This is a genomic window from Mesorhizobium subarcticum, from assembly GCF_055456085.1.
The window spans coordinates 1,798,743-1,911,788 of the sequence record NZ_CM144237.1 but is presented as its reverse complement, the minus strand read 5'-3'; the positions used below and the strand labels follow the sequence as shown (position 1 = coordinate 1,911,788).

Here is a 113,046-nt window from a genome sequence, read left to right as displayed (position 1 = left end):
TTATTTCGGGAACCAGGAATACTTGCCGTCGTCCTTCTTCTTCCACTCGTACATGATGTAGCCCGGCAGCTTCGGATCGCCCTTGGCGTCATAGGCGAGATCGCCCAGGACGGTCGGGAACGGACCGCTTTCATGCATCGCCTTGGCAACAGCCTGCGGGTCGTTCGTCTTGGCGGCAGCAGCCGCCTCGGCAACCACCTGCACGGCGGCATAGGCGTAGAGCGTGTAGGCTTCCGGCTCGAAGCCCTGCGCACGGAACTTCTCGACGAGTTCCTTGTTGGCCGGGATCAGGCGCGGATCGGGTCCGAACGTGTTGAGCGTACCGGCGACGGCGTCGCCCGCGATCGCGGCAAGCTCGTCCGTCACGATGCCGTCACCCGACATCATCGTTGCCTTGAGGCCCTGGTCCGCCGACTGGCGAATGATCAGGCCGGCTTCGGTGTGCAGGCCACCCCAGTAGATCAGGGTGACGCCGGCTTCCTTCATCTTGGCGATCAGCGCCGAGAAGTCCTTGTCGCCGACATTGATGCCTTCATACATCACTTCCTTGACGCCGGCGGCATTCATCGCCTTCTTGGTTTCGTCGGCAAGGCCCTGGCCATAAGGGGTCTTGTCGTGCACGACGGCGACCTTGGCATCCTTGAAATTCGCGGCGATATAGGCGCCGGCGATGCTGCCCTGCTGATCGTCGCGTCCGCAGGTGCGGAACACGTTCCACAAGCCACGCTCGGTGAACTTCGGGTTGGTTGCGGCCGGCGTGATTTCGACGATGTTGTTTTCAGCGTAGACTTCCGAGGCCGGGATCGACACGCCCGAGTTGAAGTGGCCGATCACGAACTTGACGCCGTCGCCGACGAACTTGTTGGCGACCGAGATGCCCTGCTTCGGATCGGAGACGTCGTCGCCGATTTCGAGCTTGATCTGCTCGCCATTGATGCCGCCCTTGGCATTGATCGCCGCGACAGCCGCCTCGGCACCTTTCTGCAGCTGTGCGCCGAAGGCCGCGTTCGGGCCGGTGATCGGACCGGCGACGGCGAACAGGACATCAGCCCACGCGTTGCCGCTGAACGCGACAAGCGCGGTCAGGGCCACGGCGGACAAAAGTGACTTTTTCATTTAAACGCTCCCATTAACGGAGTGGGCGTGGATGAAGCTTTCATGCGATGCCCACCCTTATCGCAGAAGGCATAGTTTGCCGATTTTCAGGCCCTTGTCACGCCGATTCATCCCTGAAGCGGCGTTAATGATGAACGTCAACCTTTCGGTTTCCAGCTCAAGACTGAAGCTCTTTCGTAGAGCCAATTATACTGTGTGACCATCTGGTTGGTTCGTGTGTATTGATAGCCGACGAAGCCAAGTATCATCAGCACGATGGTGTCGACGATATAGTAGTGCAGCGAAAACATCGTGCCGTCGAACAGCGCGTGATGGATGAAGCGGATGCCGATCCCAAGGCCGAGCACATAGACGAACAACTGCGGAAAGCTGCGCCATGTCTGGGCGCTGGCCTTGCCGGTCATCCATGCCGCCCAGCCGCCGAGCAGGCAGGTGACGAAGAAGAACTGCCAAATCGACGGTTCCTCGTAGAGAATGCCTTGCATGGGAAGTCTCCTGAACTCAGTGATGTCCGCCTTCGAGATAGGCGGCACGCACTTCGGGATTGGCGAGCAGTTCCTTGCCGGTGCCGCTCATCGTCACATTGCCGTTGACCATGACATAGCCGCGCGTGGCGAGCTTCAGCGCGCCGAAGGCGTTCTGCTCGACCAGGAACACGGTCAGCCCCTGCGTGCGGTTCAACTCGCGGATGGCGTCGAAGATCTGCTTGACGATCAGCGGCGCCAGGCCCAGTGACGGCTCGTCGAGCAGAAGCAGTTTCGGCCGCGCCATCAGCGCGCGCCCGATAGACAGCATCTGCTGCTCTCCGCCCGACAGCGTGCCGCCGCGCTGGCCGATGCGCTCCTTCAGCCGCGGGAACAGCGTGAACACCTTCTCGACGTCCTCGTCATAGTGCTTGAGGTTGTCGAGGCTGGCGCCCATCTGCAGGTTTTCCATCACCGTCATGCGCGGGAAGATACGGCGACCTTCCGGCGATTGGGCGATGCGCAGGCGCGCGATCTCGTGCGTCGGCAATTGGGTGATATCGGTGCCGGCGAAGGTGATGGTGCCGGTGCGGGCGCGTGGAGCCCCGAAAATGGTCATCATCAGCGTCGATTTGCCGGCGCCATTGGCGCCGATCAGTGCGACGATCTCACCCTCATTGACGGAGACATCGACCCCGTTCAGCGCCCGGATGTTGCCGTAGTAGGTCTGCACACCCTTGATATCGAGCAGTGTTGTCCCGGCCATCACTTGCTCCCTCCGCGCTTGCCCGCCGCGGGTTTGACAGCGGCAGTCTTTGCGGCAGCATGGCTGGTCGCCACCTTGCCCGCATCGACGCGGCGCGAGAATTCCGTATCTTTGCCATGGCCGAGCAGTTTGGCCTGCTTGACCCATTCCTCACGCGCAATGCGTCCGTCAAAGGCGAGATAGGCCTCGGCCGCCTCGACGTCGGCCTTCTTCCAGGCGCCGATCTGGTCGAAGTGGAAGATGCCGTGTTCGTTGAGCTTCTTCTCGTTGACCGTACCGATGCCCTTGATGCGGGTCAGATTGTCGGCCTTGCCGCCACGCGGGGCAGCGAGGCGGTTCGAAATGCCTTCGGCTTTCGCGACGGGCGTCTTGGCGGCCGTTTTCCTTGGTGCTGTTTTCCCCGCGCCCGCCTTCGCGGCTGGCTTGGCCGGAGTCGGCGGCACGACAGGCTTGCTCGCCACGCTGGCGGCGCGGGCGTCGACCTGAGCCGCCTTCGAGGCGCCCTTCGACACGGTCACACGCTCGCCGGTGCTGTGCCCGACGGTATCGCTCACCGGCCCGGCAAGATATGACGACGATGTCCCCGGGCCATGCGCGGAGTCAGGGCCCGTATCAAGCTGTTCGATGACATCCTCGTCGCCGACCTCGGTCAGAACGGTCTCGACCTCATCGTCGTCGACGCCGAGATAGGCGGCGATGACGCGCGGATCGGTGCGCACCGACTGCGGACTGCCGTCGGAGATCTTGCGGCCATATTCGAGCACCACGACATGGTCGGAAATCTGCATGACCACCGACATGTCATGCTCGATCAGCAGGATCGAGGTGCCCGACGTGTTCTTGATGTCGATCAGCAGTTCGTTGAGCGCCGCCGATTCCTTCGGATTGAGGCCGGCCGCCGGCTCGTCGAGACACAGAAGCTCCGGACCGGTGCACATGGCACGCGCGATCTCGAGGCGCCGCTGCGCGCCATAGGGCAGGTCGCCGGCCGGGTCGTCGGCACGGTCGACAAGATCGGCCTTCTCCAGCCAGTGCTTGGCAAGCTCCACCGATTCGGCCGAGGCCTTGCGGTAACCGCTGAAGCCGAACAGGCCCAGGATCGTATAGCCCGATGCCTTCATCAGCTTGTTGTGTTGGGCAACCAGCAGGTTCTCCAGCAGCGTCATGCCCGAGAACAGGCGGATGTTCTGGAAGGTACGCGCCACCTTGGCGCGCGCCGGAATCTCATGATTGGGCAGACGTTCGAGCAGGTAAGAAGAGCCGTCGGCGCGGTTGAGCGTGATCATGCCTTCCGACGGCTTGTAGAAACCGGTGATGCAGTTGAACACGGTCGTCTTGCCGGCGCCGTTGGGTCCGATCAGCGCCGTGATCTCGCCGCGCTTGGCGGTGAAGGACAGGTCGCCGATGGCGACAAGGCCGCCGAACTTCATCGACAGGTGATCGACCTGCAGGATAGCGCCGTTCATTGGTGTGCTCGCGTTCATCAGCCGTGGCCCTCCTTGGTGAAGGAACCGGAGACAGCCCTTCGCTCCTTGAGGAAGGCGGTTGGTTCGCGACTGCCGACGAAGCCACGCGGCTTCCACAGCATGACGATGACCATGGCCATGCCGAACAGAAGCATGCGGTAGAGTTCCGGGGTGAAATCGTCCCCGAATATCTGCTTGAGGAAATCGAGTTCGCGCAGCGCCTCGGTGCCACCGATCATCACCATCGCGGCAACCGCGATGCCGACCAGCGAGCCCATGCCGCCGAGAACGACGATGGCAAGGATGATGGCCGATTCCAGGAAGACGAAGGATTCGGGGCTGACGAAGCCTTGCCGCGCGGCGAAGAAAGAGCCGGCAAAGCCGCCGAACATGGCACCGGTGGCAAAGGCCGTCAGCTTGGTCGTCGTCGTATTGATGCCAAGCGAGCGGCAGGCGATTTCGTCCTCGCGCAGCGCTTCCCATGCGCGGCCGACCGGCAAACGGCGCAGCCTGACGGTGACGAAGGCGGTGAGCAGGCACAGGCCCAGGATCAGATAGTAGAGGAAAATCTTGTAGTAGGCGCCTGACTGGGCGATGTGCAGCACCTTGGCGATATAGTTCGGGTCCGACACGTTGAACGACATCAGGCCGAAGAAGCTGACTTTGGGAATGCCGGAAATGCCGGCCGACCCGTTGGTGACCTCGCGCCAGTTGATCAGCACCAGCCGGATGATCTCGCCGAAAGCCAGCGTCACGATCGCCAGATAGTCGCCACGCAGGCGCAGCACGGGGAAGCCGAGCAGCACGCCCCACAGGGCAGCCATGGCGCCAGCGGCCGGCAACAGGATCCAGAACGACAGGCCGAACTGCGTGGCGAGAAGCGCATACGCATAGGCGCCAAGTGCATAGAAGGCGACGTAGCCGAGATCGAGCAGGCCAGCGAGGCCGACGACGATGTTCAGGCCCCAGGCCAGCATCACATAGATCAGGATCTGGATGCCGAAATTATCGACCCATTTCAGCGAGCCCTGCATCCCGCCGGTGATCGACCAGGCATTCAGCGACAGCACCGCGACCACCAGGATGGGGTACAGCACCAACGCTGTAATGCCCAATTTGGTGAAGTTGGTATGGATGAAGGCACGAAAATAGTAGATCACGCTGGCCAGCACATAGATGACCGCCAGCGCGCGCAGGAACTGCAGGTAGCCGGCCGCTTCTGCTCCCACCCATCCGGCGAGAGAGCTATTGACCGCGAACAGCAACACCGCGGCGACGGCTGCCGCGATGAACCACGGCAACTGGAAGAACCGTGACGCCACGCTGGCCGGCAACAGGCCGGTGGCAACGTTGGTTATCTTCTGGCTGGCCATGAAGGGCTGGCCATAGGCGATATAGAGGAAGCGGCCGACGGCGGTGGCAATCACCACGGCCGCGAGCAGGCCCCAGCGTGTCGTCACGACCAGTTCATTGCGCATGTTCTGACCGGTCTTCAGGCCGATGAACAGCACGAACAGGCCAAGCGAGATGGCGCCGGCATAGAACGCTTCCTTGAGGGCGCGTTGGACAGGGGTGGCGACGGTGTCGCGTTCGGGAGATACGGTGACGGCCATGGTCTCAGACCTTTTCGACTTCTGGCCGGCCCAGAATGCCGGAAGGCAGGAAGATCAGCACGATTGCCAGGATCGAGAACGCCGCGACGTCCTTGTAGTCGATCGAGAAATACGCCGACCACATGCTCTCGATGAAGCCGATCAACAGCCCGCCGAGCACGGCACCTGGCAGTGAGCCGATGCCGCCGAGCACCGCCGCCGTGAAGGCTTTCACACCAGGTGTGAAGCCGTCGGAGAAGGCAACGACGCCGTAATACATCAGGAACAGCGTGCCGGCGACGGCGGCAAGGGCGGCGCCCATGATGAAGGTGATCGAGATGGTGCGATCGACATCGATGCCCAGCAGCGCCGCCATCTTACGGTCCTGTTCGCAGGCGCGCTGGGCGCGGCCAAGCGAGGTCTTGTTGACCAGGTACCAGAACAGCGCCAGCAGCAGCGCGGTGACAATGACGATGATGATCTGCTTCAGCGACACGCTGACGCCGTCGATGTTGTAGACCTGCGATACCATCGGCGGGATCGGCTTGTTGCGCGGGCCCTGCGTCACCTGGACGAAATTCGACAGTGCGATCGACATGCCGATGGCGGTGATCAGCGGCGCCAGCCGGAACGAACCGCGCAGCGGCCGGTAGGCCACCTTCTCGATCGTCCAGTTGTAGAGGCTGGTCAGCAGCATCGCCACGATCATCATGACCAGCAGCGCTATGACCACGGGCACCGAATAAAACAGCGACGTGAGGATCAGGAAAACGATCAGCGCCGCGAAGGCGCCCACCATGAAGATATCGCCATGGGCGAAATTGATCATGCCGATGATGCCGTAGACCATCGTGTAGCCGATCGCGATCAGCCCATAGATCGATCCCAGCGTCAGCCCGTTGATAAGCTGCTGGACAAAATACTGCATGTGTACATGGCTCCCCTGGAATGTCGCCCATGCAGACGCATTCCTTTTCGTATTTCCCCTAGTCGTAAAGTTTCGAGCCCGGATTGCAACGTGATTTTTTGATCGCCCTGCGTGTTTCCGATGCACGCCTTTCCGATCGCCCGTTTTTTGTACCCGACCCCTGGACTATCGCGGACCCTATCATTGGCATAACGCAATGTCTTTGATGATTCAGACACATAATGCGCTTCGTTTCGAAGAAACCACCGTCAAAATTAGGTGATGAGAAGAATCGTTGCGTTCCTGACACGGTTCACTTTTTCGCCACACTCCTTTCCGTTGGGTCAGGATTCCTCCTGCCTGACCTCAAAGCCGTGTGTGAACGACTGGCTGGCCTCGACGGCGATGGTGTTCAATGCAGCTGCGCTTGTCTGGCTGCCAATCGAGGGACAATTGCCCTATTCCGGATCAGTACGCTGATCCGCCATTCTCACTCAGCGCATGCCGTTCCGTGCCCTGCAGCGGCGGATTGAAGACACTGACCAGGATCATATCGCTTGCAGCATCGGCACGCAGAAAGTGTTCGTCATGCTCGTTAAGCACATAAATCGTGCCCGGCTCGATACGATGCACTTCACCTGACATGTCTTCGACCTCGCCGGCGCCGGCGATGCAGTAGCACGCCTCGAAATGCCGCCGATACTGGAGGCGTGATTCGCTGCCGGCACGCACGACGGTGTGGCAGACGGTGAAGCCCATGCCGTCCTGCTGGGTCAGCAGGCGGTGGCTGGTGCCATTGCCCCAATTCACGAAGAAGTCAGATTTTTCTACATCAGCTAATTGTCTGGTGAACATGTTTTCTTCCCTGCAGGTCGTCCCAGCCAGGAATGGCAACAGGGCCAGTGGAATGGATGCAGGATTGCCGCAGTGGAGCCGGACATTCAAATGATTGCTTCTCACCCGACATGTTAGTAAATTTTACAGATGGACTATACCCCGTTGAATGCCATCCGCGCTTTCGAAGCCGCCGCCCGTCGCTTGAGGTTTTCGGCGGCCGCCGAAGAACTTCACGTCACGCACCCGGCCATCAGCCATCAGATAAGGCGGCTGGAGGCGTGGCTGGGCGTGCCTCTGTTCCACAGGGACGCACGCAAGGTCCGGCTGACGGATGCCGGCGTGACCCTGCAGGCGTCCGCAAGCGGCGCCCTTGCCGAGCTTGGCGCCACGTGCCGGCGCATCCGCCGTAATGCGGCATCGGTGACAATTTCCGTAGGCTGCATACCGTCCATCGCCAGCCGCTGGCTCGTACCCCGCCTGCCGGATTTCACATCAAGCCATCCCGATATCGGCATGCGGGTCGCCTATGCCAAAGCCGAGGACAGGCTCGCAGATGATGAGAACGATGTGCTGATCACGCTCGGAGCCGATCCGACGCCTGCCGTCACCAGCCTGAAACTGTTTTCACGCCTGAACCGGCCAGTGTGCAGTCCGCATTATCTGGCCGGCAAGGAGCATCTGCGAACCCCTTCGGGGATCGCCGCCGCGGACCTGTTGCATGACGAGAACCGGCAGGGCTGGAGCGAGTGGTTTTCCGAAGCCGGCGTGCCCAACGTCGATGTCGGCAACGGTCCCGTCTTCGCCGACTTCAACATACTCGCAACGGCGGTCATCGCCGGCCATGGCGTGGCGCTTTGTCCGGTCGACGTTTTTCGCGACGAGTTGAAGCGCGGCGACCTGGTGGTTCTATCCGATGTCTCGACCAACCGCGACAAGAGCTACTTCCTGACGATGTCAGTGGATGCTTCGCCCGCCGCGCACACCTTCGCCGACTGGTTTCGCCGTGAGGTCTCAGTCGATGCTGATGATCAGCGGTCTGCCTCTATCACTTGACGACAAAGCCATGCGCGAACGGATCACGGTCGTCAATGAAGATCGTGTTCAATCCGGTCATCCGCGCCCAGCCGCCGATCGAGGGAATGATCGCCGGCTTGCCCGCGACAGCAACCTCCTTTTCGACCTTGCCCTTGAACAGCGAACCGATGATCGATTCGTGCACGAAGGCGTCGCCGGCCTTGAGCTTGCCCTTGGCATGAAGCTGCGCCATGCGCGCCGAAGTGCCGGTGCCGCACGGTGAACGGTCGATCGCCTTGTCGCCGTAGAAGACGGCATTGCGGGCGTCGGCCCCTTCCACCGTCGGCTTGCCGGTCCACAGCATGTGCGACAGCCGGTTGATGTCCGGATTTTCCGGATGCACGAAACTGTATTTCTCGTTGAGTCGCTGCCGCACCACCGGGCTCCAGGCGATGAGGTCGCCGGCGGAATAATCCGCCATATCGCGAAAATTCGCCTGCGGCTCGACGATGGCGTAGAAATTGCCGCCATAGGCGACATCGACGGTGATCTCGCCAAGCTGCGGGCAGTCGACCGTCAGCCCCTCGGCATAGAGGAAGGACGGGACATTGGTGATGCGCACCTCCTCGACATAGTCGCCGACCTGCTTGTACTCGGCGATGACCAGGCCGGCCGGCGTGTCGAGCCTGAGCACGCCCGGCGTCTTCGGCTTGATCAGCCCGTGCTCGATGGCCATCGTCACGGTGCCGATGGTGCCATGGCCGCACATCGGCAGGCAACCGGATGTTTCGATGAACAGGATGGCGATGTCGCAATCCTCGCGCGTTGGCGGGTAGAGGATCGAGCCGGACATGACGTCGTGACCGCGCGGCTCGAACATCAGCCCGGTGCGGATCCAGTCATATTCGGCGAGGAAGTGCGCGCGCCGCTCCATCATCGTCGAGCCCTGCAGCAGCGGCCCGCCGCCGGCAACCAGCCGCACCGGATTGCCGCAAGTGTGGCCGTCGATGCAGAAGAAGGATTTCTTGGCCATGTCGTTCCTCGAAAGATTCAAAACCGCGATGAACTCAAAAACGTTGTGGGTTGAAAGGGGTCAGATCAACAGACGGAGTCTGCCCCAGGACGATTTCCCGGATCAACCGCCCTGTCGCCGCCGCCTGGGTGAGGCCGAGATGGCCGTGGCCGAACGCATAGACTACCGATTGGCTTCCCGGCGCCTTGCCGATAACGGGCACCGAATCCGGCAGCGAGGGCCGGAACCCCATCCATTCGCGCCCGCCTGAGGGATTGAGCCCCGGCAGGAATTTCTGCGCCTTCTGTAGCAGCGCTTTCGACCTGTTGAAATTGGGCGGCCGCTCGATGCCGCCGAGTTCCACGGCGCCGCCGACGCGCAGGCCCGTCTCGAGCGGCGTGATGACGAAGCCATGGCCGGAAAAGATCAGCTGCCGCTGCACGTCGAAGGCGCCCTTCGGCAACGTCGTGTTGTAGCCGCGCTCGGTCTCCAGCGGGATGCGATCGCCGAGTTGCCTTGCCAGCAGATGCGACCAGGCGCCGGCGGCAACAATGAGCTGCCTCGCTTGTCTTGTCGTGCCGTCGGCCAGAGTCAGTGTCGCGCCGTCCGGGTTCGCCGCGACCCGATCGATCCGGGCCTTTTCGAAGCGGGCGCCCTTGGTCTCGGCGTAAGCCCATATAGCCTTGCCGAGCAGCTTTGGATCGGCAACCGTCTTCCACCCCGGCACGAAGGTGCCCTTGATGAAGCGCGGCGACAGTCCCGGCTGCAAATTCGCCAGGTCCTTACCCTCGGCATGACGGAAGCCAATGCCGAAACGCTCCCGCGCGGACCAGCCGGGCAGCGAGGCTCGGAATTCGGCTTCGCTTTCGTAGAGTTCGAGCGAGCCGTCCTCGCGCAGCATCGGTCGGGTGCCGGAGCGATCGAGGAGGCCCATCCACTCGGCTTCGGCAAGCTTCATCATGCCGGCCTGGACTGCGAGGCTCGCCTCGTATTTTGCCGGCGCCCCGGCCCGCCAGAAGCGGATCAGCCAGGGCAGCAGCTTCGGCAGGTAAGCGGGCGGAATGCTGAGCGGGCCAAGCGGATCGGCCAGCCATTTCGGCAGATTCTTGATCATGCCCTTATGCGCCAGCGGCAATACATCGGAAAAGGCAAAGGCCGCGGCGTTACCTGAGCTCGTCTCCTCGCAGATGCCGGTGCGGTCGAAGATTGTTACGCTGAGCCCCACCTCGGCAAGGAAGGCAGCAGCACAAATGCCTATGATGCCACCACCGACGATGGCGATTTCCTCACCGTCTCCCCGTTCACGTGGAGAAAGTGCCCGAAGGGCGGATGAGGGGCGGCGTCCCCCTTCGGTCGACTTGGAATTTCCTGTCACGTCGGCGCTGCCCCTCATCTGGCTGCCGCCATCTTCTCCCCGTGAACGGGGAGAAGAGAGCTCTCAGAACTGCGGCAAGGTCGGCCGCACCGCCAGCGCGTCCTTGATGATCTTTTCAACCGCCTTGCGGCGCTCGCCCGACAGCGGCTGGCGCGGCATGCGCACGCGGTCATTTGTGTTGATCGCGAACACTTCGGCAAGCTTGATGTTTTGGACCAGATAGGTCGAGACATCGAGATCGAGCAGCGGGCGGAACCAGCGGTAGATGGCGAGTGCCTCCTCGCGGCGGCCCTGCTTCATCAGCTGATAGATGGCGACGGTCTCGCGTGGGAAGGCGGTGACCAGACCGGCCACCCAGCCGATGGCGCCGACCGACAGCGCCTCGAAGGCCAGATTGTCGACGCCGGTGAACAGATCGTAGCGGTCGCCGAGGCGATTGATGATCTCGGTCGAGCGCCTGATGTCGTCGGAGGATTCCTTGATGGCAACGAAGCGCTTGTCCGACGCCAGCTCTTCCATCTGGTCGACGCTCACGTCGACGCGGTAGGCAAGCCGGTTGGAGTAGATCATGACCGGCAGGTCACCGGCCTGCGCAACGGCACGGAGCGCCGCCACCGTCTCTTCCGCATTGGTGTGGTAGATCGGGCTTGGCACCACCATCAGGCCGTTGGCGCCCTCCTTGGCGGCGCGCTTGGCGATGCTGGCGGCCTCGCGGGTGCCGGCCTCGTTGACCGTCAGCAGCACCGGCTTCTTGCCAGCGACTTTCTGTGCGGTCTTCAGCACCTCGATCTTCTCGTCAGGCGACAGCATCGGCCCTTCGCCGAGCGAGCCGCAGACGATGATGCCATCGCAGCCGGCTTCCATCTGCAAGGTGAAGCAGCGCTCCATCTCGGCATGGTCGAGCTGGTCGTCCGCGGTGAATTTGGTCGTGACGGCGGGGAAAACTCCGGTCCACATGATCATTGCTCCATCTGATATATCAGCCGTATATCTGTTAAGAAACCAGTTGTCAATACGGATTCCATTGTGATATATTTTAAATATATCAGGAGATCGCCTTTGATATCCATGGAAGCAAGTACGACGTCCGAGCCGGCAACGGCCAAGGCCTACCGCGTGCTCGAGAATATGATCGTCACTCTGGAACTGGCGCCGGCGAGCTTTGTCACCGAGGGCGCCCTCATCGAAAGGCTGGCGCTGGGGCGCACGCCGGTGCGCGAGGCGATCCAGCGTCTGGCCTGGGAAGGACTGCTCGACGTAAGGCCGCGTGCCGGCATAGCGATCGCGCCACTGCATCCGGGCGACTGGCTGCGCGTGCTCGACGCCCGCCGCGGTGTGGAAGTGGTGCTGGCCCGTTCGGCCGCGCGCTTCGTCACTCGCGAGGCCGCCGACCTGTTCCACGAAGCTGCCCTTGCCATGCAGAAGGCGGTCATATCAGGCAATGTGCTTGCCTTCATCCAGGCCGACAAGGCGCTCGACGAGGCGCTGGCGATGGCCGCCGACAACCCGTTCGCCGCCCGGCTGGCCGCCCCCTTGCAGACCCACAGCCGCCGCTTCTGGTTTCGCTACAAGGCGGACACAGGCCTCGCCGAGTCAGCCGAACATCACGTCGCGCTGATCCGCTCGATCCTCGACGGCGACGAGGAGGCCGCGGCCAAGGATGCCAAGCGGCTGATGGCGCTGCTGCGCGGCCATGCCGAGGTGGCTGCGACGCGATAAGCCAGAAAAGAAAAAGCGCGACTCTCGCCGCGCTCTTCTCAAGTCTCAATATGCATCCTGAAATCAGTTCATCGTCGGGATGACAAACTCCGCACCGTCCTTGATGCCGGACGGCCAGCGCGAGGTCACCGTCTTGGTCTTGGTGTAGAAGCGGAACGCATCCGGGCCGTGCTGGTTGAGGTCGCCGAAGGACGACGCTTTCCAGCCGCCGAACGTGTAGTAGGCGATCGGCACCGGGATCGGCACATTGATGCCGACCATGCCGACCTGGACACGGGAAGCAAAATCACGCGCGGCGTCGCCGTCACGGGTGAAGATCGCAACGCCATTGCCCATCTCATGGTCGTTGGCGAGCTGGATGGCGTTCTCATAGGTCGGCGCGCGCACCACCGAGAGCACGGGCCCAAAGATCTCTTCCTTGTAGATGCGCATGTCTGCGGTGACGTTGTCGAACAGGCAGCCGCCCATGTAGTAGCCGTTCTCATAGCCCTGCATCTTGAAGCCGCGGCCGTCGACGACCAGCTTGGCGCCTTCCTTGACGCCGGTGTCGACGTAACCCTTGATGCGCTCCAGCGCCTGCGCCGTCACGACAGGCCCGAAATCGGCCGACGAATCCGTCGACGGGCCGACCTTCAGGCTCTCGACGCGCGGGATCAGTTTTTCCATCAGCCGGTTGGCGGTGTCGTTGCCGACCGGAACAGCCACCGAGATCGCCATGCAGCGCTCGCCGGCCGAGCCATAGCCGGCACCGATCAGCGCGTCGACGGTCTGGTCCATGTCGGCGTCGGGCATGATGATCATGTGGTTCTTGGCGCCGCCGAAGCACTGCACGCGTTTGCCGGCCGCCGTGCCGCGCGAATAGATGTAGTGAGCGATCGGCGTCGAGCCGACAAAGCCGATTGCCTTGATGTCGGGATCGTCGAGGATGGCGTCGACCACGTCCTTGTCGCCATTGACGACATTGAGGATGCCCGCCGGCAGGCCTGCCTCAAGAAACAGTTCGGCGATGCGCAGCGGCACACCCGGATCCCGCTCCGAAGGCTTCAGGATAAAGGCATTGCCGCAGGCGATTGCCGGCGCGATCTTCCACAGCGGGATCATCGCCGGGAAGTTGAACGGCGTGATGCCGGCGACGACGCCAAGCGGCTGGCGCATCGAATAGACGTCGATGCCGGGACCGGCGCCATCGGTGAACTCGCCCTTCATCATGTGCGGCGCGCCGATGCAGACTTCGACCACTTCGAGGCCGCGCTGGATGTCGCCCTTGGCGTCGGCGATCGTCTTGCCATGCTCGCGCGCCAGGATATCGGCCAGTTCGTCATAGTCGCGGGCGACCAGTTCAAGGAATTTCATCAATACGCGCACGCGGCGCTGCGGGTTGGTGGCGGCCCATTTCGGCTGCGCCGCCTTGGCGTTCTCGACCGCCGCGCGCAGTTCCGCCTGCGAGGCCAGCGCCACCGTGCCGCGCACGGAGCCGTCCATCGGCTGCATGACATCCTGCTTGCGGCCGCTGGTGCCGGCGACATGCTTGCCGCCGATGAAATGACCGTATTCGATCATGATGTCTCTCCCTTTGTTTGTGATGCTGCATTCTCTGCCTTTGGTCGGCGGATGGCAACGCGAGGGAGAACGCAACCGTTGTGCGTAAATTAGATATCGATTGACGAGCGAGCATCAATTCTCGCAAATGGCGGCGTCACAAGATATCTGCTGGGGATCTCCCATGAACTGGGATGACGTTCGTATTTTCCTTGCCGTCGCCCGAGCTGGCCAGATCCTTGGCGCCGCCAAACGGCTGGAGCTCAACCACGCCACGGTCTCGCGGCGCATCGCGGCACTCGAGGAAGCGCTGCGCACGAAACTGTTTCGCCGGCTGACCACCGGCAGCGAGCTGACGCCGGCCGGGCTGCGCTTCCTCGACATTGCCGAGCGCATGGAGGGCGACATGATCGCCGCGCGTTCGACCATATCGGGCGAAGGCGACGATATCTCGGGCACGGTGCGCATCGGTGCGCCCGACGGTTTTGGCGTCGCCTTCCTGGCCAAACGTCTGGGCGAACTGACCGCGCTGCACCGCGAATTGACGATCCAGCTTGTGCCGGTGCCGCGCTCCTTCTCGCTGTCCCGACGCGAGGCCGACATCGCCATCACCGTCGAGCGGCCGACCGAAGGCCGGCTGGTGGCGGGAAAGCTGGTCGACTATTCGCTCGGCCTTTTTGCGTCGCGTGCCTATGCCGATGCCAATGGTCTGCCCAAGACCGCCGCCGAACTCGGCCGGCACACGCTCATCGGCTACGTGCCTGACCTGATCGTGAGCCCTTCCCTCGACTATGCCGCCGAGTTCAGCCCGGACTGGCGCACCAGCTTCGCCATCTCGTCGGCGCTCGGCCAAGCCGAAGCGGTGCGCTCGGGCGCCGGCATCGGCATCCTGCACACCTTCGTTGCGCGCTCGATGCCGGAACTGGTGGCCGTCGATGTGGTGGCGCCCATCCGCCGCGCCTATTGGCTGGTCTATCACGAATCGGTCAGGCCGCTGCGCCGCATCCAGATCGTCGCCAGCTTCATCACCAAGGCGGTTGAGCGGGAGCGGAGCCTCTTTACCTGACTTCGCAAACCGGCAAACGGAATGCACCGTTCAAGGCGGGTCGAGAACGAACGAATTCACCACACGCTCGACCTCGTCCGCCAATGGCGCCCATCTCTGCGCCACCTCCTCTGCGCTCCCGGCCATCAACGAGCAGTTGACATAACCATAGCGCGCACCCCGGATTGAAAACGCAATCCTGGAGTGGCCGTGCAGGCTGATATTCTCGTCGCTAACTGTAAAATCCAAGTCAGCATGGCGCACTGGGTAGCCGTCTGGAAACCTTGCAAGCCGGTCATTGCTGAAATCGGCCGTGCTGAACGATTTGCCCATCATCCTCGTCCAGGTGTCCATAGACCAGTCCTCGATGAATTTGCGCGGATCAGACGGCGAACCCGGTGCGAGGGGGTTGTAGAGCGAGCCAGACACCATGCACTCAAGGGCCTCATCAGTGGATTTTACATCCAGCAACATCGCCTCGCCAGAAGGCGGCTCATTGGTCCATTCCTGGGGAACGGTCAACGAGACCCAGTTATCCCGGTCATGAACCGTATTGTCGGCGGCATTTGCCCCCGCTGCGCAGGACAGAAATCCAACAGTCGTAACGAGAAGACAGATACGCATTGCCGGTGCTTGTCCTCCGAATGCCGGGCGGTTCGCCCCTTAAGCTAGACTATGCCAATGCCAATATTAGAACAACGCGGTAGTCACGCACGCCGCCTTTTCCTTGCCACAAAACCGGCCAGTGTGGCATCAGGGCGTGCGATCACGAGCCATGGGTCGGATCGCAGGGTGGGGGAATCGTTCAGAAAGCTGGCGCGGAGAAAAATGCGAGCCGTTCTTGCCATCCTTCCGCTGCTGTACGTCTCCGCCTGCGCCAACCCATGGACCAAAGTGCCTGAAGCCGAATTGCCGAAGCCCATCCGTTACGCCATGGCGCGCCCCTCGCCCTTCGTCATCGGCAATTATTGCGGCCCCGGCACCCGCACCGGCGATCTGTCGGCCCGGCCGGTCGACCGCCTCGACGCGGTCTGCCAGACCCATGACGTCTGCTACATCGCCCGCCACAATCATTGCGACTGCGATGGCGCCCTTGTCGCCTCGGCCAGGACGATCCGCGATGACAAGACGGCGCCCCTCAAGATGCGCGACGAGGCGGAATTGCTGATCGCTACTTTCGCCATCCCCGTCTGCAAGGTTTTCCCCCAGGGCTTCATGCCGCCGCGCGACCCGGCGCAGTTGAGCGCGATGAAGGCCGGAGTGACTGGGTGAATAGCCGCGCATCCATCATTCTCGCTTTGTTCGGGTTGGCGAGCGCCGTCCTTGCCGGTTGTGCCGGCACAAGCCGCAATGCCTGCGACCTTCTGCCGGGACAGGAAGCTTGCGCGCGGCCTTCCCTTTCGGCCAGCAAGCCCGGGCCGCAGGTCGCGGCGTCGCAGTTTTTCGGCGATGCCGGGAGCAGCGACTATGAAAGGCGGTTCCTGGCGCTGCTTGCCCACAACCAGCTCGGCGCCATGGATCGCGCCAACGGCACCGGCCCGTTCGGGCGAGACCGCCGCGACGTCCAGAACGGCGACTTCCAGGCGACCTATTCGACGCTGCAGCAGCTGGCCGGACCGGTCGCCACAACGCATCTGCCGCCGGCGAATGGCGGCAGTGGCGAGGGCCATTTCGACGGCCGCTGGCGGGTGTCGCGGCAGACGCTCTACATCGATGCGGCTGCGCGGCCCACGGCCCCGAAGATTTTCGATTTCTCAGGCCTGCAGGCACGCAGCACCGAGATCGTCCTGCGCCAGGCCGGCCAGCAGCCGGCCGACATCGAGGCCACCTGCGACGGTCCTCTGGCTGTCCGCGCCGCCGGGGCCTCGCGCACCATCGCCGCCGGTGCGGCGTTCCGCTTTCGCCTGTCGGGCGAGGACGACACGGTCAGCCTGTTTCCAGGCGACAGCCTGAACCGCTGCACGGCAACGATTCGCTCCAGCCTGGCTCCGGCAGGCGCGCCGCTCACCATCCGTCGCGAAGAGACAGCGGATCCGGCGCTCGCCAGCTTCGACAGCCTCTACCAGCGCTGCCCGGTTCCCGGCGGCTCCGGCCTCGACCCGCTTGAGCGCGCCTTCTATGCCAGCCGCTGGCTGTCGCAGACCTGCGCCTTGCCGATCGGCGAGCCCAGGCTGCTGCGCAAATCGCGTGACGGCTTCAACGCCAAGGTCGAGGCGCTTATGGGCGCGCCGCTGTCCGATGCGGCCATAGACAAGGGCGACCCGGAACTGCCGCTCGATTTCTCCAGGGCGCCAAGGCTGAAGCTGATCTATCTGTCCTCGCTCGAATTCAAGGCCGACTTTTCCGGCCGCATCATCGAGCGGCTGATCCGCCATCATGCGGCCCTTGGCACCAAGGTGCGCATCATGGTCACCGATGTGCTGGAGCGCGACAAGGACGACGACATGCTGCATCGGCTGGCGGCCGAATTCCCCAATGTCGAATTGCAGGAATATCGCTGGCGGGCAGACCATGGCGCGCCGATCGACGAGCAGATCTCGCAACTGCACAAGGTCCTGCACGTCAAGATGCTGGCTACGCTGGCGCAGGATCCGGCGCGCTCGCGTGTGATCATCGGCGGCCGCAACATCCACGACGGCTTCCTGTTCCACCAGCCGATCGACCTGTCGCGCTATCCGGAGCTACAGCAATACGGCAAGACCGACGGGCTTTCGCTGAACTACTATTCGAACTGGAGCGACTTCGACATCGAGTTCGCCGATAGTGCCACGGTCGAGACGCTCGCCGCCCATCTGTCGACGATATGGTTGCGCGACGCCGACACCAATCTGGCGCGGCCCTTCTCGATCCCGGTGCGCGGAGATGGCCGCCCCCGGGGCAATGCCCGGCATTTCATCTCGGTGCCCTATGAGGACGACCATGCGCTGGAGGCCTATTTCGTCGAGCTGATCGATGCCGCCCAGCACCATATCCAGATCGTCAACCCTTACCTCAATCTGACGCCCAGCCTCGCCCAGGCCGTTGACCGGGCGCTTGCCCGCGGCGTCAAGATCGACATTGTCGGCCGCATCGACCTCAAGGGCGATATTGGCGGCAGATTCCTCACCGCGCTCAACAAATTGTTCGTCGAGAAATATGGCGACCGCATCAACATCCGCGAATTCAAGGCGCCTGACGTGGTGCTGCATTCCAAGATCATGATGATCGATGAAAGGCTGGTCGCCATCTCTTCGGTCAACCTCAACAACCGCAGCTTCTTCCACGATTCAGAGAACGGCATGATGGTGCTCGATCCCGCTTTCTACCTCAGGATGAAGCCGGTCTATGACGACTATCTCGCCCACTCGAACCCAGTTTCCACCAACGTGACGATCCCGTGGGCCTACCGGCTGCTGTTCGACGAGGCCTGGGTCAGGCAGGCGTTCTGATGCAATTCCAGGAACAGTGTGAAGCGGTTTTCCCGGGAAAAGCGCGTAGCGCTTTCCCTTGGGAATTGCATCCACCCAAGAGGACGCAGCGGCCTATTTCAGGTAACGCTCCTGCGCCAGGGCGCGCGCATCGATGTCGGGCACCTTATTCGACATGATGTCGGCCAGCACCTTGGCCGAGCCGCAGGCCATGGTCCAGCCGAGCGTGCCATGGCCGGTGTTGAGGAAGAGATTGGAAAGCTCGGTGCGGCCGATCAGCGGCGGCCCGTCCGGCGTCATCGGCCGCAGCCCGCACCAGAAGGTCGCCTCGCGCATGGCGCCGGCGCCTGGAAAGAGATCGCCGACCGAATGTTCGAGCGTGCGCCGCCGCGATTCGTGCAGCCTGAGGTCGAAGCCCGAAATCTCGGCCGTGCCGCCAACGCGGATGCGGTCGCCCAGCCGGGTGATCGCCACCTTGTAGGTTTCGTCCATCACGGTCGATACGGGCGCCAGAGCGGCATCCTTGATCGGCACGGTGATCGAATAGCCCTTCACCGGATAGACCGGGATCGACCGTTTCATCCGGCGCATGAAACCCGCAGAGTAGCTGCCCAGCGCCATCACATAGGCTTCGGAGGCCTTGAAGCCCTTGCTGGTGCTGATATTGGAAATGCGGTTGCGGCTGCGGGTGACGCGCCAGATCGTGGTGTCGTATTCGAACTTCACGCCACGCGCCACGCAGAGTTCAGCCAGTTTCTCGGTGAACATCTTGCAGTCGCCGGTCTCGTCATGCGGCAGTCTCAGCCCCCCGACAAACTTCTCGCGCACGCCGGCCAGCCCAGGCTCCGCCGCGATGCAGCCATCCTGGTCGAGAATTTCGTAAGGCACGCCATATTTGTTCAGCACGTCAACGTCACCGCCAGTGCCGTCGAGCTGCTTTTGCGTGCGAAACAGCTGCAGCGTGCCCTGGGTGCGCTCGTCATAGCTGATGCCGGTCGCCTCGCGCAGCGCCTTCAGCGTGTCGCGACTGTACTCGGCCAGCGGCACCATGCGCGATTTGTTGATGGCATAACGCTCGGCCGTGCAGTTGCGCAGCATCTTGACCAGCCACGTCCACATATGCGGATCGAAGGCCGGCCGCACCACCAGTGGGCCATGCTTCATCAACAACCATTTTATCGCCTTGAGCGGAATGCCGGGGCCGGCCCAGGGCGAAGCATAGCCGGGCGAAATCTCGCCGGCATTGGCGAAGCTGGTTTCCAGCGCCGGGCCTTTCTGGCGGTCGAGCACCGTCACCTCGTGGCCGGCCTCGGCGAGATAATAGGCCGTGGTCACCCCGATGACGCCACCGCCCAGCACCATGATCTTCATCGCGTCACGCTCCACGCCGCCGATATCGGCACATCGTTCCATGTCTGCCGGATTTTGCCTCGCCCGCCAAGGGGCTAGCCCCAAGGGCTACTCCCAAGGGCTACTCATTGACGTAGCGCCGGTGAAAGCGTGAGCCGAGACTGGCCAGGATTTCATAGCCGATCGTGCCGGCATGGCCTGCGGCGTCGTCGACGCTCTGCGAAGGACCCAGCAACTCGACCAGGTCGCCCTCACGCAGCCTGCCGGGCGGCAGGGCGGAAATATCGAGAATGATCGAATCCATCGACACGCGTCCGAGGAAAGGCAGGCGCACGCCTTCGAACCAGGCCGCCGAAGCGGAGCGTCGCAGCCAACCATCCGCATAGCCGAACGAAATCGTCGCCAGGCTGAGCGGACCCTGCGCATGGTAGGTATGGCCGTAACCGATGCCGGCGCCTTTTTCGACGCTGCGCGTCTGCGCCACCTTGGCCTGCAGCCGCACGACAGGCAGCATCGGATTGGGTTCGCCGGGCGTCGGGTTGATGCCATAGAGCGCGGCACCGGGGCGGGCGAGGTCGTAGTGGTAAGGCGCCCCGAGAAAAATGCCGGAGGAGTTTGCAAGTGAGGCAGGCGCGCGGGGCAGCATGGCGCACAGCCGCTCAAACGCCAGCCGCTGCTGCTCATTGGCCGGATGGCGCGGCTCGTCGGCGCAGGCAAGGTGGCTCATCACATACCGGACGTCGATACCGTCGAAAGCACTGGCGTCCCCGGCCAGCGCCTCGACCTCCGCCGGCGCCATGCCGAGCCGCGACATGCCGCTGTCGGCCTGGATGGCGGCAGGCAATGCGCGGCCCGCGCTGCGTGCCGCCTCGCGCCAGGCCTTCAGTTGGCCGGCACTGTTGATCACCGCGCAAAGCCCGGCCGCAACCGCTTCCGGCTCGGAACCTGGCGGCAGCCCGTTCAACACGTAGATCTCAGGGCCAGCCCCGACCGCCCTGCGCAAGTCGATGCCTTCGGCCAGCAGCGCGACGAAGAAGATGTCGCAGCCTTCGGTGGCCAGAACCCCGGCTACCTGCGCCGCGCCAAGGCCGTAGCCATTGGCCTTGACCACGCCGGCGCAGTGAACGCCTTCCAGCTTTGCCTTCAGCCGCCGGTAGTTCTCACGGATTGCGCCGAGATCGATGGTCAGGATCGCCCCGGCCGCCGCATCGCTGACCGGCCAACGGGTGACGGTGTTCGCAGCAGTCCGGTTGACGGCGTCGTTCATGGCGACCCTCGTTGCACCAGCCATCAATACGACCAGCGCACCGGCACGGCAACCTCGTCCAGGGTCTCTATCGGGTCAGATAACTGAAGGCCGCCACCACCTCTTCGTAGACCTTGCGCTTGAACGGCACGATCAGCTCGGGCAGGTCCTGCATCGGCCGCCATGACCATTCGTCGAATTCGGCGGTGTGGCCGCCCGGCGGCGGGTTGATCTGGATCTCACTTGCATCGCCATGGAAGCGGAAGGCGAACCATTTCTGCGTCTGGCCGCGATACCGGCCCTTGAAGGCGATGCCGACCAGGTCGTCCGGCAGATCATAGTTGATCCAGTCCGGCGCTTCGGCCAGCAACGACACGCTGCGCATGCCGGTCTCCTCATAGAGCTCACGCTCCGCCGCCTGCAGCGGCTCTTCGCCCTTGTCGATGCCGCCTTGCGGCATCTGCCAGAGCTGCGTCGTGCCGGCAAACTCGCTATCGGGTTCGGCAATGCGATGCCCAACCCAGACCAGGCCCTCGGCGTTGAGGATCATCAACCCGACACAGGGGCGATAAGGCAGCGTTTCACGATCGACTTGTTTTGCCATCATCTGTCCTTCGAGAGGTTTGCGATCAGGCGTGGCTAGCCCTTTTGCGGGTCAATGGCCACCGCAGAAATCGGCACGATCTCAATGCCGCGCTTCTTGGCCTCGGCGATCCACGACGTGACGGTGTCGACCGTCAGGTCGAAGGCCGAGCCGATGCCGACGGCAGAGCCTTTTGCCCGCGCGGTGGCTTCGAGACTGTCCAGTTTCTTCAGGATGGCGCCGCGATCCTGCACCGCATCGATCGCCATGTCACCGGCGACGAAGGGCACACCGTCCTTCAGCGCCAGATCGGGCGCCAGGCTGCGTGCCGACGAGCCGTCGTCAATATAGGCTAGGCCGCGTTTGCCAAGTTCTGCCATGAACGGCTCCATCGCCGCCGTGTCGGCGGAAAACCGCGCGCCCATATAATTCATGACACCGGTATAGTTCGTCGTCCGCGACAGCGCCCAGTGCAAGTTTTTGATGTTCTCGTCCGCGCTCGCCGCCACGGTCAGCGTGTTGCGGCCGGGGTTGACGTTGGGATAGTCGAACGGTTCGAGCGGCACCTGCATGACGATCTCATGGCCGCCCTGCCTGGCGGCCTGCATCCAGCGGCCGATGCTGTTGCCTTGCGGCGCGAAAGCCAGCGTCACTTCCGGCGGCAATCTGGCGATCGCCGCCTGGGTGCCGGTCTGCGACACGGCGAGCCCGCCGATGACGATCGCAATGCGCGCGCCGCGTGAGCCGGACCAGGGCCGCGCATAGACATCGAACGGCCGCCTTCCGTCGGCGGAGCGCATCGGCAAGGGTCCGGTGTCGCTGGCTTCGATCAATGCCTTGTCGGGAAGATGCGCGATCTTCAGGTTCTGCCCGACAGCAGACGGATCACGGATGACGATGGCTGCCTGCGGAGGACCATCGCCCTCCTCCTTCTGCACATGGATGATCTGCGGACCACCGGTCTTGGTTGGCGTTCCAACCTTTGGCGCCACGACCGGAGCCAAAGCGGATGGCGCGGCAGCGGGCTCGGCCGCGGCAGTCACTTTCGGCGTCGAGACGGCGACCTCTTGCGGCTTGCGAAACGGCTTTTCCCTCAGCGCGATCGCCCCGGAAATGCCGACCACGGCCAAAATGACAACGGCCGTGGCGGCCGCACCGGTGCTCACCTTGCGGCCAGCACGCGGCGCCCGGACGGTCTGTCCAAGCGGGCGTTCGATGTCCTTGCCGATATCAGCCAAGCCCTGTCCCCGGGGCGCACCCTGGCGCCGCATCTCGGGGCCTCGCCTGCCCCCGAATCAAACTGCCGGAACCTTTCGGTCCCGGCAGCATCGCATTGCTTCGTTCACCCGGCCAGACTGACCTTACTGGTTGAGAACGGCCTTGTCCGGATTGGGCGGGAAGGCCGGATCGGTCTTCTGGCCGCGCAGCAGCTGTTCGGCGAAGATGAGCTGCAGATCGTCCTTCGGATCCGGCGGCACATAGGCTGCCGAGCCTGAGCCGGTCGAGCTCTCGTCGGCACCCTTGATATGGCCCTTGAGGTCTGATTCGCCGCGGGTCAAATCCCTGCCCTGCAGTTCCGGCGGCAGCGGCTGGTCGACCTTGATGTCGGGCGTGATGCCCTTGCCCTGGATCGACTTGCCCGACGGCGTGTAATAGAGCGCCGTCGTCAGCCTGAGCGCACCATTCTCGCCGAGCGGAATGATGGTCTGCACCGAACCCTTGCCGAAGGACTGCGTGCCGACCACCGTCACGCGGCGCAAATCCTGCAGCGCGCCGGCGACGATTTCAGACGCACTGGCCGAACCGCCATTGACGAGCACGATGATCGGCTTGCCGTTGACGTCGTCGACCTGCTTCGGCTTGGCGTCGAAGCGGGTGACGTCCTTTGGATCGCGGCCGCGCGTCGAGACGATCTCGCCGCGCTTCAGGAAGGCGTCGGACACGCTCACCGCCTGGTCGAGCAAGCCGCCAGGATTGAGGCGCAAGTCGAGCACGTAGCCCTTGAGCTTGTCGTCCGGCACCTGCTTCTTGATGGTGTCGATGGCATTCTCGAGGTCGTCATAGGTCTTTTCGGTGAAGGAGGTGATCTTCATGTAGCCGATGTCGTTCTCGACCCGGAACTTGACCGCCTTGACCTTGATGATGTCGCGCACCACCGTCAGCTCGATCGGCTTGTCGGCGCCTTGGCGCAGGATGGTGAGCTTGATCGGCGTGTTGACCAGGCCGCGCATCTTCTCGACCGCGTCGTTGAGCGTCAGGCCGCGAACCTCTTCGCCGTCGATCTTGGCGATATAGTCGCCAGCCAGCACGCCAGCCTTGGCCGCCGGAGTGTCGTCGATGGGGGTGATCACCTTGACCAAGTCGTTCTCCATGGTGACCTCGATGCCGAGGCCGCCGAACTCACCCTTGGTCTGGACGCGCATGTCCTGCGCCTGTTCGGCGTTCATGTAGGAGGAGTGCGGGTCAAGCGAGGACAACATGCCGTTGATGGCGTTCTCGACCAGCGACTTGTCGTCGGGCGGCGTGACATATTGTGCCCGCACCCGCTCGAAGATGTCGCCGAAGATCGCCAGTTGCTTGTAGGTCTCCGACCCCGCAGCGTTCGCCGACGAGCCAGGAGCGCCATAGACAAGGCTCATGGCGGACGCGCCCATCAGCGCACCGGCAAACAGAAGCGACAGTTTCCGCATCATTTCACGTCCTTCCAGAAAAACGGTCCGCCCACCATGGGGCCGGATCGACGGGTTTTCCATCCTTGCGGAACTCGACATAGAGTTCCGGCGTGGCATTTCCATTCTTCGAAACCGAGGTGCTTGCCACCCGGGCCTCTCCCATCGCGCCGACCGGCTCTCCTGCGAGCACCGACTGGCCGGTCACGACACTGATTCTGCTCATCCCCGCCAAAACGACATGATAGCCGTCGCCAGCGTTGAGGATCAAGAGTTGACCATAAGAGCGAAACGGCCCCGCATAAAGCACATTCCCATCCGCCGGAGCGGTGACGATGGCTCCCGATTGTGTCGCAAGCATGTCTCCAAGCATCACCGCGCCGTTACCGTCATCAGCGCCAAACCGGCGTTTGATTCGGCCGGTGACCGGCAGCGCGATCTGCCCCTGCAGCGCTGAAAAGGGCGCTGTCGCGGTGAGCTGGTTGCCTTCGGGGACCGGCAAGGATGCCAGCGATGCCGTTGTGTCGCCATCCGTCTTGTCACCCCCGGCCGAGGCTGCCTTTGCGGCATCCGCGGCCTTGCGGGTCTTGTCGGCCTGCGCTTCGAGCGACGCGATCAGATCCTTCAGGCTGGAGGCCTTGGCCGCCAGTTGCTCGGAACGCTGCTGCTCGGCCGCCATTTGCGCCTGCGTGTCGGCCTCGAGCTTCTGCTTGGCTTCGAGCAGCATGCCGAGCCGCTTCTTTTCCGCTGTCTGCTCGCCGACCGCATCCGTCAGCCGCGCCCGTTCGGCCTCGATCGAAGCCGTCACCCGGGTCTGCTCCTTGAGGTCGGCCAGCAGGCTATCGGTCTGCTGGCGCAATTCCGGCACCACGGCGCCGAGCAGGATGGCGCTGCGCACCGACGACAGCGCATCCTCCGGCTTGACCAGGATCGCCGGCGGCGGGTTGAGCCCCATGCGCTGCAGCGCGCCCAGCACTTCAGCCAGCACGTCGCGCCTCGCCACAAGCGAGGCGCGGATCTTCTGTTGCTGGCCCTTCAGCCCCTCCAGCTTGGCGCCAATGTCCTCGATGTCCTGGCCAAGCTTCTGCTCGGTCATTGCCGACTGGATCAGCGCGGCGGTGATAGAGGCGTGGTCCTTCTTGACCGCGGCAATATCGGCGGCGAGCTTGGCCAGCCGTTCCGACGACAGCGTTATTTCCTTGGAAACCTGTTCATATTCGGCGCGGCTCTGGTCCGGATCGGGCGCCATGTCGAGCGTGTTCTCGGCCCGCGTTGCATGCAACGACAACAGGATCGCCGCTGCCGCGATGCCGCAGCGCGCGCGCCAGGAGCTACTTGGTGAGCCCCCTAGTGATAAACTCAGTGTCGATTTCCAGCCTTCAGACATTCGCCATCGACTCTATCCGCGGCATCGTTAACGAACCATCAACCATGTTTGAAGAGCCCGCCCCGAATGCATGTCGCCCAAAAATGGTCCCTGTTCTGGGGAAACGACAGGCACAAAAACCAGAGATTTCGATCTTGCGCGGCATTGGGGCGGAAATCCGGGCAACAGGCACGAATCACGGCTGGCGGCAACTGTAGCGGCAGGCTCACGAGCGATGGTAGGGGTGGCCGGAGAGGATCGTCGCCACCCTGTAGAGTTGCTCCCCCAGCATCACCCGCACCAGCTGATGCGGCCAGGTGAGCGCGCCGAACGACAGCACCAGTTCGGCCTGGTCGCGCAGCGACGGATCATGACCGTCAGCGCCGCCTATCGCAAGAACCAGCGCCTTACGGCCACCATCGCGCAACTGTCCGATGCGATTGGCGAAATCCTGCGAGGAAAGGCTCTTGCCGCGCTCATCGAGCAGGATCAACGCCGTTCCCGGCTGCAACTGCGCCTGCAGCCTGGAGCTCTCGTCACGCTGACGTTCGCTGGCGCTCTGCGCCCGGCCCTCGGCGATCTCGGTAATCCCCGCGAATTCGAGCCCGACCGCAGGCCCGCTCTTGGCGAAGCGCTCGAAATAGCGGTCGGCCAACTCCCGCTCGGGGCCGGCTTTCATCCGGCCCACGGCATGAACTGAAATCTTCATCCCGCCTCTATAAGCCGTTAGCGCATGTCACCCAAAGCTGAAATCGATTTTGGGCAACGACACAAAGCAGCTTAGTGAAGTGTCTCTTCCTCGAGATCCGGCGACTGCCACATCTTTTCGAGATTGTAGAATTCGCGGACTTCGGGGCGGAAGACGTGGACGATAATATCGCCTGAATCGATCAGGACCCAGTCGGCGCCAGACAGCCCCTCGACGCGCGCCGTGCCGAGGCCGGCATCCTTGAGCGCCTTGAGGAGATGGTCGGCGACAGCCGAGACATGACGGTGCGATCGGCCCGACGCGACAACCATGTAGTCGCCGAGGCTCGATTTCCCCTGAATGTCGATTGAGACAATATTTTCGGCCTTGGAGTCTTCCAGACTGGCAAGGACTGTCTTGATGGCACGGGACACGGCGTCGTCTACGCTGATCCTGGCCGGCGAAGGCATGATATCGGCCTTCTTCCGCAGTGCTGTTCTCAGTGTATTTCCTTTCGCAGCAAGAACAACCAAATCACCCCCAAAAGCAGGTGACACCACTTAGATAGGCAGAGTTCCCTGACAGTTTCAAGACGTGAACCCGCCACGCACGAACGTCGTGTTGGCCCTGTGGTTCCGCCGCATCGCCGAAAAGATCGGAACTCAGGTGGCCGGCATGGGTTATCGGCTCATCGACCAACCGGGATTCCACCATGCCGATCGATCCGCAAAACGCTCTTCTTACCGTCCAGGCCAGCCTCGCCCAGCTCAGCACGCTGATTGTTTCTTACTCCTTTTCCGCCATTGGTGCGGTCATTTTGCTCATTGTCGGCTATATCGTTGCAGGACTTGCCGAACGCTCCATTTTCGCTGGCCTTGGCCACATCCATGGCTTCGACCAGACGCTACGGCATTTCTTCTCCAAGATCGTCCGTTACGCCATTCTGGTGCTGGTGGTCATCATGGTTCTCGGCCAGTTCAGCGTGCAGACGGCATCGATCATCGCCGCGATCGGCGCCATTGGCCTCGCCATCGGTCTGGCGCTGCAAGGCACGCTGCAAAACATCGCCGCCGGCATCATGCTTCTGGCGCTGCGGCCGTTCCGCATCGGCGAATCCGTCGAGGTCGGCTCCATATCAGGCTCGGTCGAGGAAATCGGCCTGTTCGCCACCAAGCTCAGGACCGCCGACGGCGTTTACATCCTGGCGCCCAATTCGACGCTGTGGAACCAGCCGGTGCGCAATTTTTCGCGCAACGGCGTGCGCCGCGCCGACATCACGCTCTCGATCGGCTCGTGGAACGACATCGACCGCGCCCAGAAAACATTGCTTGCCCTTGCCGGCGCCGAGCGTCGTATTAGACGCGAACCGGCACCGTTCGCCTTCGTCGCGACCTTGGGCGACAGCACCGTCTCGATCACCTTGCGTTACTGGACATCATCAGCGGATTTCTTCGCCACCCAGACCGATCTCACCAAGCGCGCCAAGCAGGAGTTCGATAGCGAAGGCATATCGATCCCCCTGCCACCGCCGGAAGCACCGGCACCGGAAGCGCGCAGGCAGTAGTCACATTCCCCGGTGCCGGTCCTGCTCGTCCGGCGCATAAGCAAGTTCCACCGGCAGCGGCGCCTGTGCCGTCATCGGCGCGAAACTACCGGTTTCCGTAGCGGGAACCGGCCTCGTCGTGAACACACGCAACAACACAAACAGGCAGAAGACGCACGCAATGATGATTGACACATAAATGAAGGCCTGTGTGCCGAAGACAGCCGAAAGCGCCGTCACGAAGCCCGGCACCACAAAGCCGGCCAGCGACCAGGCAAACAGCAGCGAACTGGACAGCGCCACCATGTCGTCCTTGCCGGCACGGTCGGCGGCATGCGCGCTGGACAGCGAATAGATCGATTCCGAAGCGCCGTCCCATAAGACATAGATTACCAGCAGCGCCGGCAGCGCGCCGCCATCGAAGCCGAGCGCGAACATGCCGGCCACCGCGGCGAGCGCCGATGCCCCGATCAGCACATAGCGGCGGTCGGTGCGGTCGGAAATCCAGCCGAACGGAAGCTGCAGGAGCAACGTGCCGAGCGGCATCACCGAAAGCAGCAGCGCCACATCGGCCTGGCTATAGCCTTTGGCCGTGGCATGGATCGGCGCAAAGCCGGCAATCGACATTGACAAGCCGCCGACCGCCAGCATGCCGGCAACGCCGACCGGCGAAATCCGCCAGGCACGACGCAGCGCAACCGAAGCCGCCTGCGGCGCAGGCGGCTGGGCAAGCCTGGTCAACCCGACAGGCAGGATCGAAAGCGCTGTAAAGACGATGCCAATCAACGGCGCATCCGCGGTTTTGATATCGACCAGCGCCAGCGTGGCGTAGCCAACACCAAGCCCAGCGACATAGGCGACGTAGAAAAAGGCCATCACCCGTCCACGTATGGCATTGGCGACGGCATCGTTGAGCCAGCTCTGCGCGACGATGAACAGGCCGCATATGGCAAAGCCGTACAGGGCGCGGGCGGCGATCCACAAAACCGGGTGCGGTCCAGCACCGACGGCTGCATTGGCCAGCGCGATCAGCGCCGACAGCACCATGAAGGCGCGAGCATGGCCGACCCTGCGCACCAGCGGTCCGGTGAGGATACAGCCGGCTAGGCCGCCGGCTGACAGGCCGGTTATGATGAGCCCGGCCCAGGTCGGATCGAAGCCTTCGACACCGAGCCTCACCGGGATATAGGCAAACATCAGCCCATTGCCGACGGCGATCAGCGCCATCGACACGATGACGCTGGCAATCGCGATCAGTGGCGTCGGCGTGTTGCCCGGTTCGCGGTCGACCTCGGTGCGGTTTTTCTCAGGGATTGGCATGCTGGTCAGGATTGCCCAGGAAATGGGCAAAGGAAGCGATAAAAGCGACATGACCGGGCGGCGCCCGGTTCCCGGGACGGACTGCCCTGTCTCCGGAGCGGCTTGCCCGTCCCTACATCGCCAGTATTTCCCCTAGCGGCGATGTCGGCGGCACGTCCGCCAGCGGCAGCTTCCACAGCGAACCATGCCAGAGATGGATCGCCCGCGTTTGCGCGGTAACCAGATCGGCGATGGTCTTTTTCGGATCGAGCAGCGTGCCCCTGCCTTCGATGTTGGGATAGAAGACATCCATCGGCGAGGCTTGGTCGAGCAGGCCGTGTTTGCGCACCAGATACGTCAGCAGCGGCGGCCCGATCGAGGCATGCGGCATATCCTCGAAGCCCTTGAGCTTGCCAATTGCCCGCAAGGCGCCGAAGCGCAGCCGCTTGCTCCAGGAGTACCATTCGGGAAAACGCTTGGGGTGATCGACCGTCTCGACGAGATCGGAAAGAATCAGCGATCCGACTGGCAGGCTGAGCACCGCATTGTTGATGCGGGTCTGGCTTTCCCAGCCGAACATGTAGGGCCGGCGCTCCAGCGGACGCACGCAGAACATGTCGCAGTCGATGTAGATCTCGGCCCCGGTGGCGAGCAGCTTGTAGCGGAAAATATCGGCGAACAGCGCATAACCGCCGTTCCTGTGCACGATGATGCGCTCGCGCGGCAGGATCTCGGCGGCATCCGCAAGTTCGACGCCAAGCGGCGCATCCCCCGGATCGTCATAGACGTGCAGCACCGTGCGATGGCCGATCCTGAGGAAGGATTTCAGACAGGCGACATGCATCGGCCCGAGCGGCCCGCCGATCCAGATTGCGTGGACTGCCGGCAGGCCCGGATCGGTCATGATGCCGACCCCCTCACGACTTTGCCATCCTGCGGATCGCGCTCGACGACAGCGATGATCGCGGACCATGGATGAAGGTCCAGGCCGGCGCCTGCATGCGGGCAAGCAGCGGCGCATCGCCCTCATCGATTCGGGCATAGTCGAAGGTCTTGGCGACGACCGATGACAGGAAGGACAGCGTGGCACCCGGGCGGTCGATGACCGCGATCGGGAAGGTCAGCACGATCTCGCGCCAGCGCTGCCAGCGATGGAAATCGCGCAAACTATCCGCGCCCATGATCCAGACGAACTCGACACCGGGGTTGCGCGCCTTGACCAGTGCCAGCGTGTCGGCGGTGTAGCGCACATTGTGCGCGGCCTCGAAAGCGGTGACCTTGATCTTCGGGTTCTTGGCGATCTTCTCCGACAGCTGCAGCCGTTCAGTCAGCGGCGCCAGTTCGCGCGTGCTCTTCAGCGGGTTGCCCGGCGTCACCATCCACCACAGCTGATCGAGCGCCAGACGCCTGAGCGCGATTTCAGCGACCAGCGCATGGCCGGCATGCGGCGGGTTGAACGAGCCGCCGAACAGGCCGACGGCCAGGCCTTTTTCGGCATGCGGCATTTTGAGATAACGGGAGGGGACGGGGGGCTGGGGGAGGACAGCATGGTGCTAGGCGCCCCCCTCTGTCCTGCCGGACATCTCCCCCTCAAGGGGGGAGATTGGCAACTTTATTGACGTCAGAAACTCTGCGAAGGCAGCGATTGGCGAAACCCGAAACAACATCAAATCTCCGCCCTTGAGGGGGAGATGCCCGGCAGGGCAGAGGGGGGTCCGCGCGCGCAACGCCTCAGGCTCTAGGAACGAAAAGCTTCAAGGCCTCACCTGTCCCGACCCGTGCACGCGGTACTTGAAGGAGGTCAGCTGCTCGACGCCGACCGGGCCGCGCGCATGCATCTTGCCGGTGGCGATGCCGATCTCGGCGCCCATGCCGAACTCCCCGCCATCGGCGAACTGCGTCGAGGCATTGTGCAGCAGGATCGCCGAATCGATCTCGTTGAAGAACCGTTCCACCGCTTGGCGGTCCTCGGCAATGATCGCCTCGGTGTGGTGCGAGGAGAAGGTCTCGATATGCTCGATCGCACCACCGATGCCGTCGACCAGCTTCACCGCGATGATGGCGTCGAGATATTCCGTCACCCAGTCGGCATCATCAGCCGGCTTGGCATCGAAGAACAGCTTCAGCACTTCTTGATCGGCATGGATCTCGCAGCCGGCCGCGCGCAGCGCGTCGAGGATCGGCACCAGATGGGTTGATGCCACCGCACGATCCACCAGCAGCGTCTCTGCCGCACCGCAGACTCCGGTGCGCCGCATCTTGGCGTTGACGGCGATCTTCACCGCCATGTCGAGATTGGCCGACCGGTCGATGTAGAGATGGCAGATGCCTTCGAGATGGGCAAAGACCGGCACCCGCGCCTCGCTCTGCACCCGTCCGACCAGGCTTTTGCCGCCGCGCGGAATGATGACGTCGAGTGTCCCGCCAAGCCCCTTGAGCATTTCGCCGACAGCAGCGCGGTCGGTTGTCGGCACCAGCTGGATGGCGTCTTCCGGCAGGCCGGCGGCCTTCAGGCCTTCGACCAGGCAGGCATGGATGGCGGACGACGAATTGAGCGAATCCGAGCCGCCGCGCAGGATCACCGGATTGCCGGCCTTGAGGCACAGCGCGCCGGCGTCCGCCGTCACATTCGGCCGGCTTTCATAGATGACACCGATGACGCCGAGCGGCGTGCGCACGCGCTCGATCTGCAAACCGTTCGGCCGCTCCCACGCGGCGATCACGTCGCCGACCGGATCGCGCAGGGCAGCGATTTCGCGAATACCGTCCGCCATGGCGCGGATACGTGCCGGATCGAGCTTCAGCCGATCCATGAAAGAGCCGGACAGCCCGGATTCGTGGCCATTCGAGACATCGATGGCATTGGCGTCGAGAATGTCCTGCTCACGGGCAAGGATCGCGTCTGCCATGGCACGAAGTGCGGCATTCTTGGCGGCGGTGGTGGCGACGGCCAACGGTCGGGCAGCGGCGCGGGCACGGCGGCCGATGTCAGCCATCAGCACCACGGTGTCATCCCCGGATTTTTCATGCAGCTTCAGCATGGCTCATCCTCCGCTTATGTCGCCCCCAGCGTGACTCACCACAAGGTCGTCCCTGTGGATCATCGCCGAACGCGCTTCGTAACCGAGCACGTTTTCGATCTCGGCCGTCTTCAGGCCAGCGATCCTTACGGCATCGGCGGCATCATAGGCAACCAGCCCGCGCGCGATCTCGCGGCCCTCGGGGGACAGGATCGCCACCGTATCGCCGCGCGAGAAATTGCCGCTGACCAGCTTGACGCCGGCCGGCAGCAGCGATTTTCCCGATGTGAGCGCGCCGACGGCGCCGGCATCGACCGTCAGCCGGCCGGCCGGTTCGAGCTGGCCGGCGATCCAGGTCTTGTAGCCTTTCACCGGATTGGCGCTCGGCTTGAAGAAGGTGGCACGCTCGCCGCGCTCGATCGCCATCAGCGGCGACAGCCTTGTGCCCGAGGTGATGATCATGGCGGTGCCGGCGGCGGTGGCGATCTTGCCGGCGTCGAGCTTGGTGCGCATGCCGCCGCGCGACAGTTCGGAAGCGGCCGCTCCCGCCATCGCCTCGATATCGGGCGTGATGCGGTCGACCACCGGAATGAATTTTGCATCGGGGTCGCGCGCCGGCGGCGCTGTGTAGAGCCCGTCAATGTCGGAGAGCAACACCAGGAGGTCAGCGCCCATCATCGTCGCGACGCGCGCGGCCAGCCGGTCGTTGTCGCCATAGCGGATTTCTGAGGTCGCCACCGTGTCGTTCTCATTGATGACCGGAACCGCCTTCATCTTGAGCAGCGTCGAGATCGTGGCGCGCGCGTTGAGGTAGCGCCGGCGCTCCTCGGTATCGCCAAGGGTCAAGAGAATCTGACCCGACTTGAGCGCGCCTTTGCCGAGCGCATCCGACCAGGCACCGGCGAGCGCGATCTGCCCGACGGCGGCCGCCGCCTGGCTCTCCTCGAGTTTCAGTGCCCGCTTGCCCAACCCAAGGATGGTGCGGCCAAGCGCGATGGCGCCGGACGACACGACAAGGATCTCAGCGCCACCCTGGGCGAGCTGGGCAATGTCGTCGGCGAGCGAAGCCAGCCAGTCGCGCTTCAGGCCGCTCGCCCGGTCGACGAGCAACGCCGAGCCGATCTTGACGGTGATGCGCCGGTATTTTCTCAGCGACTGCATGGCCTTACTTGTCCCAGCGCGTCTCGACCACCGGAGTGGCCAGTGCACGCGCCTCGGCAATCACCGTCATCAACCCCCGCAGCACCGCCTCGACACCCTCGCCGGTGACGGCGGACAGCAGCATCGGCGCGCGGCCGGCGGCTCGCTTCAGTGAAGCGACCTTCTTCTTGCGCGCATCGGCGTCGAGCGTGTCGACCTGGGAAAGTGCCACGATCTCGACCTTGTCGGTCAGCCCGTTGCCATAGGCCTCGAGCTCGGCGCGCACTGTCTTGTAGGCCTTGCCCGGGTTTTCCTCCTGCGCCGAAACCAGGTGCAGCAGCACACGTGTGCGCTCGACATGGCCAAGGAAACGGTCGCCGATGCCGACGCCTTCATGTGCACCTTCGATGAGGCCGGGAATGTCGGCAATGACGAATTCGCGCGCATCGATCCGGGCAACGCCGAGGCCGGGATGCAGTGTCGTGAACGGATAGTCGGCGATCTTCGGCTTGGCCGCGGTGACGGCGGCCAAGAAAGTCGACTTGCCGGCATTGGGCAGCCCGACCAGCCCGGCATCGGCAATCAGCTTCAGCCGCAGCCAGATGTTGAGCTCCTCGCCGGGAAGGCCGGGATTGGCACGGCGCGGCGCCTGGTTGGTCGAGGTCTTGAAATGCTGGTTGCCGAAACCGCCATTGCCGCCCTTGGCGAGCAGGAAGCGCTGACCGACCACGGTGAGGTCGCAGATCAGCGTCTCATTGTCTTCCTCGAACACCTGCGTTCCGGCCGGCACCTTCAGCGTGACGTCGGCACCTTTGGCGCCAGTCATGTTGCGGCCCATGCCGTGCACCCCGGTCTTGGCCTTGAAATGCTGCTGGTAGCGATAGTCGATCAGCGTGTTCAGCCCATTGACCGCTTCCAGCCAGACATCGCCGCCACGGCCGCCATCGCCGCCATCCGGACCGCCGAACTCGATGAATTTCTCGCGCCGGAACGACACCGAACCGGCGCCTCCGTCACCGGAGCGGACATAGACCTTGGCTTGATCAAGAAATTTCATGGGATTGCAGTTTCTTTTATTGGCCTTGCGGCATTGCTCTAAACATTTCGCCTTGATCTAAACCAAGGCGCGGCGAAGGGCGAGGCTGTTTTGTGACGAGGGCCGCTTGGGATCGGCCGGAGGAATATCGGTATGAAGCTTGTAACCTACAACATCCAGTACGGCATCGGTCTTGACGGGCAGTACGATGTCGCGCGCATCGCTGATGCCGTGCGCGGCGCGGATGTCATCGCCCTGCAGGAGGTCACCCGCAACAATCCGCGGAACGGCAGCCGCGACATGGTCGCCGAGATCGGCGAGGCGCTGCCCGACTATTTCGCCGTCTACGGCAGCAATTTCGAGGCCAATATCGGCTCGCGCATCGAGAACGGCCGCGCCATCACAACGACCTTCCAGCTCGGCAACATGATGCTGTCGAAAACACCCATTCATCTGTCGCGCAACCTGCTTTTGCCGCGCAGCCGCAGCTTCGAGATGATGAACTTCCAGCGCGGCGCGCTGGAAGCGCTGATCGAGACACCGCTTGGTTTCATTCGCTTCTATTCCATCCATCTCGATCACCGCAGCCCGGTCGAACGCGCCAGCCAGATCCAGTTCCTGCGTCAGCGCATGCTGAACTATGCGCTCGAAGGCGGCGCGCTCTCCGGCGTCGCCGAGATCGGCCTGCCGGAATTGCCACATCCCGAAGCCTTTGTCGGCATGGGCGATTTCAACATGCTGGCCGGCTCGCCCGAATATGTCGAACTCGCCGGCCGGCCGGACCATGAATTCGGCATGCCGCTGACCGCCGACTTCGCCGTCGATGCCGCCATGCGCCTCAACGCCACCGGCGACGATCTCGTCAGCTGGGTCGACCCCGAAGACCCCACCAACGCCAGCCGCCACAAGCGCCTCGACTATGTCTTCACCAGCGCCTCGCTCGCCCGATCATTGAAGCGCCTCTGGGTCGATCGGCAAGCGACCGGTTCAGACCACCTGCCCGTGTGGGTCGAACTGGGCTGACAGCCTTTCACCCAACGGCATTTTCGCGTTCAACAATCGCCATCACGATCGCATCGCGGTATTCCCCATCGATATAGACAGCATCGCGTTGCACGCCCTCCCTGACAAAACCGACCTTGTCGTAAAGAGCGATTGCGCGGGCATTATCGGAATGCACGAAAAGCTCGATACGGACAAAGCCGGCTTTGCGCGCTTGCGCCACGGTTGCATTGATGAGCTTCAGCCCAAGGCCGCGCCCGCGATAAGACGGGACAATGCCCATACCAAGCGCACCGCGATGGGCGTGTATGGGCCGATCGTGGCGAGTGATGTCACACCAGCCGACAACCTCGCCACTCATGGCGGCCACATAGCCCGGGTCGCCTCTCGCGATGCGGTCCACCACAAACCGTCTGGCTTCATCCAGAGGTGGCGCCTCAAGAAAGGACAAGTACTTTCGCTCACGCGAAACGATATCGAGCGCGTGATGAAAGCTTTCGATATGCTCCGGCGCGAACGGCACGATCGCGACCGTTTCGACATCGCCGCGGCCATCAACCATTGGCTTCACCAACGCCGTACATCAGAAGTGGACCCAGTTTCTGAGGCTGGTCCAGGTCTTGCGGTCAAGCCGGTAACGCTCGACCGGCACCTGGCCGGCGACGATCGAGTTCAGCATGCCCTGGCCGGCATACTGGAAGCCGCACTTATGGATCACCCGACGCGAGGCCGGATTGATGACCCGCGTCGAAGCATGCAGCACCTGGATCGTCGTGCTCTGGAAAGCAAGGTCGACCAGCGCGTGGGCGGCTTCTGTCGCATAGCCACGCTTCCAGTAGGGCTCGCCGATCCAGTAGCCGAGTTCCAGTCCGCGATCGGTGGTGTTCAAGCCGGCGCAGCCGACAAAGGTGTCGGTGCCGGCCAGCGTCAGCGCATAGGCGATGCCGGCGCGGCGCGACCGGGTCATGGCGAGAAAGGCACGCGCCTCGGCCTCGCCATAGGGGTGAGGCATGCGCGCCAGCATTTCGGCGACATGACGGTTGTCGGCAAGCTCGACCAGCTGGGGGACATCGGCTTCGCACGGCGCACGCATCACCATGCGCTCGGTGACCAGCACCGGGCAGTCTATCGCGTAACTTTCGTCGTCGGTGTCTTCAGCTTCGGCAACCATTTGAAAGTCCTCCAGGCGCAAGAAAAAGGGGAGATGGAAACCCATCTCCCCTGATCCTTTTCCTGGCTTTTCCAGACACCGGTTCCCGAGATGGGGCGCCGGTGTTCTAGTGCGGAACCGGCTACTCCGCGGCTTTGGTAATCGGGTTGACCGATACGTAGGTTCGGCCATTGGCTTTTTTGTTGAAGGTCACGGCGCCGGATTCGAGCGCAAAAAGGGTATGATCAGTGCCGATGCCGACATTGACGCCCGGATGCCAGGTCGTGCCGCGTTGACGAATGATGATGTTGCCCGGGATGACGGCTTCGCCGCCGAACTTCTTCACGCCCAGACGCTTGGAATGCGAGTCGCGACCGTTGCGCGACGAGCCGCCAGCTTTCTTGTGTGCCATCTAACTAACTCCGTTGCGCCGCAAGGCGCCTAAAAGGCCTTATGAACGCGTTCGCGTTCCGTTTCAAGTCCGATCCGGCTGATGTTTCGCCGGAAAAATTACTTCTTCGCCAGTTCCTTGGCCTGTTCGCGCCAGTCCTTGATCTGGTCGGCGCTGAAGGGCATGTGCTCGTCGATCTTGGCGACATCCTTGTCGGAGAGCTTGGCGAGCTGCGCGAAGGTGATGATGCCCTGCTCGGCGAGATCCTTGGCTGCAACCGGGCCGATGCCCTTGATCACGGTCAGATCGTCCGGCTCGCCCTTCGGCGCCTTGAACAGCGGTGCGGCAGCCGTCTCGGCCGTCACTTCCGCCTTGGGGGCAGCTTCCTTCTTGGCCTTGGCTTCCTTAGGCGCGGCCTCGGCCTTCGCCTCGGCAGCAACCTCTGCCTTGGCTTCCTTCTTCGGTGCCTTCACCGCGGCCGTCTTCGTCGGCTTTGCGCCATCCAGCAGGATCTCGGAGATCCGCACGGTGGTCAAAAGCTGGCGATGGCCGATCTTGCGGCGCGAATTCTGACGGCGGCGCTTCTTGAAAGCGATGACCGTGCGGTTCTTGCCCTGTTCGACAACTTCGGCGGTGACCAGAGCGCCATTGACGAACGGCGCGCCGAACGTGACATTTTCGCCCTCGCCATGCGCGAGAACATGGCCAATTTCGACGATATCGCCGACATTGGCTTCGACTTTTTCGATCTTCAGGAGATCGTTGGCGGCAACGCGATACTGCTTACCGCCCGTTTTAATGACTGCGAACATTTTTTGCCTTTCGCTGTTCGGTCGGCCTTGATGAACCGCCTCTGGCGGTTCGGCCGTCTTTTTGTCAGTCTGCGGGTTCAAAAAACAAGCGGCGTGGAAGAACCCTCCACGCCGATTGCGCGCTGTCCCTAACCGAAGGTTGGAGGTGAGTCAAGGCAAACAGCCGTTGCCGAGACTGTTATTGGCCGGCGCGGGCCGGCCGTGTCAACATGCTCCAGCTTTTGCAGTCGGGGGAGGCTGGGATGCGTGGCTGGTCGGGACTTTGCCTCTGTTTGATGCTGCTGACATGGCGGCCCGCGCTGGCTACACCGAATCCGGTCGCCGAAAGCGTCGATGGCGTCGTCACCGCATGGATGAAGGACCATCACATCGCGGACGCCGAGGTTGTCGTCGCGCTGCACCAGAACCTGGTCGGCTCCTACGACCATGGCTGGAAACCGACAGAACGGCACCCGATCGCCAGCCTGTCGAAAGCCATCACCGGCGTCTGCATTGCCGGTCTGGTCGATGACAAGCGGCTGGCGTTCACGGATACGCTGGGCAGCGTGCTGTCCGGCTATTTCAAGCGCAACAACGGCGCCAACGCGCCGACGGATCCACGTTTTACCACCATCACCATCGACGAATTGCTCACCCATCGCGCCGGCCTGACCAAAAACGCCTTCGACGACAAGAACGACCATTCGGTCAGCGCTTCGTTCAAGTCGGCGACACAGGCCATGCTCGACTTCGCCCCCGGCAGCACGATCTCCTACAGCGACAGTGGCTATCTCATTTTGGGTTACGTGGCACAGGTGCTCGGCAACCAGGCCTACGGCGCTGTCTGCGGCAAGGTCTTCACAAAACTCGGCATGCCGGCGAATGCCGGCGCCATCGACGACACGCTTGTCGCTCGGGGACCGAATGGCGGCTGGGATATTTCGGCGCAGGACTACGCCAAATTCCTCTACGCCTTCGACAAGCAGTCCGGCGTTCTCGGCCCGACGACACGCCAATGGCTCGACGCCCTGCCGGGCGATCCGGGCTATGCCAAGGGGCAGAAATCGCCGCAGACCCAGGCGCCCTGCCCGCGTTTCCAAGGCAGTCCGAGCTACGCCGTCGGCGTCTGTATGAAGCACACCGCCTTCGGTACCCAGTACTACCATGATGGCCTGCTGCACCATCACATGCCCGATTACCCCAAGACCGGCGGTTCGTTCTTCTTCGTCAACGAGGCCGGCTATGCAACCGTGGTGATCTTTTCCGGCGAGAATGACGGCAAGGTCTACGGCGCCCTGGAGAAAAGCGTCATTGCGGCGATGACCGCCAAGGCCGCCTATGCTGTACCGGGCCAGTGACCGGCAAATACCGCCTTGAATCCGCTGCTTGCCCGGCAGGCCGGATGACAAGCCAAATATCGGCGGATTTGGCCTTGTAACCTGCCCGTTCAGCCGTTATCTAGTGCGCCGCGCCGGCAACGGCCGACCATGACCGCGGAGAGGTGGCAGAGTGGTCGAATGCACCGCACTCGAAATGCGGCATGGGTGCAAGCCCATCGGGGGTTCGAATCCCTCCCTCTCCGCCACCCTACGCCCTGCGGGCTTCGGGTGGCAGGCCACCCGAAAACGCAATCGGGCGTAGGAGTGTCGCCCTAAGCTACGAAGTAGCGTAGGGGGACCATGTGGTATGTGGATTTCCTAGAGCTCCGTAACAGCGATATCTATGTCGGATCGACAAACGACCTCCGACGCCGGCTTGAATCGCATCGATCGGGCCATGTGATATCGACCAAGGCCTATCTGCCTGCAGTCTTGAAAACCTACGTTGCGGTTGAAACCGAGGCCAACGCACTGCAACTTGAGCGATACTTCAAAACAGGATCGGGCAAAGCCTTCGCAAGCAAGCGTTTTTGGCGGACAGAAGCCGACTGACGGCGATCACCATTCACTGCTTTTCAGATGCTCGACCAGGGCGCGCAATTTCGGCGCGGCGTTCCGGCGGCTCGGATAATAGAGATAGAAACCGGCAAAGCGCGGAGAGTAGTCATCGAGGATCGGAACCAGTTCCCCCCGCTTGATGAAGGGCCGAAAACTCTCTTCCATGCCGAAGGTGATACCGGCACCGGCCACGGCCAGCTTGATCATCAGCGCCATGTCGTTGGTGGTGATTTCGGGCGCGACCGCGACGCTGAAATCCTTGCCGTCCTCGGTGAATTCCCAGCGATAGGGAACCGCCTTGGGTGAAGGCCGCCAGCCGATGCAGCGGTGCCCCGCAAGGTCGGCGGGATGCGTGGGAATGCCGGAGCGGTCGCGATAGGAAGGCGAGCAGACCGTCAGCTGCCGTTCGTCGCCGGCGACCGGCACCGCGATCATGTCCTGTTCGATGACCTCTCCCAGCCTGACACCCGCATCATAGCCTTCGGCCACGATGTCGAACTCCTCGTCTGTCACCGTGACGTCGAGCTGGATTTCGGGGTTGGCCTCGGTGAAGCCGGCGAGAAACGGGCCGGACAGAAAGCGCTCGGCGATCGAGGAGACGGCCAGGCGCAACTGCCCGCGCGGCCGGTCGCGCCATTGCTCTGTGAGGCTGAGCGCCGCGCGCATGTCGGCGATGGCCGGCGCCACATCGTCGTACAGCTGCTCTCCCGCCTCGGTCAGGCTGACGCTGCGCGTCGTTCGCGAAATCAGCGCGATGCCGAGGTTTTCCTCCAGCCGCCGGATCGTCTGGCTGACCGCCGAGCGGCTGACACCAAGCCGTTCGCCCGCTGCCCGGAAACTGCGTTCCTCGGCGACGAGCGCAAACACCGAAAGCATATTGAGATCAGGCAACATTGGTTAGCTCAGCTTTCCATCGTGATAACAATTGGACGTCTTATCGCAACAATGGCCGAGACATACATTCCTGGCAATCTTGATCCCATTGAAGACGAAAGGATTTTTGCAATGACACTGGACAAGGTCGTTCTCATCACCGGGGCCTCCAGCGGGATTGGTTCCGGCATTGCGCGAGAGCTCGGAGCTGCCGGCGCCAGGCTGATGCTGGGTGCACGCCGCACCGACAGGCTGGAAGAACTGGCGGACGAGATCCGGGCGAAGGGCGGGCAAGTGATGACCCGCAGGCTCGACGTGACCGACCGGGCCGATGTCGCCGCCTTCGCGGAAGCAGCACACCAAGCCTGGGGGCAGGTCGACGTCATCGTCAACAATGCCGGCATCATGCCGCTGTCGCTGATGGCATCGATGAAGGTCGACGAGTGGGACCGCATGATCGACGTCAACATCAAGGGCGTGCTGCACGGCATCGCCGCCGTGCTGCCGCAGATGACGGCGCGGGGAGCCGGCCACATCATCAACATCGCCTCGGTGGGCGCGCTGACCGTCTCGCCGACGGCCGCCGTCTATTGCGCCACCAAATATGCGGTGCGGGCCATCTCCGACGGCCTTCGACAGGAGCGGGACGACATCCGCGTCACCTGCATCCATCCCGGCGTGGTCGACAGCGAACTGGCCGGCACCATCACCGACACGATTGCCGCTCAGGCGATGAAGACCTACCGCGCGATTGCGCTGCAGCCGGATGCCATCGGCCGGGCGGTGCGTTTCGCCATCGAGCAGCCCGACGACGTCGACGTCAACGAGATCGTCGTGCGTCCGACACGGGCGGCGCACTGAGCATGACCCCGGGCAGGATCCATCCTGCTCTGATGCGCAGCCTCATCATTGCGACGTCGCTCTATTTGATATCAACCCAATTTGCCATTGCCGAGGAAGAGAAGAAGATGAACAACCAACCGCACAATTATGCCGGCCTTTGGCTGACCGAAGACGGCCTTATCCGCCATGAACTGCTGCCGAACGGCCGCTATGTCGAAGCCCGTGGAAAGCGTGAAAAGGCCTATCAGGGCCGCTATGTCGTCACGGGCAACCACATCGACTATTGGGACGACACCGGTTTCACCGCCGATGGCGACTTCATCGATGATGTCCTGCATCATGCCGGCATGATCCTCTACCCGCGCCGATGAAGCCTGTACCGGACCATTCGCCCTTGAAACGTGCCCGGGCTTTCAAAGTGACTTCGTGGACCTCGCCGGTTCACGAGATCTTGATGACAGGCCTGGCGCTGATCACGCACAGCAATGGCGCAAGGGCGAAGGCTGTAGACAGCCAGTGGGCCGCACCGCGCGATAGCTTACCGCAGCGAGACAGTAGCTTAGCAAGGTGACCCCGTCATCGCGCCGGGTTTTCCCCGTGCCGCAGAACTTGCACCCTTGCAGAGTCAAGAAATTCGCTCGATGCGGAGCGGAAAACAGCACTTGTAGGGGAATTGGGGCTAGGCTAAGCAATTGGTATCTGAGGGTTCCAAGAACAAAAATGGGAGAAAGTATCGTGACATCATCACGTTGGATTGCGCTTGTCGCGCTGGCGCTGACCTGTTCAACCCCGGCGTTGGCCAAGGACTGGAAGACCGTGACGGTTGCCATGGAGGGCTCCTACGCCCCGTGGAACCAGACCGACGCCAGCGGCAAGATCGTCGGCTTCGAAGTGGACATACTGAACGACGTCTGCGCCCGCGCGAAGCTCGAATGCAACATCGTGGCACAGGACTGGGACGGCGTTATTCCCGGCCTCACCGCGGGCAAGTTCGACGTTGTCATGGACGGCATGTCGATCACCGATGAGCGCCTGAAGACCATCGACTTCTCGATCCCCTATGCCTCATCGCCGGTGGCTTTCCTTGCCGACAAGAGTGGGCCGCTGGCACAGCTGTCCAACAGCGGCAAGATGATCGATCTTTCCAAGGACGACGCCGAATCCAAGGCGGCGCTCGATACGCTGCGCAAGGAGCTGACCGGCAAGAATGTCGGCCTGCAGGTTTCGACCACGGAGGCGACTTTTGCCGACAAATATCTCAAGGATGTCGCCAACGTCCATGAATACAAGACCACCGACGAGCATGACCTCGACCTGATGGCCGGGCGCCTCGACGTGGCCTTCGCCGACACCACCTACTTCCTCGGCACGCTGGCCAAGCCCGACGCCAAGGACCTTGAGTTTGTCGGGCCGCAGTTCAAGGGCGGTCCGATCCTTGGACCGGGCATCGGTGCTGCCTTCCGCAAGACCGACAAGGACCTGCAGGATATCTACAACAAGGCGCTCAAGGCCGCTCTCGATGACGGCTCGGTGTCGAAATACTCGATGCAGTGGTTTAAGATCGACATTACCAAGTAATGTCGCAACGGGAGCAGCCAAGGCTGCTCCCGTTTTGCATTGAGGGGGATCAGCCCGTCGATGCGTATCTCGACGCCCGGGGAGGCGTAGGTGGACTTTCTCAACAGTCTCAAGGATCAGCTGTCGACGGCCTATGAGCTGTTGGCCGCCGGCTGGGGTTTGCAGCTGCTCTGGGGCATTGGCTGGACGCTCGCCGTCACCATGGTTTCGATGTTGATCGGCGCTGCGCTGGGATCGCTCGTGGCGGCGGCCAAGCTATCGCATCGCGGCGGACTGAGATTTATCGGCGAGAGCTACACGACCGTGTTCCGCGGTGAGCCGGAGCTTTTGATCATCTACCTTTTCTACTATGGCGGCACGCAGATCCTGACAGGCGTAGCGCGGTCCACGGGATCGATCGGTTCGACCGACATTTTGAACATGCCGAGCTTCCTCGGCGGCGTGCTCGCGGTCGGCATCATTTCGGGCGCCTATCAAGCCGAGGTCTTCCGCGGGTCGTTTCTGGCGATCCAGCGCGGCGAGCTGGAGGCGGCGCGCGCCTACGGCATGTCGGCCTGGCTGCGTTTTCGCCTCGTGATCATGCCGCAGGTGCTGCGCCTGGCAGTGCCAGGGCTGGGCAATGTATGGCAGCTGACCATCAAGGATTCGGCTTTGATCTCGGTCACCGGCGTCGCCGAGCTTATGCTGACGGCCAACAAGGCCGCGCGTTCAACACACCATTCGCTGCTTTTCTACACGGTCGCCGGCATCCTCTACCTCGTGATGACGTCGATCTCGACGCCGATCTTCGACAAGGCCGAGCGCTACACCTCACGCAGCTTTCTGCGTCCAAAGTAAGAGGTGGCGGTGGATTACAACTTCTACCTTTCGACCATGTGGAGCGTGCTGAAGGCACTGCCGCTGACGCTTGAAATCTGGTTCTTCGGCATTGCCTTCGGCCTGATCATCGCCACCGGCCTGACCTGGTTGCGGGCCTCGGGCTCCAAGTCCGGCGAGTATTTTACCCGCGCCTACGTCTTCGTCTTCCGTGGGTCGCCGCTGCTGGTGCAGCTCTATCTGATCTATTTCGGGCTTTCCCAGTTCGATTTTGTGCGCCACAGCCCGATCCTGTGGCCGATCCTGCGGGACCCCATGTATTGCACGATCGTCGCCATGGCTTTGAACACCGCCGCCTATGAGAGCGAGATTTTCCGCGGCGCACTCCGCGCCGTGCCGGTCGGGCAGATCGAGGCCGCCAAGGCTTTCGGCATGTCTCCATTCACACGGTTCCGCATTGTGACGTTGCCCATAGCGCTCCGCCTGGCCTTGCCGGCCTATTCGACAGAGATCATCCTGATGACGAAGGCGACCGCGCTCGCTTCCGTGGTCACGATCATGGAGATGATGGGAACGGCGCAGAAGATCCAGCACGACACGTTCCGGCCGATCGAGGTGCTGACCTGCGCCGGTGTCATCTACCTGCTGCTCAACCTGTCGATCGCGCGGCTGTTTGCCTGGGTTGAATATTCGCTCTCACCGCATCTGCGCCCCGCGCCTGACCAGTCCCAGCAAATCAAACCCGTCCCCGAGGTGTTGTGATGTCGGCAAGTCTTGCCGCTGCCGCGAATGCGGCATCGTCCCCCGACGAGGCGTCAGCCATCAGCGTCAAGGATATGCGCAAGTGCTTCGGCAATCACGAAGTGCTCAAGGGCATTTCGCTCGAGGCTCACAAGGGCGACGTCATTTCCATCCTCGGTTCGTCGGGTTCAGGCAAAAGCACGCTGCTGCGTTGCATCAACCTTCTGGAGACCCCCGACTCCGGCGAAGTGCGTGTGGATGGTGAACTCATCAAGATGAAGCCGGGGCGGGACGGCAATCAGGTGCCGGCCGATATCCGTCAGGTGGAGCGAATCCGCGCCAACCTCGCCATGGTGTTCCAGAGCTTCAATCTCTGGTCGCACATGACGGTGCTCGAGAACCTCGTCGCCGCGCCGACGCATGTGCTGAAGCGTCCGCGCGCCGAATGCCTGGAGCAGGCCGAGGCATTGCTGAAGCGCGTCGGAATCTGGGAGCGTCGCAACTACTATCCCCCGCATATGTCGGGCGGCCAGCAACAGCGCGCCGCCATAGCGCGCGCTTTGGCGATGAACCCCAAGGTGATGCTGTTCGACGAGCCGACATCCGCGCTCGATCCGGAACTGGTCGGCGAGGTGCTGCGGGTCATGCGCTCGCTTGCGGAGGAAGGACGCACCATGTTGGTGGTAACGCACGAAATGAGTTTTGCCCGTGACGTATCGAGCAAGGTGATGTTCCTTCACAAAGGCGAGGTGGATTGCCTGGGCGAACCAAAGGAGATGTTCGCGCGCGCCCCCACCCAGCAATTCGGGCAGTTTATCGCGAATTTCAACAAGTGACGTGAACCGTGAAGCGCTTCTTCAGCTCAACTGGCCGGATTGGTGCGCCGCAGTGGCGCTCAGAAAAATCTTCCCGAACTCCTTGAGTTTCGCCCCTCCAACGCCATTCACTTCGGCGAACGCGTCGAGATCGCGCCGACAGCGTCTCGGCTATGTCGATCAGCGCGCGATCGCAGACCACGCCATGCACCGGCACTTACTGGCAAAACGCATTCCTCGGCGCATTAAGGTCAGTTGACCGGCTTCGATTGAACGGTAGGCTTGGGAACAAGCCGCCGATTGCCGCATGGGATCGGTTCCCGTTCCCTGCGTTCAGAGGCCCGCCTGTTGTGAGCATTTTCGACCGATTTTCCCTGGAGGGGCGCGTGGCCTTGATCACCGGCGGCGGACGCGGCCTCGGTTTCGAGATTGCACGCGCCTTTGCCGAAGCCGGAGCCCATGTCGTGGTGACCGGACGCACCGCCGCAACGCTTGACGGCGCTGTCGCCACCATCACCGGACGTGGCGGCAGTGCGCAGGCGGCGGTCTTCGACGTCGCCGACATCGGGGCGGGCCGCGCGATGATCGCCGAGATCCGCAAGACCCGTGGCCGGCTCGATATCGTCGTCAACAATGTCGGTGCCCGCGACAGACGGCCGCTCGCCGCCTTCAACGACGACGACATCCTCGATCTGATCCGGACGGATCTCTTGTCGGCGATCTCGCTGTCACGTGATGCGGCGGAGGTCATGAAGGCCCAGGGCCATGGCCGGCTGATCGCGGTGACCTCGATCGTCGGTGAGATGGCGCGCCCCGGCGACGCTATCTATCCCGCCGCCAAGCAGGGACTGACCGGGCTGATGCGCAGCATGGCCGTCGAATATGGCGCCCACGGCGTGACCAGCAACGCCATCGCGCCGGGAATGTTCGCCACCGAGACCAATGCCGCTATGGCGGCAAACCCCGATCTGGTTGCCTTTGCCCGCCAGAGGGTTCCGCTGCAGCGTTGGGGGCGGCCGCAAGAGATCGCCGGCGCCGCGCTTTTCCTTGCCAGCGACGCGGCCTCCTTCGTCAACGGGCACGTCCTGACCGTCGATGGCGGCATGTCGATACAGATGTGAGGATTGCAGGGCCCGGCCTTCAGGCCGAGCCGCCCGATTGGTGCGCGGCGATTGCGCTCAGAAAAACCTGGCCGAACTCCTTGAGCTTGGCAGCGCCCACGCCGTTCACTTCAGCGAAGGCATCAAGGTCGCGCGGACAGCGTTCGGCCATGTCGATCAGCGTGCGATCGGAAAACACCACATAGGCCGGCACCTGGCGCTCCTTGGCCAGACGCAGGCGAAGTGTCTTGAGCGCAGCCAGCAGCGAGGCATCGACGCCCTCCGCGTTCGCCCCCTCAGCCGCGCGCATCTTGCGCATGGCACGGCTGCGCAGCTCGACACGATAACGGAACGCCACCTCGCCCCGGCCAAGCGCATGGCCCTGCTCGGCGATGGCGAGGCCGCCATGGCCGCTCGGGTCGGGTTCCAGGAAGCCACTGGCGACCAGCTGCCGGATCAGCGACATCCAGAAATCCTTCTTCTGCGCCACGCCGCTGCCGAAGCTGGCCAGCCTTTCATGGCCCCTGGCCAACACCTTTTCTGTTTCATGGCCGATCAGGATGTCGACCACGTGCGCGGCGCCGAAACGCTCGCCACTCTGCGCGACCGCCGCCAGGATGATGCGCGCCTCCGCAGAACCGTCGGCGCGCGGCACCTGGTCGAGGCAGTTGTCGCAATTGCCGCAAGGCTGCGCCTCCTCGCCGAAATAGCCGAGCAGCACCTGGCGCCGGCACTGCGCCGTCTCGCAATAGCCGATCAAGGTGTTGAGCCGCTGGTGCGATCGTTTTTTGTGCTCGGCCGATGCGTCCTCGTCGTCGATGAACAACCGCCGCATGCGGATATCGCCGAGGCCAAACAGCATATGCGCCTCGGCATCGCGGCCATCGCGCCCGGCACGCCCGATCTCCTGATAATAGGCCTCCAGGCTGCCCGGCATATCGGTGTGGAAGACATAGGCGACATCAGGCTTGTCGATGCCCATGCCGAAGGCGATGGTTGCCACCATGACGACGCCGGACAGCGTCATGAAGCTGTTCTGGTTCGCCTCCCGCGCCTCCTTGCTCATGCCGGCATGATAGGCGAGCGCAGTGACGCCGTTCTCCTCAAGGAAGGCCGCCATCTCTTCGGTCTTCTTGCGCGACAGGCAGTAGACGATGCCGCTGCGGCCTGGATGGCGCTCGATAAAGTTGAGCAATTGCCGCTTGCTGTCCTGCTTGGCCGCGATCGCCAGCTTGATGTTGGGCCGGTCGAAACCCAGCACCAGCGTTTCGACGCGCTCGGCGAACAGCCGTGCAGCGATATCGCTGCGCGTGCTCTCATCGGCCGTCGCCGTCACCGCGATGATCGGCACGTTGGGGAAGATGTGCCGCAGCCGCGACAGGTCTTCATACTCAGGCCGGAACGCCGGTCCCCATTGCGAGATGCAATGCGCTTCGTCGATGGCGATCAGGCTGACGTCGAGCCTTGTGAGCGCATCGAGCATGCGCTCGGTCATCAGCCGCTCCGGCGCCAGGTAAAGCAGCCGCGTCTGGCCGGAAGCCACGCGCCGCCAGGCGGCGACATTGGCCTCTCGGTCGATGGAGGAATTGATCGTATCGGCGGCCACGCCGGCCAGGCGCAAGGCGGCGACCTGATCCTGCATCAGCGCCACCAGCGGCGACACGACAAGGGTGAGCCCGCCCAGAACCAGCGCCGGCACCTGGTAGCAGAGCGATTTGCCGGCACCCGTTGGCATCACCGCCAGCACATGGCGCCCGCCGAGCAGCGCATCCATGACATCGGCCTGGCCGGGGCGGAAATCGTCGAACCCGAACACGTCCTTCAGGACGCGCCGCTTGGAATCCTCGGCCCTGTTGGCGGTAGAATGCGTCATTCACCCAATTCCGTCGTCAATATGCCGGCCGACTTGTCATAGCCGAACTCCCGGCAGAAGCCGTCGACGCGCTCGATAAACGGCGGCGGCAGCCCGCGCAGATAGGTCCTTAACGCTTCATTGCGCTCCCATTTTCTCAGCGAGCTGGACCTAATGGGATTGTTTGCATCGCGGCTGAAGAGCGTAGCCGGCGTCAGGCCGAAGGATCGCGCAATCCTCGCCTGCACGATGTCCGGTTCGGCGATCACGTCCTCATAGCGCAAATAGGAGATGACCCTCTCCGGCTGGGCCTGTCGCAACCGCATCAAACCGTCATACTCCGCCTCCCAGCGCTCCATGGTCACGTGAAAAGGCCGCAGAGCGATGGTCTCCGGATGAGAGCTGGTCAGCACATCGAAAGGATGCCTCACGCAATAGATCAAGCCGACCGAGGCCGGCAAGTCCTCAAGATCCCTATAGCTCACGAAAGTGCGCTTTACGACCAGGTTGGCTTGGTAGCGATCCAGTTCGATCAGTGTCTGGTACGGCGCTTCGGCGTTGTGGACATAGATATCCTCAAAACAGCCCATCAAATTGAGACTGAGCGTGGTGCCGCTGCGCGCGCAGCCGGCGATGAAAATTCTATTTCGGGATCTCATTGCCGAAGGCAGCATTGGCGCCTTCCGTCCAAGGTGCCAGAAAAGCCGCCTCGCGTGGCGGCGCAACGTCGCAATCGGCTTGCGGGCCGCCTTGGCCCTCACATCGGAAAAGCCAAGCTCGGCCAGGGCAATTCCGCTTTCTCCGGCGACCGCGTAGAGCAGCCAGGTCTGATCATCCTGCTCAAAAATGGCCGGGTCGCGCAACGCGTTTTCCCTGCCCTTTGCCAGACCGATTCGGCTGGGGCGGATCGGTAAGCCGGCCCCTTCGAACTCCATCAGCGGCCGCAGCACTTCACTGTCGCCTCGCACGGTCCAGTCCCGCCAATCCTCGGCAAGATCGATCGTGCCGCAAAGGACCCGTTCCGGCGCGTCGCCCCGACGCGTGTAATAGACCCGCAGCCAGCGGCCGGATTTCTGCAGCGCGACATGCCGTGGGGCGAGATCGGGCCGCATGGCGGGCAGCACGACCGGACCGCGTTGGAAATCCGAAATGCCGTTTCTCGATCGGTAGACGGTGATCGCTCCCGTTCCAAGCAAACCGTACCACCAGCCATCATGACGGAAGATGCGCGCGTAGAACGGCCCGAGCGGCTCGGAAAGCGGGGTGAAACGAAGCCCATCGAAGGATGTCGCGGCGAAGGTCGTCTGGCCTTCACCAGATTTTGCAGGGCCGTGAAAATACATCACGAAGTGGCGAAGCTTCGGGTCGAAGTGAACATCCGGGGAGGCGATATGCTCAACGATGAATGGGCATTGATCGAGCGAGAGCACGCCGCCGGGGTGGATGCGCCAAGGCCCGTGCAGCGAATCGGAGTAGGCGAGGCGGATATAGGTCCCCATGTGGTGGGCGAAGTAGAGATAGTAGGCACCAAGCCGACCGGGCACCCAGTCAGGTATGTTGATCAGCGACGGCCCGTTGATGTTGGCCCCGTCATCGCCGGGCAGCATATCCGGGGCAATGACGGGGCCGTGTCGCATGGCAGTGACACGAATTTGCGGAATCATGCGGCACGCGCCCTTGGCGGAGATTTCAGCTTATCGCATCCGGTACAACGGCATGGATGCAAACGGAAGGTCAAACGATAGCCATGTGAGCCTCGCCTGTCCTTGCGGCAACTGCTCCTAGCTGGATTCGGGCCGGCTCTGATGTAAGCTGGACTGCGGTAAGGAGAGCGCACGATGCTGCAGGTGAGACAGGACGTCCTCGGCGAACGGTTCCAGCTGCAGCGCGCCGCCTTCGAGAAGCAGCCCTTTCCGGACCTCAGCGTTCGGAAAGACCGGCTGAAGCGCCTGCTGGCGCTGACTGAGCGGCATGAGGCTGAGATCTGCGCCGCGATCAATGCCGACTTTGGCAGCCGCTCGACACACGAGACGCGCCTTGCCGAGCTGTTTGTCGTGCGCGCCGGCATCCGCCACACGCTGTCCCACCTGAAAGGCTGGATGCGGGAGCGTCGCGTCGCCACAACCTTGCCGTTCCTGCCGGGCCGCAATCGCCTGGTGCCGCAGCCGCTCGGTGTGGTCGGCATCGTCTCGCCCTGGAATTACCCCTTTCAGCTCGCCGTCGCGCCTGTCACGGCAGCGCTTGCAGCCGGCAACCGTGTGCTGGTCAAGCCATCCGAACTGACCCCGGCTTTCTCGGAGCTGCTGGCAAAACTCGCCGGCGAGCATTTTGCGCCGGACGAGTTGAGCGTCATCACCGGCGATGCCGAAATGGGCAAAGCCTTCGTGTCGATGCCGTTCGATCATCTGCTGTTCACCGGCTCGACCGCGGTCGGCCGCCAGGTCGCGATCGCCGCCGCCGCCAACCTGACCCCGGTTACGCTCGAGCTGGGTGGCAAGTCGCCGGCGATCTTCGATCCCTCGTGTGATCTCGACGCGGCCGCAGCCAGCATCGCCTATGGCAAGCTGCTCAATGCCGGGCAGACCTGCATCGCGCCGGATTATCTGCTGGTGCCGAAGGGACAGGCCGGTACCGTCGCCGCCAGGCTCGCCACCGCGGTGGCGCGGCTCTATCCCACGCTACGCGACAATCCCGACTATACCGCCATCATCAGCGACCGGCACCTTCAGCGCCTGCGCGCCTTGATCGCGGAAGCCCGCGACGCCGGTGCCGAAGTCACCGAAATCAATCCGGCCGGCGAAGAATTCGGTGCCACGAGCCGGAAGCTTGTGCCGACCCTGGTCAGCAATGCAGGCCCGGACCTGCGACTGATGCGCGAGGAGATTTTCGGACCGGTGCTGCCGATCGTCGAATATGCCACCGTCGACGACGCCATCGACCATGTGAACCAGGCCGACCGGCCGCTGGCGCTCTACTGGTTCGGCAATGACAGCGGCAATCGCCAGCGTATCCTGCGCGAAACCGTCGCCGGCGGCGTCACCATCAACGACTGCATGCTGCATCTGGTGCAGGAGAACCAGCCCTTCGGCGGTGTCGGCGCCAGCGGCATGGGCGCCTATCACGGCGAATGGGGGTTCCGCACCTTCAGCAAGGAGAAGCCGGTTTTCCTGCAATCGCGCCTGAGCGCGGGAGCCATGCTGCGCCCACCTTACGGCAAGACGTTCGAGCGGCTTTTCGCCCTGCTCAGGCACATCACCTGATCAAGGTCGCCCGCAGCTCTCCGGGACGTGCGACTAGGTTATCTTGCGCAACTCTTAGGCGAGAAAATCAGCCCGGTGCGGCGTGAAACTGTCGACCAGACGCCCCGCTTCCAGCGCCTTGACGCCGTGCACCAGGCCGGTCGGCACGATGAAGCTGCCGCCGGTCCCGAGGATTTCGGTTTGGCCATTTATCGTCACCTCGAAACGGCCTTCGGCGACATAGCTTGACTGGACATGCGGATGCGAATGCAGGGCGCCGACACCGCCCTTATCGAAGCCGAACTCGACCAGCATCAGCTCATCGGTAGAGAGCAGAACCCGCCGCCTATTGCCGTCAGGCGTCGGCGTCCAGTCGCTCTCGCCGGCATGGGCGAAGATCTTTGTCATCGTCATCTCCTCATCGTCGACGGCTGGCCAACGGCAATCGCATCGGCATGCATCAGAGCCGATAGGCTTTCTTGGCAAGCGTATAGGCCAATTCCCCTGCCAACTCATGTGCCTCGCTTTCGCGCAGCCGGTGCTCGGCGACGAGCCGCGCCAGGAACGCGCAGTCGACCCGGCGCGCCACGTCGTGGCGGGCCGGGATAGAGGGAAAAGCGCGGGTGTCGTCATTGAAACCGACGGTGTTGTAGAAGCCCGCCGTCTCGGTGGTCATCTCGCGGAAGCGGCGCATGCCTTCCGGACTGTCATGGAACCACCAGGCGGGGCCGAGCTTCAGCGCCGGATAGACGCCGGCCAGCGGTGCCAGTTCGCGCGCATAGCTGGTTTCGTCGAGCGTGAAGAGCACAATGGTCAGGTCACGCTCCAGCCCGACGCAGTCGAGCAGCGGCTTCAGCGCCGTCACATAGTCGGTCCGCGTCGGAATATCGAAACCCTTGTCGCGGCCGAACTTCTTGAAAATGTCCGTCGAATGGTTGCGCCAGGAGCCGGGATGGATCTGCATTACCAGCCCGTCGTCCCGGCTCATCTTGGCCATCTCGGTCAGCATCTGGGCGCGGAACAGTTTGCGCTCGCGCTCATCATCGGAGCCGCGTCGGATGCGGTTGAACAGCTCCTGCGCCGCCGCATCGGAGAGATTGGCGGTCTCGGCCGTCGGATGGCCATGATCCGACGAGGTCGCGCCAAAGCTCTTGAAAAAGGCACGCCGTTGGCGATGCGCGTCGAGATAGCCGGCCCAGCTGCCTGTGTCGCAGCCGGTGATTTCGCCGAGCTGGTCGAGATTGGCCGAAAACCCTTCGAAATCAGGATCGACAACCGCGTCCGGCCGATAGGCGGTGATGACGCGCCCTTCCCAACCGCTGTCGCGGATCATTTTGTGCCATCTGAGATCGTCGAGCGCGCCTTCGGTCGTCGCGATGACCTCGATGTTGAAACGTTCGAACAGAGCGCGGGGCCGGAAATTCTCCCACTGCAGCAGCGTTGCGATCGTGTCGTAGTGGCGATCAGCTGTCTCAGCACTCAATGGCTCTTCGATACCGAACAGGTCGGCCAGCACATGATCGAACCAGAGCCGGGTCGGCGTTCCGCGAAACAGATAATAGTGCTCGGCAAAGCGCCGCCAGATTGTCCTGCCGTCGGTCTCGACCGGCGCGCCATCGAGGGTCGCCAGGCCGAGATCTTCCAGCCGCACGCCCTGGCTGAACAGCATGCGGAAGATGTAGTGGTCGGGCACGATGAGCAGTTGCGCCGGATCCGGGAACGGCTCGTTCAGCGCATACCAGCGCGGATCGGTATGGCCATGCGGGCTGACGATCGGCAGATCCTTGACGCCGGCATAGAGGTCGCGGGCAAGCGAGCGAGAATGCGCTTCTGGGGGAAACAGCAGGTCCGGATCGTTCAGTGCGACCATGGGAAAGCGTCTCCTTCCAAGTTTGATACCGGTACGTTCGAGCGGAATCGAAGTCAACTTACTGTCGGAAACGGGCATCCTTGCGGCAGGCACAAACAGATGTTACGCCGCCTGTCATCCGCTGCGCAGGGATATCTCCATGACGCACCATCCGAAGCCCTCAGCCCGTGTGATATGATGACAAGCAGCCATTTGTCCGACACCACGCTACGGTCGCTAGCTGAGAAGGTCTCGATCCCAGGCTATGATCGGCGCAAGATCACCCCGGGCATTGTGCATCTGGGCGTCGGCGCCTTCCATCGCGCCCATCAGGCCGCCTATGTCGACGACTGCCTGGCGGCGGGCGAGACGGACTGGGGCATCGTCGGCGTCTCCTTGCGCAGCGCGGACACGCGCGATGCGCTGGCGCCGCAGGACGGGCTCTACACGCTGGCGATCCGCAGCAGCGGCAAGGAGGAGCTGCGCGTCATCGGCTCGATCGGCTCGATGCTGGTGGCGCCGGAAGACCCCAGCGCGGTGCTGGCCGCGCTGACCGATCCGCGCACCCGGATCGTCACGCTGACCATCACCGAAAAGGCCTATCTCAGGGCAGCCGGCGGCGGCCTGGACGCTGCCCACGCGGACATTGCCCATGACCTGGCGAACCCACATTTGCCGAAGACGGCGCATGGTTTTCTCACCGAGGCGCTTGCCCGGCGGCGCGCCGCCGGTACCTCGCCCTTTACCGTGCTTTGCTGCGACAACCTGCCGGCCAACGGCGCCACCTTGCATCGGCTGCTGACCGAATTCGCCGCGTTGCGGGATGCCGCACTTGGCCTGAGGGGCGATACTGGCATCGCCGGCCACATCGCCAATGAAGTCGCTTTTCCGTCGAGCATGGTCGACCGCATCGTGCCGGCAACCACGGATACCGACCGGGCACGGATCGCCGACGAACTTGGCATCGCGGATGCCTGGCCTGTCATGACCGAGCCCTTCCGCCAATGGGTGATCGAAGACAATTTCCCGGCGGGCCGGCCGGCCTGGGAAAAATTCGGCGTCACCATGGTCGGGGATGTCGCCCCGTTCGAGGACATGAAGCTCAGGCTCCTCAATGGCGCGCATTCGGGCATCGCCTATCTCGGCCTGCTCAGCGGCCACGCCACGGTCGATCGCGCCTTCGCCCATCCCGCAATCCGGCAGTTCGTCGATGCGTTATGGGCCGAAGCCATCCCGACCCTGCCCGAGGATGCCGGGCTCGACACCAAGACCTATACTGAGGAACTCGCGGAGCGCTTTTCAAACACCGCGCTCGCCCATCGCACGGCGCAGATCGCCAATGATGGCAGCCAGAAACTGCCGCAGCGCATCATCGCGTCCGCCCTCGAATGCCTCGAAGCGGGCACCGAGTTCGTGCATCTCACATTGGTGGTGGCGGCCTGGATCGCCGCTTGCGCCGCGCGCGGAAAAACTTTGCCCGAAAATCATTTCACCGATCCGCTCGACGTGCCGCTGACGGCGCTTTTGAGCCAGGAGTTGCCGGCCAACGAAACCGTGACGGCAGTCTTCGACCTGGCCGGCTTCGCCAGGGATCATGCCGAGCGCCAGACGCTGATTGAACTGGTGGCCGTGCATCTGGTGCACCTGCGGCGCGATGGTCCGACACTGGCTTTCGCCGCGCTCGGCATCTAAACAAAAAGCGAGGCAAGGCCTCGCTTTTCATCAAGTCATTCAAATCTAATTTCAGGCCGCGACAAGCGCGCCTTCCAGCGTGGTGAGCTGGCTAAGGAACTGCTCTGCCTTGCTGCGGGACTGATCGTCCTTGGCATCGGCCGCATCTTCCCTAGCTTCCTGGATGCGGCGCGCGAGATCGGCGCGGTCGACATCCTTGACCGCCACAGCCGATTCCGCCAGCAGCGTGCAACCGGCCGGAACGATGTCTGCGAAGCCGCCGAACACGACATAGCGATCCTCGCCGCCGGAGGCATTCTTCACCGTGACGACGCCCGGCTTGATGGTGGTCATGACCGGCGCATGATGCGCCATCACGGTCATCTCGCCCTCGGCGCCCGGAATGACGACGGATTCGACCTCGGCCGAAACCAGCAGGCGCTCCGGCGAGACCAGTTCGAACTTGAAAGCTTCAGCCATGGTGTCTCACAAACTTGGATCGAAAGCAGCGCGGCGGTACCGCGCTGCTGATAAGGAAATTAAGCAGCTTCAGCCGCCAGGCGCTGTGCCTTTTCGACCGCTTCCTCGATACCGCCGACCATGTAGAAGGCAGCTTCCGGCAGGTGATCATAGTCGCCATTGCAGAGGCCCTTGAAGCCCTTGATGGTGTCGGCGAGGTCGACCAGCTTGCCCGGCGCGCCGGTGAACACTTCGGCGACGAAGAAGGGCTGCGACAGGAAGCGCTCGATCTTGCGGGCGCGAGCCACCGTCTGCTTGTCCTCTTCCGACAGCTCGTCCATGCCCAGGATGGCGATGATGTCCTGCAGCGACTTGTAGCGCTGGAGGATCGACTGCACCTGGCGGGCGACCGCATAGTGCTCGTCGCCGACGACCAGCGGGTCGAGCATGCGCGAGGTCGAATCCAGCGGGTCGACGGCCGGGTAGATGCCCTTTTCGGCGATGGCGCGGTTCAGCGTCGTCGTCGCGTCAAGGTGGGCGAACGAGGTCGCCGGTGCCGGATCGGTCAAATCGTCGGCCGGCACGTAGATCGCCTGCACGGACGTGATCGAACCCTTGGTGGTGGTGGTGATGCGTTCCTGCAGCGCGCCCATGTCGGTGGCGAGCGTCGGCTGATAGCCGACGGCCGACGGGATACGGCCAAGCAGAGCCGACACTTCCGAACCCGCCTGCGTGAAGCGGAAGATGTTGTCGACGAAGAACAGCACGTCCTGGCCCTGGTCACGGAAATATTCGGCAACCGTCAGGCCGGTCAGGCCGACGCGGGCACGCGCGCCCGGCGGCTCGTTCATCTGGCCATACACGAGTGCCGCCTTGGAGCCTTCACCGCCGCCCTTCTTGTTGACGCCGGATTCGATGAACTCGTGATAGAGATCGTTGCCCTCGCGGGTGCGCTCGCCGACGCCGGCGAACACCGAATAGCCACCATGCGCCTTGGCGATGTTGTTGATCAGTTCCTGGATCAGCACGGTCTTGCCGACGCCGGCGCCACCGAACAGGCCGATCTTGCCGCCCTTGGCGTAAGGTGCCAGCAGGTCGAGCACCTTGATGCCGGTGATCAGGATCTGCGCTTCCGTCGACTGCTCGACATAGGTCGGAGCCGGCTGGTGGATGGAGCGCATTTCGGTTGCATCGACCGGGCCTTCTTCGTCGACCGGCTCGCCGATGACATTGATGATGCGGCCAAGCATGCCCGGGCCGACCGGCACGGTGATCGGCGCGCCGGTGTCGCGCACTTCCTGGCCACGCACCAGACCTTCGGTGGAGTCCATGGCGATGCAGCGCACGGTGTTTTCACCGAGATGCTGGGCAACTTCGAGCACCAGGCGGTTGCCGACATTGGTGGTCTCGATCGCGTTCAGGATCGCCGGCAGGTGATCGCCGAACTGCACGTCGACGACGGCGCCAATGACCTGGCGGACCTTGCCGACGACGCCGGTTGCCTTGGTGGCCACTGCCGATGTCTTGGCCGCTGCTGCCTTTGCTGGGGCTGGTGCCGCTTTGGCCGGAGCCGCCTTGGCTGCTGCTGCCGGTGCCTTTGCCGCCTTCGCGGGCGCTGCCGCCTTGGGGGCCGCCTTCTGGGGGGTCGCTGCTTTCGCCATCGTCTTTACCCTTTTCGTCCTTTGTTTCTCACGCGGTCCGGTCGCGGGCAGATTGACCCGCGGACCACGCCTAGAGCGCCTCGGCGCCCGAAATGATTTCGATCAGTTCCTTGGTGATCTGCGCCTGCCGCTGACGGTTGTAGGTGATCGACAGCTTGTTGATCATCTCGCCGGCGTTGCGCGTCGCATTGTCCATGGCGCTCATCTTGGCGCCCATTTCGCCGGCGGCGTTTTCGAGCAGCGCCCGGAAAACCTGCACGGAGATGTTGCGCGGGATGAGGTCGGAGAGGATTTCGCCCGGCTCCGGTTCGTATTCATAGACGGCGTTGCCGCCATCCACCACTGCTGCGGGAGCCGAAGCCACACCGGCCGGAATGATCTGCTGCGCGGTTGGGATCTGGCTGATCACCGACTTGAACTGCGAATAAAACAGGGTGCAGACGTCGAAGGCACCCTCGTTGAAGAGATGGATGACCTTCTTGGCGATCGCGTCGGCATTGACGAAGCCGAGCGTCTTGACCTCGCGCAGGTCGATACGATCGATGATCATCGAGGCATAGTCGCGGCGCAGGATATCAAAACCCTTCTTGCCGACGCAGATGATCTTCACCTGCTTGCCGTCGGCCAGAAGCCGACGGATATGGTCGCGGGCGTGACGGGCGATCTGCGAATTGAAGCCGCCGCACAGGCCGCGCTCGGCGGTGCAGACGACGAGCAGATGCACGTTGTCTTTGCCGGTGCCGGTCATCAGCGCCGGGGCATCGCCGCCGCCACCGATCGCCTGGGTGATGTTGGCCAGCACGGAACCCATACGCTCCGAATAGGGGCGCGCCGCTTCCGCTGCCTCTTGCGCACGGCGCAGCTTCGCCGCGGCGACCATCTGCATCGCCTTGGTGATCTTCTGCGTCGCCTTGACCGAGGCGATACGGTTACGAAGGTCTTTTAATGAAGGCATGCTTCAAACCTGATCCCGTCTTGTCGCTTCGCTCAGGCGAAGGTCTTGGCGAAAGCGTCGATCTCGGCCTTCAGCTTGGCACGCAGATCGTCCGACAGCGCCTTTTCCTTGCGGATGGCATCGAGAACGTCCTTGCCCGCCGCACGCATGTGGCTGAGCAGGCCCTGCTCGAACTTGCCGACCTGGTTGACCGGCAGCTTGTCGAGATAGCCATTGACGCCGGCGAAGATCACCGCGACCTGCTCTTCCGTCTTCAGCGGCGAGAACTGCGGCTGCTTCAGGAGTTCGGTCAGGCGCGATCCGCGGTTGAGCAGGCGCTGCGTGGCGGCGTCGAGATCGGAGCCGAACTGCGCGAAGGCCGCCATTTCGCGGTACTGCGCGAGCTCACCCTTGATCGAGCCGGCAACCTGCTTCATCGCCTTGATCTGCGCGGCCGAGCCGACGCGGCTGACCGAGAGGCCGACGTTCACCGCGGGACGAATGCCCTGGAAGAACAAATTGGTCTCGAGGAAGATCTGGCCGTCGGTGATCGAGATCACGTTGGTCGGGATATAGGCCGACACGTCGTTGGCCTGCGTTTCGATGATCGGCAGAGCGGTCAGCGATCCGCCGCCCAGTTCGTCGTTAAGCTTGGCGGCGCGCTCGAGCAGGCGCGAGTGCAGGTAGAAAACGTCGCCCGGATAGGCTTCACGGCCCGGCGGGCGGCGCAGCAGCAGCGACATCTGGCGGTAGGCGACGGCCTGCTTCGACAGATCGTCGTAGCTGATCAGCGCGTGCATGCCGTTGTCACGGAAATATTCGCCCATTGTGGCGCCGGCGAACGGCGCCAGGAACTGCATCGGCGCAGGATCGGAAGCGGTGGCGGCGACGATGATCGAGTATTCGAGCGCGCCGCGCTCTTCCAGGACCTTGACGAACTGCGCGACGGTCGAGCGCTTCTGGCCGACGGCGACGTAGACGCAGTAGAGCTTTTCCTTTTCGGGGCCGTTGTCGTGCACCGACTTCTGGTTGAGCATCGTGTCGAGGATGATGGCGGTCTTGCCGGTCTGACGATCGCCGATGACCAGCTCGCGCTGGCCGCGGCCGACCGGGATCAGCGCATCGATGGCCTTGAGGCCGGTCGACATCGGCTCGTTCACCGATTTGCGCGGGATGATGCCGGGCGCCTTGACGTCGACGCGCTTGCGCTCGACTGCCTTGATCGGACCCTTGCCGTCGATCGGATTGCCGAGCGCGTCGACGACGCGGCCGAGCAGGCCCGGACCGACCGGAACGTCGACGATAGCGCCGGTCCGCTTGACGATGTCGCCTTCCTTGATGTCACGGTCGGCGCCGAAGATGACGACGCCAACATTGTCAGCTTCGAGGTTGAGTGCCATGCCGCGGATACCGCCGGGGAATTCGACCATTTCGCCGGCCTGGACATTGTCGAGGCCGTAGACGCGGGCGATACCGTCACCGACGGACAGCACCTGTCCGACTTCGGAGACCTCGGCCTCCTTGCCGAAATTCTTGATCTGGTCTTTCAGAATTGCGGAAATTTCCGCGGCGCGGATGTCCATCAGCCGACCTCTTTCAGTGCAAGCTTGAGCGAATTGAGTTTGGTTTTGAGCGACGTATCGATCTGGCGCGAGCCCATCTTGACCACCAGTCCGCCGAGCAGCGACGGATCGACGGTGACGGAGATGGCCACGTCCTTGCCGGCAACGCTTTTCAGCGCCGCCTTGAGTTCGGTCTGCTGGGCGGCGGTCAGCTCGTGGGCCGACGTCACCTCGGCAGCGGTCTCGCCCCGGGCTTCGGCCGCGATCTGGCGGAACGCCTTGATCATGCCGGGAACTGCAAACAACCGCCGGTTCTGGGCAACGACACGCAGGAAATTACCGGCGAGGCCGGTGATCCCCGCTTTGTCGGCGATCGCAGCGATGGCCTTGGCCTGGTCCTCGCTGGAGAACACCGGGCTGTTGATCAGTCGGGTCAGGTCAGCGCTGCCGGCCAGCATCGTCTCGAAACTGGTAAGGTCGGCCTCGACCTTGGCGACCGAATTTGCCTGCAATGCCAGTTCGAACAGCGAACCAGCATAGCGTTCTGCGACACCTGAGATTGGCGATGACGATTGGGCCACGGACCGTCTTTTCTCTTGTCTGACAGGCCGCAGATTGTTGGCGCGAGCAAAAACTCTGGCTAAATCTTTGACCTTACTGCATTTTTCCAAGCACGGAGGCGCGGCTTCCGCTATCCCCGGCCGAAAGTCGATTGCCGTCTAGCACAGGCATTTTAAGACCGCAATGCGTCGTTCCGCATGGTTTTCAGGCACTATTGTCGCATCCGGCGAAAGTCGCCTGCCTTGCGCCCCGGAATAGCTAAGGATTCAAGGCACAAAGCCGAAGGCAAAGGCGAGCGGCAACGCCGCCAAAGCCAATTCCACCACAATGGAAACCCAATTGAAAGGTGTGTTGGCGCCATCCGACATCATCGACAGCAGCCGGCCGAAGGCGGTGAACAGCCAGGAGAAGCCGAGCGCCATGTAAACCAGCGGCTGCGCGAGCAGGATGCAGCACAGGCCGACACCGAGATAGAAGCCCGACATCCGGCCGCGCCCCTCGGCAATTGCCGCCGCCTTATCCGGTCTGGCCTGCAGGCGCAGGATGCGGAAGGCAAGGCCCGGCGCCAGGAAAAACAGAAGCCCGAGCAGCACGGTGGCCACCGCGCTCGACCATGCCAGCCATTCGCCCTGGCTCGTCGGCCATGGAAGCGCAAAATCCATCTTGTCCCCTCGAAATGCCTTTTTTGAATTCCGGGCATTCTAGCGGAGGAAAGACGCCGCGCCAGATGGCATCAGGCACTTTAGGATCAGCGCATCAACCGAGCGCGAATTCGACCGCTGCTTCGGCATGGATGCGTGTCGTGTCAAACACTGGGATGTCGAAATCGCGCTGGCCGATCAGCATGGTGATTTCAGTGCAACCCATGATGATGCTGTCGGCGGCCTCTTCGCGGCGCAGGCGCTCAGCTTCGGCGATGTAGGCAGCCTTCGAAGCGTCAGTAACGATGCCCTGGCAGAGCTCGTCATAGATGACGCGATGCACCATATCGCGACCAGCAGCATCGGGCACCACGGGTGACAGGCCGTATTCCTCGGCGAGCCGGCCCTTGTAGAAATCCTGCTCCATGGTGAACCGCGTCGCCAGCAGTGCCGGGCGCTGCATGCCGGCACGCTTGACCGCAGCCGCGGTGGCGTCGGCGATGTGGATCAGCGGGATGGAGACGGACGTCTGCACCTGGTCGGCCAGCTTGTGCATCGTGTTGGTGCACAAAAGCAGCCCCTCCGCACCACCCGCCTCCAGCTTGCGCGCGGCCTCGACCAGAAGCGCGCCGGCACCATCCCAGTCGCCATGATGCTGCCGCTCGGCGATCTCGGCAAAGTCGAATGACCACAGCAGCAGTTTTGCCGAGTGCAGGCCGCCCAACCGCTCGCGCACGATCTCGTTGAGCAAGCGATAATAGATTGCCGTCGATTCCCAACTCATGCCGCCCAGAAGGCCAAGGGTTTTCATGCGAATTCCATTTCTCGCTGGCCTGCACCGTATCGCCAAAAGCGCGAACTACAAAAAGCTCTGTGGATCGATATCGACCTGCACCCGGACCGAACCGCGCGGTTTCGGCCCGTTGGCCAGCATGGCCCTGATAAATCCTTGCATGTCGGCGCGCCGTTCGCCCTGGATCAGTAGCCTGAAGCGATGACGGCCGCCGAGCAGGGACAGCGGCGCTTCCGCCGGCCCCAGCACGAACAAATCGGTGGCCTCGGGCGCGGCGCGGCGCAGGCCGCGCGCATGGCCTTCCGCTTCCGCGCGCGTCACCGCGCTGACAATAACGCCGGCCAGCCGACCGAAGGGCGGCAAGGCCGCCCGTTCACGCTCGGCGATCTCGCGCTCGTAAAAAGCCTCGGCATCGCCGGAGACGATCGCCCGCATCACCGGATGGTCGGGCTGGAAGGTCTGCAGCAAGCCAAGGCTTTTCTTTCCGGTGCGGCCAGCGCGGCCGGTCACCTGGCTGAGCAGCTGGAAGGTGCGCTCGGCGGCGCGTGGATCGCCATTGGCGAGACCAAGATCGGCATCGACGACACCGACCAGGGTCATGTTGGGGAAGTTGTGACCCTTGGCGACCAGCTGCGTACCGATGACAATGTCGGCCTCGCCATCGGCGATCGCCTCCAGTTCCAGCCGCAGCCGCCGCACGCCGCCCATCAGATCAGATGACAAGACGATGGTGCGCGCATCGGGAAAATGCGTGACGACCTCCTCGGCGATGCGCTCGACGCCCGGGCCACACGCGACCAGATGATCGAGCGTGCCGCATTCAGGGCATGCTTCGGGGCGGCGCTCATTATGCCCGCAATGGTGGCAGACCAATTGGCCGCGAAAGCGATGCTCGACCAGCCAGGCCGAGCAGACCGGACAGCCGAAGCGATGGCCGCAAACCCGGCACAGCGTCAGCGGCGCATAGCCGCGCCGGTTGAGGAACAGCAGCGACTGTTCCTTCCGCTCCAGCGTCATCCGCATATGGTCGAGCAGCACCGGCGACAGGAAGCCGCCACGCGCCGGCGGCGCGCGCCGCATGTCGATCGACCTCAACTGTGGCAGCGCGGCTTCAGCGAAACGGGCAGAGAGAACGGCTCTGTTGTATTTGCCCTGGCTCGCATTGACCCGGCTCTCGACTGATGGCGTCGCCGAGGCCAGCACGACCGGGAAGCCTCCGATATGGCCGCGCACCACTGCCATGTCGCGCGCATTGTAGAAGACGCGGTCTTCCTGCTTGTAAGCGGGGTCGTGCTCCTCGTCGACGACGATCAGGCCGAGTTCCTTGAACGGCAGGAACAGCGCCGAGCGCGCGCCGGCGACAACACGTACGGTACCCTCCGCCACTTGCCGCCAGACTTTTTCACGCATCCGGGGCGGCAGGTCGGAATGCCATTCGCCGGGCTTGGCGCCGAAGCGCTGCTGGAAACGCTCGAGGAAAGCGTGGGTCAGCGCGATTTCCGGCAAAAGGATCAACACCTGCTTGCCCTGATCGAGTGCCGCCGCCACCGCCTCGAAATAGACTTCCGTCTTGCCGGACCCGGTGACCCCGTCGAGCAATGCAACATTGAACACGCCGGCCGCGACATTGGCGCGCAGCATCAATGCGGCGTCGCTCTGGTCCGGCATCAATTCGGGTACGGCATAGCTCGGGTCGGGCGCGGCCACCACCGGACGCGGCGGGATCATCACCGTCTCGAACACGCCTTGCGCCCTGAGCCCTTCGATGACCGTCGACGACACGCCGGCGGCGTGCGCCAAGCCGGATCTCGTCCAGGCAAGTCCGCCCTCGGCTGTCTCCAGCACGCGCGCCCGCGCATCCGTCATCCGGTCGGGAACGATAAGCGTGCGTTGTAGCCCCTCGATCCAGGGTTCGGGATCGAAGGCTTCAGGTGCGCGAAGCAGCATGCGCGCCACCATACCCGGCGCCGAAAGCGTGTATTGCGCCACCCAGTCGACGAAACGGCGCATGGCCCGGTCTATCGGCGGGCAGTCGAAGACCTGTTCGATCGGGCGCAGCTTTTTGGAGTCGATGTTCTCGACCGCGCCATCCCAGACGATGCCGGCGACCTGGCGCGGCCCAAGCGGCACGCGCACGATCGACCCCGGCACCACGCGCATGCCGGGAGGCACGGCGTATGTGTAGGGGCGTTCGGCCGGCATCGGCACCAGCACCGGTGCGGCCGCGACAAAGGGCGAATCTTCGATCATGAGGCGTGACCTTGCCCCGACTTTGGTCTAGATCAAAGAGCAACGCTGAACGTGCCTTCCCCAAGCACGACGAAATCGTCAGGAGACCCGTCATGAAATTTTTTGTCGACACCGCCGATATCAAGGACATCCGCGAGCTCCACGATCTGGGGCTGCTTGACGGCGTCACCACCAATCCATCGCTGATCCTGAAATCCGGCGGCAAGATCGCCGAAGTCACCAAGCAGATCTGCGATATCGTCGAAGGTCCGGTCTCGGCCGAAGTCGTGGCGTGCGAGTACAAGGACATGATGGTGGAGGCCGAGGTGCTGGCAAAGATCGCGCCCAATGTCTGCATCAAGGTGCCGCTGACGCTGGACGGCCTGAGGGCCTGCAAGACGATCCGCACCCAGATGAACCGCATGGTCAACGTCACGCTGTGCTTCTCGGCCAACCAGGCGCTGCTCGCCGCCAAGGCCGGCGCCTCGTTCATCTCGCCCTTCGTTGGCCGCGTCGACGACACCGGTTCGGACGGCATGGAGCTGATCCAGGAGATCCGGCAGATCTACGACAATTACGATTACCAGACCGAGATCCTCGTCGCTTCGGTGCGCACGGTGAACCATGTCAAGCAGGCGGCTCTCATCGGCGCCGACGTCGTGACCGCTCCGCCGGCGACGCTGAAGGCGCTGGTCAAGCACCCGCTGACCGACAAGGGTCTGGACCAGTTCGCCGCCGATTGGGCAAAGACCGGCCAGAAGATCGGCTGAGGTCGCACGGCTTCAAACGAAAAAGGCCGGGCAACCGGCCTTTTTTTTATGCACCTGGGATGACCGAGAGCCTGCCCGTCATTCCGCGCCGTCATCGTCAGGCAGGGCTGCCTGCGGGCGCCGGCCCATGATGATCTCGCGCTTGCCGACATGGTTGGGCGCGCCGACCAGACCTTCCTTCTCCATGCGTTCCACCAGGGAAGCCGCTCGGTTGTAGCCGATGCCGAGGCGGCGCTGGATGTAGGACGTCGAGCACTTCTTGTCGCGAACCACCACCTTGACCGCCTCGTCATAGGTGGAATCATTGTCTTCGGCGGCCACCGATCCCTTGTCGAAGACCGCGCCCTGATCATCGTCGACCTCTTCCTCATCCTCGTCGGCAGTCACGGTCTCCAGATATTCCGGGCGGCCCTGCGCCTTCAAATGCGCCACGACATGCTCGACCTCCGCATCGGAGACGAAGGGGCCATGCACGCGCGAAATGCGCCCGCCACCCATCATATGCAGCATGTCACCCTGGCCGAGCAGCTGCTCGGCGCCCTGCTCGCCCAGGATGGTGCGGCTGTCGATCTTGGATGTCACCTGGAAGGAAATCCGGGTCGGGAAGTTGGCCTTGATCGTGCCGGTGATGACATCGACGGAGGGGCGTTGCGTTGCCATGATGAGATGGATGCCGGCGGCGCGAGCCATCTGCGCCAGGCGCTGGATGGCGCCTTCGATCTCCTTGCCGGCGACCATCATCAGGTCGGCCATCTCGTCGACGATGACGACGATGTAGGGCATCGGCGCCAGGTCGATTTCCTGCTGCTCGAACAGCGGCTCGCCGGTGCCTTTTTCGAAGCCGGCCTGCACCGTCATGACGACCGTCTCGCCCTTGTCGCGGGCGGCGGCGGCGCGCTCATTGTAGCCATCGATGTTGCGCACACCGAGGCGCGCCATCTTGCGGTAACGGTCCTCCATCTCGCGCACCGCCCATTTGAGCGCGGTGACGGCCTTCTTGGGATCCGTGACGACGGGGGTCAGAAGATGCGGGATGCCGTCATAGACGGAAAGTTCGAGCATCTTGGGATCGACCATGATCAACCGGCATTCTTCCGGCTTCAGCCGGTAGAGCAGCGACAGGATCATCGTGTTGATGGCAACCGACTTGCCGGAGCCGGTGGTGCCGGCGACGAGCAGATGCGGCATCTTAGCCAGTTCGGCGATGACCGGTTCGCCGCCGATCGTCTTGCCGAGGCAAAGCGCCAGCTTGCAGCTGGTGTTGCGGAAACCCTGCGATTCGATCAGCTCGCGGAAGTAGACGGTTTCGCGTGTTTCGTTGGGAAGCTCGATGCCGATGACATTGCGGCCGGGCACGACGGCGACGCGCGCTGAAACCGCCGACATGGAGCGGGCGATATCGTCGGCGAGGCCGATGACGCGTGACGATTTGACACCCGGCGCCGGCTCGAACTCATAAAGGGTGACGACCGGGCCGGGGCGAACATGGATGATCTCACCGCGTACGCCGAAATCCTCGAGCACGCTTTCCAGAAGATCGGCATTCTGTTCAAGCCGCTCCTGCGACATATAGAAGCCTTGTCCTTCCGGCGGCTGCTGCAGCAGCTCTTCCGAGGGAAGTTCATACGCCTCGCCAGTCGTGGCCGGCACGATCTTGCCGACCTTGGGCAACGGCGAAGATGCGCGTATTGCCGGAGTCTGCATGGTCTCTTCCACGCCTTGCGCGATCGGTGTCGGAACGGCGTTGCTTGCAACCGCAGGCGTTTCGGCCGCCGCGCGAGTTCGCTGCCGCGCGCTGCTCGCCGCCGACTGAACCACCGCGGCCTCGTTCGAATTGGCCGGACGGACATCCGGCTGGGCGGGCGAAGCTTGCAAGCCCGGACGGCACTCGATGACACGGAACAACGCGGTGGGATCGGCCGTGGGCGCGGCGCTGACGTCGTGCCGCTGGGCGACAACAGGCGCGGCTGCACGGGCAATCGGAACCGCGCGCCGCGCCGGTGACGGAGCTTCGATCATGTAGGGCGCCATGACTTCGAAAAAGACGTGGTCCGACAGATAGGGCCAGCGCACGGTTTCGGGGCCGGGTGCCTTGACCGGCGCCGCCATTGCCTGGACGGTCTCTACCGATGCACGTGCCGTCACAGCTGTCGTCGGACCCGCCGGCGGCCGCGCCTTTTCACCGGTATTCCCGGCTGGACCGGGTGGCACCGCAGGCTGCCTTTCATGGTTCGGGGCTCTGTTGCCGGGTCGGGCAGCATCCAAAGCAGGATTCCGGCTGCTCGCCGGCGCTGGCGAGGCCGCGTGCGACGCCACTGCGGATTTTGCGATCGTTTGTGGCGCCGGCGGCTCATTTTCCCCGACCGCAATCTGGTCGCGCCGAGGATGATGCGTGCTGGCTTCGTAATCTGGCGTGCGCGTGAACCGCACATTGGGCGCCAGGAAGAAATAGTCTTGCCAGGCCGGGCTTTCATTACCGCCGAGATCGACGGGTGGTGGCGAATTGGTGGCCTTGGCTACGCCGGCCCGCTGGCCATCCGCCTTGCCGCCAGTGCCGTCATAACGCTTTCCATCGGGGTCATCGGGCGAAGCTGGCTTCAATGAATTGACCCGAGGAAAACGCTTGGATTCCATTCTCAAGACTCACTCTGAAACGTCTGCTGAGCAATAGGGAGCGAGTGGTTAACAGTTGCTTCCCGTCAGCACGTTGGAGCGAACGAAATCTGCCTTTCGCAGCGATGGCGGACGAGCCGGATCGAGGCGTTGATCGTCATCCCACGATCATCCGTTCATCGACTTGCACAGGGCCAAAAGGAAAAATCTCGGCCAGCGCAAAGCGGGCCGAGCACCAAGGATCGAGATGGGGTCCTACTAGAGAAGAAAGGTCGCTCTAGCCAGCCGTCTTGCCGTGCCTGACCAGATCCTGGGCGATGGACAGCTGCAGGGCCTCGGCCAGTTCGCGCGCTGCGCGGTTCTCGGCATCGATCTGCGCCCGATACGAGGCAAATTCCTGCCGCGGCCTGTCGAAGGACGAGCTGATCGCGCGCTTGCCGACCGTGACGACGGCGCCGGTTTTCGCATCGGTCAGCGTATAGCTGGCGGTCAACGTCACTGAACCTGCGGTCGGCTCGTCTTCATCGGTCTGGATTTGCACGAGGGCCGAGGATTCAACGGCTTCGGTCACGCTGAGATCGAGCGAATAGAGCGGTGAGGCCGGCTCGCCGGCGCCGCGCCCGAAGCCGAAGATCAGATTGTTGCGCACCTGCTGGGCATAACGCGTCTTGACCGGCTTGATGGCAATCGAGGCCAGTTCGGCATTGGCGGTCGAGCCTGTCGACAACGGCGCGTTGGAATAGAGCGGCCGCACCGTGCAGGCCGAAACCAGCGCCAGCGAGCCGACGAGCCCGGCAACCGCGATGCGGCGCAGCAAATGGCTCCGCTCTGTCTTTTCCCGATCAGGCAACGACATTGACGATCCTCTGCGGCACGATGATCACCTTGCGCGGAGCCTTACCTTCAAGTGCTTTCTGCACGAAGTCGAGAGCCAATACCGCTTTTTCGACCGCACCTTGGTCCGCGTCGCGGGCAATTGTCAAATCCCCTCGCTTCTTGCCGTTGACCTGCACCGGATAGGTCACTTCATTGTCGACGACGAGCGCCGGATCGAAGACCGGCCACGGCCGTTCGGCGACCAGATCGGTACCGCCGAGCGTTTCCCAGCACTCTTCGGCCAGATGCGGCATGACAGGCGCGATCAGGTGGACGAGAATCTCCACGGCCTCGCGGCAGGCGCTTTTCAGCGCCGCATCGGCCTTGCCCTCCGCCACTTCGTTGAGCGGCGCGTTCAGCACATTGGCCAGTTCGTAGATACGTGCAATGGCGCGGTTGAAGCCGAGTTTCTCGATGTCCTCGCCGACCGCCTTCAGGATCTTGTGCGTGGCTTTGGAGACCGCTCCCGCCTCACCAGCGTCGGCCGCGGCGGGCTTGACGCCTGCCAGTGCCTCGGCCGCTGTCGACGCCAGCCGCCAGATGCGCTGCATGAAGCGATGCGCGCCGGCAGCACCATCGTCGGTCCATTCGACATCGCGCTCGGGCGGCGAATCCGACAGCATGAACCAGCGCGCCGTATCGGCGCCGTAGCCGTCGGTAATGTCTTCCGGGCTCACCGTGTTCTTCTTCGACTTCGACATCTTTTCGAGTGGGCCGATCGTCACGTCTTCGCCCGTGGCGATGTCGAAGGCGCGGCGTTCACCGTCGACGCCTTCCAGCCGCACCTCGGTCGGCGCCAGCCAGCGGCCATTCGAAGCCGATCCGACGCGGTAGGTTTCGTGCACCACCATGCCCTGTGTGAACAGGCCCTTGAACGGCTCGGCCAGGTCGACATGGCCGGTCTCGCGCATGGCGCGGGTGAAGAAGCGCGAATAGAGCAGGTGCAGGATCGCATGCTCGATGCCGCCAATATACTGGTCGACCGGCAGCCACTCGTTGGCCGCTTTGGGATCGGTCGGCTCATGCGCCCAGGGCGCGGTGAAGCGGGCAAAATACCAGGACGAATCGACGAACGTATCCATCGTGTCGGTCTCGCGGCGCGCATCCCTGCCGCATTGCGGGCACGTCACGTGCCGCCATGTCGGATGCCGGTCGAGCGGGTTGCCCGGCCGGTCGAAATCGACATCGTCGGGCAGCTTGACCGGCAGGTCAGCCTTCGGCACCGGCACCACGCCGCAATGCTCGCAATGGATCATCGGGATCGGGCAGCCCCAGTAGCGCTGGCGCGAAATGCCCCAGTCGCGCAGGCGGAAATTCACCTTGCGCTCGGCCATCGGCCGGTTGCCGATCGTCTTCTGCTCCAGCAGTTTTGCGACTTCGTCGAACGCCTGGCTCGGCTTCATGCCATCGAGGAAACGCGAATTGATCATCGCGCCATCGTCGCCATACGCCACGTCGATGATCTGGAAGGTCGCCTGATTCTCGCCCTCGGGCATCACCACCGGCACCACCGTCAGGCCGTATTTGTTGGCGAAGTCGAGGTCGCGCTGGTCGTGCGCCGGGCAGCCGAAAATGGCACCGGTGCCGTATTCCATCAGCACGAAATTGGCCACATAGACAGGCAGCGTCCAGCTGTCGTCGAACGGATGGACGACGCGGATTCCGGTATCGAAACCCTTCTTCTCGGCGGTCTCCAGCGCTGCCACCGAAGTGCCCATATGGCGGACCTCGTCGATGAACTTCGCCAGTTCTGGATTGGTCTCGGCAGCTTTTTTGGCCAGCGGGTGATCAGCGGCGATCGCCATGAAGGAAGCGCCGAAAATAGTATCGGGCCGCGTCGTGTAGACTTCCAGTTCGTGCTCGCCGGCAATGTCCGAGGCCAGGGGCCAGCGGATCAGCAAACCTTCGGAACGGCCGATCCAGTTCTGCTGCATCAGCTTCACTTTTTCGGGCCACTCGTCGAGGCCATCGAGCGAATCCAACAGGTCCTGGGCGAAATCGGTGATCTTGAAGAACCACTGCGTCAGTTCGCGCTGTTCGACCAGCGCGCCCGAGCGCCAGCCGCGCCCGTCGATGACCTGCTCGTTGGCGAGCACGGTCATATCCTCCGGGTCCCAATTGACCTTGGAGGATTTGCGCGTCACCAGCCCCTTCTCGACGAAATCGAGGAACAGCATCTGCTGGCGGTGGTAATAGTCGACGTCGCAGGTGGCGAATTCGCGTGCCCAGTCCAGCGACAGGCCCATGACCTTGAGCTGCTCGCGCATGGTGGCGATGTTCTGGTAGGTCCATTCCTTGGGGTGGACCTTGTTCTGCATCGCCGCGTTTTCGGCCGGCATGCCGAAGGCGTCCCAGCCCATCGGGTGCAGCACGTTGAAGCCCTTGGCCCGCTTGTAGCGTGCCACCACGTCGCCCATCGTATAGTTGCGGGTGTGGCCGATATGGATCTTCCCCGACGGATAGGGGAACATTTCCAAGACGTAGTATTTCGGCTTCGGATCGTCATTATGCGCTTCGAACAGCTTCTTCTCGGCCCAGGCCTTCTGCCATTTGGGCTCTGACGCGCGCGGATTGTATCGTTCGGTTGCCATGGGACGTTTTTCACTTAAAAGCATGCGCGAACCGCGGGCGACAGCTCGGCGGTTCAGGGAATGTGGTCCGGGTGTTCACCATGGTTTGGCAAACCCGTCAACCATATGGGCATCGCGGCGGATAAAAACGCGGGTCAAAACAGCGGGATTTGCATATGGGTGACACCGTTCAGCAGTTTTTCGCGGTCAAGGCGAAGATCGCCGCCGCCGAGCGGGAAGCCCGGCGCGAGGCCGGCGCGGTGACGCTGGTGGCCGTATCCAAGACTTTTGAACCCGCCGATATTCAGCCGGTGATCGAGGCCGGCCAGCGCGTCTTCGGCGAAAACCGCGTACAGGAGGCGCAAGGCAAATGGCCTGATCTGAAGCAGGCTTTTGCTGACATCGAGCTGCATCTGATCGGCCCTCTGCAGTCCAATAAAGCCAAGGAAGCGGTGGCATTGTTCGATGTCATCGAGACCGTCGATCGCGAGAAGATCGCCGCCGAACTCGCCAAGGAAATTGCCCGGCAAGGCCGCGCGCCAAAGCTCTATGTCCAGGTCAACACCGGCTCAGAACCGCAGAAGGCAGGCATCGAACCGCGTGAGGCGGTCGCTTTCGTTGCCCGGTGCCGCGATGTCCACGGCCTCGCGATAGAAGGCCTTATGTGCATCCCGCCGGCGGACGAGAACCCCGGCCCGCATTTTGCATTGCTGGAAAAACTTGGGCGCGAGGCCGGCGTCGCCAAACTGTCGATGGGCATGTCCGGCGACTACGAGACAGCAATCGCCTTCGGCGCCACCAGTGTACGGGTTGGCTCGGCGATTTTTGGTAGCCGGTAGGCCGGTCAATCTGGACCTGGCCAGTATCGTCATTCCTTGCCGCCTCGCCGCATCAATGCTATATCTAGCCAAGCTAGCTAGGAGCGTTCAATGAACTGGCATCTCCAAGATGCGAAGAATAATTTCTCCAAGGTGGTTCAGCGTGCGCGCAGCGAAGGACCACAGACGGTGACATTGCGCGGCGAGCGTGCTGCCGTGGTTCTCTCCGCCGAGGATTACGACCGCTTGGCTGGAAAGAAAAAGTCGTTGGCCGAGTATCTTTTGACCGGTCCGGTTTGGGACGATGATTTCGCCGAAGAGGTCAACCGCCGATCGGAGACGATGATCCGGGACATCGATCTCTAATGTATCTGCTCGACACGAACATCGTTTCGGATGTGCAGAGGCGCCTACCCAAGCCAACTGAATGGCTGGCTTCGGTGGATCCAACATCGGTGAGCCTCAGCGTCATTACCCTTGGTGAGATGGAGCGTGGGATCATCAAGCTGCGCAAGGTCGACTCCGAAAAGGCAACACGCCTCGATCTGTGGCTGCGGGAGCTTCGACGGGACAATTCCGACCGTATACTTGCTGTCACGGAAGATGTCGCGCTGGCTTGGGGCCGCATCACCGCCGGCCGTACACGAGGCAGTGCCGACACCCTCATCGCGGCAACCGCGCTTGTCCATGATCTCATTCTTGTGACGCGCAACGTTGCGGACTTTGATGATACAGGGGTGACGGTGCTGAATCCCTGGGACGCCTAGGCCAATTGTTTCGCCTCGGAGCGTCTCATCAACGCTCGTGTCTACATGGTTGGGCCAATCCATAGCCGTCATTGCGCCACCACTGGAAACGAAACGTATCGTTCCTATTTGTTTTGCGTCATCACCCTGGAGCCTTCGCCATGCGTTACAACCAGCTTGGAAATACGGGGATGTTCGTCTCCGAACTGTGCCTCGGCACCATGACCTTCGGCGCCGCCGGCCAGAATGCCCAATGGGGCCTGATTGCCAGCCTCGACCAGAAGGGCGTCAACGAGATCGTCGGCCGCTCGATCGCCGCCGGCGTCAATTTCTTCGATACCGCCGACGTCTATTCCTTCGGCGAGTCCGAGCGGCTGCTCGGCCAGTCGCTTAGGGATCTCGGCGTTATCAGGTCGAGCGTGGTCATCGCCACCAAGGTCCATGGCGCCATGGGCCAGGGTCCGAATGAGCGCGGCTCCTCGCGCGGCCACATCATGGATTCGGTCGATGCCAGCCTCGAACGGCTGCAGCTCGACCATATCGACCTCTATCAGCTGCACGGCACCGACACGGTGACGCCGATCGACGAGACGCTGCGGGCGCTCGACGATCTGGTTGCCAGCGGCAAGGTCCGTTACGTCGGCGTTTCCAACTGGGCGGCGTGGCGCGTCGCCAAGGCGCTCGGTATCGCCGACCGCAAGGGCTTTGCCCGTTTCGAGACCATCCAGTCCTATTATTCGATCGCCGGCCGCGATCTTGAGCGCGAAATCGTACCGCTCATCAACGAGGAGAAACTCGGCCTGATGGTGTGGTCGCCGATGGCCGGCGGCCTGCTTTCCGGCAAATACGGTCCTGGCGCGCCCGGCAATGGCGAGGGTCGCCGCGCGTCCTTCAACTTTCCGCCGGTCAACGAGGATCGTGCCTGGGCGGCCGTCGCCGTCATGCGCGAGATCGCCAAGAAGCATGATGTCAGCGTTGCCACGGTGGCGCTCGGCTATGTCCTGGCCAAGCCTTTCGTGATGAGCGTCATCATCGGCGCCAGCCGCATGGAACAGCTCGAACAGAACCTTGCCGCGACTGAAGTGAAGCTCGACACCGACGATCTCGCCAAGCTCGATGAGGTCAGCGCGCTGCCGGCCGAATATCCCGGCTGGATGCTGGAGCGCCAGGCGGCCGGCCGGCGCCCAGTGCCGTTCACGCCGAAGGCCTGATCCGTCCCAACGCGACGCGATTTTCGGACAGCCGCGCGTCCCTCCGGGCGCGCGGCTTTTTGCGCTTCATCAGGGCCGCAAGGTCGCCTTGTACCGGACACGGTTTCGCGGCTAGCATCGTCATCATCGGAGCAGCATACCGGGATGTCAGGGGCGATGATGGCACCATCCGCCAAGGATTTTCGAGACAGGATCGTCGCGATCATCGCCGATCGCCAAGCCGCGGCTTCCGCCAGCCCTTACGATTGGAAAGTCTGCGTCGGTGCGGTCAGTGCCGCGCAAGGCGAGTTTGAAAAGGTCGTCGTCGCTGGTACGGCGCATGACTACGGAGCCGCCGTCATCGCACGCTTGGAGCGGCTGCGAGACGCATATTACGACCCGGATGGCGAATACACCTCCGGTCGGTCGGACATCGGCACCGTCGTTGAAAAGATCAGAACAGCATTGAAGTCCATCGGCCAATGATGGTGCCCGACAGGGCGATGGATGGGCCCGGCATCAAAGCGGATTGTCGGAGGTGTTGCAGTCCGCGATCGCTTTTCCGGCAAGGCCCCGATCATACCAGCGGATCCTCTGTTCTGAGGTGCCGTATCGCGTTGCCGTCGAATCTTTGAAGGCATTGGCTGCCTGATCGTCTCCGAGTGATCGCAGCAGGCCTCTGGCCTCCGTCAGATCGGTGTCTTCAAGCAACCCCTTGTCCCAGACATAGCGGCTCCATAGGCCGGCAAAACAATCGGCCTGGAGCTCAAGCTGTTCCGATCGGATGATGGCGGCTTCCTGATTACTGGCCGCTACGGCCTGATGCGGAACGTCCGAGATGTTTTGCACATGATGCCCAACCTCTCGGGCCACAATCAACGCCTTGGTGAAATCGCCGGTCAAGCCGATCTGTTGAAGCTCGGGGAACGCCGGATCGATATAAATCTTGTGATCTGCCGCACAGTACAATGTCCCTGAGACAGGACCGCATGCGGTAGCTATGAAGCCGGTGAACAGCACCAGCTTGGGCTCCTCATAGGTCGATCCGCCGGCTTTGAAGGTGGCGCCCCAGAAATCCTCCGTCTCCGCCAGAGCTACGGAGAGGAGCTGCTTGACGTCATCATCTCTGGCGTTTGCAACAGGCGCGGCTGCTTTGGCGACCTCGGCAGCCTCGGAGATCGTTGGGGCGTGCAGCCACGTCGCGATGGCAAGCAGGGATGCCGTGATCAAGGACAAGCGGACCAATTCACGCCTCCCGAATTGCCAACGCTCTCGGAGCCTGGGCGCCGAGGCGCCTGCGATGACCGGACGGGATTCCATATCCTGCCCCTGCTGGCTTGTCGAACGGACCTTGAAAGCCGCGCTTCGTCAGAGCCGCACGGTCTCGGCCAGGAAATCGAGAAAGGCCCGCACCCGCGCCGGCAGGTGCCGGCCCTGGCCGACATAGACGGCGTGGGTCGCCTCCTCGTCGCCCGGATTGAATTCCTCCAGCAGCGCTACCAAACGGCCGGCGGCGATGTCGGCCGCCACGTGCCAGCGCGCGAGCCGGGCGATGCCGGCGCCGGCCAGCGCCATCAGCCGCATCGTCTCGCCGTCCCCAACCAGCGTGTTGCCGGTGATCGGGACCATGATCACGTGGCCCTCTGCGTCGCGGAACGGCCAGCCGTCGATATGCCTGACGAAGCCGAAGCCCATGCGGTTGTGGCTGTCGAGATCGGCCGGCGTCAACGGTATGCCGTGCGTTTCGAGGTAGGAGGGTGCCGCAACCACCACCACCGGGCTTTGCCCGAGCTTGCGCGCCACCAGCCGGGATTCGCCGAGCGGCCCGGCGCGGATGGCGACATCGGCGCGTTCGGCCATCAGGTCGATGACGCTGTCGGTCAGCACCAGATCAACCGAAATCTCGGGATAGCGTTCGAGGAAACGTGGCAGTAGCGGGATTAGCCGGTGCACGCCGAAAGGCACATAGGTGTTGACGCGCAGCCGCCCGCGCGGGGCTGCGCCCGCCGCCGCCTCGCGCTCGGCCGCCGCCATGTCGGCCAGGATGCGCAGCCCGCTGTCGTAGAAAGCCGACCCTTCCGGCGTCAGCTGCAGCTTGCGCGTCGACCGGCTGACCAGCCGCGCCCCGAGCCTCGCCTCCAACCGCGCGATCAGCTTGCTGACCGCCGACGGCGTCATGCGCAACGCGCGGGCCGCAGAGGAGAAACTACCTTCCTCGACGACACGCACGAAGACTTCGATCTCGCCGGAACGGTTGATGTCGGATCTCGCCATCTGTGAATCTATTTCACAGAAAATGTGCCCAACGCAAGTCTGGTTCACAGCGTATGGCGACACGATCTCTGGGGTCGGGGCGCGGGTTTGGACAAGGCGCCCGTTGCCGAAATGGAAACCGCCATGCCTCTTGCTCTCTATGCCCTCGCCGCCGGTGCCTTCGGCATCGGTGTCACCGAATTCGTCATCATGGGTCTGCTGCTCGATGTCAGCAAGGATCTCGGTGTCTCGATCTCGGCCGCCGGCCAGCTCATTTCGGGCTATGCGCTGGGCGTCGTCATCGGCGCGCCGCTGCTCACCATCGCCACCGGCAACTGGCCGCGCAAAACGGTGCTTCTGGCGCTGATGGCGATTTTCACCATTGGCAATCTCGCCTGTGCGCTGGCGCCTGATTACTGGACGCTGATGGGCGCGCGCATCATCACCGCCTTTGCCCATGGCACTTTCTTCGGCGTCGGCTCGGTCGTCGCCACCGGCCTGGTCGCACCCAACAAGAAGGCCTCGGCGATCGCGCTGATGTTCACCGGCCTCACCATCGCCAACATCCTCGGCGTGCCCTTCGGCACCTGGCTCGGCCAAGCCTTCGGCTGGCGCGCCACCTTCTGGGCGGTGACCCTGGTTGGCCTGGCAGCCTTCGCCGTGATCCTGGCGTTGGTGCCACGCAGCGAAGCAGCGCCCGAGACGACCGATTGGCGCGCCGACCTCGCTGTTCTACGCCGCACGCCGGTCCTGCTCGGCCTTGCCACCACCGTGCTCGGCTATGCCGGCGTCTTTGCCGTCTTCACCTACATCGCTCCCTTGCTGACCGAGATAAGCGGCTTCAAGGAAACGGCCGTGTCGCCCATCCTGCTCGTCTTCGGCGGCGGCCTCATCGCCGGCAATCTCGCCGGCGGCAAGATTGCCGACCGCTGGCTGGTGCCGGCGGTGCTCGGCAGCCTCGTGGTGCTTGCCCTGGTGCTGGCAACCATGAGCTTCGCCATCCACAGCCAAATCATGGCCGTCATCTATGTCGGCCTGCTCGGTGCCGCTGCCTTCGCCACCGTAGCGCCGCTGCAGATGTGGGTGCTGGAGAAGGCACAAGGGGCCGGCCAGAGCCTCGCCTCCTCGTTCAACATCGCCGCTTTCAATCTCGGCAACGCCGCCGGCGCCTGGCTTGGCGGCGCGGTCATCGCCCATGGCCTTGGCCTGGGATCGATCACCTGGGTCGCCGCCTTGCTGCCGGTCGCGGCACTCGGCGTGGCGGGACTGGCGCTACGCCTGGATCGTACCAACGCGCTCGGCGCGCCCGTCTCCGTCCGGTCCTGACGCCTTCCGCAAACCGGTTTGCTTTCGGCACCCTCCCTTTCACACCACCAGGAGTAAGAAAATGGATTATCGCCGTCTCGGCACTTCGGGCCTGAAAGTGCCCGCACTCTCCTTCGGCGCCGGCACCTTCGGCGGCTCCGGTCCGCTGTTTGGCGCCTGGGGCACCAGCGACGCCAAGGAAGCGCGGCGGCTCATCGACATCTGCCTGGAGGCCGGCGTCAATCTGTTCGACACGGCGGACGTCTATTCGAACGGCGCCTCGGAAGCGGTGCTCGGCGAAGCGATCAAGGGCCGCCGCGATGCGGTGCTGATCTCGACCAAGACGTCTTTGCCCATGGGTGACGGGCCGGCCGACTACGGTTCTTCCCGCTCGCGGCTGATCAAATCCATGGACGCCGCCCTGAAACGCCTCGGCACTGATTACATCGACCTGCTGCAGCTGCACGCCTTCGACGCCGGCACGCCGATCGAGGAGGTGCTGTCGACGCTGGACGATCTCGTCCGATCCGGCAAGCTGCGCTATGTCGGCGTCTCCAACTTCTCCGGCTGGCAAGTGATGAAGTCGCTGGCGGAAGCTGACAAGCACGGCTATCCGCGATACGCGGCGCACCAGGTTTACTATTCGCTGGTCGGCCGCGACTATGAGTGGGAGCTCATGCCGCTCGGCCTCGACCAGGGCGTCGGCGCGCTGGTGTGGAGCCCGCTCGGCTGGGGTCGCCTGACCGGTAAGATCCGCCGCGGCCAGCCTCTGCCGGAAAAGAGCCGGTTGCACGATACCGCAAGTTTCGGTCCGCCGGTCGAGGACGAGCATCTCTACCGGGTCATGGACGCGCTTGACGCGGTCGCCGAGGAAACTGGCAAGACGGTGCCGCAGATCGCCATCAACTGGCTGTTGCAGCGCCCGACCGTTTCTTCCGTGATCATCGGCGCCCGCAATGAGGAGCAGTTGCGGCAGAACCTCGGCGCCGTTGGTTGGATGCTGACACCGGAGCAAGTGAAAAAACTCGACGCGGCAAGCGAAGTTACCGCGCCCTACCCGTATTTCCCCTATCGCCGCCAGGAAGCCTTCGCCCGGCTGAACCCGCCAGCGGTGTGACATCTCCTCGCCTGGGCCGCGTGCCGCGCGACCCAGGCACCCGGAAACACCCTACCCCCAGATCGGCCAGAGTGCCGCCTGGCCGCTGCCGATCAAGGCGATAACGATCAGGCAGACGATCCACAGCGCCGGATATTCCCAGCCACCGCCCGCATTGGTGAACCAGAACCCGTTCTTGCCGTGGACGAGCACGATCGTGCCCGCCATCAGGGGAATGAGCAGAATGGCCGCCAGCCGCGTGGCGACGCCGGAGATCAGGCCAAGCCCGCCAGCCGTTTCGGCGGCAATGGCGATCAAGCCGAAATAGCCGGGAACGCCGAGCGACTGGAAATAGTCGGTCGTGCCCTTGGGCGTGAAGACGAAATATTTCAGATAGGCATGGGCAAGAAACAGGCCGCCGACGCTGACCCGAAGCAGCAGCGCGGCATAGTCGAAAGCGGTCATGTCCGTTCTCCCGATCGCGAACGCCGCTTTGGGCACTCTGCCTTGCCGCGCCGCGCGCAAAGGATAACCGACGCCAGCATTGCTGTCGCCGCACGAGAATGGAAACAGACCGTCTGCGCCGCGTTCAGTGCAGGACGAACTCCCCGTCCACCTTGCGCCATTCATTCGGCGCGATCAGCTTCTGGTGCGTGTAGCTGACCGAGTGCAGCGGCCCGTCGAGCTTGGCCTTCCAGAATTCGATGAACCGGATCAGAACCGGAAACTTCGGCGCCAGGTCGTAATCCTGCCAGATGAAGCTCTGCAGCAGGTGCGGATGATCGGGAAAATGATAGAGAATCTTGGCCGTGGTCAGGCCATAGCCTTTGAGCATCAGGTCCATTTCGGAATGGTCGCGCATAGCGGTCCCCAGGTTGAGTTTCCTTTCCTCCCAACGTCAGATTGTGCGCGCCGTTGCTTAACTGTCTATTGATTTTTCCTGATCGAAACAGGCTTTTCGACGCGAAAACATACAGTTAGCAGCGAGCCAGGCCGAGTGCTGACAGCACTTGGCAATGCCCCTGCGGCATCCCGCCGCGCGAATCCAACGTCTAATGTTGCCGTCGCGGCGGAACTGGTAATAATGCCGCCAAATTCGCGGCCACTTCGCCGCGATCCCGCTGGCGGTCAAGCCAGCGGTTTGGTTCCGGGAGGAAAATCAGGAATGTCCGAAGTTCATGTCCATCGCGTCCAGCCGGCGTGGAAGAAGAATGCGCTGATCGACAACGACACCTACCTCAAATGGTATGCCGACAGCATCAAGAATCCGGACAAGTTCTGGGGCAAGCACGGCAAGCGCATCGACTGGTTCAAGCCCTACAGCAAGGTCAAGAACACCTCCTTTGACGGCAAGGTCTCGATCAAATGGTTCGAGGACGGGCTGACCAACGTTTCCTACAACTGCATCGACCGCCATTTGAAGAAGCGCGGCAACCAGACCGCCATCATCTGGGAAGGCGACAATCCCTACGACGACAAGAAAATCACCTACAACGAGCTTTACGAGCATGTCTGCCGGCTCGCCAATGTGATGAAGAAGCACGGCGTCAAGAAGGGTGACCGCGTCACCATCTACATGCCGATGATCCCGGAAGCGGCTTACGCGATGCTGGCCTGCACGCGCATCGGCGCTATCCATTCGATCGTCTTTGGCGGCTTCTCGCCCGATGCGCTGGCCGGCCGCATCGTCGACTGCGAATCGACCTTCGTCATCACGTCGGACGAGGGCCTGCGCGGCGGTAAACCGATCCCGCTGAAGGAAAACACCGACAAGGCCATCGACATCGCCGCCAGGCAGCACGTGATGGTCAAGAACGTCGTCGTCGTGCGCCGCACCGGCGGCAAGATCGGTTGGGCGCCCGGCCGCGACCTCTGGTATCACGACGAGGTCGCGACGGTGAAGGCGGAGTGCAAGCCTGAGAAGATGAAGGCGGAGGATCCGCTGTTCCTCCTCTACACTTCAGGCTCGACCGGCAAGCCGAAGGGCGTGCTGCACACCACCGCCGGCTATCTCGTCTATGCCTCGATGACGCATCAATATGTCTTCGACTATCATGACGGCGATATCTACTGGTGCACCGCCGATGTCGGCTGGGTCACCGGCCACAGTTACATCGTCTATGGGCCGCTCGCCAACGGCGCCACCACGCTGATGTTCGAGGGCGTGCCCAACTACCCGTCGCAGTCGCGCTTCTGGGAAGTCATCGACAAGCACAAGGTCAACATCTTCTACACCGCGCCGACCGCGCTACGCGCGCTGATGGGCGCAGGCAACGATCCGGTGACGAAGACCTCGCGCAAATCGCTGCGCGTGCTGGGCTCGGTCGGCGAACCGATCAACCCAGAAGCCTGGGAGTGGTATTTCAACGTCGTCGGCAACGGCAAGGTGCCGATCGTCGACACCTGGTGGCAAACCGAGACCGGCGGCATCCTGATCACGCCGCTGCCGGGCGCCACCGATCTCAAGGCCGGCTCGGCGACGCGGCCCTTCTTCGGCGTCAAGCCGCAACTGGTCGATGGCGAGGGCAAGGTGCTGGAGGGGGCGGCCGACGGCAATCTCTGCATCACCGATTCCTGGCCCGGCCAGATGCGCACCGTCTATGCCGATCACGATCGCTTCGTGCAGACCTATTTTTCGACCTACAAGGGCAAGTACTTCACCGGCGACGGCTGCCGGCGCGATGCCGATGGCTACTACTGGATCACCGGCCGCGTCGACGATGTCATCAATGTCTCCGGCCACCGCATGGGCACGGCGGAAGTGGAATCCGCACTCGTCAGCCATGACAAGGTCTCGGAGGCCGCCGTCGTCGGCTATCCCCACGACATCAAGGGCCAGGGCATCTACAGCTACGTCACCTTGATGAAGGGGGTCGAGCCGACCGAGGAGCTGCGCAAGGAGCTCGTCGCCCATGTCCGCAAAGAGATCGGCGCCATCGCCTCGCCCGACAAGATCCAGTTCTCGCCAGGCCTGCCCAAGACGCGCTCGGGCAAGATCATGCGCCGCATCCTGCGCAAGATCGCGGAGGATGATTTTTCAGCACTCGGCGACACCTCGACGCTTGCCGATCCTGCCGTCGTCGACGACCTCATCGCCAACCGGCAGAACAAGAAGGGCTGACCCGTTTGATGGCTGCACTGGGGGCGGTTACCGAGCTCTGGCGCTATCCCGCGAGTTCGCTTGCCGGCGAGCGCCGGGACGCGATTGCAGTCAATCTGGAGACCATCGACGGCGACCGCATGTTCGGCCTCGTCGATGTCTCGGACAACGAGATCGCGCGGCCGGATCGCGACGTGAAATGGCACAAGGTGCCGCGCATCCGCACCCGGCTCACCAACGACCGGGAATTGGAGATCGCCGTTCCCGACGGCGACTGGCTGAACGCACCCGGCTCTGAATGCGACCGCGCCGTTTCGGCCTATCTCGGTTTTGCCGCCTCGATCCGGCCGTTCAACCGGGAGATCGCACCCGGCTATACCGGCCCATTGACCGCGGCGCGCTATCGCAAGGCGCCGATCCATCTGCTGACCACCGCATCGCTGGCACGGCTGAAGGCGCTGCAGCCCGAAGGCTTCCCCGACCCGCGCCGCTTCCGCCCCAACATCGTCGTCGACATGGCGGCGGTCGAAGGCTCGTTTCCCGAGACCGAATGGATCGGCCGCAAGCTCGCCATCGGCGACTTGCTGGTGACCATCTCCGAACCGTGCCGGCGCTGCGGCTTCACCATCATCAGCCAGGACGGATTCGAGCACGATCCCGGCATCCTGCGCAACCTGGTCCGCCACAACGCGCATAATCTCGGCGTCTATTGCACGGTGGACAGGCCGGCCAGCGTCGAGATCGGCGCGCCGATGCGGTTCGTCTAGGGCAGTCCCGGCGCCCCGTCGCGGGATTGGCGCAGCGTGTAATACGCATGACAGAAAACGGCGTCATACAGCCCCTGCGCGATCTGTCTTGCTGCCCGACACCTTGAAATCTCACCAATCGGAGTCCCGATGACCTCCCTACCCATTCTTGGCGCCGCCATGACGCTGGCCGACCTCGAAATCCACCGTGGCTGGCTTCTCGAAAAACAGCGCGACCTGGAACTGCAGAGCTTCGCCGACGCTGATGTCCTCAATGGCGATTGGGCATCGCTCGCCACCCGCGCCAACAAGCTTCTCGACGGACATGAAGGGCGGCTCGGCATTCACGGGCCTTTCTGGGGCTTCACCATTGCCTCGCAGGACCCCGAAATCCGCAATGTCGTCAGCAAACGTCTCATCCAGGGTATCGAGGTCTGCGCCGCCATCGACGCCACGCATATGGTCGTTCACAGCCCTTACACGACCTGGTCCTATAACAATCTCGACAACAATCCCGGCGAGCGGGAGAAGATAATCGAGTACTGCCATCTGACGCTGCGCGATGCCGTCAGGCAGGCCGAGAACATCGGCTGCACAATGGTTTTGGAAAACATCGAGGACAAGGACCCGCACATCCGCGTGGCATTGGCGGATAGTTTCAACTCGCCTGCTGTCGCCGTGTCGATCGACACCGGCCATGCCTATTACGCCCATGTCTCGACCGGTGCCCCGCCGGTTGATTACTATATACACGCCGCCGGCAATCGCCTGCGTCACGTCCATCTGCAGGATGCCGACGGCTATGCCGATCGCCACTGGAGCCTTGGCGAAGGTACGCTTCCATGGCGATCGGTCTTTGCCGCGCTGGCGAAACTCGAAAGCAATCCGCGTCTCATCATCGAGATCAGGGACAAGTCGAAGATCCCCGCTTCGGCGGCCTATCTCGCTTCGCTCGGCATTGCCGAGTGAGGCACTAGCCTGCCTCGCTATCGATACAAATCCGCGCGCGTTGGCGGCAGGCCGCTTGGCCCCCGCGCGCGCTTGGTGGCAACGGTCTGGAAAATCTGCGCCGAGCCGCGATCGAAGGTGATCGAGCAGCCGGTCAGGTAAAGCAGCCACAGCCGCGCTTTGGGTTCGCCGACCTCGGCGATGGCCTCGTCGAAACGCGCATGCAGGCGCTCGGCCCACAGCCTGCAGGTGCGGGCATAATGTTCGCGCAGATTCTCGACGTCGGCGATGAGAAAGCCATGCGCCTCGAGATTGCCTGTTGTCATGCCGATCGTGTCGACCTCGCCGCCGGGGAAGATGTATTTGATCAGCGCCTTGTATTCCGCGCCCTTGCGCAACGTCTTCCTGGTGCCGCCCTTGCCGCGCCTTGTGATGGCGTGGTGCAGATAGATGCCGCCCGGCTTCAGCAGCCGGTGGACGGTCGAGAAATAAGTGGCGTGGTTGGCGAGGCCGACGGCTTCGAACATGCCGATGGACGAGATCTTGTCATAACTCCCGTCGAGCTCGGTGTAGGACTTGATGTCGATGGTGATCTTGTCCTCCAGCCCCTCAGTGCGGATGCGCTCGCGCGCCAGAAGGGTTTGTTCCTGCGACAGCGAGACGCCATGGCCGATGGCACCATAGTGCTTGGCGGCATGGATCAGCATCGCCCCCCAGCCGCAGCCTATGTCGAGCAGCCGGTCGCCCGGCTTCAGCCTGAGTTTGCGGCAGATATGGTCGAGCTTGTCTTTCTGCGCCTGGTCGATGCCATTGGCGAAATCGGTGAAGTAGGCGCAGGTGTAGACCATGCGCTCATCGAGGAAGAGCCGGTAGAAGGCGTTCGAAATGTCATAGTGATGTTCGATCGCTTGCTTGTTGGACCCGCTGACGAAGGGATTGCGGCCGGCAAGATCGGCCCGCTTCGTCATCTGCCGTCGCGAGAACAGGACGGCGGGCAGGTCGCGCAGGATCGCCAGCTTCGGCAACGCCTTCAACCGCAGTTTTCTCTTCGAAGGCAAGGCATAGAGATCGAATAGCGATCCGTCCTCGACGTCGATCGTCCTGGAAATCCACATCTCGAGCAGCGTTGAGAAATTCGGCCGGCGGGCCAACTGCCAGACGATATCCTGATCGTTGATGGCAAGCACCGGACCGCCGGCGGGACCGATCCGCTCGCCGGTCCACAGCCTGACGGCAAAGCCTGGCTGCAGGGCCTCGATCACAGTTCGAACGATGCGCGCTGCTCTGTCGGTGGCGTCCATGCTCGTTCCCCAACGGCCCGATGCCCGATCTTGGCCGTTTGAGCCGTGGATCGCAAGCCGAAGCACGGGATACGGCTAGACGCATTTTTCCGACAAGGCGCCTTTTTCAGCATGGCACTTGTCATTTGCTGCGACGCACCCAATCATGAGTGTGTGTTCAACAAATCGAAAGGAGGTGATCCGATGTCGAGTGATTTCGTTTTCCAGAACGTGGCCTCGCAGGATTGCACTTTCGGGAAGCAGTCTTCCCGTTAAGGCGCGAGATGCGCGGCGGGTAACCCCAAGGGGTTGAAGCCACAGGCCGCGCCACGGACGGAAACACGGAAGGCCGCCAGCTTCGAAAGAAGCGGCGGCCTTTTCCTTTTGCGCTATGTCCTATTTCGTCAATGCAAGGGTTTCGATGTTGCGGGCGATCGTCTGAAAGGCGGCATCCAGTTCGCCGCCGTCGGCAGCTTGGTAGAAGTGCTTGACCGAACCGGTATCGGGGCTGGCGCAATTCTGGAGTGTCGAAGCGGCATTCGGCTCATCGAGTTTGAAGCCGATCGTGAAAATCTCTATGCCTTTGTCACGCATGGCAGCACAGAGTCTTGTCGCCGCCGTGCGGGTCGTTTCCTTGCCGGCATCATTGTAAACCTCGCCAACGCTGGTGGCGTCGAAATAGGACAGGTTGAATTCGCCGTCCGTCATAAGGATCGCGTACTTGCCAACCTTCTTTGGATCGAACTTGGCTGGCCGCTGCGAAGCATTGAGCACGCTGCCCCAGCTTTCCGAGAGCATGTACCATGTCCACTGGACGCCGATATGGCCGGCGGTTCCGCCTGAAGCGACAAGATCCCTGATGACATTCTTGAGCGTGGTGGCATCGGCCGTCAAAGGGACGAGTGCGGCGATCGGGCAAGCGGCGGTGCGTGTATTCGTTGCAAAGCCCGACAACAAAAAGTCGCGATTGACCATGCTGGAGTCAGGACCCGCATCCGAATACTGATCGACCCCCTTGCGTTCGGTGGCGCAATTGTCTGGGCGCGGCGAAGCCGAAGCGAGCTGGGCACTTGCATTGCCGGGCGCCTGTTTGCGCTGGCTGGCGTTGGTTTCGACGTAAACGCTGCTGGCGGCAAGCTGACCCGCATTGACCGAATTGGCATAGGGCACGATCGAAACACGCACCCGTGGCTTGTTTGGATCCTGGCTGCCCAGGAAACTGTCCACCGCATTGGCCGCGGCGGTCTTCAGGTCCTTGATTTTCTGACCGGCCATCGAGCCGGTGACATCGAGCATCATCGCGACCTCGATGGTCTTGTCCGAATAGAGCGATGTCGTCGACGCGGTGACGCGCCTCGTATCGCCGCTGCCGAAAATCGGGAAGAACAGGGGGACATCGACATGGGCATCCACCTGCACCGTCTTGGCGATCTTGTCGACGGCCAGCTGATCAAGGACGATCTGGCCGGGCTGCAGAATTCCGGCGGCGTCGTTGGCGTCGAGAAAAGCTTTCACCGACTTGTTGGCATCGGCTTCCTTGATGACCCCAGTCGTCAGGTCCCGCGCCGTTGACGTGACAGCCGCGTCGACCACGCCCTGCAGGCTCGATCTGGCGTTGTAGAGCTGCGCGATGTTGACCGAGAAGCCGGCGGCTAGCGCCAAGACCGAGGCAGCAAGGCTGAACAGGATTGCGAAATTTCCACCGCTGTGTCTGGCGAACCCGCCGACCGCGTGAACAAGACCCCCGTAATTTCGCATCCAACAGCCTCCGCATGCCTCGGCCTCGTCGCCGCAATGAAGGCAATGCAGGATTCCAGCCGAACGACGCCCGCAACGCGCCAGAGCCGGCTCGTCGTTCCCAACCCGCTGTTTTTACTGGATTTCGCTCTTTACCAAGGTGAATGACCGGTAAACGGGGAAACGCGGCTTCGGCCGTGTTTACGAACCGCTTACCATGCCCGAATCCTGGCAATCGCGGAACGCTTAGCGGCGTCCTGTTGCGGCACAGGCCTGCTGTGCCGAAGCGGACCAACTGTCCCGCGATTGCGGGGACGCTAAACGGTGCAAAGGACTACGCCAGCATCTGCGCGCTGGCCGTCCTGTCGATGCCGTGATGAGGCGGATTGAACAGATTGCCTTCCTGTTCATAGGTCCACACCTTGAACAGACTGAGCCGGTGCGGTCCGAAGCTGTGCAGCAAGGGCACGTCGGTGGCATCGCGGCCGCGCGCGATGACGACGCGGCCGGTCCTGGGCTGGTTATGACGTGGATCGAACGTGTACCATTTGCCGTCGAGGAAGACTTCCATCCAGGCCGAGAAATCCATCGGCGCCGGATCGGCCGGCACCCCTATGTCACCGAGATAGCCGTTCACATAACGCGCCGGAATGTTCATGCAGCGGCAGAGCGTGATCGCCAGATGGGCGAAGTCGCGGCACACACCAACCCGTTCCTCATGCGCTTGCGCGGCCGTACGGGTCGAGCGCGCGTAGCCATAGCCGAAAGACAGCCGGTTATGGACATAGTCGACGATCGCCTGCACCCGCGCCCATCCCGCGGGGACTTGACCGAACAATTGCCAAGCCATCCCGCTGAGATGATCGGTCTCGCAATAGCGACTGCCCAGGAGATAGATCAATGCCTCGTCGGGCAACTCCGCCACCGGCACTTCCCTGGCCAGCGTATTGACCTCGTCCGTCTCGCCACCGTCTTCGACGACGGCATCATAAAGGATACGAAAGCCGCCGGCGGGCGCGGTAAAACGGCGGCAGGCGTTGCCGTGCACATCCTGGTAGAGCTTCGTCGGCACCGAGGGCGATGTCAGAACGCGCGTTTGCCGCTTGATATCGGCCTGCCTGTCCTTGTGGATCTCGAGCAGCGAAATCACAGGAGTGGCTTCGGTGCATTCAATGGCGATTTCGTAGCCGAGCCGGATCAGCATTGCAGGTCCCCTTCGATCGTCAGGAAAAACAGTTTTGGTCAAACGTCGCAGGTTTGCAGTGGTTCCCTGGACCGTCGAAAAGACGCGGCCGCGCCTTCCCATTCAAGCGCCTGGACGTTACGGTTGGGCGCTCCCTCGACACCTTCCCTATTTCAAGGAAAACAATGTTCGCAGGCAGAAAATTCGCCGCCTTCCTCTTCGACATGGACGGCACCGTCATCAATTCAATTGCCTCGGCCGAGCGAGTCTGGAGCGATTGGGCGCGCCGCCACGGCCTCGACGTCGCGGCGTTCCTGCCGACCATCCACGGCGTGCGGGCAATCGAGACGGTCGGCCGCCTTGGCCTTCCAGGCGTCGACCCCGCGCACGAAGCCGACCTGCTGCTGAAGGCAGAGGCCGCCGATCTGGATGGCATTCTCCCGATCACTGGTGCCGTGGCGTTTCTCAAGACGCTGCCGCCGGAGCGCTGGGCGATCGTCACGTCAGCGCCGCGCTCGCTGGCGCTTGCCCGCATGAAGGTTGCCGGCATTCCTGTCCCCGCGGTCCTCGTGGCAGCAGAAGATGTTTCGCACGGCAAGCCGGCACCCGACTGCTTCCAGCTAGGTGCAGAACGGCTGGGCTTTGACGCGCGCGATTGCCTCGTGTTCGAGGATGCGCCAGCCGGCATCGCGGCGGCCGAGGCGGCGCAAGCTTCGGTCATGGTGATCAACGCCACGCACCAGCATCCAATCGCGACGCCGCATCCCGCGATTGCGGGTTACGACAATGTTGGCATCACCGTGGATGAGGGCGGCTGGCTTGCACTGGAGCCTCGGCGCAACGCCGCCTAAAGATGTAGCGCAACGCCCGTCTAATGGTGTGTTGAGATTCAGGTCAGGCCGAGTCGAAAGCGATGGTTTCCGAGAACCGGCCTTCGCCGGCCGGAGCCTTCATAGAGCGGAGGCATTTCTGAGGGCTTCGGCCGGCGAAGGCCGGAGCGGAGCATACTAAAGTACGTGAGCACCGGAAGCGCAGGAAACCAACGCTTGCAGGCCGGCCTCACCTGAAATCAGCATACCTTAGAAGTCGCTGGTCAGGCCTTTGACCTCCCAGTCGCCGTAGCGGCCGGGCTCCTTGCCGCCACGGCCGCCGATCTCCTTCGGCAGCGTGGCTTCCTTCTCGCGGTATGCGGTGCGCCGTGCCTCGGCCTCGGCCAGCGCGCGACGGGCGGCAGGTATCAGCTCTTTTGGCAACGCGTCGTCATCCGAGCCGGCGGGCGTTTTACTGGTTTCATCGGTCATGCGATATTCCCCGCAGATTGAAACAGAGACGGGCGTTTCCCATCATATAGCCATGAACCCACGCATGACCCCGAAAATCGCAATCGATTTTCGGAAAGGATCATGCGCAAATTAAAGTCTACAGCGTCCTTTGCGCGTCCGAAAGGACGCGCGGCGCTGTAACGATCGACCCCTTTTCACAGCTATCTGGACAGGAGCAGACGATGAACACCATTCGCACCGCCATGCTTCTGGCCGCCATGACGGCACTGTTCATGGGCGTCGGCTTCCTGATCGGCGGCTCGGGCGGCATGATGATCGCTCTGGTGATCGCCGCCGGCACCAATCTGTTCAGCTACTGGAATGCCGACAAGATGGTGCTGTCGATGAACCATGCCGTCGAGGTCGACGAGAAGAACGCGCCGGAATATTACGCCATCGTCCAGGCATTGGCCAAGCAGGCCGGCCTGCCGATGCCCAGGACCTATCTGATCGACAATCCACAGCCGAACGCCTTTGCCACCGGCCGCAACCCGCAGAATGCGGCGGTCGCCGCCTCCACCGGCCTGTTGCAGCGACTAACCCATGAAGAGGTCGCGGCCGTGATGGCGCACGAGCTCGCCCATGTCCAGCATCGCGACACGCTGACTATGACCATCGTCGCCACCTTTGCCGGCGCCATCTCGATGCTGGGCAATTTCGCCTTTTTCCTCGGCGGCAACCGCAACAACAGCCCGTTCGGCTTTGTCGGCGTGCTGGCGGCGATGATCGTGGCGCCCTTTGCCGCCATGATCGTGCAGATGGCGGTCAGCCGCACCCGCGAATACGAGGCCGACCGGCGTGGCGCCGAAATCTGTGGACACCCACTGTGGCTGGCGTCCGCCCTTGACAAGATCGCCCGTGGAGCAGAACGCATCCCCAACCCTGATGCCGAGCGCAATCCTGCGATGGCGCATCTCTTCATCATCAATCCCTTGCACGGCGAGCGTATGGACAGCCTGTTCTCCACCCACCCGAGCACTGACAACCGAATTGCCGCCTTTCAGGCGATGGCACGTGACATGGCCGGCAGCGGCACTCAGGCCGTGGCCTCGCGCCAGGCGCCGGCGCCTCGGCAGGCCGAGGACGCGCAGCCGTCCGGCCCATGGGGCAAGGCTCCGCAATCCGAGCCGCCGACAGCGCCAGAAAAGCCCAAGCCCAATCCGTGGGGTCGCAACCCGACCGGGCCCAAAGGCCGGTGGTCGTGAGCGTGGGAGCGCCTCGACGTACAGGCTCTGGTGATCAGGACCATAAGGACGGCGGCGAATTCGTTGCCGGTCTCGCCGCCCGCAAGGCGGCGGCGCGGCTGCTCGCTGCCGTCATCGACGCAAGAACGCCTTTGGACGGTTTGACCGACCACGAGAACGGCCACCCCCAATACAAGGCGCTCGATCTGCGTGACCGTGGCCTGGTGCGCGCCATCCTGGTCACCGCATTGCGCTTCCGCATGACCATCACGGGGCTGCTGGCAAAGCGGCTGGAAAAACCGCTGCCGCCCAACGCCACCGCTTTGTCGCACATCCTGCATGTGGCGGCGGCGCAGATCCTGTTCCTCGACATTCCCGACAGCGCCGCTGTCGATCTTGCCGTGACGCACGCCAAGTCCGATCCGCGCACGCAGCGCTTCTCCGGCCTCGTCAACGGCGTGCTGCGCACGCTCGCGCGGATCAAAGAGAGCGAGCTTCCGACAGCCCTGGCCGCGACCGACGAAGCGCCAAAATGGTTCTCCGACCGGCTGAAGACCACCTACGGCGCCGATAAGGCGAAGCTAATTCTCGAAGCCCATCGCGTCGAGGCGCCGGTCGATTTCTCGGTCAAGGCCGATCCCGAACTCTGGGCCGAAAAACTCGGCGGTATCGTGCTGCCGACCGGCACGGTGCGCGTGGAAAATCTTGCCGGTGCCGTCACCGAACTGCCGGGCTTCGCGGAAGGCGCCTGGTGGGTCCAGGATGCGGCGGCAAGCTTGCCGGCACGACTGTTCGGCGATGTCAGGGGATTGCGTGTTGCCGACCTCTGCGCCGCACCCGGCGGCAAGACCGCCCAGCTCATTCTCGCCGGTGCCAGGGTCACTGCCGTCGACACCTCGAAGAACCGGCTGGCACGGCTGGCGCAGAATCTCGACCGCCTTGGCCTCTCCGCCGACATCGTCCAGGCCGATCTCATCAAATACGAGCCGGAAGAACTGTTCGACGCCGTGCTGCTCGACGCGCCGTGCTCGTCAACCGGCACGGTACGCCGGCATCCCGACGTGCCATGGACCAAGACGGCGGCCGATGTCGAAAAGCTCGCGGACCTGCAACGCAGGCTGCTCGCCCGCGCCGTCACGCTGGTCAAGCCCGGCGGGCGGATCGTCTTTTCCAATTGCTCGCTCGACCCGCTCGAAGGTGAGGATCTCCATCGCGCTTTCCTCAAAGCGACGCCTAATGTGGTTGACGATCCGCTGCGGCAAGGCGAGATCGCCGGCATCGATTCGTTTCTCACGAAACAAGGCACACTGCGCACCACGCCCGCCGATCTCGACCTCGGCGCGCCGGAGCGCTCGGGCCTGGATGGCTTCTTCGCCGCGCGCATGCGTCGAGCCGGATAAAGGCTTAACTCACAGGATTTGCTGACTTTTTTAGGGAGGGTGTGGGGCGCCTAGCCCCTCCCCAGGAATTCGCCTTCGCACGACTCGTTCAATCATGTAAACTCGGCGCCGGGGTAGAGGACGTTCAGGAGGGGTTTTGGCACTTGCTGCCGGCAACACGACGCGTCTGTGGACGCTCGTCGCGAAGGAGTTCTGGCGCAAGACGCGCCGGCGCCTCCGTGCCGGGCCGGTCTATCGCTGGCGCTATTCCGGGCGCACGCCCGAACGCGTCCTGATCGCGCCGCCGGACCTGCGCCTCGCCGACCCGCAGATCGCGCTTGAGATCTATTACGGCCGCTATCCCCTGTCGGGGCATCTGGTCGAAACCGGCGGCAAATCGCCGTTCCAGATCAACGTGCCCAATCATGGCTGGCAAAAGACGCTGCATGGCTTTCGCTGGCTGCGCCACATGCGCGCCGCCGGCACCGAGCTTGCCGCCGCCAACGCCCGCGCGCTGGTATCCGACTGGATCGCCATGCACGGCAACAACATTGCCGGCGTCGCCTGGGAGCCAGGGACGACGGCAAAGCGCATCATCGCCTGGCTCCAGCACTCCTCCGTCGTGCTGCAGGGGGCCGAGTTCCCCTTCTACCGCGCCTTCCTGAAATCGCTGGCTGTCCAGATCCGCTACCTCAGGTCGATGGCGCGCGAAATGCCCGACGGCAAGGACCGGCTGCGCGCCCGCATCGCGCTGGCCTTCGCCGCCCTATCCCTGCCGGCACCAGCCTCGGCTCTGCGCGGCGCCACCCGCAACCTCGCCGATGAACTCAACCGCCAGATCCTCGCCGATGGCGGCCATATCTCGCGCAATCCGATGGCGGTTCTGGAAATCCTCGCCGACCTGTTGCCGCTGCGGCAGACCTATGCCAACCAGGCAGAAACCCCGCCGCAGGCGCTGATCGGCGCCATCGACCGCATGCTGCCGGCGCTGCGCTTCTTCCGCCACCAGGACGGCAGCCTCGCCCGCTTCAACGGCATGGGCGCCACCATCCATGACCGCATCGCCACCATCTTGCGCCATGACGACACCGCCGGCGCGCCGCTGCTGCACGCGCCGCATTCGGGCTATGAGCGGCTGTCGATGGGTGGCACGACCGTGATCGCCGACACCGGCCTGCCGCCACCGGTCGACGTGTCAAACGCAGCACATGCCGGCTGCCTCGCCTTCGAACTGTCGTCCGGTCGCCAGCACTACATCGTCAATGCCGGCATCGACACCTATGGCGCCGCCGAGTTCCGGCCGCTGGCGCGAGCCACCGCCGCGCACTCGACCGCCACCATCAACGACACCTCCTCGGCTCGCTTCAGCCATTCGATACGGGTCAACGACCTGCTCGGCTCGCCGCTGATCGGCGGCCCGCAGCACGTGCAGTGCAAACGTATCGACCAGAAGGGCGTTCACGGTTTCATCGCTCGTCATGACGGCTACGTCCCGCGGTTCGGCTTCCTGCACGAGCGCGAGCTGAAGCTCTCCTCCAATGGCAACGTGCTGGCCGGCAGGGACCGGTTCCAGCGGCCCGGCAATGCCGCGATCCGCAACAATGGCCGTGACTTCGTCACCGTGCGCTTCCATGTCCATCCCGACATCAACCTGCTGCAGGACGAGCACGATCGTTTGGTCCTGGCCGCCGATCAGGCCGATACCTGGGTATTCACCTGCGCGGAAGTCGTGCCTGAGGTTGAGGAATCGATCTATTTCGCCGGCCTTGGCGGCCCGCGCCGCAGCCGGCAGATCGTTCTTGCCTTCAAGGCCTCGGAGGTGACCGAAGTCCACTGGCAGCTGACCCGCACCAGCATCGCCGGCTATCCGGAAAACAACTGAGGCGGCCCAGGCCGGTTTGATTTCCCGATGTCATGTGCTACGGCGCGGGCATCCATCACACCAGCCGTGAAAGGCCGCCAGCCCATGGCCGTCGCCGCCAAGAACATTCCCGCACCGGATCTCGTTCCCGTCCGCCGTGCCTTGCTGTCGGTTTTCGACAAGACCGGCCTCATCGATTTCGCCAGGGCCTTGGCTGCGGCCGGGGTCGAACTGGTCTCCACCGGCGGCACCGCCAAGGCGATCGCAGAGGCGGGGCTGGCGGTGCGTGACGTCTCCGACCTCACCGGTTTTCCCGAGATCATGGACGGCCGCGTCAAGACGCTGCACCCTGCCGTGCACGGCGCGCTGCTTGGCGTGCGCGACGACCCCGAGCACGCGGCGGCGATGCGCAAATACGGCATCGAGCCGATCGACCTCCTCGTTTCCAATCTCTACCCGTTCGAGGAAGTCCGCCGCTCCGGCGCCGACTATGCCGCGATCGTCGAGAACATCGACATTGGCGGCCCGGCGATGATCCGCGCCTCGGCCAAGAACCACGCCTATGTCGCCATCGTCACCGACCCAGGCGATTATGCCTCGGTGCTGAACGCACTGGAGATGAACATCGGCTCGCTGTCGCTGGATTTCCGCAAGAAGCTGGCGGCCAAGGCCTTTGCCCGCACCGCCAGCTATGACGCGGCGATTTCCGGCTGGTTCGCCGAAGCGCTGGAGATCGAGCATCCGACCTGGCGCGCCTTTGGCGGCAGGCTGGCCGAGGTGATGCGCTACGGCGAGAACCCACACCAGAGCGCGGGTTTCTACGTCAATGGCGACAAGCGGCCGGGCGTCGCCACCGCGCGGCAGTTGCAGGGCAAGCAGCTCTCCTACAACAACATCAACGACACCGACGCCGCCTTCGAACTGGCCGGCGAGTTCGATCCCGACCACTCCGCGGCGGTGACGATCATCAAGCACGCCAACCCTTGCGGTGTCGCTGAAGGCACCTCGCTGAAGGAAGCCTATGGCAAGGCGCTCGCCTGCGACCCGGTCTCGGCCTTCGGCGGCATCGTCGCTGTGAACCGCACCCTCGATGCCGAGGCGGCGGAAGAGATCGTGAAAACCTTCACCGAGGTGATCATCGCGCCCGATGCGACGGACGAGGCAGTCGCAATCGTCGCGGCTAGGAAGAACCTGCGCCTGCTGGTTACCGCGGGCCTGCCGGATCCGCGCTCGCCCGGCACGACGGTCAAGTCCGTCGCTGGCGGCCTGCTCGTCCAGGGCCGCGACAATGCCGTGGTCGACGACCTTGAACTGAAGGTGGTGACCAAGCGTGCGCCGACGCCGACCGAAATGGCCGACCTGAGGTTCGCCTTCCGCGTCGCCAAGCACGTCAAGTCGAACGCCATCGTTTATGCCAAGGATGGCGCGACCGTTGGCATCGGCGCCGGCCAGATGAGCCGGGTCGATTCCTCACGCATCGCCGCCCGCAAGGCGCTCGATGCGGCGGAAGCCGCAGGGATGGCTGAACCGCTGACCAGGGGCTCGGTCGTCGCCTCCGACGCCTTCTTCCCGTTCGCCGACGGCCTGCTTGCCGCGGTAGCCGCCGGCGCCACCGCCGTTATCCAGCCGGGCGGCTCGATGCACGACAAGGACGTCATCGCCGCAGCCGATGAGCATGGCATCGCCATGGTGTTTACCGGTGTGAGGCATTTCCGGCATTAGGCGCCCCTTCCTTCTCCCACAAGGGGGAAGGAAGTGGCGCTACTCCGCCGGCCGATCCGCCGGATAGGGTGTGCGAACCAAAATCGCCATGCCGATCGCCAGGAACAGGATGATCGCAGCCATACCAAGCCGTGCCGAGCCGCTGAGCGCGGTGATGGTCGCCACCAGGAACGGTGCCAGAAAACTGGTCGCGCGGCCGGCCAGCGCATAAATACCGAAATAGCGGCCGGATTCCGCCGCCGTGACGCTGCGTGCCATGTAGGAGCGCGACGAGGCCTGCACCGGTCCAAAAGCCAGTCCAATCAGCAAGCCGTACAGGATGTAGGCCTTCTCGGCCGCCGTGCCGAACAGGCCACCTGAGTCGGCCGTCGAAAGCTGGATCAGGCCAAGCAGCGTGAAGCCCGGGCCGGTCGAGACGACGCCGACGGTGGCGATGGACAGCAGGACCAGCGAAATCATCACCACCGCCTTGGAGCCGAGAGCGGTATCCAGCCGGGCGGCGATCCAGCAGCCGAAGATGGCGACGACGTTGAGGATGATGCCGAACATGCCGATCTCGGTGATCGACCAGTGGAACATGCCCGCCGCGAACGTGCCGCCCAGCGCCAGCAGCGCGTTGACGCCGTCCTGGTAGATCATGCGGGCAACGAGGAAGCGGAAGATGCCGCCGCGCTTGCGCACCTCGGCCAGCGTCGATTTCAATTCCGACAGTCCTTCGCGCACCGCCGGCCCGATCGGAATGCCCTTGATGGCATCCGGGGTGAAGAAGAACATCGGCAGGATGAACAGGAAGTACCAGCCGGCCGACAGCGGCCCGGTGGCGCGCGCATCCTCGCCGAGCTTCGGGTCGAGCCCGAACAGCGGGTTGATGCCGATGATCGTCTTGCCGGTTTCGGGCGAGCCCGCCAGACATGTGACGACGAAGATCAGCGCGATCATGCCGCCGAGATAGCCAAGACCCCAGGCCATGTTGGAGATGCGGCCGATCTCGCTCTTCGGCACCAGCCGCGGCATCATGGAATCGTTGAACACGGTGGAGAATTCGGCGGCCACCGACGCCAGCGAGAACAGCGCCACGATCAGAAACAGGTTCGAGCCGGGCGCTGCAAACCAGAGCAGAGTGAGGCTGCAGATCTTGATCGCCGCGAAAAACCCGATCCACGGCTTGCGCGGCCCGGTCTGGTCGGCGATGGAACCGAGGATCGGCGACAGGATCGCGATGACCAGGCCGGCGGCCGCGATGCCATAACCCCAGACAGCCTGGCCGGTGACTGGATCGCTCGCCATGCGCGAGACGAAATACGGGCCGAAGATGAAGGTGGTGACGACCGTGAAGAACGGCTGCGCCGCCCAGTCGAAGAACATCCATCCCCAGATGCCGCGCCCGGATGCACGCTGCACAGCTACCTCGGCCATATCCCCTCCACTCGCCTCATGTCGCTGGCGGTTTGCGCCATGTCTGCATGTTTTCCGACGGTCATGCAAACACAAGCGTCACTGGCACCAACCCCTAAATCCCGTTGTGGGGAGGTCGGACCGAAGGTCCGGGTTGGGGGTCGGCGCCGCCCCCACCCCGCTGCTTCGCAGCGACCCTCCCCACAAGGCGGAGGGTAAGCCTCACATCCCTGTCAGATCGCTCATCAGCCCGGATGCCACCGACAGCCGCGACACGGTGATGTCGCCGCCTTCAGTCAGCGCCTGCAGCCGCTCGCGGATGCGCGCCACCCGCTCACCGCCGGCCTCCAACCAGGCCGCCACCGGGTCCGCCGTCTTGGCGTGGCCGGTGAGTGCGGCCACCGCAATGCCGCGCCGCGCCGCGCCGATCGTGTCGGTGGCGCGGGACAAAGCGAGCTGATCATAATAGTCCGACGGCGTGATCGAGCGCGCCGCATCCTCGACACGCGGGATGCGGAAGGCATCGCTCACCGTGAAGAACGCCTTGGCCGCGGCGACGATGTCGGCATTGGCCATCCGCGCGGTCAGCGCGATGTCGGGGATCAGTTCCGCCACCTCGCTCAGCGCCAGTTGCTCGGCCAGCTTTTCCGGCGCGCCGGCCTTGAACAGCCCGTGCCGCTTCTCCTCGATGCGCTCGCGCGAGAAGGCCGGCAGCAGCGAAACCAGCTTGGGCTCCAGCGCCTTGCGCGCGTCCTGCAGTTCGGCGATGCGCTGGCCGAGCGGTGCCGTGCCGGCATCGTTCTTCAGGTACCAGCCGCTGGTCACGAAGATCAGCCGGCTCACCATCTGGTAGAGATCGAGCTGCACCTGGCCGTCGATCTGGTTGTCGAGCGCGTCGATCTCGCGATAGAGCGTCGGCAGCGCAAAGCCATCACGAACCACGGCGAAGGTGCGCACCACGTCGGCGGCGGTGCGCCCCGTGGCTTCCTGCAGCCGGTTGACGAAGGACGGGCCGCCGCGATTGACCAGGTCGTTGGCGACGACGCGGGCGATGATCTCGCGGCGCAGCCGGTGGCCGTGGATCTCGGTGGCGTATTTCTTCGCCATCCGGTCGGGGAAATAGCCCATCAGGTCGCGGTCGAAATGCGCGTCATCAGGCACGTCGCTGGCGACGATGTCGGAGAACAGCACGATCTTGGCATAGGCGAGCAGCACGCCAAGCTCGGCCCGGGTCAGCGGCTCGCCGCGCGCCTCGCGCTCGGCAAGGGCCGCCGGCGACGGCAGCGTCTCGACCACGCGATCGAGCAGGCCGCGTGCTTCCAGCGCCGTCATGAAGCGGCTCTGATGCGCGATGTCGGCGAGGCCGCGCTTGCGGGCGATCGAAAGCGCCAGCGTCTGCTGGTAATTGTTGGACAGCACCAGCGAGCCCACCTCCTCGGTCATCTCGGCCAGCAGCTTGTTGCGTGCCGGCCTGGTCAACGAGCCCTTGCGCATGGCCGACGCCAACGCGATCTTGATGTTGACCTCGACGTCGGAGCAGTTGACGCCGCCCGAATTGTCGATGGCGTCGGAATTGCAGCGGCCACCATTCAGGCCGAACTCGATGCGCGCGCGCTGCGTGACGCCGAGATTGGCGCCCTCGCCGATCACCTTGGCGCGCACGTCAAGCGCAGTGATGCGGATAGCGTCGTTCGCACGGTCGCCGACCTCGGCGTTGGTTTCGGTCGATGCCCTGAGATACGTGCCGATGCCGCCGAACCACAGGAGGTCGACCGGCGCCTTGAGGATGGCGGTCATGATCTCGACTGGCGTGGCGGTGGTCTTGGCCAAGCCAATCGCAGCTGCTGCCGCTGCCGGCAAGGTGATCGACTTCTGGCTGCGCGAGACGATCACGCCGCCTTCCGACAGCTTGGTCTTGTCGTAATCCTGCCAGCTCGAACGCGGCAGAGCGAACATGCGCTCGCGCTCGGCCATCGAGGCCGCCATATCGGGATCGGGATCGATGAAGATATCGCGATGGTCGAAGGCGGCGATCAACCTGGTTTTCGGCGACAACAGCATGCCGTTGCCGAACACGTCGCCGGACATGTCGCCGACACCGACGACGGTGAAGGGCGAGGTCTGGATGTCGCGGTTGATTTCGCGGAAATGCCGCTTGACCGCTTCCCAGGCACCCTTGGCGGTGATGCCCATCTTCTTGTGGTCGTAGCCCGCCGAGCCGCCACTGGCGAAGGCATCGTCGAGCCAGAAGCCATGCTTCTCCGAGATGGCGTTGGCGGTGTCGGAGAAGGTCGCCGTGCCCTTGTCGGCGGCAACGACGAAATAGGGGTCGTCCAGGTCACGCCTGATGACGCCGGCCGGAGGGATGACGCCGTCGAGGCCGATATTGTCGGTGATCGACAAAAGGCTGGAGACGAAATTCTTGTAGGCCGAAGTGCCGGCTTCGAAGATCGCATCGCGGCTGCCGCCCGCCGGCAGGCGCTTGGGGAAGAAGCCACCCTTGGCGCCGACCGGCACGATGACGGCGTTCTTGACCTGCTGCGCCTTGACCAGGCCGAGCACTTCGGTGCGGTAGTCCTGGGCGCGGTCCGACCAGCGCAGGCCGCCACGCGCCACCGGGCCGAAGCGCAGATGCAGGCCCTCGACTTCGGAACCGTAGACGAAGATCTCGCGCCACGGCCGTGGCGCCGGCAGTCCCTCGACCGCCTGCGATTCGAGCTTGATCGCCAGCGACTGGCCCTTCTGCTTCGTATCGGCAACGAAATGATTGGTGCGCAGCGAGGCCTCGATCAGATTGAGGTAGCGGCGGATGATGGTGTCGTCATCGATGTTGGGCACATCTTCCAGCGCATCCTTGATCTTGGCCTTGAGGTGCTTTGCCGTCACGACGCCTTCGCCCTCGGCCGCCGGGCCAAGCCTTGCGATGAACAGCGCATGCAGGCCGCGCGCGATGTCGGGATAGCGGTTGAGAGCGGCTGCGATGAAATCCTGGCTTTGCGGGATGCCGACCTGCTGCAGATAGCGGCCATAGGCGCGCAGGATGGTGATTTCGCCCGACCACAGGCCGGCGGTCTGGGCAAGGCCGTTATAGCCGTCATTGTCGACGTCGCCGCGCCAGACCGACAGGAACGCGTCCTCGAACAGCGCGCCGCCATCGGCGAGGTCGATCGGCTTGCCGTAGCTGTTCTCCAGTTCCATGTCGTGGATGAAGACCATCCCAGCCGAGTCGTCGCCAACCTCGAAGGTGCGCTCGCTGATGACGCGGAAGCCGATGTTTTCCAGCACCGGCACGCGCCGCGACAGCGCCACCGGGCTGCCATGGTGATAGATCTTCAGCGCCGCCTGATGCGGCTTCTGCTCGGCATGGCGATAATAGTCGATGGCGATCGGATTATCGGCGTTGATCTTGGCGATGCGCCCGGCATCAGTCAGCGCCACCGCCGCGCTGAACGAATCCCGGTAGCTTTCAGGCAGCCGCGCGGCGATGGCCGTCAACGCTTGATCACCGCCATCGGCGTCCGCCGCGTCGGAAAGGGCATCCTCCCAGGTGCGCACGATGTCGCGGATCGCCGCCTCGATCGTCGCCTGCTCGACCTTCGGTGTCTTGCCACCGGAGCGACCGATGATGAAATGCACGCGCGCCAGCCCACCTTCAGGGAAGGCCGGGTAGTAGGCCGACAGCCGGCCCTCGAAGACGGTTTTAAGATAGGCGCCGATCTTCTCGCGCACGACGCTGTCGTAGCGGTCGCGCGGCACGAAGACGAGGATCGAGACGAAACGGTCGAACTGGTCGGCGCGCACCAGAGCCCGCACGCGCGGCCGCTCGACCAGGCCGAGAATGGCCGCGGCATGTTTCCTCAGGATCGGCACCGGCACCTGGAACAATTCGTCGCGCGGATAGCTTTCCAGCACGTTGATCAGCGCCTTGCCGGAGTGGTCATGCCGGTCGAAGCCGGACTTGGCGATGATGGTTTCAGCCTTGGACCGGAGATACGGAATCTTCATCACCGAGCGCGTGTAGGCGGTCGAGGTGAACAGGCCGACAATGCGCAGTTCGCCGGCAAGCGTGCCCTTGGGAGTGTAGGTCTTGACGCCGATATAATCGAGATAGATGCGGCGGTGCACGGAAGACTTGGCATTGGCCTTGGTGACGATCAGCGGTTCCGGTCCATGCAGGAAGGCGCGGATCTCGGGCGTCGTCGTCACCGCTTCGGTGCCGCGCCTCAGCACCAGCACGTCAGGATCGCTGAGGATGCCGAGGCCGGGCTTGTCGGCGCGCTCCAGATTGCCGCTTTCCTCGCCGCCGGTGTATTTGAACTCGCGCATGCCGAGGAAGGTGAAATTGTCGTCGCGCAGCCATTCCAGGAAGGCGATCGCCTCGGCTACGCTCTTCTTGTCGAGCGGCACCGCCGAATAGCGGAATTCCGAGATCGCCTGATCAAGCCTGGCCAGCATCGGTCGCCAGTCGTTGACGGCGGCGTGAACTTGGCCGAGCATCTTGCGCAGCCGCTCGGTCAAGCCGTTCGCCGCCTCCGCCGTCAGCCGCGGGATATGGACGTGGATGACGCTCAGCCGGTCGTGATTGCCGTCGTCCTTGGCGAAATTGCCGTCGCCGAGAATCTCCTCGACGCCGCCCTTGCCATGGCGAACGGTGATGACCGGGTGGGTGACCAGGGTCGGTTCGCCTGATGTCTCGGTGATCTCGCCAAGGATGGAATCGAACAGGAACGGCATGTTGTCGTTGACGACGGTGATGACCGTCACCGGCCGGCCCTCGCGGGTGACGCCCGAATCGGCATCGACGGCAACGACGCACTCGCCCTTCTTGTGGCCGGCGACTGCCAGGCCGGCGAGATCGGCGGCGCGTTCGAGAGCGGCCGCGTCATAGGCGGCGATGTCTTCGGAAGGCGCGCGGGCGAGCAGATAATCGGCAAGCCTGGCCGGCTTTTCCTCCGTCTTTGTCGCGGATGTGGCTTTTTTCTTCGGCTTAGCTGCGGATTTCACGCTGGCCATGACGCTATTCCCTCCCGTCGAATGCTTTTACGACTATCGTAGCAGATGACCGCTGTTTGGCGACAAAGGTTTGACGGCTTGCCAAGAATTATCGGAATTCGGCGGCAAGTCAGCGCCCAAAGAGGAGAAGTGACCCATGACCGGCAAGATTTCAGCACTTGATCTGGCCTCGGGAGAGTTGAGCGACGCGACGAAAGCCTATTTCGCCAAATGCGAGGAGAAGCTCGGCCTCGTCCCCAACGTGCTCAAGGCATACGCCTTCGACGACAAGAAGCTGCGCGCCTTCACCGATATGTACAATGATCTGATGCTGGGTGAGTCCGGCCTGTCGAAGCTGGAGCACGAGATGATCGCGGTCGTCGTCTCCTCCATCAACCATTGCTACTATTGCCAGACCGCGCATGGCGCGGCGGTGCGCCAACTGTCCGGCGACCCGGCGCTCGGCGAAATGATGGTGATGAATTTCCGCGCCGCCGCGCTGTCACAGCGGCAAACGGCGATGCTCGAATTCGCGGTCAAGCTGACTGAGGAGCCGGCTAAGATCGTCGAGGCTGACCGGGCCGCCCTGCGTCAGGCCGGTTTCTCCGACCGCGACATCTGGGACATCGCGTCCACCGCCGCCTTCTTCAACATGTCAAACCGGGTGGCCGCGGCGATCGACATGCGGCCGAACGACGAATACCACGCCATGGCGCGGTGAGGTTTTAGGATCGCGCCGCAATCGCCGCGGCAGCGCCGGCCATCGTCGTGGCGCTGATTCGATTGGCGATCTTCATGGCGCGCTTGCTCTTCAACAGTTTGCGCGCCTGCGAAGCAGCGAGCACCCAGGCGAGATCGATGGCGATCAAAACCACCGCCATGGTCGCCGTCAGCTCGACCCAGCCGACGATGCTGACCGAAGCGAGGTCGATGATGGTCGGCAGCAGCGCCAGGTAGAACATCATGATCTTGGGATTGCCAAGCGTCACCGCCATGCCAGCGAAGAACAGCTTGACGGCCGAATCCTCGCGCGGCATCTCGCCCTCTTTCGCGTCGACAGGCGCCGTCCACATCTTCCAGGCGAGGTAGGCGAGATAGAGGACGCCGACCCATTTCACCACGACAAAGGCGAAATGGAAGGTCTGCGCCACCACGGCCAGTCCGAACACCGCCAGCGACAGCCAGATGCCCTCGCCGATCCACATGGCGAGCAGGAACGGAAACACGTCGCGAAAGCCCTTCGAGATGACGCGCGCGACCAGTGCGGCGATCGACGGGCCGGGCGAACCGGCGGCAACGAACAGAGCGGCGGCGAAGATGAGAAGCGAGGTAAGGTGCATGGGCCTTCCAGCGGTTGAGCGGCGGACGATATCCGATCGACATCACGACTTGCAATGTCGGTGTCGGCAGATTCCGGACCGGCTCAGCTTGCGGTAGTACCTTGACCGCCATGCCTCACTTGCAGTCAGCTCAGTCTTGGCGAGCAAGCGGGAGGGGAGTTTTCGTGGTTGGGCAGGGTTGGCGTGCGGTCGTTCGACGGTTCTCCATGCTGGCTGTCCTGATAGCCGGCATTGTGCTTGGTGAAGCGCCCCTGGCCGTCGCATCGTCGAGGAAGCCGCCGAAGTACGATCACGTCGTTGTCGTGATCATGGAGAACCACACCTTTGACCAGATTTCTCTGGCGGGACGAACTGCTCCCTATTTGAACAAGTTGGCACAAGGCGGCGCGCTGTTCGATCGATCCTACGGGGTCGCTCACCCTAGCCAACCCAATTACTTCGCGCTGTTCAGCGGCTTGACACACGACGTCCATGACGATGGCATGCACAGCTTTGCTGCGCCGAACTTGGCCTCTCGTCTACGGGCTCACGGCAAGACATTTACCGGCTACGTCGAAGCCGGATCGCCGCGAAAGCACAATCCCTGGGAATCGTTTGCGGATACGAAGGGATTTGAGAGGTCTTTCGCCCAGTTCCCTCGCGACTATGCGAAGCTACCATCCGTCAGCTTCGTGATCCCCAATCTCGAAAATGACATGCATGATGGCACTATAGAGGCGGCTGACACCTGGTTGAAAAATCATCTTGGAGGCTACGCCGTTTGGTCGAAGAAGAACCACAGCCTTTTGATCGTGACGTTCGATGAGGACGACTACCATACGGCAAACCATATATTCACCGTATTCTACGGATTTGGAATTGAACGTGGGCGTTACGCTGAAAGGATCGATCATTATTCGGTCCTGCGAACCATTGAAGACATAGAGAGCGTACCTCCGCTGGGCATCAGCGCCATCAGATCAGTGATCGCAAGTGGTTGGAGCCGACGGTAATTTCCCATGGTCCGTCTCCAAATGATCCTTCCCGAATAAAGCCGGAAGCCGTCATTCGTTGGAAGTTACCGCCTCCCTTGCCGTCCTCGCCGGCTACGGCTAGAAGACCCGCCGCGAAACAATTTCGAGCTTCACTTTGCCCCAGTAACCGCCGGTCTCGTCAAATCCCCGACACACCTGATGGCGCCGCATTCGTGGTGCCTGTTTCATGTTCATGTGTTCTTCTGGGCGGCGGTTCGAGACCGGTTTGGCACTGCTGAACCGTTGTCGCGCGCTTTCCGCCAGCGACACCTGACTTCGCCATCTCCGCAGCCTACCGCCACGCCGCGCCCGCATGGGCATCTCGACATTGCCGGCCTGATGAACTTCCCGACGGGAAGGGCTTACCGGCATGTCTTCTATCCTGCGCATCCACTGGGCGATTGCGCCCGAAATCGCACCTCAACCGCTGATCAACTGCAATCGCTGCGGCACTGTGAAGGCTTATCGCTGCAGCGGAAAATTCCGCGTCAACGCCAACGGCAAGCGCATTGACGTCTGGCTGATCTATCGCTGCGTCGATTGCGACAATTCCTGGAATTTCGGCATTTTCGAACGCTGCAACCGCCGCGACATCGAACCGGCGCTGCTGCAGGCGCTCGAAAGCAATGACCCGGGGCTGGCGCGGCGCCATGCCTTCGATGTCATCGCCCTGCGCAATCGGGTGGGGCGTCTCGAGGAGTTCCCGATGTCGTCGTGCACAAGCGGGTGCTCGACGGCATCAGGGAAAGTGCTACGGCTCTGGAACTCCAGCTTGGGCTGGAAATGCCGACATCGCTCCGGCTCGACCGCTTGCTTGCCAATGAACTCGGCATCTCGCGCTCGCGGCTTCAGGTGCTGGAGGAACGGCGCCTGCTGGTGGTCGATCCGGACGGGGCCAGGGCCTTGCGCAAGCCGGTCCGTGCGGGAATGACGGTCCGCGTCGATCTGGCCGGCGAGCCGGACCACGAAGCCATCATCCGCGCGGCCGGCGGCTAAACGAGAGAGGGGCGAAGCATCAGCTGCTCCGCCCCTCATAAACAATCAGAAGTGAGAAAAATTAGGCCGCGCCGACCACCTTGGCCGACTTCTCGAAGCGCTTGCGCTCGTTGGGATCGAGATAGAGCTTGCGCAGCCGGATGGTCTTCGGCGTCACCTCAACGAGCTCGTCGTCCTGGATCCAGGCCAGCGCGCGTTCCAGCGTCATGCGGATCGGCGGCGTCAGCTTGACTGCCTCGTCCTTGCCGGCGGCGCGGATGTTGGTCAGCTTCTTGCCCTTCAGCACGTTCACTTCGAGGTCGTTGTCGCGGGAATGGATGCCGATGATCATGCCCTGATAGACCTTAACGCCCGGATCGATGACCATCGGGCCACGGTCTTCCAGGTTCCACATGGCGTAGGCCACCGCTTCGCCCTGCTCGTTGGAGATCAGCACGCCATTGGTGCGGCCGGGCAGTTCGCCCTTGTAGGGCTCGTAGGCGTGGAACAGCCGGTTCATCACCGCGGTGCCGCGCGTGTCGGTCAACAGTTCCGACTGGTAGCCGATCAGGCCGCGTGTCGGCGCGTGGAAGACGATGCGCTGGCGATTGCCGCCGGACGGGCGCAGTTCGACCATCTCGGCCTTGCGCTCCGACATCTTCTGCACGACGACGCCGGCATGCTCCTCGTCGACGTCGATGACGACTTCCTCGACCGGCTCCATCAATTCGCCGTTCTCGCCCTTCTGCATGACGACGCGCGGACGCGAGACGGCGATTTCAAAGCCTTCGCGGCGCATGGTCTCGATCAGCACGGCAAGCTGCAATTCGCCGCGGCCGGAAACGAAGAAGGAATCCTTGTCGGGCGATTCCTCGATCTTCAGCGCGACATTGCCTTCGGCCTCGCGCAGCAGGCGGTCACGGATGACGCGGCTGGTCACCTTGTCGCCTTCGGTGCCGGCGAGCGGGCTGTCGTTGACAAGGAAGGACATGGTCACGGTTGGAGGGTCGATCGGCTGCGCATGCAGCGCCTCGGTCACCGCGATGTCGCAGAACGTGTCGGCGACGGTGCCCTTCGACAGGCCGGCAATGGCGACGATGTCGCCCGCCTGGGCTTCCTCGATCGGCTGGCGTTCGAGGCCACGGAAGGCAAGGATCTTCGAGATGCGGCCGGTTTCGATCTGTGTGCCGTCATGGTGCAGCACCTTGACCGCCTGGTTGGCCTTCAGCGTGCCCGATTCGATGCGGCCGGTGATGATGCGGCCGAGGAACGGGTTGGCTTCCAGGATGGTACCGATCATGCGAAACGGGCCGGGATGAACCGTCGGCTCCGGCACATGCTTGATGACGAGGTCGAACAGCGGCGCCAGACCCTGATCCTTCGGGCCCTCCGGGTTCTCGGAGACCCAGCCATCGCGGCCCGAACCATAGAGAATTGGGAAATCGAGCTGGTCGTCGGTGGCGTCGAGCGCTGCGAACAGGTCGAACACCTCGTTGACCACCTCGACATGGCGGGCGTCCGGACGGTCGATCTTGTTGATGACGACGATCGGCTTCAGGCCGACCTTGAGCGCCTTGCCGACGACGAATTTGGTCTGCGGCATCGGGCCTTCGGCGGCGTCGACCAGCACGATGGCCGAATCCACCATCGACAGGATGCGCTCGACCTCGCCGCCGAAATCGGCGTGGCCGGGCGTGTCGACGATGTTGATGCGCGTATCCTTCCAGTCGACCGAGGTCGCCTTGGCCAGGATGGTGATGCCGCGTTCCTTTTCGAGGTCATTGGAATCCATGGCGCGTTCGGCGACGCGCTGATTGTCGCGGAAGGAGCCGGATTGCCGGAGCAACTGGTCGACGAGGGTGGTCTTTCCATGGTCGACGTGCGCGATGATCGCGATATTACGAATTTTCATGTTCTGGTCTCGGAAGCGTTGCAGGCAGCAGGCCAAAGGCGCTGCCTCTTTCGGTTGCGCGGCTCATACAGGGTTTTTCGCAGTTGCGAAAGGGGACGCGCGACACCAAATACTCATCAAATCTTAAGCATCTGCGTGTGAGATGATTTTGTTAACCAAGGCGGGAACCATTCAGGTCCCGGGCAGTTCGACCATCATGACCGATAGACTCAACCGATTTTGGCCCCTCATTGCGTCCGCCGCCTTTGCCGTCCTGCTGGCGGTCAACGCCGCGCAGTCGGCTGCCGCGACACAGAAGGGCGCGCGTGCTGTTGCGCAGTCCGACACCCAGACTGCCGAGCAGGCCTTTGCCGATGCGCCTGATGGCGTTGACCCGATGGTGACGGGACCGGTCAGCACCGCCTTCAAGCAGAGGCAAGTCAGCGCCAACTGCGACAGCGCCGTCTGGCCGAACATTCCGATGGTCTGCTACCCGGATTGATAGACCTCGTCCGCACTCAGACGCCAAGGCGTGTTGAGGTTCAGGTCAGGCCGAGTCGAAAACGGTGGATTCCGAGAACCGGAGCGGAGCGTACTTAAGTACGTGAGCACCGGAAGCGCAGGAAGCCGCCGTTTGCAGGCCGGACTCACCTGAATATCGATACGCCTCACGCGGCCTGCGGTTCCGGATCGAATGCCGGCCGGCTGGTGTTGATCAGCAGCGAGATACAGGCGGCGGCTATCGCCGTCATGCCGGCAATCAGGAACGCCAGTTCGTAATTGCCCTGCAGTTCGCGCATGGTGCCGGCGAAGGCGGCGGCGGTGGCGGCACCAACCTGGTGGCCGGCGACGATCCAGCCGAACACGATCGGTCCGCTGCGGTCGCCGAACGCCTCGTTGGCGAGCCGTAGTGTCGGCGGCACGGTGGCAATCCAGTCGAGGCCGTAAAGGATCGCGAAGATAATCAGGCTGGTCGCCGAGAACCCGGAATAGGGCAGATAGATCAGCGACAGGCCGCGAATGGCATAGTAGACGCCGAGCAGCTTGCGCGGATCGAAGCGGTCGGTGAGCCAGCCCGACAGCGTCGTGCCGATCAGGTCGAAAATGCCCATCATCGACAACAGACCGGCGGCCTGCACCTCGCCAATACCCATGTCGCCACAGAAGGCGATCAGATGCGTGCCGACCAGCCCGTTGGTGGTGAAGCCGCAGACGAAGAAGGTGGCGAACAGGTACCAGAACACCCGGGTGCCGGCGGCGCGGCGCAGGGTGTTGAGCGTGTGCGCCAGGAAATTGCCTTGCGATGCGGGCGATGTGGGCGGCACGTCATCGGCCTCGGCGCCATAACGCACCATGCCGATCGAGGCCGGCCGTTCCGGCACCAGCAGCCAGACCAGCGGGGTCAGCGCCGCGGTGGCGATCGCGACCGCGATGACAACCGGCTGCCAGCCACCCGATTGCGCCAATGCGGCGATCAGCGGCAGGAACACCAGCATGCCAGAGGCGCTGGAGGCCGACATCAATCCCATGACAAGACCGCGATTGGTCTTGAACCAGCGGTTGACGATGGTGGCGCCGAGCACGCTGGCAACGGCCCCCGAACCAATGCCCGAGAAGACGCCCCAGGTAATGAACAGATGCCAGGGCTTGGTCATCAGCAGGCTGAGCGCGGTTGAGCCCGACATAATCACCAGCGAGGCAAGCAGCGTGCGGCGCAGCCCGATCCGCTCCATCAGCGCGGCGGCAAACGGACCAGTGAGGCCGTAGAGCAAAATGCCGACACCGGCGGCCAGCGACACGACGTCGCGGCGCCAGCCGAAACTGTTCTCCAGAGGCAGCATCATGACCGCGGGCGCGGAACGCAGCCCGGCCGCGACCAACAGGCAGAGAAAGATGACGCCCACCACAACGAAGGCGTAGCGCTGGCCAAAGGGGCGGGATTGAGCTATCATGTTACTGACCGGTACGTTGCAGGGTGACGCATCTATACGTACCGATCGGTAACACGTCAATCGAGTCCCATCATGCCAACCGACAAAAATATTGAACTGACCATCAGCGATGATCATGCATCGGCGCCGCCCAAGGCCGCCAAGAAGATCCTCGACGTCGCCTATGACCTGTTCTACCGGCGCGGCATCCGTGCGATCGGTGTCGACGAGATCGTCAAACGCGCCGGCGTCACCAAGCCCAGCCTCTATCGCAGCTTTCCCTCCAAGGACGAATTGGCCGCCTCCTATCTCCGGCAATACGATCTCGAATACTGGGAGCGTTTCGACGAGGCGGTGGCGGCTCATCCCGGCGACCCGCGCGCACAGATCAAGGCTTTCCTCACCCGCATCGGCAAGCGCACGCAAGTGGCCGAGTACCGCGGCTGCGGCATGACCAATGCCGCCGTCGAGTATCCCGAACACACCCATCCGGCGCGCGTGGTCAGCGAGGCCAACAAGCAGGAACTGCGCCGCCGGCTGCGCGCCATGGCCGCCGCGATGGGCGCTGACGACGCCGACACGCTCGGCGACGGGCTCCTGCTCCTGATCGAGGGCGCCTATATCAGCGGGCAACTGTTCGGCCTCGGCGGACCGGCGCAGTCGGTCGCCCGCAACGCCGACCTGCTGATCGAAGCAAGCTTGAAGAAATAGCGTTTGGCGGTACGCTGGGACGGCCCGAACCGGAGGTTCCCGTCATGCGTGCCATTCTGATCCCGCTTGCCCTCGCCGGTCTCTGCCAGATGGCGCACGCCGGCGACATATCCAGCGCCTACACCGATCTCGACTCGAAGAAGGATTGCGTGACCTACGCGCAGGCCGGAGAAGGCGAGGGCGACTGGGCCGAACTCGCCTGCTCGGGCTATCGCGGCTATCCCGTGCTGATCGCCTATGACGACGCCCGTGAATCGCTGTTTTACGGTTTTCCGCCCGGCGGCGACATGACGTCCGCCTGGGAGAGTTTTTCCGCCTTCAATTCATCCGGCGCTAAGGTCGAATGGCGCATCGAAACGACCGGCGACAAGGCCGTGCCCTTCGCCGTCATCCACCGCCGCACGGTCAGCAATCCCGAGGATGAGAAAAAGTCGACGGACGTGCTGCTTGTCGCCAAGGTCGGCCAGATGGATGCGCGAGAAAGCTGCACGGTCGGCCTTGTCCTGGCCACCGGCAATCCGCAAGCCAACGACCAGGCGCGAAAACTCGCCGACGAGAAGGCGCGAACCTTTGCCTGCGGCAAGGACCGGCACACCGTGATTGGCAATGTGCCGCCCTTTGGCCGGGTGGATAACTAAGCGGTGGGGCTACTTGCTCGCCTTCGCCCGAGCGATCGCGTCGACGATCATCTTCTTGGCATATTTGGAATCGTGCCAGCCTTCGATCTTGACCCATTTGCCGGGCTCGAGATCCTTGTAGTGCTCGAAGAAGTGCTGCACCTGCTGGCGCGTGATGTCGGGCAACTGCGTGTATTCGGTGACGTTCTCGTAGCGCAGTGTCAGCTTCGGCGACGGCACGGCGATGACCTTTTCGTCCTGGCCGGCATTGTCTTCCATCACCAGCACGCCGATCGGCCGCACATTGATGACGCAGCCCGGCACCAGTGCGCGCGTGTTGCAGACCAGCACGTCGATCGGATCGCCATCGCCCGACAGCGTGTGCGGCACGAAGCCGTAATTGCCGGGGTAACGCATCGAGGTGTGCAGGAAGCGGTCGACGAACAGCGTGCCGGCCTCCTTGTCCATCTCGTACTTGATCGGCTCGCCGCCGATCGGCACTTCGATGATGACGTTGATGTCCTCAGGCGGATTCTTTCCGATGGCTATGGCTTCAATGCGCATGGCTTTGTCCCTCTCTCGATTGAGACGAGATAGCGGGCGGCGCACAATGGCGCAATGCGGCGAATGGTGTTCACGCCCGTCAGGTGAGACGCGATGGCATCAGACGCGTTCAATCATCAGCACAAGATGTTTCAGCGTCGTGATTTCACCGGATACGCACGGCGTATCGGCCTTGGCCTCCGCAACCATCGCTCGACGGTCATTCCCAGACGAAAGCAACCTTCTTCAGCGCCTTCTGCTCGAAGATCTCGACGCCTTCCGCCACATCGCGGCCGCCGGCACCGGCGTAGAAGGCCAGCGCGTTCTGGTTGTCTTCCAGCGCCCACACCACCATGCCTTTCAGGCCATGGTCGGCAAGACGCGCTTTGGCTGCCGAAAACAGCCGCCGGCCGAGGCCGATGCCCTGATATTCCGGGCGCAGGTACAATTCGTAGATCTCGCCTTGCTGCTTGAGCTCCCGGGCCCGGTTCTTGCCGATTGTCGCATAGCCGGCGATCGTGCCGCCGATCTCGACCACCAGAACGGTGGCGGCGCGGCGAATCGCATTCGCCCACCAGTCGGCGCCACGACGGTTGATCATCGATGTCAGCGTACGGTGCGGAATGATGCCGGAATAGGCGCCGCGCCACGCTTCCAGGTGCACTTCGGCGATGGCCTCAGCGTCGCGCGGGTCGGCTTTGCGGATGTCGATCGTCAGCGTATTCATGATTTGTTAACCATAAACCCGCATCGCCCGATTGCAAGAGTCCGAGCGGCCCGCCGGCCGCTTTCTCACAGGCGATCATGACATTGCTGACATCGGGTGGAGCCCGTCCGGAGACAGGCCGGGCCGGCAAAAGCGGCGTCTGCCGGCAAGCTCTCAGATTTCGACGAGGTGGTCGTCGAGCTCGTTGGTGTCGCCCGACGTGACCGGGAAATGCTCGGCCAGAACCGCCCCCACCTGCTCGATCGCCTTGACGAAACCGTCTGCAAGCCGGTCATCGCCGGCATGCGCCGTCAAATCGCGCACCACACCGTCCCAGACATGCTGGCCGACCTTGGCGTCGATGCCCGCATCGGCGACCACCTCGGCATAGCGCTCGGCGATCGAGACGAAGACCAGCACGCCGGTGCGCGCCGTGGTGCGATGGACGTTGCGGGCTAGGAACTGCCTGACCGCATTGGCATGCGCCGCCTGATAGCGCATCCGTCTCGGCACCATGTGGATACGCAGGCCGGGCAGCGCCCACAACAGGGCCAGCACGCAGGCCAGCGCCAGAAGCTCGGCGATGACGAAATGCGGCAGGCGGATGGTGAGCCACCATGCCTCCAGCCCATAGGCGACGGCGAGGCTGACGATCAGCATGCCAAGCGTCGCCATCAGGGCGGCGGGAGCGAAATAGCCGTCGCTGGCATGCGCCACGACGCAGTAGATCTCGCCGTCGGTTTTGGCCTCGGCGGTGCGGATCGCAGCGGCGATGCGCTCATGATCTTGCGGGCTGATCGGTCGTGTTGCCATGATCTTGTCTCACCAGCTTCCTGAAGAACCGCCACCGCCGGACGAGCCGCCGCCGCCCGAAAACCCGCCGCCGCTGCTTGACCCCGACGACCAGCCACTGCTGGAGCTACCCGACGACCAGCCGCTGCTCGACGAACTGGATGTCCAGCCACTGGAACCCGAGGATGAACCGCTCGGCCCCCGGCCGTAACGGAACGTCATGCCCAGCCATTTGTACACGCCTGGCGACAGCTTTGTGCCGAACATCGGCGGCAGGAACGCCATCCCAAGTCCGCCGAAGAACATCGTCGCCCACAGGATCAGGAACGCCGCGACGATGGGATCCATCGGAGCGGCATGGGACGGATTGCGCTTGCCGCGCGCTTCCAGCTCCTCCGGATTGCCTTGCAGCACCATGACCATGTCGTCGACGGCCTTGGAGATACCGCCGGAGAAATCGCCGGCGCGGAAGGCAGGCACCATGTCGTTTTCGATGATCAGCTTGGTGTGCAGATCGGTCAGCGTGCCTTCCAGCCCATAGCCGACCTCGATGCGCATCTTGTGGTCGTTCTTGGCCACCACCAGGAGCACACCATTATTTTCGCCCGCCTGGCCGAGCTTCCAGAAGCGGAACAGCCGGTTGGCATAGGGTTCGATCTCTTCGCCGTCGAGGCTGGGGATAGTGGCGACGACGATCTGGTCGGAACCCTTTTTCTCGAAATCGGCAAGCTTCTGCGTCATCGCCGCCTTGGTCGCGTCATCGATGATGCCAGCATTGTCGACAACACGGCCGGTCAGCGCGGGAAGCTCGGCGGTGAAGGCGGCGAATCCGAAGAGCAGAACCGTTAAAGCCATCAGCACAGCGCTGATTGTCGCTGCCGAACGAGAGGATTTGAACGGTTCCATCGCAAGGATTGTCATCAAGTCACCAACTGCCCGAAGAGCCGCCGCCGCCGGACGAACCGCCACCACCGGAAAAGCCACCACCGCCGCCACCCGATGACCAACCGCCGCCGGAACTCCCTGATCGGGACGACCCGCCGCCGGCCTGGAACGTCGTACCAAGCCAGATGTAGCGCCCGGGACCGATCTTGCGGCCGAACTTCGGCCAGAGCACGCTGATCGCAATGCTGCCGAAGAAGATAATGACCCAGATGCCGATGAAGACGCCGAAGAACAGATTGTCAGTGTTGACCGGCGGCTGCTGATTGCGCTCGCCGCGCGCTATCAGCTCTTCCGGGTTGCCTTCCAGCACCATGACCATGTCGTCGACGGCCTTGGAGATGCCGCCGGAGAAATCACCGGCGCGGAAGGCCGGCACCATGTCGTTTTCGATGATCAGCTTGGTGTGAAGATCGGTCAGCGTGCCTTCCAGCCCGTAGCCGACCTCGATGCGCATCTTGTGATCGTTCGGCACGACCAGCAGCAACACGCCGTTGTTCTCCTTGGCCTGGCCGAGTTTCCAGAAGCGGAACAGCCGGTTGGCATAGGGTTCGATCTCCTCGCCGTCGAGGCTGGGGATGGTGGCGACGACGATCTGGTCCGAGCCCTTGGTCTCGAAGTCGGCGAGTTTTTGCGTCAGCGCTGCCTTGGTCCCGGCATCGATGATGCCGGCATTGTCGACAACACGGCCCGTGAGCGCCGGCAGGTCCGCGGCGAGGGCCGTGAAGCCGACGAGCAAGACCGCCATGGCCACCAAGGCAGCGGCTGTCAGAGTCACGAAACGGCTGTGCCGGGAGGAGACGTAAGCTGTC

104 protein-coding genes, 1 tRNA gene and 2 pseudogenes are annotated in these 113,046 nt (G+C 63.2%); 42 read left to right on the top strand and 65 right to left on the bottom strand.

Annotated elements, in window-relative coordinates; genetic code table 11:
- From ACZYHG_RS09260 to ACZYHG_RS09230, 7 genes are all read right to left on the bottom strand, one after another.
- Positions 1 to 1,116, bottom strand: coding sequence for a branched-chain amino acid ABC transporter substrate-binding protein (locus tag ACZYHG_RS09260; RefSeq protein ID WP_464613529.1), 1,116 nt, complete (start codon positions 1,114 to 1,116; stop codon positions 1 to 3).
- A 137-nt stretch (positions 1,117 to 1,253) separates the two neighbouring features.
- Positions 1,254 to 1,601, bottom strand: a complete 348-nt coding sequence (locus ACZYHG_RS09255) for a DUF6867 family protein (RefSeq protein ID WP_464613528.1) — start codon at positions 1,599 to 1,601, stop codon at positions 1,254 to 1,256.
- A 16-nt stretch (positions 1,602 to 1,617) separates the two neighbouring features.
- Entirely contained in the window at positions 1,618 to 2,346 is a 729-nt protein-coding gene (locus ACZYHG_RS09250) for an ABC transporter ATP-binding protein (protein WP_027031668.1), read from the bottom strand.
- Entirely contained in the window at positions 2,346 to 3,830 is a 1,485-nt protein-coding gene (locus tag ACZYHG_RS09245; protein ID WP_464613527.1) for an ATP-binding cassette domain-containing protein, read from the bottom strand. Before ACZYHG_RS09245 ends, ACZYHG_RS09250 begins: the two co-directional genes overlap by 1 nt.
- On the bottom strand, positions 3,830 to 5,425 hold the full coding sequence (livM, locus tag ACZYHG_RS09240; RefSeq protein WP_464613526.1) for a high-affinity branched-chain amino acid ABC transporter permease LivM: 1,596 nt from the start codon (positions 5,423 to 5,425) through the stop codon (positions 3,830 to 3,832). Before livM ends, ACZYHG_RS09245 begins: the two co-directional genes overlap by 1 nt.
- 4 nt (positions 5,426 to 5,429) lie before the next feature.
- Positions 5,430 to 6,332, bottom strand: coding sequence for a branched-chain amino acid ABC transporter permease (locus ACZYHG_RS09235; RefSeq protein WP_027031671.1), 903 nt, complete (start codon positions 6,330 to 6,332; stop codon positions 5,430 to 5,432).
- Positions 6,333 to 6,779: 447 nt separating this feature from the next.
- On the bottom strand, positions 6,780 to 7,166 hold the full coding sequence (locus ACZYHG_RS09230) for an ectoine synthase (protein ID WP_027031672.1): 387 nt from the start codon (positions 7,164 to 7,166) through the stop codon (positions 6,780 to 6,782).
- 129 nt (positions 7,167 to 7,295) lie between these two features.
- Here ACZYHG_RS09230 and ACZYHG_RS09225 point away from each other — a divergent pair, with 129 nt between their 5' ends.
- Positions 7,296 to 8,201, top strand: coding sequence for a LysR substrate-binding domain-containing protein (locus ACZYHG_RS09225; RefSeq protein ID WP_464613525.1), 906 nt, complete (start codon positions 7,296 to 7,298; stop codon positions 8,199 to 8,201).
- Here ACZYHG_RS09225 and ACZYHG_RS09220 read toward each other — a convergent pair.
- From ACZYHG_RS09220 to ACZYHG_RS09210, 3 genes are read right to left on the bottom strand one after another with little or no spacing between them, the layout of a single operon-like run.
- Complete coding sequence (locus ACZYHG_RS09220) at positions 8,194 to 9,195, bottom strand: 4-hydroxyproline epimerase (RefSeq protein ID WP_464613524.1); 1,002 nt, start codon at positions 9,193 to 9,195, stop codon at positions 8,194 to 8,196. The genes ACZYHG_RS09225 and ACZYHG_RS09220 overlap by 8 nt on opposite strands.
- Before the next feature lie 34 nt (positions 9,196 to 9,229).
- Positions 9,230 to 10,567: an NAD(P)/FAD-dependent oxidoreductase gene (locus tag ACZYHG_RS09215; protein ID WP_464613523.1), complete on the bottom strand. Its 1,338-nt coding sequence runs from the start codon at positions 10,565 to 10,567 to the stop codon at positions 9,230 to 9,232.
- 45 nt (positions 10,568 to 10,612) lie between these two features.
- On the bottom strand, positions 10,613 to 11,506 hold the full coding sequence (locus tag ACZYHG_RS09210) for a dihydrodipicolinate synthase family protein (RefSeq protein ID WP_464613522.1): 894 nt from the start codon (positions 11,504 to 11,506) through the stop codon (positions 10,613 to 10,615).
- Positions 11,507 to 11,617: 111 nt separating this feature from the next.
- Between ACZYHG_RS09210 and ACZYHG_RS09205 the strand changes: the two genes are divergently transcribed.
- Complete coding sequence (locus ACZYHG_RS09205) at positions 11,618 to 12,268, top strand: GntR family transcriptional regulator (protein ID WP_464614650.1); 651 nt, start codon at positions 11,618 to 11,620, stop codon at positions 12,266 to 12,268.
- 63 nt (positions 12,269 to 12,331) lie between these two features.
- Here ACZYHG_RS09205 and ACZYHG_RS09200 read toward each other — a convergent pair whose 3' ends face one another.
- Entirely contained in the window at positions 12,332 to 13,828 is a 1,497-nt protein-coding gene (locus ACZYHG_RS09200) for a CoA-acylating methylmalonate-semialdehyde dehydrogenase (protein ID WP_464613521.1), read from the bottom strand.
- A gap of 163 nt (positions 13,829 to 13,991) precedes the next feature.
- Here ACZYHG_RS09200 and ACZYHG_RS09195 point away from each other — a divergent pair, with 163 nt between their 5' ends.
- Positions 13,992 to 14,873 (top strand): LysR family transcriptional regulator, encoded by an 882-nt coding sequence (locus tag ACZYHG_RS09195; RefSeq protein ID WP_464613520.1) that lies wholly within the window; start codon positions 13,992 to 13,994, stop codon positions 14,871 to 14,873.
- 30 nt (positions 14,874 to 14,903) lie between these two features.
- Here the strand turns inward: ACZYHG_RS09195 and ACZYHG_RS09190 are convergent, their stop codons facing one another.
- Positions 14,904 to 15,476 (bottom strand): hypothetical protein, encoded by a 573-nt coding sequence (locus ACZYHG_RS09190; RefSeq protein ID WP_464613519.1) that lies wholly within the window; start codon positions 15,474 to 15,476, stop codon positions 14,904 to 14,906.
- A 204-nt stretch (positions 15,477 to 15,680) separates the two neighbouring features.
- Between ACZYHG_RS09190 and ACZYHG_RS09185 the strand changes: the two genes are divergently transcribed.
- On the top strand, positions 15,681 to 16,124 hold the full coding sequence (locus ACZYHG_RS09185; protein ID WP_464613518.1) for a hypothetical protein: 444 nt from the start codon (positions 15,681 to 15,683) through the stop codon (positions 16,122 to 16,124).
- Positions 16,121 to 18,280, top strand: coding sequence for a phospholipase D-like domain-containing protein (locus ACZYHG_RS09180; protein ID WP_464613517.1), 2,160 nt, complete (start codon positions 16,121 to 16,123; stop codon positions 18,278 to 18,280). The genes ACZYHG_RS09185 and ACZYHG_RS09180 overlap by 4 nt, the downstream gene beginning before the upstream one ends.
- A 93-nt stretch (positions 18,281 to 18,373) precedes the next feature.
- Here the strand turns inward: ACZYHG_RS09180 and ACZYHG_RS09175 are convergent, their stop codons facing one another.
- The 8 genes from ACZYHG_RS09175 to rsfS form a co-directional block, all read right to left on the bottom strand.
- Positions 18,374 to 19,672: a D-amino acid dehydrogenase gene (locus tag ACZYHG_RS09175; RefSeq protein WP_464613516.1), complete on the bottom strand. Its 1,299-nt coding sequence runs from the start codon at positions 19,670 to 19,672 to the stop codon at positions 18,374 to 18,376.
- Between the two features lie 58 nt (positions 19,673 to 19,730).
- Positions 19,731 to 20,876 carry an alanine racemase gene (alr, locus tag ACZYHG_RS09170; RefSeq protein WP_464613515.1) on the bottom strand — a complete coding sequence of 382 codons (1,146 nt, stop codon included), beginning with the start codon at positions 20,874 to 20,876 and terminating at the stop codon, positions 19,731 to 19,733.
- Positions 20,877 to 20,943: 67 nt separating this feature from the next.
- Positions 20,944 to 21,459, bottom strand: coding sequence for an RNA pyrophosphohydrolase (locus tag ACZYHG_RS09165; RefSeq protein WP_464613514.1), 516 nt, complete (start codon positions 21,457 to 21,459; stop codon positions 20,944 to 20,946).
- Positions 21,460 to 21,494: 35 nt separating this feature from the next.
- Positions 21,495 to 22,676, bottom strand: a complete 1,182-nt coding sequence (locus tag ACZYHG_RS09160; RefSeq protein ID WP_464613513.1) for a divergent polysaccharide deacetylase family protein — start codon at positions 22,674 to 22,676, stop codon at positions 21,495 to 21,497.
- Positions 22,677 to 22,799: 123 nt separating this feature from the next.
- The gene (locus ACZYHG_RS09155; protein ID WP_464613512.1) at positions 22,800 to 24,131 is read right to left on the bottom strand and encodes a S41 family peptidase; all 1,332 of its coding nucleotides are present in this window, start codon (positions 24,129 to 24,131) and stop codon (positions 22,800 to 22,802) included.
- Between the two features lies 1 nt (position 24,132).
- Complete coding sequence (locus tag ACZYHG_RS09150) at positions 24,133 to 25,494, bottom strand: murein hydrolase activator EnvC family protein (RefSeq protein ID WP_464613511.1); 1,362 nt, start codon at positions 25,492 to 25,494, stop codon at positions 24,133 to 24,135.
- 205 nt (positions 25,495 to 25,699) lie between these two features.
- Positions 25,700 to 26,182 carry a 23S rRNA (pseudouridine(1915)-N(3))-methyltransferase RlmH gene (gene rlmH, locus ACZYHG_RS09145; protein ID WP_464613510.1) on the bottom strand — a complete coding sequence of 161 codons (483 nt, stop codon included), beginning with the start codon at positions 26,180 to 26,182 and terminating at the stop codon, positions 25,700 to 25,702.
- A gap of 71 nt (positions 26,183 to 26,253) precedes the next feature.
- Complete coding sequence (rsfS, locus tag ACZYHG_RS09140) at positions 26,254 to 26,631, bottom strand: ribosome silencing factor (protein WP_464613509.1); 378 nt, start codon at positions 26,629 to 26,631, stop codon at positions 26,254 to 26,256.
- Between the two features lie 242 nt (positions 26,632 to 26,873).
- On the opposite strand from rsfS, the gene ACZYHG_RS09135 reads away from it, so the two are divergent.
- A complete protein-coding gene (locus tag ACZYHG_RS09135; protein WP_464613508.1) occupies positions 26,874 to 27,725 on the top strand; it encodes a mechanosensitive ion channel family protein in 852 nt (283 codons plus the stop codon).
- Here ACZYHG_RS09135 and ACZYHG_RS09130 read toward each other — a convergent pair whose 3' ends face one another.
- From ACZYHG_RS09130 to obgE, 6 genes are all read right to left on the bottom strand, one after another.
- Entirely contained in the window at positions 27,726 to 29,024 is a 1,299-nt protein-coding gene (locus ACZYHG_RS09130) for an MFS transporter (protein ID WP_464613507.1), read from the bottom strand.
- A gap of 112 nt (positions 29,025 to 29,136) precedes the next feature.
- Entirely contained in the window at positions 29,137 to 29,907 is a 771-nt protein-coding gene (locus ACZYHG_RS09125; RefSeq protein WP_464613506.1) for a glycosyltransferase family 32 protein, read from the bottom strand.
- Positions 29,908 to 29,920: 13 nt separating this feature from the next.
- On the bottom strand, positions 29,921 to 30,508 hold the full coding sequence (locus ACZYHG_RS09120; protein ID WP_464613505.1) for a nicotinate-nucleotide adenylyltransferase: 588 nt from the start codon (positions 30,506 to 30,508) through the stop codon (positions 29,921 to 29,923).
- A gap of 249 nt (positions 30,509 to 30,757) precedes the next feature.
- Positions 30,758 to 32,044: a glutamate-5-semialdehyde dehydrogenase gene (locus tag ACZYHG_RS09115; protein WP_464613504.1), complete on the bottom strand. Its 1,287-nt coding sequence runs from the start codon at positions 32,042 to 32,044 to the stop codon at positions 30,758 to 30,760.
- A gap of 3 nt (positions 32,045 to 32,047) precedes the next feature.
- The gene (gene proB / locus ACZYHG_RS09110) at positions 32,048 to 33,184 is read right to left on the bottom strand and encodes a glutamate 5-kinase (protein ID WP_464613503.1); all 1,137 of its coding nucleotides are present in this window, start codon (positions 33,182 to 33,184) and stop codon (positions 32,048 to 32,050) included.
- A 4-nt stretch (positions 33,185 to 33,188) separates the two neighbouring features.
- Positions 33,189 to 34,220, bottom strand: coding sequence for a GTPase ObgE (gene obgE, locus ACZYHG_RS09105; RefSeq protein WP_464613502.1), 1,032 nt, complete (start codon positions 34,218 to 34,220; stop codon positions 33,189 to 33,191).
- Between the two features lie 132 nt (positions 34,221 to 34,352).
- On the opposite strand from obgE, the gene ACZYHG_RS09100 reads away from it, so the two are divergent.
- Complete coding sequence (locus ACZYHG_RS09100) at positions 34,353 to 35,222, top strand: endonuclease/exonuclease/phosphatase family protein (protein WP_464613501.1); 870 nt, start codon at positions 34,353 to 34,355, stop codon at positions 35,220 to 35,222.
- Positions 35,223 to 35,229: 7 nt separating this feature from the next.
- Here ACZYHG_RS09100 and ACZYHG_RS09095 read toward each other — a convergent pair whose 3' ends face one another.
- The 4 genes from ACZYHG_RS09095 to ACZYHG_RS09080 form a co-directional block, all read right to left on the bottom strand.
- Positions 35,230 to 35,763: a GNAT family N-acetyltransferase gene (locus tag ACZYHG_RS09095; protein WP_464613500.1), complete on the bottom strand. Its 534-nt coding sequence runs from the start codon at positions 35,761 to 35,763 to the stop codon at positions 35,230 to 35,232.
- 21 nt (positions 35,764 to 35,784) lie between these two features.
- Positions 35,785 to 36,372, bottom strand: a complete 588-nt coding sequence (locus ACZYHG_RS09090; protein WP_027031699.1) for a GNAT family N-acetyltransferase — start codon at positions 36,370 to 36,372, stop codon at positions 35,785 to 35,787.
- 121 nt (positions 36,373 to 36,493) lie between these two features.
- Positions 36,494 to 36,763: a 50S ribosomal protein L27 gene (gene rpmA, locus ACZYHG_RS09085; RefSeq protein ID WP_027031700.1), complete on the bottom strand. Its 270-nt coding sequence runs from the start codon at positions 36,761 to 36,763 to the stop codon at positions 36,494 to 36,496.
- Between the two features lie 98 nt (positions 36,764 to 36,861).
- On the bottom strand, positions 36,862 to 37,554 hold the full coding sequence (locus tag ACZYHG_RS09080; RefSeq protein ID WP_464613499.1) for a 50S ribosomal protein L21: 693 nt from the start codon (positions 37,552 to 37,554) through the stop codon (positions 36,862 to 36,864).
- A gap of 242 nt (positions 37,555 to 37,796) precedes the next feature.
- Between ACZYHG_RS09080 and ACZYHG_RS09075 the strand changes: the two genes are divergently transcribed.
- The 3 genes from ACZYHG_RS09075 to ACZYHG_RS09065 all read left to right on the top strand — a co-directional run bounded on the left by ACZYHG_RS09075 (position 37,797) and on the right by ACZYHG_RS09065 (position 39,464).
- Positions 37,797 to 38,891, top strand: a complete 1,095-nt coding sequence (locus ACZYHG_RS09075) for a serine hydrolase domain-containing protein (protein ID WP_464613498.1) — start codon at positions 37,797 to 37,799, stop codon at positions 38,889 to 38,891.
- A 137-nt stretch (positions 38,892 to 39,028) separates the two neighbouring features.
- Positions 39,029 to 39,118: transfer RNA gene (locus tag ACZYHG_RS09070), tRNA-Ser, on the top strand.
- A 94-nt stretch (positions 39,119 to 39,212) separates the two neighbouring features.
- On the top strand, positions 39,213 to 39,464 hold the full coding sequence (locus tag ACZYHG_RS09065) for a GIY-YIG nuclease family protein (protein ID WP_464613497.1): 252 nt from the start codon (positions 39,213 to 39,215) through the stop codon (positions 39,462 to 39,464).
- A gap of 6 nt (positions 39,465 to 39,470) precedes the next feature.
- Here ACZYHG_RS09065 and ACZYHG_RS09060 read toward each other — a convergent pair whose 3' ends face one another.
- On the bottom strand, positions 39,471 to 40,364 hold the full coding sequence (locus ACZYHG_RS09060; RefSeq protein ID WP_464613496.1) for a LysR family transcriptional regulator: 894 nt from the start codon (positions 40,362 to 40,364) through the stop codon (positions 39,471 to 39,473).
- Between the two features lie 111 nt (positions 40,365 to 40,475).
- On the opposite strand from ACZYHG_RS09060, the gene ACZYHG_RS09055 reads away from it, so the two are divergent.
- The 6 genes from ACZYHG_RS09055 (at position 40,476) to ACZYHG_RS09030 (ending at position 45,157) form a co-directional block, all read left to right on the top strand.
- Entirely contained in the window at positions 40,476 to 41,204 is a 729-nt protein-coding gene (locus ACZYHG_RS09055) for an SDR family oxidoreductase (RefSeq protein ID WP_464613495.1), read from the top strand.
- 2 nt (positions 41,205 to 41,206) lie between these two features.
- Complete coding sequence (locus tag ACZYHG_RS09050; protein WP_464613494.1) at positions 41,207 to 41,557, top strand: Atu4866 domain-containing protein; 351 nt, start codon at positions 41,207 to 41,209, stop codon at positions 41,555 to 41,557.
- 364 nt (positions 41,558 to 41,921) lie between these two features.
- Positions 41,922 to 42,764 carry a transporter substrate-binding domain-containing protein gene (locus tag ACZYHG_RS09045; protein ID WP_464613493.1) on the top strand — a complete coding sequence of 281 codons (843 nt, stop codon included), beginning with the start codon at positions 41,922 to 41,924 and terminating at the stop codon, positions 42,762 to 42,764.
- 90 nt (positions 42,765 to 42,854) lie between these two features.
- Complete coding sequence (locus ACZYHG_RS09040) at positions 42,855 to 43,601, top strand: ABC transporter permease (RefSeq protein ID WP_245268856.1); 747 nt, start codon at positions 42,855 to 42,857, stop codon at positions 43,599 to 43,601.
- A gap of 9 nt (positions 43,602 to 43,610) precedes the next feature.
- The gene (locus ACZYHG_RS09035) at positions 43,611 to 44,342 is read left to right on the top strand and encodes an ABC transporter permease (protein ID WP_464613492.1); all 732 of its coding nucleotides are present in this window, start codon (positions 43,611 to 43,613) and stop codon (positions 44,340 to 44,342) included.
- Positions 44,342 to 45,157, top strand: a complete 816-nt coding sequence (locus tag ACZYHG_RS09030; RefSeq protein WP_051371041.1) for an ABC transporter ATP-binding protein — start codon at positions 44,342 to 44,344, stop codon at positions 45,155 to 45,157. The genes ACZYHG_RS09035 and ACZYHG_RS09030 overlap by 1 nt, the downstream gene beginning before the upstream one ends.
- Positions 45,158 to 45,178: 21 nt before the next feature.
- Here the strand turns inward: ACZYHG_RS09030 and ACZYHG_RS09025 are convergent.
- Positions 45,179 to 45,353 (bottom strand): annotated as a pseudogene (locus ACZYHG_RS09025) (HRDC domain-containing protein); the annotation flags it as partial.
- Between the two features lie 133 nt (positions 45,354 to 45,486).
- Here ACZYHG_RS09025 and ACZYHG_RS09020 point away from each other — a divergent pair.
- Positions 45,487 to 46,257, top strand: a complete 771-nt coding sequence (locus ACZYHG_RS09020) for an SDR family oxidoreductase (RefSeq protein WP_464613491.1) — start codon at positions 45,487 to 45,489, stop codon at positions 46,255 to 46,257.
- 19 nt (positions 46,258 to 46,276) lie between these two features.
- On the opposite strand, the gene recQ is transcribed toward ACZYHG_RS09020, so the two are convergent.
- A complete protein-coding gene (gene recQ / locus ACZYHG_RS09015; RefSeq protein WP_464613490.1) occupies positions 46,277 to 48,109 on the bottom strand; it encodes a DNA helicase RecQ in 1,833 nt (610 codons plus the stop codon).
- Positions 48,106 to 49,725 carry a hypothetical protein gene (locus ACZYHG_RS09010; protein WP_464613489.1) on the bottom strand — a complete coding sequence of 540 codons (1,620 nt, stop codon included), beginning with the start codon at positions 49,723 to 49,725 and terminating at the stop codon, positions 48,106 to 48,108. The genes recQ and ACZYHG_RS09010 overlap by 4 nt, the downstream gene beginning before the upstream one ends.
- Before the next feature lie 201 nt (positions 49,726 to 49,926).
- Here ACZYHG_RS09010 and ACZYHG_RS09005 point away from each other — a divergent pair, with 201 nt between their 5' ends.
- Positions 49,927 to 51,348, top strand: a complete 1,422-nt coding sequence (locus ACZYHG_RS09005) for a coniferyl aldehyde dehydrogenase (protein WP_464613488.1) — start codon at positions 49,927 to 49,929, stop codon at positions 51,346 to 51,348.
- Positions 51,349 to 51,402: 54 nt separating this feature from the next.
- Here the strand turns inward: ACZYHG_RS09005 and ACZYHG_RS09000 are convergent, their stop codons facing one another.
- Positions 51,403 to 51,741: a cupin domain-containing protein gene (locus ACZYHG_RS09000; protein ID WP_464613487.1), complete on the bottom strand. Its 339-nt coding sequence runs from the start codon at positions 51,739 to 51,741 to the stop codon at positions 51,403 to 51,405.
- A 46-nt stretch (positions 51,742 to 51,787) separates the two neighbouring features.
- The gene (gene uxaC / locus ACZYHG_RS08995) at positions 51,788 to 53,197 is read right to left on the bottom strand and encodes a glucuronate isomerase (protein WP_464613486.1); all 1,410 of its coding nucleotides are present in this window, start codon (positions 53,195 to 53,197) and stop codon (positions 51,788 to 51,790) included.
- A gap of 177 nt (positions 53,198 to 53,374) precedes the next feature.
- Between uxaC and ACZYHG_RS08990 the strand changes: the two genes are divergently transcribed.
- Entirely contained in the window at positions 53,375 to 54,868 is a 1,494-nt protein-coding gene (locus ACZYHG_RS08990; protein ID WP_464613485.1) for a mannitol dehydrogenase family protein, read from the top strand.
- A gap of 51 nt (positions 54,869 to 54,919) precedes the next feature.
- On the opposite strand, the gene ACZYHG_RS08985 is transcribed toward ACZYHG_RS08990, so the two are convergent.
- From ACZYHG_RS08985 to ACZYHG_RS08950, 8 genes are all read right to left on the bottom strand, one after another.
- Positions 54,920 to 55,327, bottom strand: a complete 408-nt coding sequence (locus ACZYHG_RS08985) for a F0F1 ATP synthase subunit epsilon (RefSeq protein ID WP_464613484.1) — start codon at positions 55,325 to 55,327, stop codon at positions 54,920 to 54,922.
- 59 nt (positions 55,328 to 55,386) lie between these two features.
- Positions 55,387 to 56,967 carry a F0F1 ATP synthase subunit beta gene (gene atpD / locus ACZYHG_RS08980; RefSeq protein ID WP_464613483.1) on the bottom strand — a complete coding sequence of 527 codons (1,581 nt, stop codon included), beginning with the start codon at positions 56,965 to 56,967 and terminating at the stop codon, positions 55,387 to 55,389.
- 70 nt (positions 56,968 to 57,037) lie between these two features.
- Complete coding sequence (locus ACZYHG_RS08975) at positions 57,038 to 57,922, bottom strand: F0F1 ATP synthase subunit gamma (protein ID WP_464613482.1); 885 nt, start codon at positions 57,920 to 57,922, stop codon at positions 57,038 to 57,040.
- Positions 57,923 to 57,954: 32 nt separating this feature from the next.
- Complete coding sequence (gene atpA, locus ACZYHG_RS08970) at positions 57,955 to 59,484, bottom strand: F0F1 ATP synthase subunit alpha (RefSeq protein WP_027031724.1); 1,530 nt, start codon at positions 59,482 to 59,484, stop codon at positions 57,955 to 57,957.
- Complete coding sequence (locus ACZYHG_RS08965; RefSeq protein ID WP_464613481.1) at positions 59,484 to 60,044, bottom strand: F0F1 ATP synthase subunit delta; 561 nt, start codon at positions 60,042 to 60,044, stop codon at positions 59,484 to 59,486. The genes atpA and ACZYHG_RS08965 overlap by 1 nt, the downstream gene beginning before the upstream one ends.
- A gap of 246 nt (positions 60,045 to 60,290) precedes the next feature.
- On the bottom strand, positions 60,291 to 60,686 hold the full coding sequence (locus tag ACZYHG_RS08960; protein ID WP_027031726.1) for an AGROH133_08824 family phage infection protein: 396 nt from the start codon (positions 60,684 to 60,686) through the stop codon (positions 60,291 to 60,293).
- A gap of 94 nt (positions 60,687 to 60,780) precedes the next feature.
- Positions 60,781 to 61,476, bottom strand: coding sequence for an aspartate/glutamate racemase family protein (locus ACZYHG_RS08955; RefSeq protein WP_464613480.1), 696 nt, complete (start codon positions 61,474 to 61,476; stop codon positions 60,781 to 60,783).
- Between the two features lie 48 nt (positions 61,477 to 61,524).
- Positions 61,525 to 63,708, bottom strand: coding sequence for a primosomal protein N' (locus tag ACZYHG_RS08950; RefSeq protein ID WP_464613479.1), 2,184 nt, complete (start codon positions 63,706 to 63,708; stop codon positions 61,525 to 61,527).
- Positions 63,709 to 63,800: 92 nt separating this feature from the next.
- Here ACZYHG_RS08950 and fsa point away from each other — a divergent pair, with 92 nt between their 5' ends.
- The gene (fsa, locus tag ACZYHG_RS08945) at positions 63,801 to 64,457 is read left to right on the top strand and encodes a fructose-6-phosphate aldolase (protein WP_464613478.1); all 657 of its coding nucleotides are present in this window, start codon (positions 63,801 to 63,803) and stop codon (positions 64,455 to 64,457) included.
- 78 nt (positions 64,458 to 64,535) lie between these two features.
- On the opposite strand, the gene ACZYHG_RS08940 is transcribed toward fsa, so the two are convergent.
- From ACZYHG_RS08940 to leuS, 3 genes are all read right to left on the bottom strand, one after another.
- Positions 64,536 to 67,091: a DNA translocase FtsK gene (locus ACZYHG_RS08940; protein WP_464613477.1), complete on the bottom strand. Its 2,556-nt coding sequence runs from the start codon at positions 67,089 to 67,091 to the stop codon at positions 64,536 to 64,538.
- A gap of 256 nt (positions 67,092 to 67,347) precedes the next feature.
- A complete protein-coding gene (gene lptE, locus ACZYHG_RS08935) occupies positions 67,348 to 67,926 on the bottom strand; it encodes an LPS assembly lipoprotein LptE (RefSeq protein WP_464613476.1) in 579 nt (192 codons plus the stop codon).
- On the bottom strand, positions 67,913 to 70,537 hold the full coding sequence (gene leuS / locus ACZYHG_RS08930) for a leucine--tRNA ligase (RefSeq protein ID WP_464613475.1): 2,625 nt from the start codon (positions 70,535 to 70,537) through the stop codon (positions 67,913 to 67,915). The genes lptE and leuS overlap by 14 nt, the downstream gene beginning before the upstream one ends.
- 155 nt (positions 70,538 to 70,692) lie before the next feature.
- Between leuS and ACZYHG_RS08925 the strand changes: the two genes are divergently transcribed.
- From ACZYHG_RS08925 to ACZYHG_RS08905, 5 genes are all read left to right on the top strand, one after another.
- Positions 70,693 to 71,355 carry a YggS family pyridoxal phosphate-dependent enzyme gene (locus tag ACZYHG_RS08925; protein WP_464613474.1) on the top strand — a complete coding sequence of 221 codons (663 nt, stop codon included), beginning with the start codon at positions 70,693 to 70,695 and terminating at the stop codon, positions 71,353 to 71,355.
- A gap of 90 nt (positions 71,356 to 71,445) precedes the next feature.
- Positions 71,446 to 71,700, top strand: a complete 255-nt coding sequence (locus ACZYHG_RS08920) for a type II toxin-antitoxin system Phd/YefM family antitoxin (protein WP_464613473.1) — start codon at positions 71,446 to 71,448, stop codon at positions 71,698 to 71,700.
- Entirely contained in the window at positions 71,700 to 72,101 is a 402-nt protein-coding gene (locus ACZYHG_RS08915) for a PIN domain-containing protein (RefSeq protein WP_464613472.1), read from the top strand. Before ACZYHG_RS08920 ends, ACZYHG_RS08915 begins: the two co-directional genes overlap by 1 nt.
- Before the next feature lie 140 nt (positions 72,102 to 72,241).
- On the top strand, positions 72,242 to 73,291 hold the full coding sequence (locus ACZYHG_RS08910; protein ID WP_464613471.1) for an aldo/keto reductase: 1,050 nt from the start codon (positions 72,242 to 72,244) through the stop codon (positions 73,289 to 73,291).
- A gap of 156 nt (positions 73,292 to 73,447) precedes the next feature.
- On the top strand, positions 73,448 to 73,756 hold the full coding sequence (locus ACZYHG_RS08905; protein WP_464613470.1) for a hypothetical protein: 309 nt from the start codon (positions 73,448 to 73,450) through the stop codon (positions 73,754 to 73,756).
- A gap of 33 nt (positions 73,757 to 73,789) precedes the next feature.
- Here the strand turns inward: ACZYHG_RS08905 and ACZYHG_RS08900 are convergent, their stop codons facing one another.
- Positions 73,790 to 74,590, bottom strand: coding sequence for a neutral zinc metallopeptidase (locus ACZYHG_RS08900; RefSeq protein WP_464613469.1), 801 nt, complete (start codon positions 74,588 to 74,590; stop codon positions 73,790 to 73,792).
- 48 nt (positions 74,591 to 74,638) lie between these two features.
- On the bottom strand, positions 74,639 to 75,544 hold the full coding sequence (locus ACZYHG_RS08895) for a LysR family transcriptional regulator (protein WP_464613468.1): 906 nt from the start codon (positions 75,542 to 75,544) through the stop codon (positions 74,639 to 74,641).
- Between the two features lie 123 nt (positions 75,545 to 75,667).
- On the opposite strand from ACZYHG_RS08895, the gene ACZYHG_RS08890 reads away from it, so the two are divergent.
- Both ACZYHG_RS08890 and ACZYHG_RS08885 read left to right on the top strand, forming a co-directional pair.
- Positions 75,668 to 76,849 (top strand): MFS transporter, encoded by a 1,182-nt coding sequence (locus tag ACZYHG_RS08890; protein ID WP_464613467.1) that lies wholly within the window; start codon positions 75,668 to 75,670, stop codon positions 76,847 to 76,849.
- A 61-nt stretch (positions 76,850 to 76,910) separates the two neighbouring features.
- Complete coding sequence (locus ACZYHG_RS08885; protein WP_464613466.1) at positions 76,911 to 77,945, top strand: aldo/keto reductase; 1,035 nt, start codon at positions 76,911 to 76,913, stop codon at positions 77,943 to 77,945.
- Positions 77,946 to 77,996: 51 nt separating this feature from the next.
- Here ACZYHG_RS08885 and ACZYHG_RS08880 read toward each other — a convergent pair whose 3' ends face one another.
- Together ACZYHG_RS08880 and ACZYHG_RS08875 are read right to left on the bottom strand one after the other, a co-directional pair.
- Positions 77,997 to 78,389 carry a DoxX family protein gene (locus ACZYHG_RS08880; protein WP_032925637.1) on the bottom strand — a complete coding sequence of 131 codons (393 nt, stop codon included), beginning with the start codon at positions 78,387 to 78,389 and terminating at the stop codon, positions 77,997 to 77,999.
- A gap of 124 nt (positions 78,390 to 78,513) precedes the next feature.
- Complete coding sequence (locus ACZYHG_RS08875; protein WP_027031741.1) at positions 78,514 to 78,786, bottom strand: usg protein; 273 nt, start codon at positions 78,784 to 78,786, stop codon at positions 78,514 to 78,516.
- A gap of 303 nt (positions 78,787 to 79,089) precedes the next feature.
- Here ACZYHG_RS08875 and acs point away from each other — a divergent pair, with 303 nt between their 5' ends.
- The 3 genes from acs (at position 79,090) to ACZYHG_RS08860 (ending at position 82,739) form a co-directional block, all read left to right on the top strand.
- Positions 79,090 to 81,045 (top strand): acetate--CoA ligase, encoded by a 1,956-nt coding sequence (gene acs, locus ACZYHG_RS08870; protein WP_464613465.1) that lies wholly within the window; start codon positions 79,090 to 79,092, stop codon positions 81,043 to 81,045.
- Between the two features lie 8 nt (positions 81,046 to 81,053).
- Positions 81,054 to 81,791 carry an MOSC domain-containing protein gene (locus tag ACZYHG_RS08865; RefSeq protein WP_464613464.1) on the top strand — a complete coding sequence of 246 codons (738 nt, stop codon included), beginning with the start codon at positions 81,054 to 81,056 and terminating at the stop codon, positions 81,789 to 81,791.
- Between the two features lie 129 nt (positions 81,792 to 81,920).
- On the top strand, positions 81,921 to 82,739 hold the full coding sequence (locus tag ACZYHG_RS08860) for a sugar phosphate isomerase/epimerase family protein (RefSeq protein ID WP_464613463.1): 819 nt from the start codon (positions 81,921 to 81,923) through the stop codon (positions 82,737 to 82,739).
- A gap of 17 nt (positions 82,740 to 82,756) precedes the next feature.
- Here ACZYHG_RS08860 and ACZYHG_RS08855 read toward each other — a convergent pair whose 3' ends face one another.
- The 3 genes from ACZYHG_RS08855 to ACZYHG_RS08845 all read right to left on the bottom strand — a co-directional run bounded on the left by ACZYHG_RS08855 (position 82,757) and on the right by ACZYHG_RS08845 (position 86,939).
- Complete coding sequence (locus ACZYHG_RS08855; RefSeq protein WP_464613462.1) at positions 82,757 to 84,019, bottom strand: class I SAM-dependent methyltransferase; 1,263 nt, start codon at positions 84,017 to 84,019, stop codon at positions 82,757 to 82,759.
- 375 nt (positions 84,020 to 84,394) lie between these two features.
- Complete coding sequence (locus tag ACZYHG_RS08850) at positions 84,395 to 85,756, bottom strand: pilus assembly protein TadG-related protein (RefSeq protein WP_464613461.1); 1,362 nt, start codon at positions 85,754 to 85,756, stop codon at positions 84,395 to 84,397.
- Positions 85,757 to 86,069: 313 nt separating this feature from the next.
- On the bottom strand, positions 86,070 to 86,939 hold the full coding sequence (locus tag ACZYHG_RS08845; protein ID WP_464613460.1) for a transglutaminase-like domain-containing protein: 870 nt from the start codon (positions 86,937 to 86,939) through the stop codon (positions 86,070 to 86,072).
- Positions 86,940 to 87,103: 164 nt separating this feature from the next.
- Between ACZYHG_RS08845 and ACZYHG_RS08840 the strand changes: the two genes are divergently transcribed.
- Positions 87,104 to 87,769, top strand: a complete 666-nt coding sequence (locus tag ACZYHG_RS08840) for an HAD-IA family hydrolase (RefSeq protein ID WP_464613459.1) — start codon at positions 87,104 to 87,106, stop codon at positions 87,767 to 87,769.
- Positions 87,770 to 87,997: 228 nt separating this feature from the next.
- On the opposite strand, the gene ACZYHG_RS08835 is transcribed toward ACZYHG_RS08840, so the two are convergent.
- A complete protein-coding gene (locus ACZYHG_RS08835; RefSeq protein ID WP_464613458.1) occupies positions 87,998 to 88,219 on the bottom strand; it encodes a DUF1674 domain-containing protein in 222 nt (73 codons plus the stop codon).
- Positions 88,220 to 88,422: 203 nt separating this feature from the next.
- Between ACZYHG_RS08835 and htpX the strand changes: the two genes are divergently transcribed.
- The 4 genes from htpX (at position 88,423) to purH (ending at position 94,386) form a co-directional block, all read left to right on the top strand.
- Complete coding sequence (htpX, locus tag ACZYHG_RS08830) at positions 88,423 to 89,445, top strand: zinc metalloprotease HtpX (RefSeq protein WP_464613457.1); 1,023 nt, start codon at positions 88,423 to 88,425, stop codon at positions 89,443 to 89,445.
- Positions 89,436 to 90,824 carry an RsmB/NOP family class I SAM-dependent RNA methyltransferase gene (locus ACZYHG_RS08825; protein WP_464613456.1) on the top strand — a complete coding sequence of 463 codons (1,389 nt, stop codon included), beginning with the start codon at positions 89,436 to 89,438 and terminating at the stop codon, positions 90,822 to 90,824. The genes htpX and ACZYHG_RS08825 overlap by 10 nt, the downstream gene beginning before the upstream one ends.
- Before the next feature lie 136 nt (positions 90,825 to 90,960).
- Positions 90,961 to 92,685, top strand: a complete 1,725-nt coding sequence (locus ACZYHG_RS08820; protein ID WP_464613455.1) for a heparinase II/III family protein — start codon at positions 90,961 to 90,963, stop codon at positions 92,683 to 92,685.
- Positions 92,686 to 92,769: 84 nt separating this feature from the next.
- Positions 92,770 to 94,386, top strand: a complete 1,617-nt coding sequence (gene purH, locus ACZYHG_RS08815) for a bifunctional phosphoribosylaminoimidazolecarboxamide formyltransferase/IMP cyclohydrolase (protein ID WP_464613454.1) — start codon at positions 92,770 to 92,772, stop codon at positions 94,384 to 94,386.
- 39 nt (positions 94,387 to 94,425) lie between these two features.
- Here purH and ACZYHG_RS08810 read toward each other — a convergent pair whose 3' ends face one another.
- Both ACZYHG_RS08810 and ACZYHG_RS08805 read right to left on the bottom strand, forming a co-directional pair.
- Entirely contained in the window at positions 94,426 to 95,802 is a 1,377-nt protein-coding gene (locus ACZYHG_RS08810) for an MFS transporter (protein ID WP_464613453.1), read from the bottom strand.
- 201 nt (positions 95,803 to 96,003) lie between these two features.
- On the bottom strand, positions 96,004 to 100,794 hold the full coding sequence (locus ACZYHG_RS08805; RefSeq protein WP_464613452.1) for an NAD-glutamate dehydrogenase: 4,791 nt from the start codon (positions 100,792 to 100,794) through the stop codon (positions 96,004 to 96,006).
- 136 nt (positions 100,795 to 100,930) lie between these two features.
- Between ACZYHG_RS08805 and ACZYHG_RS08800 the strand changes: the two genes are divergently transcribed.
- Complete coding sequence (locus tag ACZYHG_RS08800) at positions 100,931 to 101,494, top strand: peroxidase-related enzyme (protein WP_464613451.1); 564 nt, start codon at positions 100,931 to 100,933, stop codon at positions 101,492 to 101,494.
- 4 nt (positions 101,495 to 101,498) lie between these two features.
- Here the strand turns inward: ACZYHG_RS08800 and ACZYHG_RS08795 are convergent, their stop codons facing one another.
- Complete coding sequence (locus tag ACZYHG_RS08795) at positions 101,499 to 102,113, bottom strand: LysE family translocator (RefSeq protein ID WP_464613450.1); 615 nt, start codon at positions 102,111 to 102,113, stop codon at positions 101,499 to 101,501.
- Between the two features lie 206 nt (positions 102,114 to 102,319).
- On the opposite strand from ACZYHG_RS08795, the gene ACZYHG_RS08790 reads away from it, so the two are divergent.
- From ACZYHG_RS08790 to ACZYHG_RS08780, 3 genes and pseudogenes are all read left to right on the top strand, one after another.
- On the top strand, positions 102,320 to 103,105 hold the full coding sequence (locus tag ACZYHG_RS08790; protein ID WP_464613449.1) for an alkaline phosphatase family protein: 786 nt from the start codon (positions 102,320 to 102,322) through the stop codon (positions 103,103 to 103,105).
- 391 nt (positions 103,106 to 103,496) lie between these two features.
- Positions 103,497 to 103,760 (top strand): annotated as a pseudogene (locus ACZYHG_RS08785) (DUF1062 domain-containing protein); the annotation flags it as partial.
- Positions 103,761 to 103,840: 80 nt separating this feature from the next.
- A complete protein-coding gene (locus ACZYHG_RS08780) occupies positions 103,841 to 104,122 on the top strand; it encodes a DUF1062 domain-containing protein (RefSeq protein ID WP_464613448.1) in 282 nt (93 codons plus the stop codon).
- A gap of 61 nt (positions 104,123 to 104,183) precedes the next feature.
- Here the strand turns inward: ACZYHG_RS08780 and typA are convergent, their stop codons facing one another.
- A complete protein-coding gene (typA, locus tag ACZYHG_RS08775; RefSeq protein WP_464613447.1) occupies positions 104,184 to 106,013 on the bottom strand; it encodes a translational GTPase TypA in 1,830 nt (609 codons plus the stop codon).
- 196 nt (positions 106,014 to 106,209) lie between these two features.
- On the opposite strand from typA, the gene ACZYHG_RS08770 reads away from it, so the two are divergent.
- A complete protein-coding gene (locus ACZYHG_RS08770) occupies positions 106,210 to 106,494 on the top strand; it encodes a hypothetical protein (protein ID WP_245268857.1) in 285 nt (94 codons plus the stop codon).
- 166 nt (positions 106,495 to 106,660) lie between these two features.
- Here the strand turns inward: ACZYHG_RS08770 and ACZYHG_RS08765 are convergent, their stop codons facing one another.
- Complete coding sequence (locus tag ACZYHG_RS08765; RefSeq protein ID WP_464613446.1) at positions 106,661 to 107,944, bottom strand: MFS transporter; 1,284 nt, start codon at positions 107,942 to 107,944, stop codon at positions 106,661 to 106,663.
- A gap of 72 nt (positions 107,945 to 108,016) precedes the next feature.
- Between ACZYHG_RS08765 and ACZYHG_RS08760 the strand changes: the two genes are divergently transcribed.
- Both ACZYHG_RS08760 and ACZYHG_RS08755 read left to right on the top strand, forming a co-directional pair.
- Complete coding sequence (locus ACZYHG_RS08760) at positions 108,017 to 108,634, top strand: TetR/AcrR family transcriptional regulator (protein ID WP_464613445.1); 618 nt, start codon at positions 108,017 to 108,019, stop codon at positions 108,632 to 108,634.
- Positions 108,635 to 108,678: 44 nt separating this feature from the next.
- Positions 108,679 to 109,272, top strand: coding sequence for a hypothetical protein (locus tag ACZYHG_RS08755; protein ID WP_464613444.1), 594 nt, complete (start codon positions 108,679 to 108,681; stop codon positions 109,270 to 109,272).
- A 9-nt stretch (positions 109,273 to 109,281) separates the two neighbouring features.
- Here ACZYHG_RS08755 and ppa read toward each other — a convergent pair whose 3' ends face one another.
- The 5 genes from ppa to ACZYHG_RS08730 form a co-directional block, all read right to left on the bottom strand.
- Positions 109,282 to 109,815: an inorganic diphosphatase gene (gene ppa, locus ACZYHG_RS08750; protein ID WP_195177685.1), complete on the bottom strand. Its 534-nt coding sequence runs from the start codon at positions 109,813 to 109,815 to the stop codon at positions 109,282 to 109,284.
- 199 nt (positions 109,816 to 110,014) lie between these two features.
- Positions 110,015 to 110,521, bottom strand: coding sequence for a GNAT family N-acetyltransferase (locus ACZYHG_RS08745; RefSeq protein ID WP_027031766.1), 507 nt, complete (start codon positions 110,519 to 110,521; stop codon positions 110,015 to 110,017).
- Between the two features lie 153 nt (positions 110,522 to 110,674).
- Positions 110,675 to 111,313 carry a TPM domain-containing protein gene (locus ACZYHG_RS08740; protein WP_464613443.1) on the bottom strand — a complete coding sequence of 213 codons (639 nt, stop codon included), beginning with the start codon at positions 111,311 to 111,313 and terminating at the stop codon, positions 110,675 to 110,677.
- A gap of 9 nt (positions 111,314 to 111,322) precedes the next feature.
- On the bottom strand, positions 111,323 to 112,213 hold the full coding sequence (locus ACZYHG_RS08735; RefSeq protein ID WP_464613442.1) for a TPM domain-containing protein: 891 nt from the start codon (positions 112,211 to 112,213) through the stop codon (positions 111,323 to 111,325).
- A gap of 4 nt (positions 112,214 to 112,217) precedes the next feature.
- Positions 112,218 to 112,982: a TPM domain-containing protein gene (locus tag ACZYHG_RS08730; protein ID WP_464613441.1), complete on the bottom strand. Its 765-nt coding sequence runs from the start codon at positions 112,980 to 112,982 to the stop codon at positions 112,218 to 112,220.
- Positions 112,983 to 113,046: the final 64 nt, after the last annotated feature.

Bases quoted from the DNA above. Each gene is read 5' to 3' on its own strand.
- ACZYHG_RS09260 (WP_464613529.1), bottom strand. From the start codon at position 1,116: ATGAAAAAGTCACTTTTGTCCGCCGTGGCCCTGACCGCGCTTGTCGCG.
- ACZYHG_RS09255 (WP_464613528.1), bottom strand. From the start codon at position 1,601: ATGCAAGGCATTCTCTACGAGGAACCGTCGATTTGGCAGTTCTTCTTC.
- ACZYHG_RS09250 (WP_027031668.1), bottom strand. From the start codon at position 2,346: ATGGCCGGGACAACACTGCTCGATATCAAGGGTGTGCAGACCTACTAC.
- ACZYHG_RS09245 (WP_464613527.1), bottom strand. From the start codon at position 3,830: ATGAACGCGAGCACACCAATGAACGGCGCTATCCTGCAGGTCGATCAC.
- livM (WP_464613526.1), bottom strand. From the start codon at position 5,425: ATGGCCGTCACCGTATCTCCCGAACGCGACACCGTCGCCACCCCTGTC.
- ACZYHG_RS09235 (WP_027031671.1), bottom strand. From the start codon at position 6,332: ATGCAGTATTTTGTCCAGCAGCTTATCAACGGGCTGACGCTGGGATCG.
- ACZYHG_RS09230 (WP_027031672.1), bottom strand. From the start codon at position 7,166: ATGTTCACCAGACAATTAGCTGATGTAGAAAAATCTGACTTCTTCGTG.
- ACZYHG_RS09225 (WP_464613525.1), top strand. From the start codon at position 7,296: ATGGACTATACCCCGTTGAATGCCATCCGCGCTTTCGAAGCCGCCGCC.
- ACZYHG_RS09220 (WP_464613524.1), bottom strand. From the start codon at position 9,195: ATGGCCAAGAAATCCTTCTTCTGCATCGACGGCCACACTTGCGGCAAT.
- ACZYHG_RS09215 (WP_464613523.1), bottom strand. From the start codon at position 10,567: ATGAGGGGCAGCGCCGACGTGACAGGAAATTCCAAGTCGACCGAAGGG.
- ACZYHG_RS09210 (WP_464613522.1), bottom strand. From the start codon at position 11,506: ATGTGGACCGGAGTTTTCCCCGCCGTCACGACCAAATTCACCGCGGAC.
- ACZYHG_RS09205 (WP_464614650.1), top strand. From the start codon at position 11,618: ATGGAAGCAAGTACGACGTCCGAGCCGGCAACGGCCAAGGCCTACCGC.
- ACZYHG_RS09200 (WP_464613521.1), bottom strand. From the start codon at position 13,828: ATGATCGAATACGGTCATTTCATCGGCGGCAAGCATGTCGCCGGCACC.
- ACZYHG_RS09195 (WP_464613520.1), top strand. From the start codon at position 13,992: ATGAACTGGGATGACGTTCGTATTTTCCTTGCCGTCGCCCGAGCTGGC.
- ACZYHG_RS09190 (WP_464613519.1), bottom strand. From the start codon at position 15,476: ATGCGTATCTGTCTTCTCGTTACGACTGTTGGATTTCTGTCCTGCGCA.
- ACZYHG_RS09185 (WP_464613518.1), top strand. From the start codon at position 15,681: ATGCGAGCCGTTCTTGCCATCCTTCCGCTGCTGTACGTCTCCGCCTGC.
- ACZYHG_RS09175 (WP_464613516.1), bottom strand. From the start codon at position 19,672: ATGGAACGATGTGCCGATATCGGCGGCGTGGAGCGTGACGCGATGAAG.
- alr (WP_464613515.1), bottom strand. From the start codon at position 20,876: ATGAACGACGCCGTCAACCGGACTGCTGCGAACACCGTCACCCGTTGG.
- ACZYHG_RS09165 (WP_464613514.1), bottom strand. From the start codon at position 21,459: ATGGCAAAACAAGTCGATCGTGAAACGCTGCCTTATCGCCCCTGTGTC.
- ACZYHG_RS09155 (WP_464613512.1), bottom strand. From the start codon at position 24,131: ATGATGCGGAAACTGTCGCTTCTGTTTGCCGGTGCGCTGATGGGCGCG.
- ACZYHG_RS09150 (WP_464613511.1), bottom strand. From the start codon at position 25,494: ATGTCTGAAGGCTGGAAATCGACACTGAGTTTATCACTAGGGGGCTCA.
- rlmH (WP_464613510.1), bottom strand. From the start codon at position 26,182: ATGAAGATTTCAGTTCATGCCGTGGGCCGGATGAAAGCCGGCCCCGAG.
- rsfS (WP_464613509.1), bottom strand. From the start codon at position 26,631: ATGCCTTCGCCGGCCAGGATCAGCGTAGACGACGCCGTGTCCCGTGCC.
- ACZYHG_RS09135 (WP_464613508.1), top strand. From the start codon at position 26,874: ATGCCGATCGATCCGCAAAACGCTCTTCTTACCGTCCAGGCCAGCCTC.
- ACZYHG_RS09130 (WP_464613507.1), bottom strand. From the start codon at position 29,024: ATGCCAATCCCTGAGAAAAACCGCACCGAGGTCGACCGCGAACCGGGC.
- ACZYHG_RS09125 (WP_464613506.1), bottom strand. From the start codon at position 29,907: ATGACCGATCCGGGCCTGCCGGCAGTCCACGCAATCTGGATCGGCGGG.
- ACZYHG_RS09120 (WP_464613505.1), bottom strand. From the start codon at position 30,508: ATGCCGCATGCCGAAAAAGGCCTGGCCGTCGGCCTGTTCGGCGGCTCG.
- ACZYHG_RS09115 (WP_464613504.1), bottom strand. From the start codon at position 32,044: ATGCTGAAGCTGCATGAAAAATCCGGGGATGACACCGTGGTGCTGATG.
- proB (WP_464613503.1), bottom strand. From the start codon at position 33,184: ATGCAGTCGCTGAGAAAATACCGGCGCATCACCGTCAAGATCGGCTCG.
- obgE (WP_464613502.1), bottom strand. From the start codon at position 34,220: ATGAAATTTCTTGATCAAGCCAAGGTCTATGTCCGCTCCGGTGACGGA.
- ACZYHG_RS09100 (WP_464613501.1), top strand. From the start codon at position 34,353: ATGAAGCTTGTAACCTACAACATCCAGTACGGCATCGGTCTTGACGGG.
- ACZYHG_RS09095 (WP_464613500.1), bottom strand. From the start codon at position 35,763: ATGGTTGATGGCCGCGGCGATGTCGAAACGGTCGCGATCGTGCCGTTC.
- ACZYHG_RS09090 (WP_027031699.1), bottom strand. From the start codon at position 36,372: ATGGTTGCCGAAGCTGAAGACACCGACGACGAAAGTTACGCGATAGAC.
- rpmA (WP_027031700.1), bottom strand. From the start codon at position 36,763: ATGGCACACAAGAAAGCTGGCGGCTCGTCGCGCAACGGTCGCGACTCG.
- ACZYHG_RS09080 (WP_464613499.1), bottom strand. From the start codon at position 37,554: ATGTTCGCAGTCATTAAAACGGGCGGTAAGCAGTATCGCGTTGCCGCC.
- ACZYHG_RS09075 (WP_464613498.1), top strand. From the start codon at position 37,797: ATGCGTGGCTGGTCGGGACTTTGCCTCTGTTTGATGCTGCTGACATGG.
- ACZYHG_RS09065 (WP_464613497.1), top strand. From the start codon at position 39,213: ATGTGGTATGTGGATTTCCTAGAGCTCCGTAACAGCGATATCTATGTC.
- ACZYHG_RS09060 (WP_464613496.1), bottom strand. From the start codon at position 40,364: ATGTTGCCTGATCTCAATATGCTTTCGGTGTTTGCGCTCGTCGCCGAG.
- ACZYHG_RS09055 (WP_464613495.1), top strand. From the start codon at position 40,476: ATGACACTGGACAAGGTCGTTCTCATCACCGGGGCCTCCAGCGGGATT.
- ACZYHG_RS09050 (WP_464613494.1), top strand. From the start codon at position 41,207: ATGACCCCGGGCAGGATCCATCCTGCTCTGATGCGCAGCCTCATCATT.
- ACZYHG_RS09030 (WP_051371041.1), top strand. From the start codon at position 44,342: ATGTCGGCAAGTCTTGCCGCTGCCGCGAATGCGGCATCGTCCCCCGAC.
- recQ (WP_464613490.1), bottom strand. From the start codon at position 48,109: ATGACGCATTCTACCGCCAACAGGGCCGAGGATTCCAAGCGGCGCGTC.
- ACZYHG_RS09010 (WP_464613489.1), bottom strand. From the start codon at position 49,725: ATGCGACACGGCCCCGTCATTGCCCCGGATATGCTGCCCGGCGATGAC.
- ACZYHG_RS09005 (WP_464613488.1), top strand. From the start codon at position 49,927: ATGCTGCAGGTGAGACAGGACGTCCTCGGCGAACGGTTCCAGCTGCAG.
- ACZYHG_RS09000 (WP_464613487.1), bottom strand. From the start codon at position 51,741: ATGACGATGACAAAGATCTTCGCCCATGCCGGCGAGAGCGACTGGACG.
- uxaC (WP_464613486.1), bottom strand. From the start codon at position 53,197: ATGGTCGCACTGAACGATCCGGACCTGCTGTTTCCCCCAGAAGCGCAT.
- ACZYHG_RS08990 (WP_464613485.1), top strand. From the start codon at position 53,375: ATGACAAGCAGCCATTTGTCCGACACCACGCTACGGTCGCTAGCTGAG.
- ACZYHG_RS08985 (WP_464613484.1), bottom strand. From the start codon at position 55,327: ATGGCTGAAGCTTTCAAGTTCGAACTGGTCTCGCCGGAGCGCCTGCTG.
- atpD (WP_464613483.1), bottom strand. From the start codon at position 56,967: ATGGCGAAAGCAGCGACCCCCCAGAAGGCGGCCCCCAAGGCGGCAGCG.
- ACZYHG_RS08975 (WP_464613482.1), bottom strand. From the start codon at position 57,922: ATGCCTTCATTAAAAGACCTTCGTAACCGTATCGCCTCGGTCAAGGCG.
- atpA (WP_027031724.1), bottom strand. From the start codon at position 59,484: ATGGACATCCGCGCCGCGGAAATTTCCGCAATTCTGAAAGACCAGATC.
- ACZYHG_RS08960 (WP_027031726.1), bottom strand. From the start codon at position 60,686: ATGGATTTTGCGCTTCCATGGCCGACGAGCCAGGGCGAATGGCTGGCA.
- ACZYHG_RS08955 (WP_464613480.1), bottom strand. From the start codon at position 61,476: ATGAAAACCCTTGGCCTTCTGGGCGGCATGAGTTGGGAATCGACGGCA.
- ACZYHG_RS08950 (WP_464613479.1), bottom strand. From the start codon at position 63,708: ATGATCGAAGATTCGCCCTTTGTCGCGGCCGCACCGGTGCTGGTGCCG.
- fsa (WP_464613478.1), top strand. From the start codon at position 63,801: ATGAAATTTTTTGTCGACACCGCCGATATCAAGGACATCCGCGAGCTC.
- ACZYHG_RS08940 (WP_464613477.1), bottom strand. From the start codon at position 67,091: ATGGAATCCAAGCGTTTTCCTCGGGTCAATTCATTGAAGCCAGCTTCG.
- lptE (WP_464613476.1), bottom strand. From the start codon at position 67,926: ATGTCGTTGCCTGATCGGGAAAAGACAGAGCGGAGCCATTTGCTGCGC.
- leuS (WP_464613475.1), bottom strand. From the start codon at position 70,537: ATGGCAACCGAACGATACAATCCGCGCGCGTCAGAGCCCAAATGGCAG.
- ACZYHG_RS08925 (WP_464613474.1), top strand. From the start codon at position 70,693: ATGGGTGACACCGTTCAGCAGTTTTTCGCGGTCAAGGCGAAGATCGCC.
- ACZYHG_RS08920 (WP_464613473.1), top strand. From the start codon at position 71,446: ATGAACTGGCATCTCCAAGATGCGAAGAATAATTTCTCCAAGGTGGTT.
- ACZYHG_RS08915 (WP_464613472.1), top strand. From the start codon at position 71,700: ATGTATCTGCTCGACACGAACATCGTTTCGGATGTGCAGAGGCGCCTA.
- ACZYHG_RS08910 (WP_464613471.1), top strand. From the start codon at position 72,242: ATGCGTTACAACCAGCTTGGAAATACGGGGATGTTCGTCTCCGAACTG.
- ACZYHG_RS08905 (WP_464613470.1), top strand. From the start codon at position 73,448: ATGATGGCACCATCCGCCAAGGATTTTCGAGACAGGATCGTCGCGATC.
- ACZYHG_RS08900 (WP_464613469.1), bottom strand. From the start codon at position 74,590: ATGGAATCCCGTCCGGTCATCGCAGGCGCCTCGGCGCCCAGGCTCCGA.
- ACZYHG_RS08895 (WP_464613468.1), bottom strand. From the start codon at position 75,544: ATGGCGAGATCCGACATCAACCGTTCCGGCGAGATCGAAGTCTTCGTG.
- ACZYHG_RS08890 (WP_464613467.1), top strand. From the start codon at position 75,668: ATGCCTCTTGCTCTCTATGCCCTCGCCGCCGGTGCCTTCGGCATCGGT.
- ACZYHG_RS08885 (WP_464613466.1), top strand. From the start codon at position 76,911: ATGGATTATCGCCGTCTCGGCACTTCGGGCCTGAAAGTGCCCGCACTC.
- ACZYHG_RS08880 (WP_032925637.1), bottom strand. From the start codon at position 78,389: ATGACCGCTTTCGACTATGCCGCGCTGCTGCTTCGGGTCAGCGTCGGC.
- ACZYHG_RS08875 (WP_027031741.1), bottom strand. From the start codon at position 78,786: ATGCGCGACCATTCCGAAATGGACCTGATGCTCAAAGGCTATGGCCTG.
- acs (WP_464613465.1), top strand. From the start codon at position 79,090: ATGTCCGAAGTTCATGTCCATCGCGTCCAGCCGGCGTGGAAGAAGAAT.
- ACZYHG_RS08865 (WP_464613464.1), top strand. From the start codon at position 81,054: ATGGCTGCACTGGGGGCGGTTACCGAGCTCTGGCGCTATCCCGCGAGT.
- ACZYHG_RS08860 (WP_464613463.1), top strand. From the start codon at position 81,921: ATGACCTCCCTACCCATTCTTGGCGCCGCCATGACGCTGGCCGACCTC.
- ACZYHG_RS08855 (WP_464613462.1), bottom strand. From the start codon at position 84,019: ATGGACGCCACCGACAGAGCAGCGCGCATCGTTCGAACTGTGATCGAG.
- ACZYHG_RS08850 (WP_464613461.1), bottom strand. From the start codon at position 85,756: ATGCGAAATTACGGGGGTCTTGTTCACGCGGTCGGCGGGTTCGCCAGA.
- ACZYHG_RS08845 (WP_464613460.1), bottom strand. From the start codon at position 86,939: ATGCTGATCCGGCTCGGCTACGAAATCGCCATTGAATGCACCGAAGCC.
- ACZYHG_RS08840 (WP_464613459.1), top strand. From the start codon at position 87,104: ATGTTCGCAGGCAGAAAATTCGCCGCCTTCCTCTTCGACATGGACGGC.
- ACZYHG_RS08835 (WP_464613458.1), bottom strand. From the start codon at position 88,219: ATGACCGATGAAACCAGTAAAACGCCCGCCGGCTCGGATGACGACGCG.
- htpX (WP_464613457.1), top strand. From the start codon at position 88,423: ATGAACACCATTCGCACCGCCATGCTTCTGGCCGCCATGACGGCACTG.
- purH (WP_464613454.1), top strand. From the start codon at position 92,770: ATGGCCGTCGCCGCCAAGAACATTCCCGCACCGGATCTCGTTCCCGTC.
- ACZYHG_RS08810 (WP_464613453.1), bottom strand. From the start codon at position 95,802: ATGGCCGAGGTAGCTGTGCAGCGTGCATCCGGGCGCGGCATCTGGGGA.
- ACZYHG_RS08805 (WP_464613452.1), bottom strand. From the start codon at position 100,794: ATGGCCAGCGTGAAATCCGCAGCTAAGCCGAAGAAAAAAGCCACATCC.
- ACZYHG_RS08800 (WP_464613451.1), top strand. From the start codon at position 100,931: ATGACCGGCAAGATTTCAGCACTTGATCTGGCCTCGGGAGAGTTGAGC.
- ACZYHG_RS08795 (WP_464613450.1), bottom strand. From the start codon at position 102,113: ATGCACCTTACCTCGCTTCTCATCTTCGCCGCCGCTCTGTTCGTTGCC.
- ACZYHG_RS08790 (WP_464613449.1), top strand. From the start codon at position 102,320: ATGCTGGCTGTCCTGATAGCCGGCATTGTGCTTGGTGAAGCGCCCCTG.
- typA (WP_464613447.1), bottom strand. From the start codon at position 106,013: ATGAAAATTCGTAATATCGCGATCATCGCGCACGTCGACCATGGAAAG.
- ACZYHG_RS08770 (WP_245268857.1), top strand. From the start codon at position 106,210: ATGACCGATAGACTCAACCGATTTTGGCCCCTCATTGCGTCCGCCGCC.
- ACZYHG_RS08765 (WP_464613446.1), bottom strand. From the start codon at position 107,944: ATGATAGCTCAATCCCGCCCCTTTGGCCAGCGCTACGCCTTCGTTGTG.
- ACZYHG_RS08760 (WP_464613445.1), top strand. From the start codon at position 108,017: ATGCCAACCGACAAAAATATTGAACTGACCATCAGCGATGATCATGCA.
- ACZYHG_RS08755 (WP_464613444.1), top strand. From the start codon at position 108,679: ATGCGTGCCATTCTGATCCCGCTTGCCCTCGCCGGTCTCTGCCAGATG.
- ppa (WP_195177685.1), bottom strand. From the start codon at position 109,815: ATGCGCATTGAAGCCATAGCCATCGGAAAGAATCCGCCTGAGGACATC.
- ACZYHG_RS08745 (WP_027031766.1), bottom strand. From the start codon at position 110,521: ATGAATACGCTGACGATCGACATCCGCAAAGCCGACCCGCGCGACGCT.
- ACZYHG_RS08740 (WP_464613443.1), bottom strand. From the start codon at position 111,313: ATGGCAACACGACCGATCAGCCCGCAAGATCATGAGCGCATCGCCGCT.
- ACZYHG_RS08735 (WP_464613442.1), bottom strand. From the start codon at position 112,213: ATGACAATCCTTGCGATGGAACCGTTCAAATCCTCTCGTTCGGCAGCG.
- ACZYHG_RS08730 (WP_464613441.1), bottom strand. From the start codon at position 112,982: ATGGCGGTCTTGCTCGTCGGCTTCACGGCCCTCGCCGCGGACCTGCCG.